Source organism: Janthinobacterium sp. GW822-FHT07H11, from assembly GCF_058798615.1.
Window position 1 is genome coordinate 800494 of sequence record NZ_CM179507.1, and the last position, 112936, is coordinate 913429.

At 61.9% G+C, this 112936-nt stretch carries 111 protein-coding genes, 1 tRNA gene and 1 pseudogene (2 of these 113 running past the window's edge); 91 read left to right on the forward strand and 22 right to left on the reverse strand.

Going from position 1 to position 112936, the window contains the following annotated elements:
* The 3 genes in view from AC3RCJ_RS03490 to AC3RCJ_RS03500 are tightly spaced (at most 30 nt apart) and all read right to left on the reverse strand, a layout consistent with a single transcriptional unit that may run on beyond the window.
* A protein-coding gene (locus AC3RCJ_RS03490) for an ABC transporter permease (RefSeq protein ID WP_492956895.1) crosses the window boundary here: on the reverse strand, window positions 1-271 show its 5' portion. It extends 1040 nt beyond the left edge of the window; the window shows 271 of its 1311 coding nt (coding positions 1-271); the start codon lies at window positions 269-271; the stop codon falls past the left edge of the window.
* Between the two features lie 9 nt (window positions 272-280).
* Complete coding sequence (locus AC3RCJ_RS03495) at window positions 281-1009, reverse strand: ABC transporter ATP-binding protein (RefSeq protein ID WP_492956894.1); 729 nt, start codon at window positions 1007-1009, stop codon at window positions 281-283.
* A 30-nt stretch (window positions 1010-1039) separates the two neighbouring features.
* Window positions 1040-2308: an efflux RND transporter periplasmic adaptor subunit gene (locus AC3RCJ_RS03500; protein WP_492957019.1), complete on the reverse strand. Its 1269-nt coding sequence runs from the start codon at window positions 2306-2308 to the stop codon at window positions 1040-1042.
* A 261-nt stretch (window positions 2309-2569) separates the two neighbouring features.
* On the opposite strand from AC3RCJ_RS03500, the gene AC3RCJ_RS03505 reads away from it, so the two are divergent.
* Window positions 2570-4123, forward strand: coding sequence for a MutS-related protein (locus AC3RCJ_RS03505; protein WP_492965756.1), 1554 nt, complete (start codon window positions 2570-2572; stop codon window positions 4121-4123).
* Here AC3RCJ_RS03505 and AC3RCJ_RS03510 read toward each other — a convergent pair whose 3' ends face one another.
* A complete protein-coding gene (locus AC3RCJ_RS03510) occupies window positions 4124-6061 on the reverse strand; it encodes a phosphoethanolamine transferase (RefSeq protein WP_492956892.1) in 1938 nt (645 codons plus the stop codon).
* 425 nt (window positions 6062-6486) lie between these two features.
* Here AC3RCJ_RS03510 and rpsL point away from each other — a divergent pair, with 425 nt between their 5' ends.
* The 37 genes from rpsL to dsbD all read left to right on the forward strand — a co-directional run bounded on the left by rpsL (window position 6487) and on the right by dsbD (window position 31828).
* Entirely contained in the window at window positions 6487-6870 is a 384-nt protein-coding gene (rpsL, locus tag AC3RCJ_RS03515; protein ID WP_076565188.1) for a 30S ribosomal protein S12, read from the forward strand.
* Window positions 6871-7022: 152 nt separating this feature from the next.
* The gene (gene rpsG, locus AC3RCJ_RS03520; protein WP_010394377.1) at window positions 7023-7493 is read left to right on the forward strand and encodes a 30S ribosomal protein S7; all 471 of its coding nucleotides are present in this window, start codon (window positions 7023-7025) and stop codon (window positions 7491-7493) included.
* Window positions 7494-7601: 108 nt separating this feature from the next.
* On the forward strand, window positions 7602-9707 hold the full coding sequence (gene fusA, locus AC3RCJ_RS03525; protein ID WP_492956891.1) for an elongation factor G: 2106 nt from the start codon (window positions 7602-7604) through the stop codon (window positions 9705-9707).
* A 72-nt stretch (window positions 9708-9779) separates the two neighbouring features.
* The gene (gene tuf / locus AC3RCJ_RS03530; RefSeq protein WP_101483553.1) at window positions 9780-10970 is read left to right on the forward strand and encodes an elongation factor Tu; all 1191 of its coding nucleotides are present in this window, start codon (window positions 9780-9782) and stop codon (window positions 10968-10970) included.
* A gap of 179 nt (window positions 10971-11149) precedes the next feature.
* The gene (gene rpsJ, locus AC3RCJ_RS03535; RefSeq protein WP_038497056.1) at window positions 11150-11467 is read left to right on the forward strand and encodes a 30S ribosomal protein S10; all 318 of its coding nucleotides are present in this window, start codon (window positions 11150-11152) and stop codon (window positions 11465-11467) included.
* Window positions 11468-11726: 259 nt separating this feature from the next.
* Window positions 11727-12449, forward strand: a complete 723-nt coding sequence (gene creB / locus AC3RCJ_RS03540; protein ID WP_492956890.1) for a two-component system response regulator CreB — start codon at window positions 11727-11729, stop codon at window positions 12447-12449.
* Entirely contained in the window at window positions 12446-13867 is a 1422-nt protein-coding gene (gene creC, locus AC3RCJ_RS03545; RefSeq protein WP_492956889.1) for a two-component system sensor histidine kinase CreC, read from the forward strand. Before creB ends, creC begins: the two co-directional genes overlap by 4 nt.
* An 86-nt stretch (window positions 13868-13953) precedes the next feature.
* Window positions 13954-15369, forward strand: coding sequence for a cell envelope integrity protein CreD (gene creD, locus AC3RCJ_RS03550; RefSeq protein WP_492956888.1), 1416 nt, complete (start codon window positions 13954-13956; stop codon window positions 15367-15369).
* Between the two features lie 215 nt (window positions 15370-15584).
* Window positions 15585-16241: a 50S ribosomal protein L3 gene (gene rplC / locus AC3RCJ_RS03555; RefSeq protein ID WP_010394393.1), complete on the forward strand. Its 657-nt coding sequence runs from the start codon at window positions 15585-15587 to the stop codon at window positions 16239-16241.
* Window positions 16242-16244: 3 nt separating this feature from the next.
* Window positions 16245-16865, forward strand: a complete 621-nt coding sequence (gene rplD, locus AC3RCJ_RS03560) for a 50S ribosomal protein L4 (RefSeq protein WP_034753197.1) — start codon at window positions 16245-16247, stop codon at window positions 16863-16865.
* Window positions 16862-17179: a 50S ribosomal protein L23 gene (rplW, locus tag AC3RCJ_RS03565; RefSeq protein ID WP_010394398.1), complete on the forward strand. Its 318-nt coding sequence runs from the start codon at window positions 16862-16864 to the stop codon at window positions 17177-17179. Before rplD ends, rplW begins: the two co-directional genes overlap by 4 nt.
* Window positions 17179-18006: a 50S ribosomal protein L2 gene (rplB, locus tag AC3RCJ_RS03570; RefSeq protein ID WP_034753198.1), complete on the forward strand. Its 828-nt coding sequence runs from the start codon at window positions 17179-17181 to the stop codon at window positions 18004-18006. Before rplW ends, rplB begins: the two co-directional genes overlap by 1 nt.
* Window positions 18007-18016: 10 nt before the next feature.
* The gene (rpsS, locus tag AC3RCJ_RS03575) at window positions 18017-18292 is read left to right on the forward strand and encodes a 30S ribosomal protein S19 (RefSeq protein WP_008444295.1); all 276 of its coding nucleotides are present in this window, start codon (window positions 18017-18019) and stop codon (window positions 18290-18292) included.
* Window positions 18289-18621 carry a 50S ribosomal protein L22 gene (gene rplV / locus AC3RCJ_RS03580; RefSeq protein ID WP_170840583.1) on the forward strand — a complete coding sequence of 111 codons (333 nt, stop codon included), beginning with the start codon at window positions 18289-18291 and terminating at the stop codon, window positions 18619-18621. The genes rpsS and rplV overlap by 4 nt, the downstream gene beginning before the upstream one ends.
* Window positions 18622-18630: 9 nt before the next feature.
* On the forward strand, window positions 18631-19455 hold the full coding sequence (gene rpsC, locus AC3RCJ_RS03585) for a 30S ribosomal protein S3 (protein ID WP_034753199.1): 825 nt from the start codon (window positions 18631-18633) through the stop codon (window positions 19453-19455).
* 2 nt (window positions 19456-19457) lie between these two features.
* Window positions 19458-19877, forward strand: coding sequence for a 50S ribosomal protein L16 (rplP, locus tag AC3RCJ_RS03590; RefSeq protein WP_038497037.1), 420 nt, complete (start codon window positions 19458-19460; stop codon window positions 19875-19877).
* 12 nt (window positions 19878-19889) lie between these two features.
* Window positions 19890-20081 (forward strand): 50S ribosomal protein L29, encoded by a 192-nt coding sequence (gene rpmC, locus AC3RCJ_RS03595; protein WP_010394412.1) that lies wholly within the window; start codon window positions 19890-19892, stop codon window positions 20079-20081.
* On the forward strand, window positions 20078-20350 hold the full coding sequence (rpsQ, locus tag AC3RCJ_RS03600) for a 30S ribosomal protein S17 (RefSeq protein ID WP_010394415.1): 273 nt from the start codon (window positions 20078-20080) through the stop codon (window positions 20348-20350). Before rpmC ends, rpsQ begins: the two co-directional genes overlap by 4 nt.
* Window positions 20351-20603: 253 nt before the next feature.
* On the forward strand, window positions 20604-20972 hold the full coding sequence (gene rplN / locus AC3RCJ_RS03605) for a 50S ribosomal protein L14 (protein ID WP_008444317.1): 369 nt from the start codon (window positions 20604-20606) through the stop codon (window positions 20970-20972).
* Window positions 20973-20981: 9 nt separating this feature from the next.
* Complete coding sequence (rplX, locus tag AC3RCJ_RS03610; RefSeq protein WP_034753204.1) at window positions 20982-21296, forward strand: 50S ribosomal protein L24; 315 nt, start codon at window positions 20982-20984, stop codon at window positions 21294-21296.
* Between the two features lie 6 nt (window positions 21297-21302).
* Window positions 21303-21842: a 50S ribosomal protein L5 gene (rplE, locus tag AC3RCJ_RS03615; protein WP_010394421.1), complete on the forward strand. Its 540-nt coding sequence runs from the start codon at window positions 21303-21305 to the stop codon at window positions 21840-21842.
* Between the two features lie 2 nt (window positions 21843-21844).
* Window positions 21845-22150, forward strand: coding sequence for a 30S ribosomal protein S14 (gene rpsN, locus AC3RCJ_RS03620; RefSeq protein WP_010394423.1), 306 nt, complete (start codon window positions 21845-21847; stop codon window positions 22148-22150).
* 14 nt (window positions 22151-22164) lie between these two features.
* A complete protein-coding gene (rpsH, locus tag AC3RCJ_RS03625) occupies window positions 22165-22560 on the forward strand; it encodes a 30S ribosomal protein S8 (protein WP_071325662.1) in 396 nt (131 codons plus the stop codon).
* A gap of 10 nt (window positions 22561-22570) precedes the next feature.
* Window positions 22571-23104, forward strand: a complete 534-nt coding sequence (gene rplF, locus AC3RCJ_RS03630) for a 50S ribosomal protein L6 (protein ID WP_071325661.1) — start codon at window positions 22571-22573, stop codon at window positions 23102-23104.
* Between the two features lie 13 nt (window positions 23105-23117).
* Window positions 23118-23480, forward strand: coding sequence for a 50S ribosomal protein L18 (gene rplR, locus AC3RCJ_RS03635; RefSeq protein WP_010394431.1), 363 nt, complete (start codon window positions 23118-23120; stop codon window positions 23478-23480).
* 9 nt (window positions 23481-23489) lie between these two features.
* The gene (gene rpsE / locus AC3RCJ_RS03640; RefSeq protein ID WP_086147731.1) at window positions 23490-24008 is read left to right on the forward strand and encodes a 30S ribosomal protein S5; all 519 of its coding nucleotides are present in this window, start codon (window positions 23490-23492) and stop codon (window positions 24006-24008) included.
* Window positions 24009-24018: 10 nt separating this feature from the next.
* Window positions 24019-24198, forward strand: coding sequence for a 50S ribosomal protein L30 (gene rpmD, locus AC3RCJ_RS03645; protein WP_010394435.1), 180 nt, complete (start codon window positions 24019-24021; stop codon window positions 24196-24198).
* 30 nt (window positions 24199-24228) lie between these two features.
* Window positions 24229-24660, forward strand: a complete 432-nt coding sequence (gene rplO, locus AC3RCJ_RS03650) for a 50S ribosomal protein L15 (protein ID WP_038497011.1) — start codon at window positions 24229-24231, stop codon at window positions 24658-24660.
* A 32-nt stretch (window positions 24661-24692) separates the two neighbouring features.
* A complete protein-coding gene (gene secY, locus AC3RCJ_RS03655) occupies window positions 24693-26027 on the forward strand; it encodes a preprotein translocase subunit SecY (RefSeq protein WP_492956887.1) in 1335 nt (444 codons plus the stop codon).
* A gap of 18 nt (window positions 26028-26045) precedes the next feature.
* Window positions 26046-26264 (forward strand): translation initiation factor IF-1, encoded by a 219-nt coding sequence (gene infA, locus AC3RCJ_RS03660; protein ID WP_005663428.1) that lies wholly within the window; start codon window positions 26046-26048, stop codon window positions 26262-26264.
* A gap of 42 nt (window positions 26265-26306) precedes the next feature.
* Entirely contained in the window at window positions 26307-26420 is a 114-nt protein-coding gene (gene rpmJ, locus AC3RCJ_RS03665) for a 50S ribosomal protein L36 (protein WP_010394471.1), read from the forward strand.
* A gap of 14 nt (window positions 26421-26434) precedes the next feature.
* Entirely contained in the window at window positions 26435-26800 is a 366-nt protein-coding gene (gene rpsM / locus AC3RCJ_RS03670; RefSeq protein ID WP_046681666.1) for a 30S ribosomal protein S13, read from the forward strand.
* Window positions 26801-26817: 17 nt separating this feature from the next.
* Window positions 26818-27222 (forward strand): 30S ribosomal protein S11, encoded by a 405-nt coding sequence (gene rpsK / locus AC3RCJ_RS03675; protein WP_010394475.1) that lies wholly within the window; start codon window positions 26818-26820, stop codon window positions 27220-27222.
* Window positions 27223-27480: 258 nt separating this feature from the next.
* Window positions 27481-28104: a 30S ribosomal protein S4 gene (gene rpsD / locus AC3RCJ_RS03680; RefSeq protein ID WP_038496998.1), complete on the forward strand. Its 624-nt coding sequence runs from the start codon at window positions 27481-27483 to the stop codon at window positions 28102-28104.
* 111 nt (window positions 28105-28215) lie between these two features.
* On the forward strand, window positions 28216-29193 hold the full coding sequence (locus AC3RCJ_RS03685) for a DNA-directed RNA polymerase subunit alpha (protein WP_008444343.1): 978 nt from the start codon (window positions 28216-28218) through the stop codon (window positions 29191-29193).
* Between the two features lie 134 nt (window positions 29194-29327).
* Window positions 29328-29720, forward strand: a complete 393-nt coding sequence (gene rplQ, locus AC3RCJ_RS03690) for a 50S ribosomal protein L17 (RefSeq protein WP_034753219.1) — start codon at window positions 29328-29330, stop codon at window positions 29718-29720.
* Window positions 29721-29878: 158 nt separating this feature from the next.
* Window positions 29879-31828: a protein-disulfide reductase DsbD gene (gene dsbD / locus AC3RCJ_RS03695; protein WP_492956886.1), complete on the forward strand. Its 1950-nt coding sequence runs from the start codon at window positions 29879-29881 to the stop codon at window positions 31826-31828.
* A gap of 115 nt (window positions 31829-31943) precedes the next feature.
* On the opposite strand, the gene AC3RCJ_RS03700 is transcribed toward dsbD, so the two are convergent.
* Window positions 31944-32477, reverse strand: a complete 534-nt coding sequence (locus AC3RCJ_RS03700) for a Spy/CpxP family protein refolding chaperone (RefSeq protein WP_492956885.1) — start codon at window positions 32475-32477, stop codon at window positions 31944-31946.
* A 187-nt stretch (window positions 32478-32664) separates the two neighbouring features.
* Here AC3RCJ_RS03700 and AC3RCJ_RS03705 point away from each other — a divergent pair, with 187 nt between their 5' ends.
* The 5 genes from AC3RCJ_RS03705 (at window position 32665) to AC3RCJ_RS03725 (ending at window position 40266) form a co-directional block, all read left to right on the forward strand.
* The gene (locus AC3RCJ_RS03705) at window positions 32665-33393 is read left to right on the forward strand and encodes a response regulator (protein WP_492956884.1); all 729 of its coding nucleotides are present in this window, start codon (window positions 32665-32667) and stop codon (window positions 33391-33393) included.
* Window positions 33390-34748 (forward strand): ATP-binding protein, encoded by a 1359-nt coding sequence (locus AC3RCJ_RS03710; RefSeq protein WP_492956883.1) that lies wholly within the window; start codon window positions 33390-33392, stop codon window positions 34746-34748. The genes AC3RCJ_RS03705 and AC3RCJ_RS03710 overlap by 4 nt, the downstream gene beginning before the upstream one ends.
* A gap of 86 nt (window positions 34749-34834) precedes the next feature.
* A complete protein-coding gene (locus AC3RCJ_RS03715; protein WP_492956882.1) occupies window positions 34835-36001 on the forward strand; it encodes an efflux RND transporter periplasmic adaptor subunit in 1167 nt (388 codons plus the stop codon).
* On the forward strand, window positions 35998-39108 hold the full coding sequence (locus tag AC3RCJ_RS03720) for an efflux RND transporter permease subunit (protein WP_492956881.1): 3111 nt from the start codon (window positions 35998-36000) through the stop codon (window positions 39106-39108). Before AC3RCJ_RS03715 ends, AC3RCJ_RS03720 begins: the two co-directional genes overlap by 4 nt.
* A 351-nt stretch (window positions 39109-39459) precedes the next feature.
* Entirely contained in the window at window positions 39460-40266 is an 807-nt protein-coding gene (locus AC3RCJ_RS03725; protein WP_492956880.1) for a hypothetical protein, read from the forward strand.
* A 73-nt stretch (window positions 40267-40339) separates the two neighbouring features.
* Here AC3RCJ_RS03725 and yihA read toward each other — a convergent pair whose 3' ends face one another.
* Window positions 40340-41083, reverse strand: coding sequence for a ribosome biogenesis GTP-binding protein YihA/YsxC (gene yihA, locus AC3RCJ_RS03730; protein ID WP_034753234.1), 744 nt, complete (start codon window positions 41081-41083; stop codon window positions 40340-40342).
* Between the two features lie 186 nt (window positions 41084-41269).
* Between yihA and AC3RCJ_RS03735 the strand changes: the two genes are divergently transcribed.
* From AC3RCJ_RS03735 to msrQ, 5 genes are all read left to right on the forward strand, one after another.
* Complete coding sequence (locus AC3RCJ_RS03735; protein WP_492956879.1) at window positions 41270-41941, forward strand: c-type cytochrome; 672 nt, start codon at window positions 41270-41272, stop codon at window positions 41939-41941.
* 185 nt (window positions 41942-42126) lie between these two features.
* Window positions 42127-44223, forward strand: a complete 2097-nt coding sequence (locus AC3RCJ_RS03740) for a cytochrome c biogenesis protein ResB (RefSeq protein WP_492956878.1) — start codon at window positions 42127-42129, stop codon at window positions 44221-44223.
* 49 nt (window positions 44224-44272) lie between these two features.
* On the forward strand, window positions 44273-45424 hold the full coding sequence (ccsB, locus tag AC3RCJ_RS03745; RefSeq protein ID WP_492956877.1) for a c-type cytochrome biogenesis protein CcsB: 1152 nt from the start codon (window positions 44273-44275) through the stop codon (window positions 45422-45424).
* Window positions 45425-45509: 85 nt separating this feature from the next.
* Window positions 45510-46487 carry a protein-methionine-sulfoxide reductase catalytic subunit MsrP gene (gene msrP, locus AC3RCJ_RS03750; protein ID WP_492956876.1) on the forward strand — a complete coding sequence of 326 codons (978 nt, stop codon included), beginning with the start codon at window positions 45510-45512 and terminating at the stop codon, window positions 46485-46487.
* Window positions 46488-46496: 9 nt separating this feature from the next.
* Window positions 46497-47150, forward strand: coding sequence for a protein-methionine-sulfoxide reductase heme-binding subunit MsrQ (gene msrQ, locus AC3RCJ_RS03755; protein WP_492956875.1), 654 nt, complete (start codon window positions 46497-46499; stop codon window positions 47148-47150).
* Here the strand turns inward: msrQ and lptM are convergent.
* A complete protein-coding gene (gene lptM, locus AC3RCJ_RS03760) occupies window positions 47147-47329 on the reverse strand; it encodes an LPS translocon maturation chaperone LptM (protein ID WP_492956874.1) in 183 nt (60 codons plus the stop codon). The two genes, msrQ and lptM, sit on opposite strands and share 4 nt — an antisense overlap.
* 40 nt (window positions 47330-47369) lie before the next feature.
* Here lptM and cyaY point away from each other — a divergent pair, with 40 nt between their 5' ends.
* Window positions 47370-47699, forward strand: coding sequence for an iron donor protein CyaY (cyaY, locus tag AC3RCJ_RS03765; RefSeq protein WP_492956873.1), 330 nt, complete (start codon window positions 47370-47372; stop codon window positions 47697-47699).
* Between the two features lie 141 nt (window positions 47700-47840).
* Here the strand turns inward: cyaY and AC3RCJ_RS03770 are convergent, their stop codons facing one another.
* Window positions 47841-50186 (reverse strand): penicillin-binding protein 1A, encoded by a 2346-nt coding sequence (locus tag AC3RCJ_RS03770; protein WP_492956872.1) that lies wholly within the window; start codon window positions 50184-50186, stop codon window positions 47841-47843.
* Window positions 50187-50487: 301 nt separating this feature from the next.
* Between AC3RCJ_RS03770 and pilM the strand changes: the two genes are divergently transcribed.
* The 10 genes and pseudogenes from pilM (at window position 50488) to AC3RCJ_RS03820 (ending at window position 64702) form a co-directional block, all read left to right on the forward strand.
* Window positions 50488-51120, forward strand: a complete 633-nt coding sequence (gene pilM / locus AC3RCJ_RS03775; protein ID WP_492956871.1) for a pilus assembly protein PilM — start codon at window positions 50488-50490, stop codon at window positions 51118-51120.
* Window positions 51121-51125: 5 nt separating this feature from the next.
* On the forward strand, window positions 51126-51683 hold the full coding sequence (locus AC3RCJ_RS03780; RefSeq protein ID WP_492956870.1) for a PilN domain-containing protein: 558 nt from the start codon (window positions 51126-51128) through the stop codon (window positions 51681-51683).
* A 37-nt stretch (window positions 51684-51720) separates the two neighbouring features.
* Window positions 51721-52746, forward strand: a complete 1026-nt coding sequence (locus tag AC3RCJ_RS03785) for a pilus assembly protein PilP (protein WP_492956869.1) — start codon at window positions 51721-51723, stop codon at window positions 52744-52746.
* Window positions 52747-52847: 101 nt separating this feature from the next.
* Window positions 52848-54173: pseudogene (locus AC3RCJ_RS03790) on the forward strand (type IV pilus secretin PilQ); the annotation flags it as partial.
* Between the two features lie 112 nt (window positions 54174-54285).
* Window positions 54286-56466, forward strand: coding sequence for an Ig-like domain-containing protein (locus tag AC3RCJ_RS03795; RefSeq protein ID WP_492956868.1), 2181 nt, complete (start codon window positions 54286-54288; stop codon window positions 56464-56466).
* Between the two features lie 39 nt (window positions 56467-56505).
* The gene (gene aroKB, locus AC3RCJ_RS03800) at window positions 56506-58125 is read left to right on the forward strand and encodes a bifunctional shikimate kinase/3-dehydroquinate synthase AroKB (protein WP_492956867.1); all 1620 of its coding nucleotides are present in this window, start codon (window positions 56506-56508) and stop codon (window positions 58123-58125) included.
* A 2-nt stretch (window positions 58126-58127) separates the two neighbouring features.
* A complete protein-coding gene (locus AC3RCJ_RS03805; RefSeq protein ID WP_492956866.1) occupies window positions 58128-59264 on the forward strand; it encodes a deoxyguanosinetriphosphate triphosphohydrolase in 1137 nt (378 codons plus the stop codon).
* Window positions 59265-59643: 379 nt separating this feature from the next.
* Complete coding sequence (dsrO, locus tag AC3RCJ_RS03810) at window positions 59644-60354, forward strand: sulfate reduction electron transfer complex DsrMKJOP subunit DsrO (protein ID WP_298410154.1); 711 nt, start codon at window positions 59644-59646, stop codon at window positions 60352-60354.
* A 3-nt stretch (window positions 60355-60357) separates the two neighbouring features.
* Window positions 60358-61470, forward strand: coding sequence for an NrfD/PsrC family molybdoenzyme membrane anchor subunit (gene nrfD, locus AC3RCJ_RS03815; protein ID WP_492956865.1), 1113 nt, complete (start codon window positions 60358-60360; stop codon window positions 61468-61470).
* Window positions 61471-61480: 10 nt separating this feature from the next.
* Window positions 61481-64702: a molybdopterin dinucleotide binding domain-containing protein gene (locus AC3RCJ_RS03820; protein WP_492956864.1), complete on the forward strand. Its 3222-nt coding sequence runs from the start codon at window positions 61481-61483 to the stop codon at window positions 64700-64702.
* Here the strand turns inward: AC3RCJ_RS03820 and AC3RCJ_RS03825 are convergent.
* The 5 genes from AC3RCJ_RS03825 to mutM are packed head-to-tail and all read right to left on the reverse strand — an operon-like array spanning window position 64699 to window position 71103.
* Window positions 64699-65322 carry a response regulator transcription factor gene (locus AC3RCJ_RS03825; protein WP_492956863.1) on the reverse strand — a complete coding sequence of 208 codons (624 nt, stop codon included), beginning with the start codon at window positions 65320-65322 and terminating at the stop codon, window positions 64699-64701. The genes AC3RCJ_RS03820 and AC3RCJ_RS03825 overlap by 4 nt on opposite strands.
* Window positions 65319-67121: a sensor histidine kinase gene (locus AC3RCJ_RS03830; protein WP_492956862.1), complete on the reverse strand. Its 1803-nt coding sequence runs from the start codon at window positions 67119-67121 to the stop codon at window positions 65319-65321. The genes AC3RCJ_RS03825 and AC3RCJ_RS03830 overlap by 4 nt, the downstream gene beginning before the upstream one ends.
* A complete protein-coding gene (gene mutY, locus AC3RCJ_RS03835; RefSeq protein WP_492956861.1) occupies window positions 67121-68296 on the reverse strand; it encodes an A/G-specific adenine glycosylase in 1176 nt (391 codons plus the stop codon). Before mutY ends, AC3RCJ_RS03830 begins: the two co-directional genes overlap by 1 nt.
* Window positions 68297-68330: 34 nt before the next feature.
* Complete coding sequence (locus tag AC3RCJ_RS03840) at window positions 68331-70232, reverse strand: dynamin family protein (protein ID WP_492956860.1); 1902 nt, start codon at window positions 70230-70232, stop codon at window positions 68331-68333.
* A gap of 34 nt (window positions 70233-70266) precedes the next feature.
* Window positions 70267-71103: a bifunctional DNA-formamidopyrimidine glycosylase/DNA-(apurinic or apyrimidinic site) lyase gene (gene mutM, locus AC3RCJ_RS03845; protein ID WP_492956859.1), complete on the reverse strand. Its 837-nt coding sequence runs from the start codon at window positions 71101-71103 to the stop codon at window positions 70267-70269.
* A gap of 167 nt (window positions 71104-71270) precedes the next feature.
* Between mutM and AC3RCJ_RS03850 the strand changes: the two genes are divergently transcribed.
* The 7 genes from AC3RCJ_RS03850 (at window position 71271) to pth (ending at window position 77380) form a co-directional block, all read left to right on the forward strand.
* Window positions 71271-73049, forward strand: coding sequence for a tetratricopeptide repeat protein (locus AC3RCJ_RS03850; RefSeq protein WP_492956858.1), 1779 nt, complete (start codon window positions 71271-71273; stop codon window positions 73047-73049).
* Between the two features lie 61 nt (window positions 73050-73110).
* Entirely contained in the window at window positions 73111-73761 is a 651-nt protein-coding gene (locus tag AC3RCJ_RS03855; RefSeq protein ID WP_492956857.1) for an outer membrane lipoprotein LolB, read from the forward strand.
* A complete protein-coding gene (ispE, locus tag AC3RCJ_RS03860; RefSeq protein ID WP_492956856.1) occupies window positions 73758-74642 on the forward strand; it encodes a 4-(cytidine 5'-diphospho)-2-C-methyl-D-erythritol kinase in 885 nt (294 codons plus the stop codon). The genes AC3RCJ_RS03855 and ispE overlap by 4 nt, the downstream gene beginning before the upstream one ends.
* 86 nt (window positions 74643-74728) lie before the next feature.
* A tRNA-Gln gene (locus AC3RCJ_RS03865) sits at window positions 74729-74805 on the forward strand.
* Between the two features lie 151 nt (window positions 74806-74956).
* Complete coding sequence (locus AC3RCJ_RS03870) at window positions 74957-75907, forward strand: ribose-phosphate pyrophosphokinase (protein ID WP_492956855.1); 951 nt, start codon at window positions 74957-74959, stop codon at window positions 75905-75907.
* 164 nt (window positions 75908-76071) lie between these two features.
* Window positions 76072-76680, forward strand: a complete 609-nt coding sequence (locus AC3RCJ_RS03875; RefSeq protein WP_077408940.1) for a 50S ribosomal protein L25/general stress protein Ctc — start codon at window positions 76072-76074, stop codon at window positions 76678-76680.
* 115 nt (window positions 76681-76795) lie between these two features.
* The gene (gene pth, locus AC3RCJ_RS03880) at window positions 76796-77380 is read left to right on the forward strand and encodes an aminoacyl-tRNA hydrolase (RefSeq protein ID WP_071079737.1); all 585 of its coding nucleotides are present in this window, start codon (window positions 76796-76798) and stop codon (window positions 77378-77380) included.
* On the opposite strand, the gene AC3RCJ_RS03885 is transcribed toward pth, so the two are convergent.
* The gene (locus AC3RCJ_RS03885; protein ID WP_492956854.1) at window positions 77381-78478 is read right to left on the reverse strand and encodes a serine hydrolase domain-containing protein; all 1098 of its coding nucleotides are present in this window, start codon (window positions 78476-78478) and stop codon (window positions 77381-77383) included.
* Window positions 78479-78596: 118 nt separating this feature from the next.
* Between AC3RCJ_RS03885 and AC3RCJ_RS03890 the strand changes: the two genes are divergently transcribed.
* From AC3RCJ_RS03890 to AC3RCJ_RS03945, 12 genes are all read left to right on the forward strand, one after another.
* Window positions 78597-79172: a hypothetical protein gene (locus tag AC3RCJ_RS03890; protein WP_492956853.1), complete on the forward strand. Its 576-nt coding sequence runs from the start codon at window positions 78597-78599 to the stop codon at window positions 79170-79172.
* Entirely contained in the window at window positions 79172-79405 is a 234-nt protein-coding gene (locus AC3RCJ_RS03895; RefSeq protein ID WP_492956852.1) for a helix-turn-helix domain-containing protein, read from the forward strand. Before AC3RCJ_RS03890 ends, AC3RCJ_RS03895 begins: the two co-directional genes overlap by 1 nt.
* Window positions 79406-79556: 151 nt before the next feature.
* Window positions 79557-80648, forward strand: coding sequence for a redox-regulated ATPase YchF (gene ychF / locus AC3RCJ_RS03900; RefSeq protein WP_492956851.1), 1092 nt, complete (start codon window positions 79557-79559; stop codon window positions 80646-80648).
* A gap of 223 nt (window positions 80649-80871) precedes the next feature.
* Window positions 80872-81390: a sigma-70 family RNA polymerase sigma factor gene (locus AC3RCJ_RS03905; RefSeq protein ID WP_492956850.1), complete on the forward strand. Its 519-nt coding sequence runs from the start codon at window positions 80872-80874 to the stop codon at window positions 81388-81390.
* Window positions 81391-81393: 3 nt separating this feature from the next.
* Window positions 81394-82362 (forward strand): FecR domain-containing protein, encoded by a 969-nt coding sequence (locus AC3RCJ_RS03910; RefSeq protein ID WP_492956849.1) that lies wholly within the window; start codon window positions 81394-81396, stop codon window positions 82360-82362.
* Window positions 82363-82457: 95 nt separating this feature from the next.
* Window positions 82458-84242, forward strand: coding sequence for an ABC transporter ATP-binding protein (locus tag AC3RCJ_RS03915; RefSeq protein ID WP_492956848.1), 1785 nt, complete (start codon window positions 82458-82460; stop codon window positions 84240-84242).
* Window positions 84236-85990 carry an ABC transporter ATP-binding protein gene (locus AC3RCJ_RS03920; RefSeq protein WP_492956847.1) on the forward strand — a complete coding sequence of 585 codons (1755 nt, stop codon included), beginning with the start codon at window positions 84236-84238 and terminating at the stop codon, window positions 85988-85990. Before AC3RCJ_RS03915 ends, AC3RCJ_RS03920 begins: the two co-directional genes overlap by 7 nt.
* 16 nt (window positions 85991-86006) lie before the next feature.
* The gene (locus tag AC3RCJ_RS03925; protein ID WP_492957018.1) at window positions 86007-86969 is read left to right on the forward strand and encodes an ABC transporter permease; all 963 of its coding nucleotides are present in this window, start codon (window positions 86007-86009) and stop codon (window positions 86967-86969) included.
* Window positions 86966-87916: an iron chelate uptake ABC transporter family permease subunit gene (locus AC3RCJ_RS03930; protein ID WP_492956846.1), complete on the forward strand. Its 951-nt coding sequence runs from the start codon at window positions 86966-86968 to the stop codon at window positions 87914-87916. Before AC3RCJ_RS03925 ends, AC3RCJ_RS03930 begins: the two co-directional genes overlap by 4 nt.
* Window positions 87913-88683: an iron ABC transporter ATP-binding protein gene (locus AC3RCJ_RS03935; protein ID WP_492956845.1), complete on the forward strand. Its 771-nt coding sequence runs from the start codon at window positions 87913-87915 to the stop codon at window positions 88681-88683. The genes AC3RCJ_RS03930 and AC3RCJ_RS03935 overlap by 4 nt, the downstream gene beginning before the upstream one ends.
* A gap of 1 nt (window position 88684) precedes the next feature.
* On the forward strand, window positions 88685-89668 hold the full coding sequence (locus AC3RCJ_RS03940) for a siderophore ABC transporter substrate-binding protein (RefSeq protein ID WP_492956844.1): 984 nt from the start codon (window positions 88685-88687) through the stop codon (window positions 89666-89668).
* A gap of 106 nt (window positions 89669-89774) precedes the next feature.
* Window positions 89775-92222, forward strand: coding sequence for a TonB-dependent siderophore receptor (locus tag AC3RCJ_RS03945; protein WP_492956843.1), 2448 nt, complete (start codon window positions 89775-89777; stop codon window positions 92220-92222).
* A 12-nt stretch (window positions 92223-92234) separates the two neighbouring features.
* Here AC3RCJ_RS03945 and AC3RCJ_RS03950 read toward each other — a convergent pair whose 3' ends face one another.
* Entirely contained in the window at window positions 92235-93071 is an 837-nt protein-coding gene (locus AC3RCJ_RS03950; RefSeq protein WP_492956842.1) for a MipA/OmpV family protein, read from the reverse strand.
* A 15-nt stretch (window positions 93072-93086) separates the two neighbouring features.
* Window positions 93087-93581, reverse strand: a complete 495-nt coding sequence (locus AC3RCJ_RS03955; protein WP_492956841.1) for a hypothetical protein — start codon at window positions 93579-93581, stop codon at window positions 93087-93089.
* A 133-nt stretch (window positions 93582-93714) separates the two neighbouring features.
* Between AC3RCJ_RS03955 and AC3RCJ_RS03960 the strand changes: the two genes are divergently transcribed.
* The 3 genes from AC3RCJ_RS03960 to AC3RCJ_RS03970 all read left to right on the forward strand — a co-directional run bounded on the left by AC3RCJ_RS03960 (window position 93715) and on the right by AC3RCJ_RS03970 (window position 97015).
* The gene (locus AC3RCJ_RS03960) at window positions 93715-94809 is read left to right on the forward strand and encodes a type II asparaginase (protein ID WP_492956840.1); all 1095 of its coding nucleotides are present in this window, start codon (window positions 93715-93717) and stop codon (window positions 94807-94809) included.
* 119 nt (window positions 94810-94928) lie between these two features.
* The gene (locus tag AC3RCJ_RS03965; protein ID WP_492956839.1) at window positions 94929-95780 is read left to right on the forward strand and encodes an MOSC domain-containing protein; all 852 of its coding nucleotides are present in this window, start codon (window positions 94929-94931) and stop codon (window positions 95778-95780) included.
* Window positions 95781-95818: 38 nt separating this feature from the next.
* Complete coding sequence (locus tag AC3RCJ_RS03970) at window positions 95819-97015, forward strand: GGDEF domain-containing protein (RefSeq protein ID WP_492956838.1); 1197 nt, start codon at window positions 95819-95821, stop codon at window positions 97013-97015.
* Here the strand turns inward: AC3RCJ_RS03970 and AC3RCJ_RS03975 are convergent, their stop codons facing one another.
* On the reverse strand, window positions 97016-98995 hold the full coding sequence (locus AC3RCJ_RS03975) for a cation:proton antiporter domain-containing protein (protein ID WP_492956837.1): 1980 nt from the start codon (window positions 98993-98995) through the stop codon (window positions 97016-97018).
* Between the two features lie 85 nt (window positions 98996-99080).
* Between AC3RCJ_RS03975 and AC3RCJ_RS03980 the strand changes: the two genes are divergently transcribed.
* The 8 genes from AC3RCJ_RS03980 to AC3RCJ_RS04015 all read left to right on the forward strand — a co-directional run bounded on the left by AC3RCJ_RS03980 (window position 99081) and on the right by AC3RCJ_RS04015 (window position 105791).
* The gene (locus AC3RCJ_RS03980; RefSeq protein ID WP_492956836.1) at window positions 99081-100115 is read left to right on the forward strand and encodes a KpsF/GutQ family sugar-phosphate isomerase; all 1035 of its coding nucleotides are present in this window, start codon (window positions 99081-99083) and stop codon (window positions 100113-100115) included.
* Window positions 100115-100648 (forward strand): KdsC family phosphatase, encoded by a 534-nt coding sequence (locus AC3RCJ_RS03985; protein ID WP_230523046.1) that lies wholly within the window; start codon window positions 100115-100117, stop codon window positions 100646-100648. Before AC3RCJ_RS03980 ends, AC3RCJ_RS03985 begins: the two co-directional genes overlap by 1 nt.
* 44 nt (window positions 100649-100692) lie before the next feature.
* Window positions 100693-101304, forward strand: coding sequence for an LPS export ABC transporter periplasmic protein LptC (gene lptC / locus AC3RCJ_RS03990; protein WP_492956835.1), 612 nt, complete (start codon window positions 100693-100695; stop codon window positions 101302-101304).
* A gap of 25 nt (window positions 101305-101329) precedes the next feature.
* The gene (gene lptA, locus AC3RCJ_RS03995) at window positions 101330-101908 is read left to right on the forward strand and encodes a lipopolysaccharide transport periplasmic protein LptA (protein ID WP_492956834.1); all 579 of its coding nucleotides are present in this window, start codon (window positions 101330-101332) and stop codon (window positions 101906-101908) included.
* Window positions 101908-102663 carry an LPS export ABC transporter ATP-binding protein gene (gene lptB, locus AC3RCJ_RS04000; RefSeq protein WP_035824117.1) on the forward strand — a complete coding sequence of 252 codons (756 nt, stop codon included), beginning with the start codon at window positions 101908-101910 and terminating at the stop codon, window positions 102661-102663. The genes lptA and lptB overlap by 1 nt, the downstream gene beginning before the upstream one ends.
* Before the next feature lie 4 nt (window positions 102664-102667).
* Complete coding sequence (locus AC3RCJ_RS04005) at window positions 102668-104146, forward strand: RNA polymerase factor sigma-54 (protein WP_492956833.1); 1479 nt, start codon at window positions 102668-102670, stop codon at window positions 104144-104146.
* A gap of 69 nt (window positions 104147-104215) precedes the next feature.
* Window positions 104216-104578, forward strand: coding sequence for a ribosome hibernation-promoting factor, HPF/YfiA family (gene hpf, locus AC3RCJ_RS04010; RefSeq protein WP_035824124.1), 363 nt, complete (start codon window positions 104216-104218; stop codon window positions 104576-104578).
* A gap of 127 nt (window positions 104579-104705) precedes the next feature.
* Window positions 104706-105791, forward strand: a complete 1086-nt coding sequence (locus AC3RCJ_RS04015) for an enoyl-CoA hydratase/isomerase family protein (RefSeq protein WP_492957017.1) — start codon at window positions 104706-104708, stop codon at window positions 105789-105791.
* Window positions 105792-105798: 7 nt separating this feature from the next.
* On the opposite strand, the gene rapZ is transcribed toward AC3RCJ_RS04015, so the two are convergent.
* The 5 genes from rapZ to ilvA form a co-directional block, all read right to left on the reverse strand.
* Window positions 105799-106662, reverse strand: a complete 864-nt coding sequence (gene rapZ, locus AC3RCJ_RS04020; RefSeq protein WP_492956832.1) for an RNase adapter RapZ — start codon at window positions 106660-106662, stop codon at window positions 105799-105801.
* 202 nt (window positions 106663-106864) lie between these two features.
* The gene (gene hprK / locus AC3RCJ_RS04025) at window positions 106865-107800 is read right to left on the reverse strand and encodes an HPr(Ser) kinase/phosphatase (protein WP_034753337.1); all 936 of its coding nucleotides are present in this window, start codon (window positions 107798-107800) and stop codon (window positions 106865-106867) included.
* Between the two features lie 36 nt (window positions 107801-107836).
* Window positions 107837-108319 carry a PTS sugar transporter subunit IIA gene (locus AC3RCJ_RS04030; RefSeq protein WP_492956831.1) on the reverse strand — a complete coding sequence of 161 codons (483 nt, stop codon included), beginning with the start codon at window positions 108317-108319 and terminating at the stop codon, window positions 107837-107839.
* Between the two features lie 333 nt (window positions 108320-108652).
* A complete protein-coding gene (queF, locus tag AC3RCJ_RS04035; protein WP_492956830.1) occupies window positions 108653-109495 on the reverse strand; it encodes an NADPH-dependent 7-cyano-7-deazaguanine reductase QueF in 843 nt (280 codons plus the stop codon).
* Window positions 109496-109580: 85 nt separating this feature from the next.
* Window positions 109581-111116: a threonine ammonia-lyase, biosynthetic gene (ilvA, locus tag AC3RCJ_RS04040; protein ID WP_492956829.1), complete on the reverse strand. Its 1536-nt coding sequence runs from the start codon at window positions 111114-111116 to the stop codon at window positions 109581-109583.
* A gap of 203 nt (window positions 111117-111319) precedes the next feature.
* On the opposite strand from ilvA, the gene AC3RCJ_RS04045 reads away from it, so the two are divergent.
* Both AC3RCJ_RS04045 and AC3RCJ_RS04050 read left to right on the forward strand, forming a co-directional pair.
* A complete protein-coding gene (locus tag AC3RCJ_RS04045; RefSeq protein WP_492956828.1) occupies window positions 111320-111811 on the forward strand; it encodes a YqaA family protein in 492 nt (163 codons plus the stop codon).
* 258 nt (window positions 111812-112069) lie between these two features.
* On the forward strand, window positions 112070-112936 hold the 5' end (the start) of the coding sequence (locus AC3RCJ_RS04050) for a DUF3683 domain-containing protein (RefSeq protein ID WP_492956827.1). 3174 nt of this gene lie beyond the right edge of the window; only the first 867 of its 4041 coding nucleotides appear in the window; its start codon is at window positions 112070-112072; its stop codon lies off the right edge, out of view.

Below are 112936 nucleotides of genomic sequence, written 5' to 3' on the forward strand. Positions count from 1 at the left end.
TATTCTGGAAATTGACGGCGTCGCGGTAGCTCAGTTGGTCGTCGCCCGATTTGTTACCGGGCGTATAGCCAGAGAGGGAGCCATTGTCGACCAGCGGCACGAACATCCGGCCATTCTTGTGCGGCAGGGGATTGCCGGACATGACGTGCAGGATGGTGAGAGTGGAAATGCTGGCAGCCACGCCGATGGCCAGGGTCAGCACCATCAGCGCCGTCAGCGCCGGATTGCGGCGCAGGCTGCGCAGGCCGAGCAGGAAATAATACTGGAACATGAATACTCCTCAGGCGGTGGCGGCGTTGCTGCCGGCCTTGGCCTGGCTGCTGGCCAGCGTCGGCCCCTTGTGCACCAGGTCCGACACCTGGCCGTCGATGATGTGCACATTGCGCTGGCTGCGCAGTGCCAGCTCGGGGTCGTGGGTGACCATCAGGATGGTGGTGCCTTGCGCATTGATGTCTTCCAGCAGCTCCATCACGCCGCGCGCCATCTGCGTGTCCAGGTTGCCCGTCGGTTCATCGGCCAGCAGCAGCTTGGGCGAACCGGCCAGGGCGCGCGCGATCGCCACGCGCTGCTGCTGGCCGCCCGACAGTTCGGCCGGATAGTGCTTCATGCGCGACGCCAGTCCCACCTTGGCCAAGGCATCCTCGATGCGTTCGCGCCGCTCGGCGCTGTTGTAGCCGCGATAGCGCAGCGGCACGTCGACATTGTCGAACAGCGACAGGTCGGGGATCAGGTTGAATCCCTGGAAGATGAAGCCCAGTTTCTCGTTGCGCAGGCGCGAACGGGCATTGTCGTTCATGCCTTTCACGTTGACGCCGTCGAGGATGTATTCGCCGTCGGTGAATTCCTCGAGCAGGCCGGCGATGTTCAGGAAGCTCGTCTTGCCCGAGCCGGACGGTCCCGTGACCGTGACGAATTCACCCTGCTTGACGTGGATCTCGAAGCCGCGCAGCGCGTGCGTTTCGATCATGTGGGTGCGGTAGACTTTGTTCAGGTTTTGCATGCGCAGCATGGCGTGCCTCTTTCTGGGATGGGATGCGGTTTATGGATTGATGGAGACGCGGGCCGCGTTTTCAAACGCTTCCGTGCCGGCGACGACGACCTTGTCGCCCAGCTTCAGGCCATCGACGATTTCCACGGCCGAGACACTGGTGGCACCCATCTTGATCGGGGTGCGGATGGCCACGCCGTCGCGCACGATGTAGGCGAAGCGGCCGCCTTCGGCTTCGACGAAAGGGCCGCGCGCCAGCATCAGCACGTTCGGTTTTTCGTCGATCAGCAGGCGCGCCGTGACGCGCTGGTTCTGGCGCAGGCCGGCCGGCTGTTCGCCATTGAAGCGCACGCGCGCCAGCACCTGGTTTTTGACCACTTCGGGCGACAGGGCCGAAAGCTTGCCCGTCGCCTTGATGGCGCCCGTTTCGATTTCCGCGCTCATGCCCAGGCCGATATCGGCCACATAGGTTTCCGGCACTTCCAGCTCCACTTCCAGCTGCGACAGGTCGACCAGGGTCATCAGCGCCGTATTGGCTTGCACCACGCTGCGGTTGGCCACCGACAGGGTGCCGATGAAGCCATTCACGGGCGCGCGCACGGTCAGTTCGTCGACGCGGCGTTGGGCATTGTCGCGCACGAGGCGCTGGCGTTCCAGCTCATTGACCTTGGTCTTCAGCGCCAGGGTCACGTCTTCGCCTTCCAGTCCCGCCGCCTGCGAGGCGTGCTTGCTGCGGATCTCGGCCGAGTTGAGCGCATCCTTGGCCTTCTGGTAATCGATCTTGGCGATGATGCCCACCTGCGCCACGCTTTCGTAGCGTTCCAGCGTGCGCTGCGCGGACAGGCGCTCGATTTCCGCCGTGTCGGCTTCGCGCCGCGCCAGCAGTTTCTGCTTCTTGGCCAGGATCTGCTGGCGCGCCACTTCCGCTTCCAGCTGCTGCACGCTCGACTGTTCGCGTTTCAGCGCATCGGACAGGTCGGGCGATTCCAGCACCGCCAGGATGTCGCCTTTTTTGACCGTGTCGCCCGCCTTCGCCTTCAGGGTCACGGTGGCTACCGTGGTCGAATACAGGGTGGGACTGATGGCCGCCACCACGCGTCCGTTGACGGCGGCGTCGCGGATCAGGGTGCCGCGCGTGACGTCGGCGATGCGCAGGCGGCTGGCATTGACGGAATGTTCGCTATTGCGCCAGCCGGAGAACACGGCGACGGCGCCGCCGATGACGATGACGGCGCCCGCCAGCAGCAGGGCACGTTTCTTGTGGCGCTGGCCCGGTGGCGCGCTCACTACGGCATCTTGGGAAGAGGTATCGCGGATCATGGTGGACATTTCGTGGACAATACTCTTTTGTATGCAGATTCCGTGCCAGAATCAAGGCATTGATTTGTAAAGGAAAAATGCAATGTGTCCGGCTGTCCGCCGTGTCCGCGCCGTCCAGCGGGCGTCCGCGCACGCATTGATCTTGATAATCTGATAATCGACCTGATCTGTGCCTGGCAGTGATGGCGCGCGGCGCCATGCTGGTCACCTTTCTGGAGCATGATGCCTGCCTCGCCCCCCAAGCCGTCCCCGTTGGCCAGTGTGAAACGCTGGCTGCGCCAGTTCGCCAGCCTGCCCGAGCCGGCCGAATTCGATTATCCGTTTGCCCGCAGCGACATCGCCATGCTGCAGCAGGTCGAGGGCGGCCTGCAGCAACTCGATGGCCAGACCTGGAACGAGATGCTGCTCGATGACTACCATGCGCAGCTTGCCGCGCAGACCAGCATTGTTGGTCAGCAGCGCCTGCATCAGCGTCTGGCGAGCGGCACGGCAGATGTCGCTTCACGCGCGCGCATCGCGGCCCTGCTGGCGGCGCCGCAACAGCAGGCCGTGCTCGAGCAAGCCATGCGGCCCCTGCGCACGGCCGACATGGAAGTGGCGGCGCTGCTGTGTGGCACGGCACCGGCGGCGGTGCCGTGGTGGAGCCGCTGGCTGCTGCTGCCCACCCTGGTGCTGCTGGTGTCGCTGCTGGCCGCATGGCTGGTCGCGCCGCTGGCATGGGCCGTCGTGGTGCCTGTCTGGCTCTTCCTGATGGCGCTGCAGATGCGCTTTCATGAACACTGCAAGCCGTGGGAGCGCGCCGTCTTCACCTTGCAGCGCATATTGCTCGTGCATGGCGGCCTGGCCGCGCTCGACTCGCCCTTCACGGCGCAGTTGCGCGACAGTGGCGGCGCGGCAGGCGCGATCAACCGTCAGATCACGCCGCTGCGCTGGATCAAGATGATTCCCTTGTTGAGCGAGTATGACGACTGGCTCATGCTGGGCAATATCCGTCGCTATTTTCACAGCCTGCGCGTGGTGCGGCGCGAGCGCGCCTTCCTGCGCCAGAGCTTCCTGCTGCTGGCCGACCTGGAAGCGGACCTGGCCCTGGCGCGCCACCTGCGCGGCCGCGCGCAGTTCTGCTGGGCGCAGGAAGCCGGCACGCGGCAATTGTCGTTCGAGGCCATGGTGCATCCGCTGCTGGGCGGCGCCGTGCCGCTGTCGCTGCGCCTCGATGGCCGCGGCGCCTTTATCTCGGGGCAGAATGCGATCGGCAAGAGCACCTTGCTGCGCGGCGTGGGACTGAACCTGATCAGTGCGCGCGCCTTCGGCTTTTGCTATGCGCAGGCGGCCCGCGTAGCGTCGCTGCCCCTGTATTCGAGCATGCAGAACGAGGATACGCTCGATGGCGGCGAAAGTTTATATATCGCCGAACTGCGGCGCGCGCGGGAATTGCTGGCGCTGGCCGAGGAGGGCGCACCGGCGCTGTTCCTGATCGACGAGATTTTCCGCGGCACCAACCACCTCGAGTCGGTGGCGGCGGCCGCCGCCGTGCTGCATACGCTGGCCGCGCGCCACCTGGTGATCGTCTCGTCGCACAACCTGGTGCTGGGGCCGTTGCTGGAAGACTGTCTGGCGCCCTGGTGCGTGCGCCGCGATGACGCCGGTGTGCTGCTGCTGGCCCCTGGCGTGCTGCAGGCCACCAACGGCATCGCCCTGCTGGCGCAACGGGGCTTCGGCAGCGCCATCGAGGCGAAGGCGGGACAGGTCTTCGACTGGCTCAGCACGCACATGGCGCAACCGGCCGAGTGCGCGGGCGTGCTGGCGCGCGACTGACTATTTGTCCTGCTTCTCCGGCGTGCTCTTGTCGATCACTTCGCGGCAATCGCCACGGATGATGGCGTTGTCGTAGTTGGTCCAGCCGTAGCTGTCGACATAGCGCTTGTGCTGCTTGAAGCGGGGGCTGGCGATGCTCCACTCGGGCTGTTCGCCGGCGAAGCGGATGTCGCCCAGGTCGAGCAGGGTGTGGAACATGTTTTCCGTCGACAGCCGCGCTTTGCGATGGCGCTGCAGCTGCGTCACCTTGTCCGGATAGCGTTGCTGGAATTGCGGCGAGTACCAGACGAAGGCCGGCACATGGAATTCATACTGCGTGTTATGCCCGTGGAAGGCCAGGCGGCAGCTGCCGTCGTACAGGGTCTGGCCATGGTCGGCCACGTAGACGAGCGAGCTGCGCAGGGCGGTGCGCTGGCCGTCGTCCTTCAGCATGCCGATCACGCTGGACAGGAACCAGTCCGTGTACAGGATGGAGCTGTCGTAGCTGTTGTTCAGTTGCGGCTTGATGGCCGTGTCCGTGTAGACGGGCTTGTCGACGCCGAACAGCGACGGCTGCCATTTGTCAAACGCCTTCGGATAGCGCTGGCTGTAGTTCCAGTGGCTGCCCAGCGTGTGCAGCACGATGAGTTTTTTTGGCGCCGGGTCGGCCAGCGCGTTCTTGAGCGGGTCGAACAGGATCTGGTCGAAGTTCGAGCTGTTGGTAAAGCCGCCCAGGTTCAGGAACTGCACCACGTCCGCTTCCTTGGCGAACACGGAGACGGGCGTGTCGAACTGGCCGAACGAGATCTGGTTCGACAGCCAGTAGGTCTTGAAGCCCGCCTCCTTGTAGGCGGTGAGGAAGGATTTCTCCGAAAAGCCGTCCTTCAGGCTTTGCGTGGCCGGCTTGCGCGAAATGATGACGGGCACCGACAGGCGCGTGGCGGAAACGGCCGTGATGACGTCGGCCAGCGGCACCAGGTTGCCCTCCTGTTTCAGCAGGGGATTGGTGTCGCGCTCGTAGCCGTTCAGGCTCCAGCGGTCGTAGCGCGACGATTCGCCGATCACCATCACCACCACTTCCGGATGGGGGTCGGGATCCTGCTGGTGGGCGCCGAAGCGGAAGCTGCTGCTTTTCTGCCCCAGTTCGGCCAGGTATTTGCGTTCCTTGTAAAAATCGAGACCGCGCGCCATCAGGCCGAACGGCCAGGAATTGCTGACCGTATCGAATTCGTAGGGCAGGCGCGCCCAGTGGGGCAGGCTGGGCCAGCCCAGGCCCGTTTCGTCGGCGCCGGCGATGCTGGCGTTTTCGGGCTTGCTGCTGTCTTCGTCCTCGTCTTCCGCGTCCTCACCGGCGGAGCCGGCGTCGCCAAAGCCGGAGGCGCCCGGCTTGCCGGCGCCGTGGCTGGGGCCGGACGCACTGGCGGCCATGGCAGGCGCGGCCCCGCCGTGATGCACCTTGGCGGCGAAGCCGAATTCATGGCCATACAGCCAGAAGGCGCCCAGCAGGAGCAGCAGCACAAAGGCGGCGGGGCGCGCCTTGCCGCGCCAGTCGAGGTCGCGCGTGCGCAGGGCTGCATGCCAGCTGAGCAGGCACCAGGCAATCACGCCCAGCATCACGGCACCCATCAGCCATACTTTTTGCCCGAGGAATTCCATGGCTTCCTTGGGGCTGGTTTCGAAGATGATGCCCAGGTGGTGCGTGGAGATGCCCTGTCCATAGAAGATGAACAGGTAGATTTCCGTCGGCAGGGCCAGGAAGGCGGGCAGCAGCAGCCAGTGGAAATATGCGGGGCGCTTGAAGACGCTCCAGACGGCCAGCCAGGCCAGCAGTTCAAAGCTGAGCATCTGCCATGGGTGCTCGAGCGGACGGCCCAGCAGCGCGGGGATGAAGGGCACGGCCGTCAGCAAGGCATAGGTCAGCAGCAGGAACAGGTTGGCAGGGCGAAGCAAGGGGCGCATAAGGGAGGGCAACGAAAAATGTCCGCTATTATCAGTCCTTTTGTCATCTTGCGGTCATACAAGAACCATCGCGGCGCAGCCTGTGCGATGGGATAAAAATATCTAATTGTCAAGTGTGGCGACAGGCTGGCGCGCGGACCGTGCCCATTAAAATTAGTCAAAATGCCACAAATGAGGGCATTTTTTGCCTTTTTTTATAGCAAAAAGCCGTAAACTGATTGACCCCCTGTAACACAAGGTCTAAACTAGCGAGTTCTCGATTTTATTCTGCACATCGTTTACGTGTTACTTGGCATTTCACAGCCGCTCCTCATCGAGTGGCTGCGGGCGCCTGCGGTGCGCAGCAGATAAAAGCGGGACGAGGTTTTAGTCGCCGGGCATCTTGCCCGGGTTATTAATCGTATTTTTTTGTTGGATTTATAACGATGCCAACCATCAATCAGTTGATTCGCCAGCCGCGTGTTTCGGTACGCGTCAAGAGCAAATCGCCGGCGCTGGAAAACAGCCCGCAAAAACGTGGCGTCTGCACACGTGTTTACACCACGACTCCAAAGAAGCCTAACTCGGCTCTGCGTAAAGTCGCTAAAGTTCGCCTGACCAATGGTTTCGAAGTCATTTCGTACATTGGCGGTGAAGGCCATAACCTGCAAGAGCATAGTGTTGTGCTGTTGCGCGGCGGCCGCGTCAAGGATTTGCCGGGTGTGCGTTACCACATGGTTCGCGGTGCCCTGGATACCCAAGGCGTTAAAGACCGTAAGCAATCGCGTTCGAAGTACGGTACCAAGCGCGCTAAAGCAGGCAAGAAGTAATAAGTTGTACGCAGCAAACCCAAGTTTCGCTCAGTGGCAACTAGCTAAGTGAATGTAGTCGACCGCATCTGGTCGAGTAAGTGGAGGACTATGATGGTCGTCCGCGAGTGTGCGAAGAACGCGCGCTCAACTGAAGATTGAAAGGAATTGATATGCCACGTCGTCGTGAAGTACCCAAGCGCGAAATTTTGCCAGATCCAAAATTCGGCAACACTGATGTCGCTAAATTTGTAAACGTGCTGATGCTGTCCGGTAAGAAATCGGTTGCAGAAAACATCATCTACGGTGCTTTCGAGCACATCGCAGCAAAATCGGGCAAAGATCCGCTCGAAGTTTTTGCTACCGCAATCAACAACGCCAAACCGCTGGTTGAGGTGAAATCCCGTCGCGTCGGTGGTGCAAACTACCAGGTGCCGGTCGAAGTTCGCCCAGTCCGTCGTATGGCCCTGTCCATGCGTTGGTTGCGTGAAGCTGCTAACAAGCGCAGCGAAAAATCGATGCCACAACGCCTCGGCGGTGAGCTGATGGAAGCGGCTGAAAGCCGCGGCGGCGCGATGAAAAAACGCGACGAAGTCCATCGTATGGCTGAAGCGAACAAAGCGTTCTCGCATTTCCGCTTCTAATATAAAGCCAGCTACCGCAAGGCGGCTGTCAAGCATCTGTTGTTCGAGGCCGGGCTCATTTTTGCAAAAAAATGCTGCTCGGTTTTGTCCATTCATTTAGGATTAATTATGGCCCGCAAGACCCCCATTGAGCGCTACCGCAATATCGGTATCTCCGCTCACATCGATGCAGGTAAGACGACCACGACCGAGCGCGTCCTGTTCTACACAGGCGTGAACCACAAGCTGGGCGAAGTCCATGATGGCGCTGCCACCACCGACTGGATGGCACAGGAGCAAGAGCGCGGTATCACGATTACCTCGGCTGCTGTTACGTGCTTCTGGAAAGGCATGGCAAACAACTTCCCAGCTCACCACATCAACATCATCGACACCCCGGGCCACGTTGACTTCACCATTGAAGTGGAACGTTCGATGCGCGTGTTGGATGGCGCCTGCATGGTTTACTGTGCAGTCGGCGGCGTGCAGCCACAATCGGAAACGGTATGGCGTCAGGCTAACAAGTACAAAGTGCCACGTCTGGCCTTCGTGAACAAGATGGACCGTACCGGCGCCAACTTCTTCAAGGTCTACGATCAGATGCGTTCGCGTCTGAAAGCCAACCCAGTCCCTATTCAGATGCCTATCGGCGCTGAAGATGTCTTCACCGGTGTTATCGATCTGGTCAAGATGAAAGCGGTCATCTGGGACGACGCTTCGCAAGGCATGAAGTTTGAATACGGCGACATTCCAGCGAACCTGGCAGCTGAAGCTGCCAAGTGGCGCGAGAACATGGTTGAAGCCGCTGCTGAAGCGTCGGAAGAGCTGATGAACAAGTACCTGGAAGAAGGCGACCTGTCGGAAGCCGAGATCAAGGCTGCTCTGCGTCAGCGTACCATCGCCAGCGAAATCGTTCCAATGCTGTGCGGTACCGCCTTTAAAAACAAGGGCGTACAGGCAATGTTGGACGCGGTGATCGAGTACCTGCCATCGCCAATCGACATTCCACCAGTACCTGGTCTGGACGAGGACGAGCAGCCTGTCGAGCGTAAAGCTGACGACAACGAGAAATTCTCGGCGCTGGCGTTCAAGATCGCAACCGATCCGTTCGTGGGTCAGTTGTGCTTCATCCGTTGCTACTCGGGTACCCTGAATTCGGGCGACTCGGTATTGAACTCCGTGAAGCAGAAGAAAGAGCGTATTGGCCGTATCGTGCAGATGCAAGCCAATGAACGCGAAGAAATCAAGGAAATGCGCGCTGGCGACATCGCCGCGGTCGTGGGTCTGAAAGACACCACCACTGGCGATACGCTTTGCGACGACAAGGCAAGCGTGGTTCTGGAGCGCATGGTCTTCCCTGAGCCGGTGATTTCGCAAGCGGTTGAGCCAAAAACCAAGGCCGACCAGGAAAAAATGGGCCTGGCGCTGAACCGTCTGGCAGCAGAAGATCCATCGTTCCGCGTGCGTACCGATGAAGAATCGGGCCAGACCATCATCGCCGGTATGGGCGAGTTGCATCTGGACATCATCGTGGATCGCATGAAGCGCGAATTCAACGTTGAAGCGACCGTCGGCAAGCCACAAGTGGCTTACCGCGAAACGATCCGTAAAGTGTGCGAAGAGTCGGAAGGCAAATTCGTCAAGCAATCGGGTGGTCGTGGTCAATACGGTCACGTGGTTCTGAAGATCGAGCCGCAAGAACCAGGCAAGGGCTTCGAATTCGTTGACGCGATCAAGGGCGGTACCGTGCCTCGCGAATACATCCCTGCAGTTGAAAAAGGTGTGCGCGACACGCTGACTTCGGGCGTGATGGCTGGCTACCCAGTTGTTGACGTAAAAGTTACGCTGTTCTTCGGTTCGTACCATGATGTTGACTCGAACGAAAATGCATTCCGCATGGCCGCTTCGATGGCATTCAAAGATGGCTGCCGCAAAGCGTCGCCAGTCATCCTGGAGCCGATGATGGCCGTGGAAGTGGAAACGCCGGAAGACTACGCCGGTACCGTGATGGGCGATCTGTCGTCGCGTCGCGGCATGGTACAAGGCATGGATGAAATTGCTGGCGGTGGCGGCAAGATCATCAAGGCCGAAGTGCCTCTGTCGGAAATGTTCGGCTACGCCACATCGTTGCGTTCCGCAACGCAAGGCCGTGCGACTTACACGATGGAATTCAAGCACTATGCTGAAGCACCTAAGCATGTGACTGAAGCAATCGTAAGCTCGAAAGCTAAGTAATAGAAGTTCCGGGCCGGCTTTCACGAGAATGCCGGTCCCTACATTTAAATCATTGTTCTAAGGAAGAATAAAATGGCAAAAGGTAAATTCGAACGGACCAAGCCGCACGTCAACGTCGGCACCATCGGCCACGTCGACCACGGTAAAACCACGCTGACCGCTGCAATCGCAACGGTTCTGTCGAAAAAATTCGGCGGCGAAGCCAAAGCATACGACCAGATCGATGCGGCACCAGAAGAAAAAGCGCGCGGTATCACGATCAACACCGCCCACGTCGAGTACGAAACGGCTACCCGCCACTACGCTCACGTTGACTGCCCAGGCCACGCCGACTACATCAAGAACATGATTACCGGTGCCGCGCAGATGGACGGCGCGATCCTGGTGTGCTCCGCAGCTGACGGCCCAATGCCACAGACGCGCGAACACATCCTGCTGGCCCGCCAAGTTGGCGTTCCATACATCATCGTGTTCCTGAACAAGTGCGACCTGGTCGACGACGCAGAGCTGCTGGAACTGGTTGAAATGGAAGTGCGCGAGCTGTTGTCGAAGTACGAATTCCCAGGCGACGACCTGCCTATCATCAAAGGTTCGGCACGTATGGCGCTGGAAGGCAAAGAAGGCGAAATGGGCGTGGACGCAGTGCTGCGTCTGGCCGATGCGCTGGATGCTTACATCCCGACGCCAGAGCGCGCAGTTGACGGTGCGTTCCTGATGCCAGTGGAAGACGTGTTCTCGATCTCGGGTCGCGGTACCGTTGTGACCGGTCGTATCGAGCGCGGCATTGTCAAAGTCGGCGAAGAGATCGAAATCGTCGGTATCACCGATACCGTCAAAACGACTTGCACCGGCGTGGAAATGTTCCGCAAGCTGCTGGACCAAGGTCAAGCAGGCGACAACGTTGGTCTGCTGCTGCGCGGCACCAAGCGTGAAGACGTGCAACGTGGTCAGGTTCTGGCCAAGCCAGGTTCGATCAAGCCGCATGCGCACTTCACCGGCGAGATCTATGTGCTGTCGAAAGACGAAGGCGGCCGTCATACGCCATTCTTCAACAACTATCGTCCACAGTTCTACTTCCGTACGACGGACGTGACTGGTTCGATCGAGTTGCCAGCAGACAAAGAAATGGTCATGCCAGGCGATAACGTGTCGATCACCGTCAAGCTGATCAACCCGATCGCGATGGAAGAAGGCCTGCGCTTCGCTATCCGTGAAGGCGGCCGTACCGTCGGCGCCGGCGTGGTTGCCAAAATCCTGGCTTAATTCTTAAGCCTGCATAAAGGAGGAAGCGTCGTCGCCCGGCGCCCCTCTTTTTATTCAACTGCCGGGGTTGGCAAGCATTTTGGTGCTATCATGTCGACCCTGACGGTTGTTGCGTCAGAAATTCCCGTGTTACCTCATTGCCGTGCAGATTGCGCGGTTCGTTCTTTTAAGGAAATACCATGTCGACACCAAACCAAAAAATCCGTATCCGCCTGAAGGCTTTCGATTACAAACTGATCGACCAGTCCGCTCTGGAAATCGTTGAAACCGCGAAGCGTACCGGCGCTGTCGTCAAAGGCCCAGTACCACTGCCTACCCGTATTCAGCGTTTCGATGTGCTGCGTTCCCCGCACGTCAACAAAACTTCGCGCGATCAGTTCGAGATCCGCACGCACCAACGCCTGATGGACATCGTTGACCCAACGGACAAAACCGTTGACGCGCTGATGAAGCTGGACCTGCCAGCTGGTGTTGATGTCGAAATCAAACTGCAATAAGATTTTCTCGCGCTACCCAGCAGGGTGGCGCCCGCCGGCGCGGTGATCCGTGCCAGGCCGTCAGGGCCGGTTCCATCATCGATGGCACCGGCCCTGATTGCATTCGGGGCGACGGTGTTGCCGCAGCCGTCTGGCGGCAACACGATTGCGGCGCCCTGTCCGCCTGGGGGCTTTCCCGCGATGCGGGAGTGCGCGCGATTGACGGCGCTTGCCCGCTTCGTGGATACTCCGGGTCTCTCCTTCACCGCGGCGCTCACGCATGTCCAAGACCATCCTGATCGTGGAAGATGAACAGGCGATCGCCGACAGCATCGCCTATGCCTTGCGTACGGACGGCTTTGCGCCGCGCCATGTGATGCTGGGCGAGCAGGCGCTGGCCGCGCTGCGCCCGGATGTCGGCGCCGCGGCGCCTATGCCCGTGCTGGTGGTGCTCGACGTGGGCTTGCCCGACATGAGCGGCCTGGAAGTGTGCCGTCGCCTGCGCCAGTTTTCCGACGTGCCGGTGATCTTCCTGACGGCCCGCAGCGACGAGATCGACCGCATCGTGGGCCTGGAAATCGGCGCCGACGATTACGTCACCAAGCCGTTTTCGCCGCGCGAACTGGTGGCGCGCATCCGCGTGATCCTGCGCCGCGCAGGCGGCACGCAGGCGCCGCGCGAGGCTGGCATGGCGATAGCCGCCCGCGCCGCGCCCGCGCGCTTCGAATTGCGCGCGCTGGAAGCGAAGGTGCTGTTCCATGGCCAGCCGCTGGACCTGACCCGTTACGAATACCTGTTGCTGAAAACGCTGCTCGAGCATCCCGGCCACGTGCTGTCGCGCGCGCAGCTGATGGAACGGGTGTGGAGCGGCGCGCCAGACACGCTCGAGCGCACCGTCGATGCGCACGTCAAATCGCTGCGCGCCAAGCTGCGCGCCATCGATGCGCAGCTCGACCCCATCCAGACTCACCGTGGCCTCGGCTACAGCCTGGCCAGCGCATGAGAATCGGCCTGCGCATCCTGCTCGGTTACTTCCTGGTCGTCGGCCTGGCCGCGTGGTTCCTGCTCAACGTCTTCATGGAGCAGGTCAAGCCGGGCGTGCGCTCGACGCTGGAAGACACCCTGGTCGACACCTCGCAACTGCTGGCCAGCCTGGTGGCGCCTGACATGCGGGCGGGCACCTTGCCGCAGTCGCCGGTGCTCGAGCGCATGCAGGACTATGCGCGGCACGGCGTGGATATCAACATCAATGGCGTGCGCAAGCAGACCCTCGATTACCGCATCTATATCACGGACCGGCGCGGTATGGTGTTGTTCGATTCCAGCGGGCGTGACGTGGGCCGCGACTACTCGCGCTGGAACGACGTCTACCTGACCCTGCAGGGCCGGTATGGCGCGCGCAGCACACGCAGCCGCCCCGATGACGAGATGTCGACGGTGATGCACGTGGCCGCGCCTATCCGCGACGGCAACGCGGTGATCGGCGTGCTGACGGTGGCCAAGCCGAATGCCAGCGTGCAGGCGTTCGTCGAGCGCAGCCAGCGCAAGATCCTGCAGCGCGGCGCCGTGCTGTTGCTGCTGTCGCTGCTGATCGGCCTGGCGTTCGCCTGGTGGCTGCACCATGCGCTTGGCAAGCTGATGCGCTATATCGGCGAGGTCGAGGCGGGGCGCAAGGTGGCGCTGCCGGCGCTGGGCAGGAATGAATTCGGCACCCTGGGGCGTGCGCTGGAAGCGATGCGCATCCGCCTCGAAGGCAAGGAGTATGTGGAGCAGCTGATGCACACGCTCGCGCATGAATTGAAAAGTCCGATCGCCGCCATCCAGGCCTCGGCCGAACTGCTGCAGGAAGACATGCCTGCGGCCGAGCGGCACCAGTTCCTTGGCAGCATCCTCGAGCAGAATGCGCGTCAGCGGCAGCTGATCGACAAGCTGCTGGCCCTGGTGCGCGTGGAAAAGCAGCAGCGACTCGATCATCCGGAGCGTATCGCGCTGGCGCCGCTGCTGGCGCAAGTGGCGCAGGATGCGGCCGCCACGCTGGCCGCGCGCGGCGTGCAGTTGCAGTTGCGCGCGGACGACGCCGAAGTGCAGGGCGATGCCTTGCTGCTGCGCCAGGCGCTGGGCAACCTGCTCGACAACGCGGCCGGTTTCGCGCCGCCGGGCAGCTGTATCGACCTGCGGGCGCAACGCCGTGCTGCGCAGGTGGAGATCAGCGTGCGCGACCGGGGCGAGGGGATACCGGCGTATGCGCAGGAACGCGTCTTCGAGCGCTTTTACTCGCTGCCGCGCCCCGCATCCGGCAAAAGCACGGGCCTGGGCCTGCCGTTCGTGCGCGAGGTGGCCTCGCTGCACGGTGGTACGGCCGAGGTCTTTAATCATCGCGATGGCGGCGCCTGCGCCCGCCTGTGTCTGCCGCTGGCGTAGCGTGCATTTTTTCCAGACTTCACACGCAGCGCATACTCAGCGCACATGATTTTTCTACACTGGCATCCTTACTTCAAGGATGCGCCATGCAAAAAACTTTATTCGTCAAAGCGTTGATCGTGTTCGGCTTGATGTTGCTGATCGGCCTGCCGTTGCTGATGATTCAGGAAACCATCAAGGAGCGGATGGAATTCCGCCAGGAGGCCGTCAACAGCATCGCCGCCGATTCGGTGCGCGAGCAAACCATCATCGGTCCCATCCTGGTGATTCCCTACACCGAGCAGTACGAGGAGCGCGTGGAAGTGGCCAAGGGCGACGACAAGGCGCAGGACGTGAAATTGCCGGTACGCACGGAATTGCTGCGCCGCACGGTGCAGCGCCGCCTGCTCGTGTATCCGAATGACTTGCAGGTCAATGGCAGCATCGAGACGGACCGCCGCTACCGCGGCATCCACCAGGTGCTGGTCTACAGCGGCCAGCATGCGTTCAAGGGCGACTTTACGGTGCCGGCCGGCGCCCAGCTGCCGCGCAAGTCGCCCGATTCGCGCGTGACCGTGGGCGAACCCTTTGTTGCCCTGTCGATCGAGGACGTGCGCGGCATCCGCAATATCCCGAAGATCGACTGGGGTGGCCGGAAGATCGAGTTCGAACAGGGCTCCGACTTGTTCGCCTTCCGCAGCGGCCTGCATGCGCCGCTGGGCGGCCTGCCTTTGGCGTCGCCGCAGCAGGTGCGCTTCAGCTTTGACCTGGGCCTCGATGGCATCGAGCGCCAGCATTTCGTGCCGGTTGCGAAAAACACTCAGATCCACATCAAGTCGAACTGGCCCCATCCGCAGTTTGGCGGGCGCTTCCTGCCTTCGCCGAAAAACCGGCAGATCGACGCCCAAGGCTTCAGCGTGGACTGGAACATCTCGTCGCTGGCGACCAATGCGCAAACGCAGCTGAGCGCCATCGAGGGCGAGTTCAAGGTGCCCGACAGCGCGCCGCTGGGCCAGGTCGAGCGCTTCAGCGTGGGCTTCATCGAGCCGGTGAATGTATATTCACAGTCGGACCGGGCCACCAAATATGGCTTGCTGTTCGTGGCGCTGACCTTTGCCGCCTTCTTCATCTTTGAAATACTGAAGAGCCTGCCCATTCATCCGGTGCAATACCTGCTGGTGGGCCTGTCGCTGGTGATCTTCTTCCTGCTGCTGGTGGGGCTGGCCGAGCATATCGCCTTCCTGGCCGCCTACCTGAGCGCCAGCGCCGCCTGCATCGCGCTGACCAGCTTTTACCTGGCGCACGTATTGCACGACGCCAGGCGCGGCCTGGGCTTCGGCGTGGCCCTGACCATGCTGTATGGCGCGCTGTTTGGATTATTGAGCTCGGAAAACAATGCGCTGGTGATGGGCAGCATCCTGTTGTTCGCCGTGCTGGCGGCCATCATGGTGGCCACGCGCAAGGTCGACTGGTACCAGGTGGGCAAGGGGGCGGTGGCGCCCGCTGCAGAGCCGCATGAATAGGCGATCTATGCCAAGTTAGCCGACCTTGGCAGCGCCGCTGACAACTGTCGCAGTGGCGCTGCGCAACACTTTGACATACCTCGTGTTAACTTGTTGCGTCAAGGGTTTTTGTGCTATATACTAGCCGGCTTCGGTATGGATTCGTCTTTTTTGAGTCCTACGTTACTTTGTAGTTAAACAAGCCCCGCCCAATCGCAGGTGGGAATGGAGAAAAAATGAGCCTAGGCCTTCTCGGTCGCAAGGTTGGTATGATGCGCATTTTCACGGATGAAGGGGACTCGATTCCTGTCACCGTGCTGGACGTATCGAACAACCGTGTTGCGCAAATCAAAACCCCTGAAACAGATGGCTATTCCGCTGTTCAGGTCGCATTCGGTCAACGTCGCGCATCCCGCGTGACCAAAGCTGTTGCTGGTCATCACGCTAAAGCTGGTGTTGAAGCCGGTACTCTGTTGAAAGAGTTCCGTGTCGACGCTGCCAAAGCCGCTGAACTGAAAGCTGGCGATGTTGTCGCCGCTTCCCTGTTCGAAGTCGGTCAAAAGATCGACGTGCAAGGCGTTACCATCGGTAAAGGCTATGCAGGCGTTATCAAACGTTACCACTTCGCTTCTGGCCGTGCAACGCACGGTAACTCGCGTTCGCACAACGTTCCAGGTTCCATCGGTATGGCACAAGATCCAGGTCGCGTTTTCCCTGGTAAGCGCATGACCGGTCATCTGGGTGACGTTAACCGTACGATCCAGAACCTCGTGATCGCCCGTATCGATGCCGACCGTCAGCTGCTGCTGGTCAAAGGTGCGATTCCAGGTGCGAAAAATGGCCAGGTAGTTGTCTCGCCAGCCATCAAAACCAAAGCCAAGAAGGGAGCTTAAACGATGGAACTCAAGCTTCTGAATGCGCAAGGTCAAGCCGCCTCGAACGTTGCTGCAGCCGATACGATTTTCGGCCGTGACTACAACGAAGCGCTGATCCACCAAGTCGTCATCGCTTATCAAGCGAATGCACGTAGTGGTAACCGCAAGCAAAAAGACCGTGAAGAAGTTCACCACACGACGAAAAAGCCATGGCGCCAAAAAGGTACCGGCCGTGCTCGTGCTGGTATGTCGTCGTCGCCACTGTGGCGCGGCGGTGGTCGGATTTTCCCGAACTCGCCTGACGAAAACTTCACCCACAAAGTGAACAAAAAAATGTATCGCGCAGGTATCTGCTCGATCCTGTCGCAGCTGGCTCGCGAAGAGCGCCTGATCGTCATCGACGATCTGACGATCGACGCGCCAAAAACCAAGCTGCTGTCGCAAAAATTGAACGGCCTGGGCTTTGATTCGGTTCTGATCATCACCGACGTTCTGAACGAAAACCTGGAACTGGCATCGCGCAACCTGCCTAACGTACTCGTCGTTGAGCCACGTCACGCAGACCCGATGTCCCTGGTGTTCTACAAGAAGATCCTGGTCACCAAAGCTGCATTGGCCAAGATTGAGGAGATGCTGGCATGAGCGCGATTTTGAAACATAGCGAAGAACGCTTGATGAAGGTGCTGTTGGCGCCCGTGATTTCCGAAAAGGCCACCATGGTCGCGGAAAAGAACGAGCAAATTGTATTCCGCGTACTGCCGGATGCAACCAAGCCTGAAATCAAGGCAGCGGTCGAACTGCTGTTCAAGGTTGAAGTTCTGTCCGTGCAAACTGCAAACCGCGAAGGTAAGCAAAAGCGCACCGGCAAGTTCAACGGTCGTCGTAACCATACCAAGCGTGCTTTCGTGTGCCTGAAGCCTGGCCAGGAAATCAACTTCTCCGAGGAGGCTGCATAATGGCACTCGTTAAGATGAAACCAACCTCGCCAGGCCGTCGCGGCATGGTGAAGGTGGTGAATGCCGACCTGTACAAAGGTCGTCCGTTCGCTGCCCTGGTTGAAAAGAAATCCAAGACCGCTGGTCGTAACAACAACGGTCACATCACCACCCGTCATATCGGTGGTGGTCATAAGCAACACTATCGCTTGATCGACTTCAAGCGCACCAAAGATGGTATTCCAGCGAAAGTGGAACGTATCGAATACGATCCAAACCGCACCGCGAATATCGCTCTGTTGTGCTACGCCGACGGCGAACGTCACTACATCATCGCAACCAAAGGCATGGCCGTTGGCGACAGCGTGATGAACGGTTCGGAAGCACCGATCAAATCGGGTAACTGCTTGCCAATCCGTAACATCCCAGTCGGTACCGTGATGCATTGCGTCGAAATGCTGCCAGGTAAAGGTGCCCAAATGGCACGTACCGCCGGCGCTGGCGTTGTGCTGATGGCACGTGAAGGCACCTACGCTCAAGTGCGTCTGCGCTCGGGTGAAGTACGTCGCGTGCACATCGAGTGCCGTGCTACGGTTGGTGAAGTCGGCAATGCCGAGCACAGCCTGCGTAAAATCGGTAAGGCTGGCGCGATGCGCTGGCGCGGTGTTCGTCCTACCGTTCGCGGTGTGGTCATGAACCCGGTCGATCACCCGCACGGTGGTGGTGAAGGTAAAACAGCAGCTGGTCGTCATCCAGTTTCGCCTTGGGGCCAACAGACTAAGGGTAAGAAGACACGCAGCAACAAGCGTACTACTTCCATGATCGTCTCGCGCCGCGGCAAGAAATAAGGGGTAGCACATGACACGTTCATTGAAAAAAGGGCCGTTCTGTGACGCCCACCTGGTGAAAAAAGTTGAAGCCGCGCAAGCAGCCAAAGACAAAAAGCCAATCAAAACCTGGTCGCGTCGTTCGACAATCATGCCTGACTTCATCGGCCTGACGATCGCGGTACATAACGGCAAGCTGCACGTGCCGGTTTATGTTTCCGAAAACATGGTTGGTCACAAGCTCGGCGAATTCGCACTGACCCGTACGTTCAAGGGCCATGCAGCTGACAAAAAGGCTAAGAAATAATGGAAACTAAAGCTATCCTCAAAGGTGTGCGCCTGTCGGACCAAAAGGGCCGCCTGGTTGCTGACCTGATCCGTGGCAAGAAAGTTGACGCAGCACTCAACATCTTGCAATTCAGCCCGAAAAAAGGTGCTGCGATCATCAAGCGTGTTCTGGAATCCGCAATTGCGAACGCCGAGCACAATGATGGCGCCGACATCGACGAATTGTTCGTGAAAACGATCTACGTCGAAAAAGGTCCGGTCTTGAAGCGCTTCACCGCGCGTGCAAAAGGCCGTGGCGACCGTATTTCGAAACAATCCTGTCACGTTTACGTGACTGTCGGTAACTAAGGAGCCACGATGGGTCAGAAAATTCATCCAACCGGTTTCCGTCTGGCGGTCACCCGTAACTGGGCTTCGCGCTGGTATGCAGGCAACGGTAATTTCGCTGCCATGCTGAACGAAGACTTGAAAGCACGTGCTTACCTGAAAAAGAAACTGAAGAACGCTTCCGTTGGCCGCATCGTTATCGAGCGCCCAGCCAAGAACGCGCGCTTCACGATCTACAGCTCGCGTCCAGGCGTGGTCATTGGTAAAAAAGGCGAAGACATCGAAGTACTGAAGTCCGCTTTGACCAAGATCATGGGCGTACCTGTTCACGTGAACATCGAAGAAATTCGCAAGCCAGAAATCGACTCGCAACTGATCGCCGATTCGATCGCTCAGCAGCTGGAAAAACGGATCATGTTCCGCCGCGCCATGAAGCGTGCAATGCAAAATGCAATGCGCCTGGGTGCTCTCGGTATCAAGATCATGTCGTCCGGTCGTCTGAACGGCATCGAAATCGCGCGTAAAGAGTGGTACCGCGAAGGCCGCGTGCCTCTGCATACCCTGCGCGCCGATATCGACTACGGTACCAGCGAAGCGTCGACCACCTACGGCATCATCGGTGTCAAGGTGTGGGTATACAAGGGTGACCGCGCGCCTAACGGCGATGCACCAGTCATCGATACCCCAGCTGACGAGAAGAAAAGCCGCGGCCCACGCCGTGACGATGGCAAGCCAGCTGGCCGTCCACGTCCAGCCGGTGCCGGTGCGAAACCATCCACAGCACCAGGTGCACGTGTGCGTACCGCCGCTAAACCGGCCGCCGCAGCAGCACCAGCTGAGAAAGCAGGAGAATAATCATGCTGCAACCAGCACGCAGAAAGTATCGTAAAGAGCAGAAAGGCCGTAATACCGGTATTTCGCACAGCCGCGGCACCGCCGTGTCGTTTGGCGAATTCGGTCTGAAGGCAGTTGCGCGCGGTCGTATCACTGCGCGTCAAATTGAAGCGGCGCGTCGTGCAATGACGCGTCACATCAAGCGCGGTGGCCGTATCTGGATCCGTATTTTCCCGGATAAACCGATTTCGAACAAACCGGCTGAAGTCCGTATGGGTAACGGTAAAGGTAATCCTGAGTACTACGTCGCTGAAATTCAGCCAGGCAAAGTACTGTACGAAATGGATGGCGTTGATGAAGCGCTGGCACGGGAAGCTTTCCGTCTTGCCGCCGCTAAACTGCCACTGGCTACGACGTTTGTCGTACGTCAAGTCGGCCAATAATTGGAGTTGTATATGAAAGCATCTGAACTCCGCGGCAAGGACCAGCCGGCTCTGCAAAAAGAGCTGAATGACCTGTTGAAGGCACAGTTCGGCCTGCGTATGCAAATCGCTACGCAACAGCTGAGCAACACTTCGCAGCTCAAGAAGGTACGCCGCGATATCGCGCGTGTGAAGACGGTAATGAATCTGAAGGAAGCCAAATGAACGAACCAGTGAAACAGTCGCTCAAGCGCACGCTGATCGGTAAAGTGGTTTCGGACAAGATGGACAAGACCGTTACCGTTCTGATCGAGCGCCACGTAAAACATCCTTTGTATGGCAAGATCATCATGCGTTCGAACAAGTATCACGCGCATGACGAGACCAACCAAGTCAAGGCCGGTGATACGGTCGAGATCCAGGAAGGTCGCCCGATCTCGAAAACGAAGGCATGGACGGTGACACGTGTGGTTCAAGCCGCACCAACCGTTTAAATAAAAACCACCGTTTCGGCGGTGGGTTTTAATTAGTACTTGCAGGCCCGCAAATTGTATGTAATACTTGCGGGCTTCGTTCATGTAACGCCGCAAAGTGTCTGGCCACAGACAGTAGCATTCGCGGTCAGTTGATGTATGAAGGTCATGCACCCAAACAGTGAAGCCCAGCAGGGCGGCTCTGGCGGGACCAAGACTGACCGTGGGTCTACATTGTGTGGATTCTTCGGCTTAAGTTGGGAAAGAGAATACTATGATTCAAACTGAAAGCCGGCTCGAAGTGGCTGACAATACCGGTGCCAAAGAAGTAATGTGCATCAAGGTATTGGGCGGCTCCAAGCGCCGTTATGCTGGCATTGGCGATGTGATCAAGGTAACCGTCAAGGTTGCTGCGCCACGTGGCCGTGTCAAAAAAGGTGAAATTTATAACGCCGTGGTTGTGCGCACCGCTAAAGGTGTTCGCCGCCAAGACGGTTCCCTGGTGAAGTTCGACGGCAATGCCGCCGTACTGTTGAACGCCAAGCTGGAACCGATCGGTACCCGTATTTTTGGACCTGTCACGCGCGAACTGCGCACTGAGAAGTTCATGAAAATCGTGTCCCTGGCACCGGAAGTCCTGTAAGGAGTCGTAATGGATAAGATTCGTAAAAACGACGAAGTCATCGTTCTGACCGGGAAAGACAAGGGCAAACGTGGTGTGGTACAGCAGCGTATCGATGCTGAACATATCGTGGTTGACGGCATTAACATCGCTAAAAAAGCGACTAAGCCAAACCCGATGACTGGCGTAACTGGTGGTATCGTCGATAAGACCATGCCAATTCACGTGTCCAACGTTGCATTGTTTAATGCAGCGACTGGCAAGGCAGATCGCGTGGGTTTCAAAGAAGTGGACGGCAAGAAAGTCCGCATCTTTAAATCCTCCGGCGAAGTAGTGAAGGCTTAAGAAATCATGGCACGTCTCCAAGAATTCTATAAAGAAAAAGTCGTTGCCGACCTGACCAGCAAGTTTGGTTACAAGTCGGTGATGGAAGTTCCACGCCTGACCAAGATCACCCTGAACATGGGTGTTGGTGAGGCCATCGCGGATAAAAAAGTTCTCGAGCACGCTGTTGCCGACTTGACCAAGATCGCCGGCCAGAAGCCAGTGACCACCAAGTCCCGCAAAGCGATCGCAGGCTTCAAAATCCGTGAAGGTTATCCGATCGGTACGATGGTCACCCTGCGCGGCGCTCGCATGTACGAGTTCCTGGATCGCTTCATTACCGTGGCTCTGCCACGCGTACGCGATTTCCGTGGTGTGAACGGCCGTGCATTTGATGGTCGCGGTAACTACAACATCGGTGTCAAGGAACAGATCATTTTCCCTGAAATCGAATACGACAAGATTGACGCGTTGCGCGGTATGAATATCAGCATCACGACAACCGCTAAGACCGATGACGAAGCCAAAGCTTTGCTCGCCGCCTTTAAATTCCCTTTCAGGAACTGATCATGGCCAAACTGTCACTGATTAATCGTGAGATCAAGCGTGCTGACCTGGTGGCGAAATTCGCCCCTAAGCGCGAAGCTCTCAAGGCCATCGTCGATGACCAATCGAAATCGGAAGAAGAGCGCTACGAAGCTCGCCTGAAACTGCAGGCGCTGCCACGTAACTCGAACCCGACGCGTCAACGTAACCGTTGCGCCATCACCGGTCGTCCGCGCGGCACATTCCGTAAATTCGGTCTGGGTCGTATCAAGCTCCGTGAATTCGCCATGCGTGGTGAAATTCCGGGTATGACAAAAGCAAGCTGGTAATAGGAGAATATGCAATGAGTATGAGCGATCCTATCGCCGATATGCTGACCCGCATTCGCAACGCACAAGGCGTGCAAAAAACGACCGTGGCCATGCCATCGTCGAAAGTCAAAATTGCGATTGCCAACGTCCTGAAGGACGAGGGTTACATTGAAGATTTCGCTGTTGCCGAAGCTGGTGGCAAGGCGGAACTGAAGATCGGTTTGAAGTATTATGTTGGCCGTCCCGTCATTGAGCGCTTGGAGCGCGTGTCCCGTCCGGGTCTGCGCGTCTACAAGGGTAAAGACGAGATCCCTGTTGTGATGAATGGCTTGGGTGTGGCGATCGTGTCGACTCCGCAAGGCGTCATGACTGACCGCAAAGCACGCGCTACCGGTGTCGGCGGCGAAGTTATTTGCTACGTGGCTTAAGGAGTTACACATGTCTCGAGTAGCTAAAATGCCTATCGTAGTGCCAGCTGGCGCCGAAGTCGCCATCTCCGCACAAGCGATCACCGTAAAAGGCCCGCTGGGCGTGCTTTCCCAAGCCCTCACCGGCCTGGTCAAAGTAGAAAACAATGCAGGAACCCTGAGTTTCGACGTGGCGAACGACAGCCGCGAAGCCAATGCCATGTCCGGCACGCTGCGCGCACTGGTCAACAACATGGTCGTTGGCGTCACCAAGGGTTTCGAGAAAAAGCTGAACCTGGTAGGCGTGGGTTACAAGGCGCAAGCTCAAGGCGACAAGCTGAATCTGTCCCTGGGTTTCTCGCACCCTGTAGTGCATGACATGCCAGCCGGCGTTACCTGCGCAACACCAACCCCGACCGAGATCCTGATTAAAGGTATCGACCGTCAACAGGTTGGCCAGGTAGCCGCTGAAGTTCGTGCTTACCGCGCTCCTGAGCCTTATAAGGGCAAGGGCGTTCGCTATGCGGACGAAGTGGTTAAGCTTAAAGAAACCAAGAAGAAGTAATTAGGGGCTGACGATGGATAAGAAAGAATCACGGCTTCGCCGCGGACGCCAAACCCGCATCAAGATTGCGGAACTGAAAGTAAATCGCTTGTCGGTGCATCGCACCAACCTGCACATTTACGCCAACCTGATCAGCCCGGACGCTAAAGTCCTGGTTTCGGCCTCGACGGCTGAAGCGGAAGTTCGCGCTGAACTGGCAGGTCAGTCCGGCAAAGGCGGCAATGCCGCTGCTGCAGCCTTGATCGGCAAGCGCGTCGCTGAAAAAGCGTTGAAAGCAGGAATTACCGAAGTTGCGTTCGACCGCTCCGGTTTCCGTTACCACGGCCGTGTGAAAGCGTTGGCAGAAGCCGCACGCGAAGCCGGTCTGAAGTTCTAAGGATCAATCATGGCAAAAATGCAAGCAAAAATGCAAAGCGACAAGCCGGATGATGGCATGCGCGAAAAAATGATCGCGATCAACCGCGTGACCAAAGTGGTCAAGGGTGGTCGTATCATGGGTTTCGCCGCGCTGACCGTAGTTGGTGATGGCGATGGCCGCGTCGGCATGGGCAAGGGCAAATCGAAAGAAGTGCCAGTTGGCGTGCAGAAAGCAATGGAAGAAGCTCGTCGCAACCTGATCAAAGTGCCGCTCAAAAACGGTACCTTGCATCACACGGTTGTTGGTCGTCATGGTGCCTCCAAGGTCATGATGAACCCGGCTAAGCCTGGTACCGGCGTGATCGCTGGTGGCGCCATGCGCGCTATCTTCGAAGTGATGGGCGTGACGGACGTGGTGGCGAAATCCACCGGTTCGAACAACCCATACAACCTGGTACGCGCTACGCTGGACGGCCTGTCGAAAATGAGCACTGCTTCCGATATCGCTGCCAAGCGCGGCAAGTCGGTCGAAGACATTCTGGCTTAAGGTGGACAAAATGACAAACACAGTCAAAGTGCAATTGGTCAAGGGCTTGATCGGTACGCGCGAATCGCATCGCGCTACCGTGCGCGGTCTGGGTCTGCGTCGTGTAAATTCGGTTTCCGAATTGCAAGACACCCCATCCGTACGCGGCATGATCAATAAAGTATCGTATCTCGTTAAAGTTGTCGGGTAAGCCTTCGGGCTTACACGAACGGAGCAAATCATGGAATTGAATACTATTGCACCAGCCGAAGGCGCTAAGCACTACAAGCGTCGCGTCGGTCGCGGTATCGGCTCCGGCCTGGGTAAAACCTCGGGTCGTGGTCACAAAGGTCAGAAATCGCGTTCGGGCGGCTTTCATAAAGTCGGTTTCGAAGGCGGTCAGATGCCTCTGCAACGCCGTCTGCCTAAGCGCGGTTTCAAATCGATGCACGCAACCTTCAAAGCTGAAGTGCGCCTGTCCGATCTGAACAACCTGGCTGTTGGCGAAGTCGACATTCTGGTCTTGAAGCAAGCTGGCGTTCTGGGCGTGTTGGCCCGTGACGTGCGCGTGATCTTGTCCGGCGAAATCACCAAAGCGGTGAATTTGAAGGGCTTGAAAGTGTCCGCTGGCGCGAAAGCCGCCATCGAAGCAGCCGGCGGCTCGGTAGCCTGAGTTGACCGCTAACAGCTTGATCGGAGCGAAAATTGGCGACTAATCCACAACTTGCTAAAAGTGCAGCGGCCGGTTTCCCTTGGGGACGGCTCTGGTTTTTGCTTGGCGCATTGGTGGTTTATCGTATCGGTGCTCACGTCCCGGTTCCCGGGATTGACCCGACACAATTAGCCTCGCTGTTCAAGGAGCACGAAGGCGGCGTCCTGGGCATGTTCAACATGTTCTCGGGCGGTGCCTTGTCTCGTTTTACAGTGTTTGCGCTGGGTATCATGCCTTATATCTCGGCCTCGATCATCATGCAATTGCTGTCGATCGTGTCACCGCAGATGGAAGCGTTGAAAAAAGAAGGCGAAGCAGGTCGTCGCAAGATCACCCAGTACACCCGGTACTTTACGGTTGCCCTGGCACTGTTCCAGGCGTTAGGCATTGCAGTCGCACTGGAGTCGCAAGCTGGTCTGGTGTTGGAACCTGGTCTTGCATTCCGCTTCGTGACGGTCGTCACTTTGTTGACCGGAACAATGTTTTTGATGTGGTTGGGTGAGCAGATTACCGAGCGTGGTTTGGGTAATGGCATCTCGATCATCATTTTTGCCGGGATTGCAGCCGGTCTGCCGTCGGCGTTGGGTGGCTTGTTCACTCAGGTGTCGAATGGCTCGATCAGCAGCTTTTCAGCGATTTTCATCGTGATCCTGGTAGCACTGGTAACGTTCTTCGTCGTATTCGTCGAACGCGGTCAGCGCAAAATATTGGTCAATTACGCGAAGCGCCAGGTAGGCAACAAGATTTATGGCGGTCAAACCAGCCATTTGCCGTTGAAGCTGAACATGGCCGGCGTGATCCCGCCGATCTTTGCTTCTTCGATCATCTTGTTTCCGGCCACTATCGTGGACTGGTTTTCAAAGGGCGCCGACAACGCTAACCCTGCGGTGCGGTTCTTGAAAGATTTGGCAGCATCGATGGGGCCTGGTGAGCCTATCCATGCGCTGTTGTACGCAGTGGCGATCGTGTTTTTCTGTTTCTTCTATACAGCGCTGGTATTTAACAGCAAGGAAACAGCGGATAACTTGAAGAAAAGCGGTGCGTTCATTCCCGGGATTCGTCCAGGCGAGCAGACAGCCCGTTACATCGACAAGATCCTGACACGCTTGACACTTGCCGGCGCAGTCTACATCACCCTGGTGTGTTTATTGCCGGAATTTATGCAAGCCCAGTGGAAAGTACCATTCTATTTCGGCGGTACTTCTTTATTGATTATTGTAGTTGTCACCATGGATTTCATGGCGCAAGTACAGAACTACGTGATGTCGCAGCAATATGATTCGCTGCTGCGCAAAGCAAATTTCAAGGGCGGAATTCCGACGCGTTAAGCGCGGTAAACATACCGAATGGCAAAAGACGACGTCATACAGATGCAGGGCGAGATTCTTGAGAATCTCCCAAATGCAACATTTCGAGTGAAGCTGGAGAACGGACACGTGGTGCTCGGGCATATTTCAGGTAAAATGCGGATGAACTATATTCGCATTCTCCCTGGAGACAAGGTGACGGTGGAGTTGACGCCGTACGACCTGAGCCGAGCCCGCATTGTGTTCCGTACCAAGTAACACACTGAATCAAACCAAAGAAGCGAAAGAAAGAGCCCAAAAATGAAAGTTCTCGCATCAGTCAAGCGGATCTGCCGCAACTGCAAGATCATCAAGCGCAAAGGCGTAGTCCGCGTTATCTGCGTGGAACCACGTCACAAGCAGCGTCAAGGTTAATCGAGGAATAACAAATGGCACGTATTGCAGGGGTTAATATCCCAAATCATCAGCATACCGTTATCGGCCTGACGGCCATCTACGGTGTGGGCCGTCCACGCGCAGAGAAAATCTGTGCATCGACCGGTGTAGCAACCAACAAAAAGATCAAAGATCTGGATGACAGCGAACTGGAAAAACTGCGCGATGAAGTAGGTAAATTCATCGTCGAAGGCGATCTGCGTCGTGAACTGTCCATGAACATCAAGCGTTTGATGGATCTGGGTTGCTACCGCGGCATGCGTCATCGCAAGGGTCTGCCTTGCCGTGGCCAGCGTACGCGTACGAACGCACGTACCCGCAAGGGACCGCGTAAAGCCGCTCAATCGCTGAAAAAATAATCCGCTAGGGAATAATTATGGCCAAGTCGCAAAATAACGCCGCATCAGCACGCGTGCGTAAAAAAGTTAAAAAGAACGTCGCTGAAGGCATCGCACATGTCCACGCATCGTTCAATAACACCATCATTACCATCACCGATCGTCAAGGCAATGCCTTGTCGTGGGCTACCTCCGGCGGTGCAGGCTTCAAGGGTTCGCGTAAATCGACCCCGTTCGCAGCGCAGGTCGCCGCGGAAGCCGCTGGTAAAGTGGCTGTTGAGTGTGGCGTCAAGAACCTGGAAGTGCGTATCAAGGGCCCAGGTCCTGGTCGTGAATCCGCTGTTCGCGCGCTGAACAACCTGGGCATCAAGATCACCGAGATCCAGGACGTGACGCCGGTACCGCACAACGGTTGCCGTCCACCGAAACGTCGTCGTATCTAAGATAGTGTTGCAGAGGGCGCTTCGGCGCCAGCTGCTTTGCTGTCTGTTGTAACTCAGTACAGTTGTGTGAAAACGCTGGAGCAGGGAGCCGGAAACGGTTATACTGCCCGGCTGTTCTTGCCTGTCAAATCCTGTTTGACGGGTTTTTCGTTTTCAGCCACCGTCTGATTGAAACCAAATCAGACTAGCGCCTAACCGCATCAGTGTGTTTGATCATGCATGTGGCTGGGGCGTTATCATTTAAAAAAAGGAAGTATCGTGGCACGTTATATCGGACCTAAAGCAAAACTCTCCCGCCGTGAAGGTACAGACCTGTTCCTGAAGAGCGCACGTCGCTCGCTGGACAGCAAGTGCAAACTGGACGTCAAGCCAGGCCAGCACGGTGTCAAATCCGGCGCCCGCACCTCGGACTACGGTAACCAACTGCGCGAAAAGCAAAAAGTCAAGCGCATGTACGGCGTGCTGGAACGTCAATTCCGCCGCTACTTCGCTGAAGCAGACCGTCGTAAAGGCAACACCGGCGAAACGCTGTTGAAGTTGCTGGAAACGCGTCTGGACAACGTTTGCTACCGCATGGGCTTTGGCTCGACCCGCGCTGAAGCGCGTCAATTGGTCAGCCACAAAGCGTTCACCGTGAACGGTATCGTTGTGAACATCGCTTCGTACTCGGTCAAAGTTGGCGACATCATCGCTGTTCGTGAAAAATCGAAAAAGCAAGTGCGTATCGTTGAAGCACTGTCGCTGGCCGAACAAGTTGGCATGCCTAGCTGGGTTTCGGTTGATGCCAAGAAAATGGAAGGTACCTTCAAGTCCCTGCCAGAGCGTAACGAAATCGCTAACGACGTCAACGAATCGCTGATCGTCGAGCTGTACTCGCGTTAATAGTAGTCAGTAGCAAGATCTCCGCCCACTTTGCTTCGGTAAAGTGGGCGTTTCACTAATGCCATCAGCCTTATCGGTGTAATGAGCCGAGGGTATTGAAAAGGACATTTCATGCAAAACAGTTTGTTGAAGCCACGTATTATCGATGTTGAAGCTCTCGGTGCAGGTCACGCCAAGGTCGTGATGGAACCGTTCGAGCGCGGCTATGGCCACACATTGGGTAACGCGTTGCGCCGCGTTCTGCTGTCGTCGATGGTGGGCTACGCGCCGACCGAAGTGACGATCGCTGGCGTCGTCCACGAATATTCCTCCCTCGATGGCGTGCAAGAAGACGTCGTCGATCTGTTGCTGAACTTGAAGGGTGTGGTTTTCAAAGTCCACAACCGCGATTCGGTAACCCTGACCCTGAAAAAAGAAGGCGAAGGCGCAATCCTGGCCTCCGACATCGACCTGCCGCATGACGTCGAACTGATCAACCCTGACCACGTGATCGCCCACCTGACCGCCGGTGGCAAGCTGGACATGCAGATCAAGGTTGAAAAAGGCCGCGGCTACGTTCCTGGTAACGTGCGTCGCCTGTCGGAAGACACGAACAAGACCATCGGCCGCATCATTCTCGATGCGTCGTTCTCGCCAGTGCGCCGCGTATCGTACTTCGTTGAATCGGCCCGCGTTGAACAGCGTACCGACCTGGACAAGCTGATCATCAACATCGAAACCAACGGCGTGATCTCGCCGGAAGAAGCGATCCGCCAGTCGGCCCGCGTCCTGGTGGACCAGTTGAATGTGTTCGCTGCCCTGGAAGGCACGGAAGCTGCCGCCGAAGCGCCATCGCGCGCTCCGCTGGTCGATCCTATCCTGTTGCGTCCAGTCGACGACCTGGAGTTGACCGTGCGTTCGGCGAACTGCCTGAAAGCGGAAAACATCTACTACATCGGCGACCTGATCCAACGTTCGGAAAACGAACTGCTGAAAACGCCAAACCTGGGCCGCAAGTCCCTGAACGAAATCAAGGAAGTGCTGGCATCGCGCGGCTTGACCTTGGGCATGAAGCTGGAAAACTGGCCGCCTGCCGGCCTGGAAAAGTAATTCGTAGTTGTCGCAAACTGCCTGGGACAGGTGTCCCAGGCTTTTATTTTTGAAGTACCAAACCGGTCCGCGATGAAGCCCCAGGTTTCATTGATCGAAGAACTGGATTTAAACACTCACCGAAAGGATTTATCATGCGTCACGGTCACGGCCTCCGTAAACTGAATCGTACCTCGTCCCACCGTCTGGCAATGCTGCGCAACATGACAGTATCGCTGCTGCGTCACGAAGCGATCAAAACCACCCTGCCAAAAGCAAAAGAACTGCGCCGCGTTGTCGAGCCAATTCTGACCCTGGGCAAAACCGACTCCCTGGCAAACAAGCGTCTGGCCTTCAACCGCCTGCGCGACCGCGAAATGGTCGTCAAGCTGTTCGCTGAACTGGGCCCACGTTTTGCCAACCGTAACGGTGGTTATGTGCGTATCCTGAAAATGGGTTTCCGCGTCGGCGATAACGCTCCTATGGCGTTCGTTGAACTGATGGATCGTCCAGATACGACCGAAGCAGTTGAAGTTGCTGGCGAGTAATCTCAGTAATTGCATCTGAGAAAGCCAGGCCTAGCCTGGCTTTTTTGTTTTCTGCTGCAGCTATCCTTGCTGCGGTGTACTATTCTTCTTTCGCGCCGGCCCGGCACATGCGCTGCCTGCTCCGCGCGTCCTCCGTCGAATGGTCGAAAAGGTAGTTCATGTCCCGTTTCCCCTCCAGCGCCTCCGCGCGCGCCGCTCCCCTGCATCAACTGCTGATCTGGCTTGCCACCTGTTTGCTGCTGGCCATGGCCGTTTTTGGCGCCAGTCACGCCCGTGCCGACGATGAATTCCTCGATCCGGAACTGGCCTTCAAGTTTTCCGCCCGCATGCAGGACCCGTCCACCATCGCCGTCACCTATGTGATCGCCGATGGCTACTATATGTACCACGAGCGCTTCAAGTTCGAGGCCGTGGGCGCCAAACTGGGCACGCCGGTGTATCCACCCGGCAAGGTCAAGTTCGACGACACCTTCCAGAAGAACGTGGAAACCTTCCGCAAGACCTTGACCATCACCATTCCCGTCGAGGCTGCCGGCGCGTTCACCCTGAAGGCGACGGGACAGGGCTGTTCCGACAAGGGCCTGTGCTATGCGCCGCAGGATGCGACAGCCAAGCTGGTGGGCGCTGGCGGCGGGCAGAGCATGGCGCCCGGCGCGGGCCTGCCGTCGAAATTCGCCTTGCCCGCAGCACCGGCAGTCGACACGGCGGCCGTCAACGGTCCGCAGGCGCAGGCCTCGCCTGGCGTGTCCGTGCTGAGCATTCCCCAGGCCGATATCACCAGCACGCCCGAGCCGGTCGCTGCGGCCCCCTTGGCGGCAAGCGCCGCGCCCGCGCAAAGCGAGATGGGCAAGATCGAGGCGGCCCTGAAGGGCGGCAAGCTGCTCGTCATCGTGCCCCTGTTCATGCTGCTGGGCCTGGGCCTGGCGTTTACGCCGTGCGTGCTGCCGATGGTGCCGATTTTGTCGTCGATCATCATTGGCGATGGCGCCAAGGTCAGCCGCTCGCGCGGCTTGCTGCTGTCGCTGACCTACGCGCTGGGCATGGCCATCGTCTATACGGCGCTGGGCGTGGCGGCCGGCCTGGCGGGCGAAGGCCTGGCGGCCCAATTGCAAAACCCGTGGGTGCTGGGCTTCTTTGCCTTGCTGATGGCGGGCCTGGCGCTGTCGATGTTCGGCTTGTATGAACTGCAAGTGCCGGCTTTCCTGCAAGGCAAGCTGACGTCCGTGTCGAACCAGCAATCGTCGGGCCGCCTGGCGGGCGTATTCGTCATGGGCGCCATTTCCGCCCTGATCGTGGGGCCCTGCGTGGCCGCGCCGCTGGCCGGCGCCTTGCTGTACATCAGTCAGACGCGCGACGTCGTCATCGGCGGCAGCGCCCTGTTTGCCATGGCGGTGGGCATGAGCGTGCCGCTGCTGCTGGTCGGTGTATCGGCCGGCACCTTGCTGCCGCGCGCCGGCGCCTGGATGGATGCCGTCAAGCGCTTCTTTGGCGTGCTGCAGCTGGGCGTGGCCTGGTGGCTTGTCTCGCCCGTGCTGCCGGGCGCCGTGCAGATGCTGGGCTGGACGGTGCTGTTTGTCGGCTATGGCATGTATTTGCTGGTGGGCAAGAGCGGCGCGCAGCACGCCTGGATCGCCAAGGCCTTTGGCCTCGTGTTTGCCGTGCTGGGCGCGATGCAACTGGTGGGCGTGGCCAGCGGTGGCCGCGACCCGCTGGCGCCGCTGGCGCACCTCGGTGGCGGCCAAGTGCACGCGCAAGCTTTTACGCGTGTCAAGACCGTGGCGCAGCTCGATGCGGCGCTGGCGCAGTTGGGTGGCAAGCCGGCCTTGCTGGACTTTTATGCCGACTGGTGCGTGTCGTGCATCGAGATGGAAAAGCTGACCTTCGTCGATCCCGCCGTGCGCGAGAAGATGGGGCAAGCCGTGCTGCTGCAGGTGGACGTGACGGCCAATGATGCGGACGACAAGGCCATGCTGAAGCGTTTTCAGCTGTTCGGCCCGCCGGGCATCATCATGTTCAACCCGCAGGGGCAGGAAATCGCCCAGTCGCGCGTGATCGGTTTCCAGAACGCTGCCACCTTCCTGACTTCCTTGCGCAAGCTAGAGGAGTAGGGCGGGCAGGTCGGGCAGGTCGGGGTAGGTCGGGTTAGCCCGCCAGGGCGTAACCCGACGCCACCACATACATCAACGATGTTGTCGGATTACGCGGCGTTGCCGCTAATCCGACCTACCCAGCTTTGGGATGCTCTTGCATGCCATGGTGACCACCACGGTGGCCGCCGTGCTTGCCGCCAGGCACGCTGTCATCAAACACCTTCTTTTGCTCCGGCGTCAGCACGGCGTAGAAGGTTTTCAGTGCAGCCAGGCGGCTTTCCTGATCCGCGATGCGTTCCTTCGACATGGCGATCCATTGCTCCATGCGTTCCGGCGCCGACAGCCTGGCCATCGCTTCGCGCTTGGCCTTCCAGTCGCCCATCGGTTTTTTCGGCGCGCTGGCGGCCGTGAAAGTGGCCCAGGCCGGTTCCTGCGCGGCTGTCAGTTTCAGCTTGTCGTGCAGACGGGCCTGGTATTTGGCCATGCGTTCGGCGCGATTGCCACCGTGGTGCTGGCCGCGCTGGCCTTCATGGTGCATTTTGGTGCTGGCGGCGGGCGCGCTGGCGGCCGCTTCCTGGGCGTGGGCGGTCAGCGATGCCGCACCCATGCCGAGTACGCTCATGGCGATGATCAGATTCTTGCGCAAGGTTGTAAGGGAGGCGTTCATCTTGATTCCTTTATAAGTAATGAGAGATGTACATGTCGCTGCACATGGCATCATGTTGGACGCCGCATGTTTCCCCGAAGTGTCCGCTGTCCGACAGTTTGTATCTATATGTTTCGCCGGGTCTCCTATATACAAGACGATACAAATGCGCTGTGCAAGGGGGGGCGAAGTGGGGATAATTCGTCTCATGGAACCCACTTCTACAATTCTCATCGTCGACGACGACCGCGACATCCGCAGCCTGCTGGCGGATTACCTGGAAACGAACGCCTATCGCACGCTCGGCGCGGCCGACGGTACCGGCATGTGGAAAATACTCGATGAAACGCGGCCCGACCTGATCGTGCTCGATTTGAACCTGCCCGGCGACGACGGCCTGACCCTGTGCCGCAAGCTGCGCGCGCAATCGACGGTGCCGGTGATCATGTTGACGGCGCGCAATGAGCCGCTGGACCGCATCCTGGGCCTGGAAATGGGCGCCGATGATTATCTGCCGAAACCGTTCGAGCCGCGGGAATTGCTGGCGCGCATACGCAGCGTGCTGCGCCGCAGCCATGCCATGCCGTCGAACGTGCCATCGGACAAGGCACAGCAGATCCGCTTTTCCGGCTGGACGCTGGACTTGACGGCGCGCCACCTGCTCAATCCCAGCGGCCTGGTGATCATGTTGTCGGGCGCGGAATTCCGTTTGCTGCGCGTCTTCCTGGAACACCCGAACCGCGTGCTCAACCGCGACCAGCTGCTGAACCTGACGCAGGGCCGCGACGCCGACCCGTTCGACCGCTCGATCGATATCCAGATCAGCCGCCTGCGGCAAAAGCTCGGTGAAGATGCCCGTTTGCCGCAAATCATCAAGACCGTGCGCAATGGCGGCTATGTGCTGGCCGGCCAGGTCAACGTGGAGCCACACGCGTGAGGGCCTTCTTTGGCTCGATGACGGGCCGCGTCTTCATGTTCCTGCTGATCGGCGTGGTGGCCTCGGCCGCCCTGACGCAGTGGCTGGCCGTGGGCGAGCGCCAGCGCGCCATCGAGCAATACCGCGATTACCATGCCGTGGAACGGGCGGAGCAGCTGGTGATGGCGGCCGATGTGGTGCCGCTGGCATCGCGCGCCGCCTACCTGAAGGTGGCCAACAAGGGCAGCGTGCGTCTGGAGCTGCGCCCCGAGGCCGAGCACACGCCCGGTGTGCCGACGGAATTTTCCAGCGCGCTGCAGGCCAAGCTGGGCGAGGGCTTCAAGGTGACGGCCGTGGCCGAGCGCCCGGCCGCCTGCGTCAAGCCGCGCAAGCCGGCCACCCTGTTCGGCCCCAAGACCTGGGGCGGCACCTGTGAAAATCTCGACGTGCGCATGCAGGATGGCCACGTGCTGCGGCTGATGGTCTTGCCGCCGCGCCAGCAGCCGCCGTTCGGCGAGCATAGCGACTGGGTCACCCTGTTGCCTTTCCTGATCAGCATTGCCATCCTCGCCTACCTGGTCACGCGCATGACCATGCGCCCGCTCAAGCAGCTGGCGCAGGCGGCGAAAGACCTGGGCAACGATATCAACCATCCGCCGCTGGCCCTGTCGGGCGCCAGCGAGATCCGCCAGGCCAGCGCCGCCTTCAATGCCATGCAGGCGCGCATCCGCCAGCATATTTTCCAGCGCACGCAAATGCTGGCGGCCATCACGCACGATTTGCAGACGCCGCTCACGCGCCTGCGCCTGCGCCTGGAAAAGGTGGCCGATACGGAGCTGTACGACAGGCTGGTGGGCGACTTGTCAGCCATGCAGAGCATGGTCAAGGAAGGACTGGACCTGGCCCGCTCGATGGACAGCACGGAAGCCATGCAGGCGCTCGATCTCGATTCCCTGCTCGACAGCGTGTGCTCCGACGCGGCCGATGCCGGCCAGAAGGTGACCCTGAGCGGCCATGCGGGCATGGCGCTGATGGGGCGGCCCATCGCCATGCGGCGCTGCCTGGTGAACCTGATCGACAATGCCGTCAAATATGGCCAGTATGCACAGGTGACCGTCGAGCGCATCGCGGGCGCGGCGCGCATCCGCATCCGCGATGGCGGGCCCGGTATTGCACCGGACCAGCTGGCCAAGGTCTTCGAACCGTTTTACCGGATAGAAACGTCGCGCTCGCGCGAATCGGGCGGTACGGGCCTGGGCCTGACCATTGCCCGCAACATCGCCGAGCAGCACGGCGCCACGGTTTTGCTGGCCAATCACGTGGATGGCGGCCTGGAAGTGACCCTCATCGTGCCCGAATATTACGCGGGAAAATGAGCATTTCCGTGCGACAATATTGCGCTGCTAGCTCCCTGGCAATTACATTCAACCTGCAGCCCGGCGCTGCAACAGCGTGACAGAAAATGAAAAAAACTAGCCTGGCAATCGTGGTGGGTGCGGCCCTGTGTATCGGTGGCGGCATCTGGTATTTCAATCATCAGTCCGCTGGAGCGGCCGCCGGCAAGGGCGGCAAGGGTGGGGCACAGGCACCCACCACGGTCAGCGTGGTCGCGCCCGTCCGGCGGGACGTGCCGATGGTGTTGCAAGCCAATGGCAGCGTGATGCCGATCAGCAACGTCGACCTGCATCCGCAGACGACCAGCACCATCACCAAGGTGCATATCCGCGAAGGCCAGTTCGTCAGGCAGGGCGAGCTGATGTTTACACTCGACGCGCGCAGCGAACATGCGAACGTCGACAAGGCGCAGGCGCAGGTATTGCGCGACCGTGCCTCGGTGGAAGACTTCGAACGCCAGCTCAAGCGCAGCAAGGATTTGCTGAGCAAGAATTTCATCGCCCAGGGCGCCGTCGACACCCTGCAAAGCCAGCTCGACGCGGCACGCGCCCTGCTGGCGGCCGACCAGGCCGCCCTGCGCGCGGCCCAGGTGGAGTCCAGCTACACCGTGTTGCGCGCACCGATGGGCGGCAGGGTGGGCGCCATCGGCGTCTACCCGGGCAGCCTGGTGCAGCCGGCCACTTCGCTGACGAGCATCACCCAGCTCGACCCCATCGACGTGTCGTTTACCTTGCCGGAAAGCAGTCTGTCTGGCTTGCTGGCGGCGCAGAAGGCGGGCGAGGTGCCGGTCACGGCGCTGCTGTCGGATGCGGGTGGCAAGCAGCTCGAAGGCAAGCTCAGCTTTATTGACAATGCCGTCGACCCCGCCACCGGCGTGATCAAGGTCAAGGCCCGTTTCAATAATGGCGGCACCGACCTGTGGCCCGGCCAGTACGTGAATACGCAGCTGACCGTGCGCACGCTCAAGGATGCGCTGGTGATCCCGCAAAACGCCATCATCACCAATACCACGGGCATCTTCGTGTACTCGATGGAGCCCGATAACACGGCCAAGGTGCGCAAGATTGCCCGCGTGTATGCGTTCGGCCCGCATGCCGTCGTGACGGGCTTGCAAGGCGATGAACAGGTCATCGTCGATGGCAAGCAAAACCTGCGTCCGGGCGGCAAGGTGCGCCTGGCGGAAAAACGCGGCGGTACCGATGGCGCCGCGGCCGCACAGGGCAAGCCAGCATGAACTTGTCCGAACTGAGTATCCGCCGCCCCGTCATGGTGGTGCTGCTGTCGCTCTCCATCATCCTGGCCGGCGTGCTGGCATATGGCCACATCCCGGTGGCGGCCTTGCCGAGTTACAACACGCCCGTCATCAACGTCAGCGCCGACCTGGCCGGCGCCAGCCCCGATACGATGGCTTCCTCCGTTGCCTTGCCACTGGAAAAGCAGTTTTCCACCATCGCCGGCCTGAGCCTGATCACCTCCACGAGTACCCTGGGCAATACCTCGCTGACCCTGGAGTTTGACGCCAGCATCAATGTCAACGAGGCGGCCGTCGACGTGCAGGCGGCGCTGCTGCGCGCGCAGCGCCAGTTGCCGACGGAAATGACGGACTTGCCGTCCTACCGCAAGGTCAACCCGGCCGATGCACCGGTACTGTTCATCCAGATGACGTCGCCATCGTTGAACTTGTCGGATCTCAATGATTATGCGGAAAACCTGATCGCCCCGAGCCTGTCGACCCTGCCTGGCGTGGCCCAGGTCAGCGTTAACGGCCAGAAGCGCTTTGCCGTGCGCGTGCGCGCCCGTTCCGACCTGATGAACGCGCGCAACCTGACGATGGACGAGCTGGCCGCCGCGCTGCGCGCCTCGAACACGAATTCGCCATTGGGCATCCTCGATGGCCCCAGCCAGACCCTGACCATCCAGGGCAATCCGCAAATGATGAAGGCGGCAGACTTTGCCGAACTTATCGTTGCCACGCGCAATGGCCAGCCCGTGCGCCTGAAGGACGTGGCCGAGGTGGAAGACAGTTTCCAGTCGACCAAGACGGCCGGCAGTTTCAACGGCGAGCGCTCGATCACCTTGCTGGTGCAGCGGCAACCGGACGCCAACACGGTGCAGGTGGTCGATGCCGTGCGCAAACTCTTGCCTGGTTTTAAGGCGCAATTGCCCGCTTCCATCCAGATCAGCCTGGTCAATGACCGTTCCGTCTCGATCCGCGAAGCGATCCACGACGTCAACCTGACCCTGGCCCTCACGGTGATCCTGGTGGTGCTGGTGATCTTCCTGTTCCTGCACCGCGCGGCGGCCACCTTCATTCCGGCCGTCACCATGCCGATCTCGCTGCTCGGCGCGCTGGCCCTGCTGTACTGGCTCGGCTACAGCCTCGACAATGTCTCGCTGCTGGGCATTACCCTGGCCGTGGGCCTGGTGGTGGACGATGCCATCGTGGTGCTGGAAAACATCGTGCGGCATATCGAGATGGGCAAGAAGCCGATCCAGGCGGCCCTGGTGGGCGCCAAGGAGATGGGTTTCACCATCATCTCGATTTCCGTCTCGCTGGTGGCCGTGTTCATCCCCATCTTCTTCATGCCGGGCGTGATCGGCTTGCTGTTCCACGAGTTTGCCGTCGTCGTTTCGCTGTCCATCCTCGTCTCGGCCATCGTGTCGCTGACCCTGGTGCCGATGCTGGCCAGCCGTTTCCTGCCCGCCGATACACGCGAACACAATGACAGCGATCCCACGCATGGCGAAAAAACCTTTATCGGCCGCCATTTCGAGGCCGGTTTCACGAAATTGCGCAACGGCTACGTGCATCTGCTCGACAAGGCCCTGGCGCACCGCAACGTGGTGCTGTTCATCGCCGTGTGCACCTTCGCGCTGACGGTGCTGCTGTATGCCACCATTCCGAAGGGTTTCTTCCCCGAGGAAGACCTGGGCCAGATCCAGGTCAATACGGAAGCGTCGGAGGATATTTCCTCGGCGGCCTTGCAGGACTTGCAAGCGCGCGTGGCGGCCGTGCTCAAGGCGGACCCCAGCGTCCAGGACGTCACGTCTTTCGTCGGCGGCGGCAATACGGGCCGCATGTTCATGGTGCTGAAGCCGCGCAGCGAACGGCCGAAAATGCCGGTGGTGCTGGAAAACCTGCGCCGCGCCACCAGCGCCGTGCCCGGCATGGCCGTGTATTTCCGTCCCGTGCAGAACTTGCAGCTGGGCGGGCGCCAGAGCAAGAGCCGCTACCAGTACACCTTGCAAAGCGTGAGCCCCGACGCCTTGAACGACTGGGCGGAAAAATTTATTGCCAGCATGCGTGCCGACCCGGCTTTCCGCGATGTCACCAGCGATTCGCAGATCAAGGGCTTGCAGGCGTCGCTGAAGATCGACCGCGACAAGGCCAATCTGCTGGGCGTGCAGATGTCCGACATCCGCACGGCCCTGTACAGCGCGTTTGGCGAGCGGCAAGTGTCGACCATCTATTCCTCGGCAGCCAGCTATTACGTGATCCTGGAAGCGGCCACGCCAGACCGCCAGTACGACGATGCGCTCACGCGCGTCTCCGTGCGCAGCAAGTCGGGCGAGCTGGTGAAGTTGTCAAGCATTGCCCGCGTGGAGCGCACGATCGGTCCCACCTCCGTCAATCACCAGGGGCAGCTGCAAGCCGTCACCATCGCCTTCAACCTGGCGCCCGACGTGCCGCTGGGCGTGGCCACGGGCAAGATCGACGTGATGGGCAAGGAAATGAGCTTGCCGGCCTCCATCATCACGCGCTACGGCGGCGATGCGGCCGTGTTCCAGGATTCGCAGTCCAGCCAGATCATCCTCATCATCGCCGCGCTGGCCGTGATCTATGTGCTGCTCGGCGTGCTGTACGAAAGCTATATCCACCCGCTGACCATCCTGGCCGGCCTGCCGTCGGCGGCCGTGGGGGCGTTGTTGACTCTGCGCCTGTTCGGCATGGACCTGACCATGATCGCCATCATCGGTATTTTGATGCTGATCGGTATCGTCAAGAAGAACGCCATCATGATGATCGACTTTGCCCTGCATGCGCAGCGCAATGAAGGCCTGCGTCCGGCCGAGGCCATCCGCCAGGCATGCATCCTGCGTTTCCGGCCCATCATGATGACGTCGGCGGCGGCCCTGATGGGCGCCTTGCCGATCGCCCTGGGACTGGGCGCGGGCGCCGAGCTGCGCCAGCCGCTGGGCCTGGCAGTCGTGGGAGGATTGCTGTTTTCGCAAGTCATTACCCTGTTCATCACTCCTGTCATCTATTTGTTCCTGGACAAGTACAGCGGCACGGGGCCGCTGACGGACGAGCAACTGTTAATACTCGACAGCAAGGCCTGACGCCTTGCATGCCCATGACTGGCGCCCCGTTCCAGCGTGAATGCGGCGCCGGTTTTGTATGGGCCATGATACATACGGTAACAACCGTCAAGGGACGGCTCGGGTACTCTGGTAGCGCTGCAAGGAATGCCGCTATCCTGTACGCTTCGGGATGGAAAGGCCGAGGAAGTGTTCCCAAAAGCAAGGGACTCTGGCACTATGGCTGCCCTGTAATGTTATTTCTTCGCTACACAGAAAGCACGATTCATTTTGCATGACACGACCCATTTGATGGCTGCCGATTCCGACATTTGTCCCACTTGCGGGCAAGTGATCCAGCCACCACCGGCCTACGGGTCCAGGACCAGCACCATGCGCAAGGTGGCGCTCGGCGTGTCCGTCCTGCTGCACGTGCTGCTGGCTGCGTATGTCCTGTTTCGCAGCGACACGATAGAAAAGATTCCGCCGCCGAAGAAGGAAAGCGCGATGGTCTATATTGCGCCGCTGAAGGACAAGCCGCAGCCGAAGCCGCAACCGAAACCCACGCCCAAGCCCAAGGATACGAAGGTTGCCAAAGTGAAACCGCCACCGGCGCCGAGCAAGCGCGTGGTGACGAAGGACGTGCCGCGCGACAAGCCGAAACTGGAAACGTTCACGCCGCCGCTGGTGTCGAAAGTGCCGTTGCCGCCGCCACCGGCCGACGACATGAGTTCGATGATCGAGCAGCGCCGCAAGCAGCGCGAGGCGCAGAACCCCGCGCCACCGGCCGAGGAAAGCGAAAACGACCGCGCCATGCGCGTGGCCAAGGCGAATATCGCCGGCGCCCAGGGCCGTAATTCCGGCAGCGACCGCGAGGATTCGGGCGGCGTGTTTTCCATCATCAATCAGACCTCGTTCAGCGCCGAAGTCAAGTTCAAGGGCTGGAACGGCAACTTCAAGCGCAATTGGCTGAAGCAGGAAAAAGTAGAACTGGGCAATGAGCCCGATATTGAAACGGCCATCATCAAGAAGATGATCCAGCTGATCCGTGCCGAAAAACCCGGCGATTTCGTCTGGGAATCGCGACGCCTGGGGCGCAACGTCAACCTCAGCGCCCGCGTCGAGGATACGGCCGAGCTGACTGCCTTCCTGCGCCAGGAATTCTTTTCCGAGAAGCGGCCAGGGCCGGGACGGCGCTAGGTGCGCACGGCCATCAAAAAAGGCTGCACCGTGTGAACGGGCAGCCTTTTTTTTTACGCAGCGTTGATCTCGATCAAGCCGGTTTGTCGGTTCCTGCTTCCGGTTCGACATCGTCTTCCATCTCGATCAGCTCGACCATCTGGGCCGCGCCGTCTTCGCTGATGCCGGCCAGTTCCATGATCTTGTCGTTGGCTTCGTCGATGCCGACTCGTTTCAAGGCCGAGAACAGCTGCACGGTGAACGGGAAACCGACGCCGTCTTCATCCACATAGCTGTCGAGCTTGGCTTTCGCCTGGCGCAGCGCGTTGACCGATTCATTGCGGTTCAGCTTATCGACCTTGGTCAGGATGCAGTGAATCGGTTTACCCGTGGGGGCGAACCATTCCAGCATTTGAATGTCCAGGTCGGTGAAGGGACGGCGCGAATCCATGATCAGGATCAAGCCGGCCAATTGTTCCCGGCGCTGCACGTAGTCGCCCAGCAGGCGCTGCCAGTGCAACTTGGCCGAGCCCGATACTTCCGCGTAGCCATAGCCCGGCAAGTCGACCAGCAGGCATTCGATCTCTTCGACGATGGTGGCATCCTTGCGATGCTGCGCCACGTGCGCGCCGCCGATGGAGAAATAGTTGATATGCTGGGTACGGCCAGGTGTCTTGGAGGCGAACGCCAAGCCTTTCTGATTACACAAGATGTTGATGGCGGTCGATTTACCGGCATTGGAGCGGCCGGCAAAGGCGATTTCCGGCACCGTGGTATCGGGCAGGTCACGCAATTGGTTGACGGTCGTAAAGAAGCGGGCTTGCCAGAGTTTTGACATGGGAGTAGTAAAGCAACAAAAGGGAGCGATAAGGGAGCGATAACGCCAAGAAGCTATTGTACAATAAGGGGTTGTTTATTGTTGCCGGCGTAGCAGCGATGCGGCTTGCGGCCCTGAAAATAAAGCAAAAATCCACGGGGCGCGGCAATGTCCACCACTAATTTCTCACTGTCTCAGGGTGCCTGAATGAATCGTGCGTTTTCACCGTTTATCAAATCCATGCTGCTCGCTTTGCTGGCTGTATCGGCCACTGCGTCCGCGGTCGAAGCACCGGCACCTGCCGTCAAGGCCGATGCCGCCAAGGGCGCCACCCTGTACGCGGACGGCGATGCGGCGCGCGGCTTGCCCGCCTGCGTGTCCTGCCATGGCGCGGCCGGCAATTCGACCATCACGGTCAATCCGAAGCTGGCTGGCCAGCACGAAAGCTATATCTACAAGCAACTGGTCGATTTCACCACGCCGGAGCGCAACCAGCCCGTCATGACGACGTACGCGAAGATGCTCAGCGACGCCGACAAGAAGAATATCGCCGCCTACCTGGGCGCGCAGCTGTCCAAGCCGGGCGCCGCGAAAAACAAGGACACGATTGACCTGGGCAAGAAAATCTACCGTGGTGGTATTGCTTCCAAGCAAGTTGCCGCCTGCGCCAGCTGTCATGGCGCGACGGGCAATGGCATTCCCGTCCAGTATCCGCGCATCGCCGGCCAGCACCAGGATTACACGGTGGCCCAGCTGACCATGTTCCGCAGCACCAAGGCCGACGCCCGCAAGAACAGCGCGCAAATGCACACCATCGCCGCCCGCATGTCGGACGATGAAATCGCCGCCGTAGCCGATTATATCGCCGGCCTGAAGTAAGTTTTCATAGTGGCAAGAGATTGCCAGGCGCATCAGCGCGCGTGAACCAGGGCGGCCGTCTCCACAGGCTGCCCTTTTTCATGGCAGGGGGCAAACAGGAGTATGCTGCCGCCTTGCGCGGAGAAACACTCTGCTCCATGCCTACATTTTCTTGAAGATTGCATATCCCGTATGAGTATCCACGTATGAGCACAGGCACGACCGGAATCGAGTTAAAAACCCAGCGCCGCAGCCTGGCCGAATTCGTCGAGCTGGTCTCGTCGATGCGCTTTGCCATCAGCTTGCTGACGCTGATCGCCGTGGCGTCCATTATCGGCACCGTGCTCAAGCAGAACGAGCCCATGCCCAACTATGTTAACCAGTTCGGTCCGTTCTGGTTTGCCGTCTTCGACAAGCTGAGCCTGTATTCCGTGTATTCGGCCTGGTGGTTCCTGGTCATCATGGGTTTCCTCGTCGCTTCGACTTCGCTGTGCATCGTGCGCAATGCACCGAAAATGCTCAAGGACATGCGCAGCTGGCGCGACAATGTGCGCGAGCAATCGTTGCGCAATTTTCATCACAAGATGGAATGGCAGGCGCCGCTGCCGCGTGCCGTGCTGGCCCAGCAGATGGTGATGCGCCTGAAAGACGCCGGCTATGCGGCCAAGGTGGTCGAGAAGGATAATGCCACCCTGGTGGCCGCCAAGCGGGGCGCTGCCAATAAATGGGGCTATATCTTTGCCCACGGCGCCATCGTCATCATCTGCGTGGGCGGCTTGCTCGACTCGGAAATGCCGATACGCGTACAACAATGGTTCTTTGGCAAGACGCCGTTTGCCGGCAGCGGCGTGATCGCCGACATTCCCGCCCAGCACCGTTTGAGCCTGTCGAACCCTACTTTCCGCGGCAATACCATGATCCCGGAAGGCTCGTCGAGCAACACGGCCATCATTCCCCAGGCCGATGGCGTGCTGATCCAGGATTTGCCGATCACGATTTTGCTGAAGAAATTCCATATCGATTTCTACAGCACGGGCATGCCCAAGCTGTTCGCCAGCGACGTGGTGATCACCGACCATGCCACGGGCGAGACTTTCCCCGCCACCATCAAGGTTAACCAGCCGCTGCTCTACAAGGGCCTGGCCCTGTACCAGTCCAGCTTTGAAGATGGCGGCAGCAAGCTCAAGTTGACGGGCTATCCGATGACGGGCAAGACGACGAAACGCTTCGACATCGGCGGCGAAGTGGGCGGCAGCACGCCGCTCGAGCGCAGCGATGGCAATTCCTATACGGTGGAATGGTCGGCTTTCCGCCCGTTTAACGTGGAAAACCTCAGCGCCGGCCAGGATGTGCGCGCCGTCAGCAAGGCGGAAAGTTTTAACGAGAAATTTGCCGTGGGCCTGGACAAGCGCCTGGGTTCGGCGGGCAAGAATGCGCATAACAAGGACTTGAAGAATGTGGGGCCCTCGGTGCAATACAAATTGCGCGACAAGACGGGCCAGGCGCGCGAGTACCAGAATTACATGCAGCCCGTCACGGTCGATGGCGCGACGGTGTTTCTGGCCGGCATGCGCGTGAACCCCAGCGACCCGTTCAGTTTCCTGCGCATTCCCGCCGATGACAATTACAGCGTGACGGAATGGATGCGTTTGCGTGCCGCACTGCAAGATCCGGAGCTGCGCCAGCAGGCCGCCGCCCGCTATGCGGCGCGCGCCATGCCGCAGGCGGGCGCGGAAGCCTTGCGCGGCCAGCTGCAGGAATCGGCGGCGAAAAGCCTGGGCATCTTTGCCGGCAATGGACAGGAGGGCGGTTTCCTCGCCATCTCGCGTTTCCTGGAGAAAGTTCCGATGGCCGAACAGGAAAAGGCAGCCGATATCTTCATGAAAATCCTCAACGGCAGCCTGTGGGATCTGTGGCAGGCGGCGCGCAGCAAGGATGGCTTGAAAGCCATCGAGGCCGATGACAAGCACGGCCGCTTCCTGCAACTGGCCACGAATGCGCTGTCCGACAGCTTCTTCTATGGCGCGCCCGTGTACCTGCAACTCGACGACTTTACGGAAATCAAGGCGTCCGTGCTGCAGGTGACGCGTTCGCCCGGCAAGAGCGTGGTCTACCTCGGTTGCCTGTTCCTCGTGATCGGCGTGTTTTCCATGTTTTATATCCGCGAGCGCCGCCTGTGGGTGTGGATCAAGGATGGCGAAGGCGGCAGCGACGCCCTGATGGCCATGAGTACGCAGCGCAAGACCCTGGATTTTGAAAAAGAATTTGAGAACTTGAAGGCAAAACTGCCGCAATCGGCGTAAGCTGCGCTGTGTCTGGAACGCTGCAGCGTGGCCGGGAATGGAGAAAATGATGGAATTGGCAAATAAACAAATTTATGCGCAGGAACCGGGCTTTTTCAAGCGCCTGAGCCTGATTGACTGGGTGTATGGCGCCGGCTTGCTGGCCGCCTCCCTGTTTGGTCTCATGCGTTTTGGCGCCTTCATGGATATCTATGAAAAGGTCATCCTGCTGGCGGCCGCGCCCACGTTCGCGTGGCTGGGCTGGTACTGGAAGCCCGTGCGCTGGCTGATCCCCGTGGCAGCCGTGCTGTCGCTGTTCGCCATCGAGCTGTACGCCGGCCACCTCGACATGGCGAACCAGAAATTCTTCCTGAAATATATCTTGTCGAGCCAGTCCGCCATCCTGTGGATGGGCACCCTGTTCGTGCTGTCCACGCTGTTCTACTGGATCGGCCTGGTGGCCCGCTCGGAATTCGGCTCCTCCGTCGGCTCGCTGCTGTGCTGGGCCGGCGTCGTGCTGGGCCTGACGGGCATGCTGGTGCGCTGGTACGAGTCTTACCTGATCGGCGCCGACGTGGGCCACATTCCCGTGTCGAACCTGTATGAAGTGTTCATCCTGTTTTCCTTGATCACGGCCATGTTCTACCTGTACTACGAGCAGCACTACGCGACGCGCCAGCTGGGCGCCTTCGTCATGCTGGTCATTTCGGCGGCCGTCGTCTTCCTGATGTGGTACACGGTCACGCGCGACGCGGCCGACATCCAGCCGCTGGTGCCGGCCCTGCAAAGCTGGTGGATGAAGATCCACGTGCCCGCCAACTTCATCGGCTACGGCACGTTCGCGCTGTCGGCCATGGTGGCGGCCGCTTACCTGCTCAAGTCGAGCGGCTACCTGGTCGACCGCCTGCCGTCGCTGGACGTGCTCGATGACGTGATGTACAAGGCCATTTCCGTCGGCTTCGCCTTCTTCACGGTAGCGACCATTCTGGGCGCCCTGTGGGCGGCCGAGGCGTGGGGCGGCTACTGGTCGTGGGACCCGAAGGAAACCTGGGCGCTGATCGTCTGGCTCAACTACGCGGCCTGGCTGCACATGCGATTGATGACGGGCTTGCGCGGCCGCGTCGCCTCGTGGTGGGCGCTGGTGGGCTTGCTGGTGACCACGTTTGCCTTCCTGGGCGTGAATATGTTTCTTTCAGGTTTGCACTCTTACGGCAAGCTGTAACGGTTGATCTGCATGACAGAAGCGTCATGAACGGTCCGGGAAAACTGGTGTAAGGTACCCATCATCACCTTTTCCCGGAGCCGCCATGTTGATCAAGCGCAGTCCCAACGGCATCGACTTGCCGTATTCTTCCGAAATCACGCCGCGCGCCGTCTTTGAATCGCGCCGCAGCTTCATCAAGCAAGTGGCGCTGGGCTCCATGTCCAGCGCGGCCTTGCTGGAAATGGCCAGCCGCGAAGCGTTCGCGCAAGGCAGCAATCCCAAGCTGGCTGCCAAGCTCAATCCTGCCTATTCGGCGCTGGAAAAGCAGACGGCCTATAAAGACGCCACCAGCTACAACAATTTCTACGAATTCGGCACGGACAAGAGCGACCCTGCGCAAAACGCGGGCACCCTGCGCACGCGGCCGTGGACGGTCAGCATCGAAGGCGAAGTGAAAAAGCCGATGACGCTGGACCTTGACGCGCTGCTGAAGCTGGCGCCGCTGGAAGAGCGCGTCTACCGGCTGCGCTGCGTGGAAGGCTGGTCGATGGTCATCCCGTGGATTGGTTATTCCTTCTCGGAAATCATCAAGAAGGTCGAGCCGACGGGCAACGCCAAGTATGTGGAATTCATCACCCTGGCCGACAAGAAGCAGATGCCGGGCGTGGGCAGCCGCGTGCTGCAATGGCCTTATACGGAAGGCTTGCGCATCGACGAAGCGAACCACCCGCTGGCGCTGCTGACCCTGGGCATGTATGGGGAAACCTTGCCGAACCAAAATGGCGCACCCGTGCGCATGGTCTTGCCGTGGAAATATGGTTTCAAATCCGCCAAGTCCATCGTCAAGATCCGTTTCGTCAAGGAACAGCCGCGCACATCCTGGAACCTGTCGGCGCCGTCCGAATACGGTTTTTACTCGAACGTGAACCCGAACGTCGATCATCCGCGCTGGTCGCAGGCGTCCGAGCGGCGCATCGGCGAAGACGGTTTTCTGACGCGCAAGCGCAAGACCCTGATGTTCAATGGCTACAACGATGTCGCTTCGCTGTATGCGGGCATGGACCTGAAGAAGTTCTTTTAAGGAAAAACCATGGCCATCAACCCCACGAGCAGACAGCTGTCGCTGCTGAAAAGCCTGCTCTTCCTGCTGGCGCTGCTTCCCTTTGCGCGCATGGTCTGGCTGACCTATACGGGGCAACTGGTGGAGCCGCTGGAATTCATCACGCGCGGCACGGGCGACTGGACCCTGTATTTTATCTGTATCAGCCTGGCGGTCACGCCCTTGCGGCGCCTTACGCAGTGGAATTGGCTGGTCAAGCTGCGGCGCATGCTGGGCCTGTTTGCATTTTTCTACGCGGCGTCGCACTTCACCACGTTTTTATGGTTCGATCATTTTTTCGATGTGCAGGAAATGTGGCAGGATGTGCTCAAGCGGCCGTTCATCACGGTCGGTTTTATTGCCTTTGTGTTGCTGATTCCGCTGGCCGCGACGAGCACGAACGGCATGGTCAAGCGGCTGGGCGGCAAGCGCTGGCAGTGGCTGCACCGGTTGATCTACATCATCGCGCCGCTCGGCATCCTGCACTTCTGGTGGATGAAGGCGGGCAAGCACAATTTCGCGCAACCGATACTGTTCGGCGCCATCGTCGCACTACTGCTGGCATTTCGCCTGTATGTCGCCTGGAACAAGCGCGTCAAAAGCGCCAGGGCGGCGCATGCCGCCACCCCGGCACGTTCCGTTTAGGTCACCGGCACGATGACGGGCGGCGGCGGCACGGGCGCCGGTTCGACGGGGCCTTTTGCCGGCTCGCCCTTGGCCGCCGGCGGCTTGGGCAGGTACAGGGGGCCGGGCTGGCCGCAACCGGCCAGGACGCTGGAAACCACAATGGCAATGCCGATATAAAACGCTGGGGATGACTTCACGATTAGAATCACGGTTTGATTAAGATCTTTGGAGTGTAGCATGAGCGAATCGGAATTCCTGGCCCTGGCCGAAGCCACCCTGACGGACATCGAGGCGGCGCTGGACCGGCTGAACGATGAAGACGTGCTCGACGTCGAATGCAGCCGCAGCGGCAATGTGCTGGAAATCGAGTTTATCGATAACGGCACGAAAATCATCGTCAACAGCCAGGCTCCCATGCGCGAAATGTGGGTGGCCGCCCGTTCCGGCGGTTTCCACTACAAGCGCGTGGGCGACGAGTGGATCAACACGCGCGACGGCTCGGAACTGTTTGCCGCCTTGTCCAGCATGGCCAGCGAGCAGGCGGGCGCGCCCGTCGTGCTGAAGTAATTGTTTTAGCCGCGCGCAAGCAAAAAGGGCAGCCTGCATGGGCTGCCCTTTTTTTTATTGCGTAATCCGACAACATTTGGCGCCGGCGTGGTGCCGGGTGACGGCCTGCGGCCTATCCCGGACCTGCTCCATGCGCTGCCGTCAGAACAACTCGTTCTTCACGGCTTCTTTCGCTTTTTCTTCCTCCGGCGTGCCGCGCGCCGCGCCTTCCAGGCTGCCCACGCCCGTGCCCGGTGGATTTTCCGCATAGTAATACTCGTCGCCCACGCGTATCAGGCCGTCCGGCACGGCGCGTTCCTCGACGGGAATGCTCTTCAGGGCTTTCGCCATGTAGTTGATCCAGATCGGCAAGGCCAGGCCGCCGCCCGTTTCGCGGTTGCCCAGGTTGCGTGGCTGGTCGTAGCCGATCCAGGCGATGCCCACCAGCTTGGCCTGGTAGCCGGCGAACCACGCGTCGATGGAATCGTTGGTGGTGCCCGTCTTGCCGGCCAGGTCAGGGCGCTTCAAGGCCATGGCCTTGTTCGCCGTGCCGAAGCGCACGACGTCGTTGAGCATGCTGTTCATCATGAAGGCATTGCGCTCGTCGATGACGCGGTTGGCTTCCTCGCCCGCCAGGTCCGGCTTGGCTTGCGACAGGACGTTGCCGTCGCTATCGGTGACCTTGGCAATCAGGTAGGGGTTGATCTTGTAGCCGCCATTGGCAAACACGGCGTAGGCGCCGGCCATCTGCAGGGGCGTCACGTTGCCGGCACCCAGGGCCAGGGTCAGGTAGGGCGGGTTCTTGTCCGCGTCAAAGCCGAAGCGCGTCGCGTATTCCTGGCCATACTTGGCGCCGATCTTGTGCAGGATGCGGATGGAAATCATGTTCTTCGATTTCATCAAGCCCTTGCGCATGGTCATCGGACCATCGTATTTGCTGTCGTAGTTCTTCGGTTCCCACGCCTGGCCGCCCGTCTGGCCCGCGTCGAACGAGATCGGCGCATCGTTGATGATGGTGGCCGGCGACAGGCCCCGTTCCAGCGAAGCGGAATAGATGAAGGGCTTGAAGGCGGAACCGGGCTGGCGCCACGCCTGCGTCACGTGGTTGAACTTGTTGCGGTTGTAATCGAAGCCGCCCACCATGGCGCGGATGGCGCCGTCCGTGGTGCTGGCCGAGACGAATGCCGATTGCACTTCCGGCATCTGCGTCAGGACCCAGTTGTCGCCTTCACGCATGACGCGGATCACGGCGCCGCGCTTGATGCGGCGGTTGGGCGCTGCTTTTTCCGACAGCCAGGCCGCGCCGAAGGTCAGGCCCGGGCCGGTAATCGTGATTTCTTCGCCGGCCGAGGTGACGGCCTGTAACGATTTGGGCGAAGCCTGCAGCACCATGGCGGCGATGATGTCGTCGCTGTCCGGGTGGTCGGCCAGTTCCGTCTCGATGGCGTCGTCCGCCTCGGCCTTGGTCTTCGGAATCTCGATATACGCTTCCGGGCCGCGGTAGCCGTGGCGCTTCTCGTAATCCATGACACCCTTGCGCAGGGCAAGGTAGGCGGCGTCCTGGTCGGCCTTGGTGATGGTGGTGTAGACATTCAGGCCGCGCGTATACGTGTCTTCCTTGAACTGCTCATAGACCAGCTGGCGTGCCATTTCCGACACATATTCCGCGTGCACGCCGAAGGCGCTGCTGTCGGTCTTCACTTTCAGCTCTTCATTCTTCGCTTCCTCATACTGGGCCGGCGTGATGTAGCCCAGCTGCGCCATGCGCTGCAGGATGTATTGCTGGCGCATGCGCGCGCGCTTCGGATTGACGACGGGATTGTAGGCCGACGGCGCCTTCGGCAAGCCGGCCAGCATGGCCGCTTCGGCCACTGTCAGGTCCTGGATGTGCTTGCCAAAATAAATCTGAGCGGCCGAGGCGAAGCCATAGGCGCGTTGTCCCAGATAAATCTGGTTCATATACACTTCGAGGATCTGGTCCTTGCTCAGATTTTTTTCGATCTTCCATGCCAGCAAGACTTCATATGCCTTGCGCTTCAGGGTCTGTTCGCTGGACAGGAAGAAGTTGCGTGCCACCTGCTGCGTGATGGTCGACGCGCCTTGCTTGGCGCCGCCCGTCAGGTTATGCAGGGCCGCACGCGTGATGCCCAGGTAGTCGACGCCACCATGTTCATAGAAGCGGTCATCTTCGATGGCCAGCACGGCTTTCTTCATGACATCGGGAATATCCTTGATGTGCACCATATTGCGCCGCTCTTCACCGAACTCGCCGATCAGCACACTGTCGGACGTGAAAATCCGCAACGGCATCTTCGGTTTGTAATCGGTCAGGGTGTCGAGTGCGGGCAAGTTCGGATACGCCATGGCCAGGCCGAACACCACCAGCAAGATGCCAACGACGCCCAGGCCCAGGAACGATACCAGGGCCATCAGCAGGAAGCGTTTGGGTTTGCTGCCCTTATTGGGCGGTTTCGAGCCGGCGTTGCCAGCAGATGTTGAAGATGTCATGCGTGTTATGTCTTTCGGTTAATTATGCCGGCCAATTATAAGCGAGCTTGCCGGACGGGCGGCGCGCCTGGCGCCTGCCGCGGGCGGGGCGAAAATGTTGTCGCTACTCTATATAAGCGCGTCTGGGCCGGCTGGCAACCAGGATTTGGTAACAATTATCCTGCGCCAGATCACTGCCGAGCCAGATACACGCGCGGCGCCGCAATCAAGGGCCTGAAATCCATTTACAGGCGGTCACCGTCGAGACTAGGATTTCTGCTGGCAGCTGCCACGCCATGGTGATATTTCTCTTATGAAAAACATGTCCATCCGTAGTCTTTTTGGCTCCGCCTTGCTTGGCGTCGACATGGGCGACGACGCCGTGCGCGTCGTCGAACTGGGGCGTAACCGGGGAACGTTGTCCTGCCGCCACTATGGTGTCGCGGCGCTACCGCCAGGAGCGATGCTCGACGGGCATATCGAAGACCCGGACAGCCTCTCTGTGGCCGTGCGCCAGGCATGGCGCGCGAGCGGTAGCGGCTGCGCCAGGGTGGCGCTGGCCATGCCCGCCACGGCCCTGATCACGCATGCGATCCGGCTGCCGGCAGGGTTGCCGGATGAACAGCTGGAAATCCTCGTGGAACTGGAAGCGGCGCAATACATGCCGTTTGCGCTGGAAGACGCCAGCCTGGATTTTTGCGTGCTGGGACCCGCGCCCCCGCTTGCGCAGGCCAGGGAGGATGCCGAAATCGATGTGCTGCTGGTGGCGGCGCGGCGCGCCAGCGTGCAGCGTCGCCTCGATGTGGCCGCGGCGGCCGGTTTGCGGGCCATCGTCATGGATAGCGAGCCGCTGGCGCGGCAAGCGGCCCTGGCGCAAGGCGGCTGGCGCACCTTGCCAGATGGTCACGCCTGCCAGCTGGCCTGGGGCCTGGCCATGCACCGCTTTGACCGGTGAGCGCCATGGCTGAGCGCGTGTGGGTCAATCTCTTGCCGCACCGCCAGGCGGCGCGGCGCCGGCGCGAGCGATCGTTACTGAGCTTGCTGGCAGGCGGCGCACTGCTGGGCCTGCTGCTGATGCTGGGGGCGGGTGTCTGGCTGCAGGCCCGCCTCGATGCCTGTACCGAGCGCCAGGATGGCTGGCGCAGCGCGTTGCGGCAAGTCGATGGCTTGCTGGCCGAAGGCCGGGAGGTGCAAGGCGAGATGGCCGTGCTGGCCGCGCGCCAGCACGCGATTGCCGGGCTGCAGGCGCAGCGCAATGCCTGGGTGGCCATGTTCGGGACGCTGGCGCGCGCGATGCCGGCCGGGGTGGTCTTGCGTAGCGTGCGCCAGGAGGCGGCAACCGTGCGCCTGCAGGGGCTGGCGATCTCGCAGGACAAGGTGGCGGCGCTGCTGCAGGCGCTGGCCCAGGCGGCACCCATGTCGGCACCGCAACTGCTGGAAGTGCGGCAGGGCTTGCCCGAGGCGCGGGCCGGCGCGGTGGAATGGACGATACAGCTGACATTGGCAAGCCCGGCGTAATCTTTTGCGTAACCGTGGATACTGGAGGTGGCTGATCATGCTGAGCCTTGGAAAAGCATCCTTATGGCCGCTGCCCGCGCGCCTGGCGGGCGCCGCCCTGATGGCGCTGCTGGCAGCCATGCTGTTGTACCTTGCCTGGCTCGATGGCCTGGTTTCCGCGCTGCAGGCGGCGCAAGGGGAAGAGCGCGGCCTGCGCGCCACCTGGCTGCAGGCACAGGCCAGGGCCGCCCGCTTGCCCGCCTGGCGCGAGCAGCGGCGCCAGGCGCGGGCGGAACTGGCCAGCCTGGAGCTGCAATTGCCCGACAGCCAGCAGATGGCGGCGTTGTTGTCTGCCATGCACGAGACGGCCCGTTCGCGGGGTTTGCAGTCTGTGCTGTTCAAGCCTGGCGCGCCGCAGCCGCAGGCGCATTACGTCGCGCTGCCGCTTGCCATCGAGTTGCGCGGCGGCTTTCACGCCATGGGACAGCTGCTGGCGGACCTGGCGCGCCTGCCCCGCATCGTCACCGTGCATGGACTGACCTTGACTACCGACAAGGATGGCGCACTGCTCCTCGACGCCGTGCTGCGCGCCTATCGCTTGCCCGATGCGGCCGAGCGGGCGGCGCAAACGGCGGCATCCCCGCCCTTGCCAACGAGCACGATGGCATGGCACCGGGCCGCTGCCTTCATGCCGCGCCCCTACGATGCCGCCGCGCTTGCCGACCCGTTCGGCATGTTGCCGGTGGCGCCGCAGGCTGTCCCGGGCGGCGTGGCGGGGCCGGATGTACGCCGTCCCCGTGAGCCGCTGGAAAGCGTGGCCTTGTCGGCGATCAGCATGGTGGGCAGCGTGCGGCAAGGGGGCCGCCTGAGCGCGCTGCTGCTGGCCGGACAGCGCGTGCACGCGGTGGCGGTGGGCCAGCACCTGGGGCAGGATCATGGCGTGGTGACGGATATCAGCGAGCAAGCCTTGCAGTATCGGGAATTGTTGCGCGAGGCGGATGGCGTCTGGCGCGAGCGGCGCGGCAGCCTGGCCTTGCAAAAGGCGGGCGAGGCCGGCAAGGCGGCGCGGGAGGGCGAGCAATGACGCCGCGCCTGGTGTTGCCGTTGCTCTTGCTCGGCGTACCGTCGTGCGGCGCGGCCAGCGTGCAGGAAGATGCCGTGGTGCATGTGTCGGCGCCGCGCCTGTATGCGGGCGAGCATATTTCCGTCGATTTCCAGAATGTGGGCGTGCGCGCAGCCCTGCATATCCTTGCCGATGCGTCCGGACAAAACATCGTCGCCAGCGACAGCGTCGCGGGCAACCTGACCATGCGCCTGCGCGACTTGCCGTGGGACCAGGCGCTCGACGTGCTGCTGCAGGCGAAGGGGCTGGATATGCGCCGCAACGGCAATGTGCTGTGGATTGCGCCGCGCGAGGAAATCCTCGCGCGCGAAAAGCTGGAACTGGAACAGCGCGCGCAGATCGCGGAACTGGAACCCTTGCAATCGGCCATCTTCCAGCTCAACTACCAGAAGGCCGAGGCGTTTCGGACGGTGTTCGGCCTCGATGCGGGCGAGGGGCGCAGCCGCCTGCTGTCGCGCCGTGGCAGCGTGCTGATCGAGCCGCGCACCAACCAGCTGTTCATCACCGACGTGCCGGCCCGGCTGGAACAGATCCGCCTGCTGATCGCCAGGACCGACGTGCCCACGCGGCAGGTGCTGATCGAGGCGCGCATCGTCGAGGCGAACGACAGTTTCAGCCGCAACCTGGGCGCGCGCCTGGGCTTTACGGACCAGCGCCTGGCACAGGGCCAGGTACCCGGCTTTTCGCTGGGCGGCAGCGGACGCCGCGCGGCCATCGGCGGCACGTATCAGGGCGTGGGCGAGGCGACGGGACAGGCCGTGGCCGGCAGCGGTGCTTTCGTGCCGAACACGCAATTCGTCAACTTGCCCGCTGCCAGCATCAATGGCTTGCCGCCCGCCAGTTTCGCCCTGAGCCTGTTTTCGGCGGGGGCCAACCGCTTCCTGAACCTGGAACTGTCCGCGCTGGAAGCCGATGGCAAGGGCAAGATCATTTCCAGTCCCCGCGTGGTGACGGCCGACAAGGTGCTGGCGCTGATCGAACAGGGCATCGAGTTGCCGTACCAGGTGGCCACCAGCAGCGGCGCCACGTCAATCACGTTTCGCAAGGCCAACCTGCGGCTGGAAGTGACGCCGCAGATCACGCCGGACGGCAATGTCGTGCTGGAAGTGGACGTCAACAAGGACAGCGTGGGCCAGGAAACGCGCTCCGGCTTTGCCATCGACACCAAGCACGTGCGCACGCAGGTGATGGTGGAAGATGGCGGCACGGTGGTGTTGGGCGGTATTTATCAGCAAACCGAACGGGGCACGGACAGCAAGGTGCCACTGTTGGGCGATATCCCCGTGCTCGGTGTTTTTTTCCGCAGCACGGGCCGCAGTCAAGAAAAAACGGAACTGATGGTGTTTATTACGCCGAAAATAGTGGCAGATCGGCCAGCAACACGTTAATGTCACATCTTTACGTTTAAGTAACAATGCAGACGAAAGCGGACTGATGGCGACTATGCGGAATTTTTCTTTAGGCAATACTTCTTGGAGTGGGGTATCGAATTGGCTGGTCTTGCTGGCGCTGGGCTTCCTGCTGGCCGCCTGCGGCGGCGGCGGCGGTGATCCGACCCTGGGCGTCAAGGATGGCGCGAATGCCGGTGTCGGCAGTGTGCTATTGGTGGCTGGCGCAACGACGATTGTGGCTTCGGGCGCGGATGGCACGGAAGTCGTGCTGACGGCTGTGGTGAAAAATCCCGGCAATAATGCCATGGCAGGCCAGACGGTGACCTTCACGGCCAGTTCCGGCACCATCAGCAATACCAATCGCGTGACGGACGCGAATGGGACGGTGACGGAAAAACTCAGCGTGAAAGGCGATGCGAGCTTGCGCGACATTACCATCAAGGCCAGCAGCAGCGGCGTTGAGTCGGCCCCCGTGGTGGTGAAAGTGGTACCTGTCACCTCCGGCATTGCCAGCTTGCTGCTGACGTCTTCCGGCGGCACCCTCGCTTCTTCGGGCGGTACCGCCGTTAACATGATCGCTTTTGTCAAAGACGCCAACAATGCCGTCGTGCCCAATGCCAGCGTGACGTTTAGCGCCGATTCGGGTGCGCTGGGCGCGACCAAGGTCAATACCAATGCCCAGGGACAGGCGCTGGTCAGCCTGAATACGGGGGGCGACGCCAGCTTGCGCACGATCAAGGTCACGGCCAGCGCCGGTGCGCAGACGGCCAGCACGGACATCGGCGTCAGCGGCACCCGGCTGGTCATCAGTGCCTTTTCGACGGTCAACCTGAAGACGAGCACCGACATGGTGGTCAAGCTGGTCGATTCGAGCGGCAACCCGCTGGTGGGCAAACCGGTGACATTCAGCGCCCGCAGCAATGCCATCACGGTCAAGGGGGGCGCCGCGAGTCCTGCGCTGACCGACAACAACGGCCAGTTGGTGCTGAGCTACAACGCCCAGGCGGGCAGCAGCGACAGCATCAGCGTCAAGGCGCAGGGTGACAGCGTTGTGTTGCCAATTACAATTAATGCATCGAACTTCACGATCAATGCCGTGTCGGGCGGTAATGTGGCGTTGACCAGCCTGAATACGAACACTTGCTATGCGGTGACGGTGCATAGTGATGTGGCTGGCGTGCCACAAACGGGCAATGTGCGTTTCAGTACGTCGCGCGGCGCCATCTACCAGGATGCCGCTTGCGGCACGCCTTTGCAGGCACCGCTGGCGCTGGTGGGGGGCAATGCCATCGCCTACGTGCAGGCCAGCGGCGCCGGGCTGACCGCTCTGACGGCGAAGTACGACGGCAGTGGCGCCTCGGTGCAGACCGAAGTGGAGTTTGTTGCGCCATTGACGGCCCAGGCCACGATCAGCCTGCAAGCCGATCCGGCGGTCATCGGTGCCAATACGGCCGGCAGCACGGCGCAGCGCAGCGCCTTGCGCGCCGTCGTGCGCGATGGCACGGTGGAAAACAACCTGGTCAAGAATGCACAGGTGAGCTTCTCGATCCAGACCGATTCCAGCAATGGTTCCCTGAGCTCGCCTTCGCTGGTCGCCACCGACAGCGATGGCGTGGCCACGGTCAGCTACATCGCGGGGCAGGGCACCACGGGTGTCGATGGAGTTGTTGTCAAGGCGCAACTGCAGGGCGTGTCGAGCAATGCCGCCACGGTCAAGCTGACGGTGACGAAAAAATCGCTATTCATCAGTGCCGGCAGCGGCAATGCGCTCGATGCCTCTGACAGCAGCACCTATCGCAAGACATATAGCGTGTTTGTGACGGATGCCGCCGGCAACCCCGTGCCGGACGTGATCATTACGGCCGCCGCTTGGCCCCGCTACTATTACAAAGGCTATCTGCAATATTCCCAGGCTGCGCAGTCGTGGATAGTCGTGAGGACAGCGAACGCCTGTGACAATGAAGACCGGGATCGCAGCGGCACTTTCAATCCGAATAACGACTACAACCTCAATGGCCGTCTCGACCCGGGCATTCCGCTCAATCTGTCGACCGGCGGCAAGACCGACAGCTCGGGAACGGCGATGGTTACCCTGACTTATCCGCGCGACAGAGCCAACTGGCTGGACGTCGAATTGACGATTCGTGGCAATAGTTCCGGGACGGAGGCAACTTATGTCGGTTACACTTTGCTTCCGGGGCTGGCCACGGACTTTAACCGCGTGGATGTTTCCCCTCCAGGCGTCATCAGTCCGTATGGGCAAGCCACTGATTGTCGTAATCCAAATTAACTGTCGTAGCACATGCAAAATCTGTTTTTAGTAGGCCTCATGGGCGCAGGCAAAACCACGATCGGGCGCATCCTGGCCCGCAAGCTGGGCTTGCGCTTTGTCGATTCCGACCACGAGATCGAGGCACGCACGGGAGCGACCATCCCGTGGATCTTTGAAATCGAAGGCGAGGCCAGCTTTCGCCGGCGCGAGGCCGAGGTCATCCGCGACCTGAGTGCCCAGGAAGGCATCGTCATGGCCACGGGCGGCGGGGCCATCCTCAACGCGGACAGCCGCGCCTACCTGAAGGAACGGGGCACGGTCGTGTACCTGCGCGCCAGCGTCAGCAACATCCTCACGCGCACCAGCCACGACAAGAATCGTCCGCTGCTGCAGACGGCCGACCCGCGCAAGAAGCTCGAGGAATTGACGGCGCAGCGCGAACCCCATTACATGGAAGTGGCCGACATTGTGATCGACACGGGCCGTCCTAACGTACAATCGATGGTCCAGACCATCCTGATGCAGCTGGCCAGCCTCGAGTGCGAGGCTTCGCCCAACTGCGTCATTCATGCAGAGCCTTCGATGAACGAGCAATCCAAAATGTTGTTGAGCGTAGACCTCGACGAACGCAGTTATCCGATCGCCATCGGCCCCGGCCTGCTGGCCGACGCCGATGCGCTGCTGCGCCATATCAGTGGCCACAAGGTGGCCATCGTCACCAATACCACGGTCGCCCCGCTGTACCTGGGCCGCCTGCAGGCGGCGCTGGCCAGCGATGGCCGCGAAGTGATCAGCATCGTCCTGCCGGACGGCGAAGAATATAAGAACTGGGCCAGCCTGATGCAGATCTTCGACGCGCTGCTGGCCAATAAATGCGACCGCAAGACCACCCTGGTGGCGCTGGGCGGCGGCGTGATCGGCGACCTGACCGGCTATGCGGCCGCCAGCTACATGCGCGGCATCGGCTTCGTGCAGGTGCCCACCACCCTGCTGGCGCAGGTCGATTCCTCCGTCGGCGGCAAGACGGGCATCAACCACCCGCTGGGCAAGAACATGATCGGCGCCTTCTACCAGCCGCGCGCCGTGATCGCCGACACCTCGACCCTGGAAACCCTGCCGGCGCGCGAGCTGTCGGCCGGCCTGGCCGAAGTGATCAAGCATGGCGCCATCATCGATGCCGCCTTCTTCGACTGGATCGAGGCGAACATGGGCAAGCTGATGGCGCGCGACAAGGGCGCCCTGGCCTACGCCATTGCCCGCTCGTGCGAAATCAAGGCCGACGTGGTGCGCCAGGATGAACGCGAAGGCGGCTTGCGCGCCATCCTGAATTTCGGCCACACCTTTGGCCACGCCATCGAGGCGGGCCTGGGCTACGGCCACTGGCTGCATGGCGAAGCCGTCGGCTGCGGCATGGTGATGGCGGCCGACCTGTCCTGCCGCATGGGCTATATCGACCAGGCGGCCGTCGAGCGCGTGCGCAAACTCGTCGCCGCCGCCGGCCTGCCCGTCAAGGCGCCGGACCTCGGTGTCGACCGCTGGCTGGAATTGATGGAAGTGGACAAGAAGAACGAGGGCGGCGCCATCAAGTTCATCCTCTTGAAACCCTTGGGCAGCCCGATCATCACGTCGGCGCCGCACGAACTGGTGCTCGCTACCCTGGCCGCCGGAGTGCAATAGCCATGACGCCGGAAGACTTCCTTGCTCCGTATGCGGCCCATTCGGCACAGGGGCAGGGGCGTCGCTTTGCCGAGGCGGCGCACGCCTCGCGCAGCCAGTTCCAGCGCGACCGCGACCGCATCATCCATTCCTCGGCCTTCCGCCGCCTCGAATACAAGACCCAGGTCTTCCTCAACCACGAGGGCGACCTGTTCCGCACGCGCCTCACGCACAGCCTGGAAGTGGCGCAAGTGGGCCGCTCCATCGCGCGCAACCTGCGCCTCAATGAAGACCTGGTCGAAGCCATCGCCCTCGCGCATGACCTGGGCCACACGCCGTTCGGCCACGTGGGCCAGGACGTGCTCAACGAGTGCATGCGGGACCATGGCGGCTTCGAGCACAACCTGCAAAGCCTGCGCGTGGTCGATACCCTGGAAGAGCACTACGGCGCCTTCGATGGCTTGAACCTGATGTTCGAGACGCGCGAAGGCATATTAAAACACTGCTCGCTGGCGCATGCGCGCGAACTCGGTCCCGTGGCGCAGCGCTTCATCGACCGCACGCAACCGACGCTGGAAGCGCAGCTGACCAACCTGGCCGATGAAATCGCCTACAACAGCCACGATATCGACGATGGCCTGCGTTCGGGCCTGATCACCATCGCGCAGCTGGAAGAGGTAGCGTTCTTCGGTCGCCTGTGGCGCGACGTGCAGCAGGCGTTCCCCGGCCTGTCGGGCCGGCGCGCCATCTACGAAACCCTGCGCCGCCTGATCACGGCCCTGGCCGACGATCTGATCGTCACGTCGACCACCCTGATTGCGGACGCCGCTCCCCGCGACGTCAGCGAAGTGCGCGCCAGCCCGCCATTGATCCGTTTTTCGGACGCCATGCGCCGCGATGCGACGGACCTGAAACGCTTCCTGCGCGCGAACCTGTACCGCCACTACCAGGTCAACCGCATGCGCGTGAAGGCGAGCCGCATCGTGCGCGAACTGTATGACAGCTTCATGGCCGAACCGGCCCTGCTGCCGCCCGATTATCAGGTCAATGGCGATGACGTGACTAAGCAGGCGCGCAAGATCGCCGACTACATCGCCGGCATGACGGACCGCTACGCGATCCGCGAGCACCGCCGGCTGTATTCTTTGGATGAGTTGTAGGTCGGGTTAGCCGGAACGGCGTAACCCGACATCACCACCATGCCTGCCAACAAGGTTGTCGGATTACGCGCTGGCGCGCCTCGGCGGCCCCGCTAATCCGACCTACCCCTGCATCGCCGGCATGACGGACCGCTACGCGGTCGCGAGCACCGCCGCTTGCATTCTCCGGATGCATTGTAGGTCGGATTAGGCCGCAGGCCGTAATCCGACAGCATCGTTGGCGGCCCCGCTAATCCGACCTACTCCGCATTGTCGATCCTGTCAATTGGCATGATCATCTAGGCCCCCACCCGATCACCCCAATATCCGTACGGCAACTTCTTTTCTATCATGGCAGCAAGTCAACAAGGGCTTGCCGCCCATAGTCAAGGAGAGTGTCATGATTGAATCGCGCCGCAGTTTCTTGCGCGCCTTGCCAGCCGTAACCATCGGGGCGGCCATCGCGCCGCTGCCCGGCAAGGCCGCCACCAGGGGCGAAGGCGGGCAGCGCTGGGCGATGGTGGTCGATGTGCAGAAATGCATCGGCTGCCAGGCTTGCACGGTCTCCTGCATCATGGAAAACGCCGTGCCCGAAAACAGCTTCCGCACCGTCGTCTCGACCTATGAAGTCAAGGAAGAGAACCGCTGCGGCACCTACATGCTGCCGCGCCTGTGCAACCACTGCGCCAATCCCCCCTGCATTCCCGTCTGTCCCGTGGGCGCCACCTTCCAGCGCAAGGACGGCGTCGTCGTCGTCGATGGCGACCGCTGCGTGGGCTGCGCCTACTGCGTGCAAGCCTGCCCCTACGACGCGCGCTTCATCAACCACGAGACGGGCAAGGCCGACAAATGCACGTTCTGCGCGCACCGCGTCGACGAAGGCTTGCTGCCGGCCTGCGTGGAAACCTGCGTCGGCGGCGCGCGCATCTTCGGCGACCTGAATGACCCGGACAGCATGGTGCACCAGCTGCTCACCGAGAACAAGGTGAAGGTGCTCAAGCCGGAGCAGGGCACCCAGCCCCATGTGTTTTACCTGGGACTGGACACGCGCTTCGCCGGCCACGTCGAGGGCGAGGCGACACTTTGGCAACCGAGCAAACACGGGAAATAAACCATGGACAGCCACATCACCGAAATTCTTAACGTCACGCGCGAAGCGGCATGGCTGCCGTGGGCGGTGCAGTATTTTTTCCTCATCGGCCTCAGTTACGGCAGCTTCATGCTGACCTTGCCGTACTTCGTCTTTGGCCGCAAGGCGTATGAGCGCCTGGGACGCATCGCGCTGCTGGCGTCCCTCGTCTGCGGCATGACGGCGCCCGTGGCGCTGCTGGCCGACCTGCACGGGCCGGGCCGCTTCTACCACTTCTATATTTACTTCCAGCCGCAGTCGTGGATGTCGTGGGGCTCGTTCTTCATTCCCCTGTATCTGGGCTGTCTGATGCTGTACGCATGGCTGGCGCTGCGCGTGGACTTCGCCACGCGGGGGCAGGGCCAGGACCGTTTGGCCTTCCTGTACCGCCTGGCCGGGCGTGGTGGCGCCGCCTCCCTGCGGGCCATCCGCATCGCCGCTGTCTTCACCCTGCTCGCCGCCTTTGTCGTGGCCCTGTACACGGGCATGGAAGTGATGGTGGTGCGCGCCCGTCCCCTGTGGTTCACGCCTTTCCTGCCGGCGCAGTTTGCCGCCACGGCCTTTGTCGGGGCGGTGGGCCTGGCGCTGCTGTTCAACCGCTTCCTGCCTGGCCGCGACCCGGCGCTGGAAGTGTCCTTGAACCGCGCGCTGGCCCTGTCGCTGGCGCTGGTGCTGGCCCTGGGCGGCGGCTGGCTGTTCGTCAGCCTGTCCGGCGTGAGCGCCAGCCACAGCATGGCCTTTACCCAGGTGGCCGGCATGCCGCAATGGCAGTTCACGGCTGTCTGGGCCGTGCTGTCGTCCATCGTGCCGATGGCGCTGGCCATCTGGCGCCCGGCCACGAGCGGCCTGGCCAATGGCCTGATCGCGCTGCACAGCGCCTGGATGATGCGCTGGACGATCTTCATCGGCGGCCAGAACATCCCGAAAACGGGCGCGGGCCTGTACGACTACCACCTGCCGATGGGGAACGACGGCTTGATGGGCATTCTCGGCACGGCCGGACTGTGGATCGCGCTGCTGTTGCTGATGCTGGAATTTTTGCCATGGGCCGGACGCGTCGTCGCTGCACGCAGCCGTCCCGCCATGGCCACGCACTAAGGAGTCAAAAATGAACGAACACACAAATAACGACGACCGCAACGACGTCCCTGAAGACGAAAAAGAAAAACGCCGCAAGCTGCTGCGCTACGGCGCCATCGGCGGCGGGCTGGCCGCGTTTGCCGCCAGCTTTTCCACCACGGCCGGCCGCATGGTCGACCACGCGCTGGGCAAGGACAAACCCGTACAGCGCTTGCACGGCAATTCGCTGGCGCCCGAGTTTTCCGTCGACACGGCCACGGGCAAGCTGACCGTCAACCCGGACCAGCAGGTCAGCTACACCATGTGCATGGGCTGCACCACGTTCTGCGGCGTGCGCGTGCGCCTGGATAAAAAAAGCGGCAAGGTGCTGCGCGTGGCGGGCAATCCCTACAGCCCCATGTCGGCCGACCCGGCGCTGCCCTATCAAACCTCGATACGCGACAGTTTTGTGTCGCTGTCGCGCTTCCAGGAAAAGGGCTTGAAAGGGCGCTCGACCGCTTGCGGCCGCGGCAACGGCGTGCTGGAGCAGATGGAGTCGCCTTTTCGCGTGCTGGCGCCCATGAAACGCGTGGGCCCGCGCGGCGGCGGCCAGTGGGAGCCGATCGCCTTCGATCAGCTGGTCAAGGAAGTGACGGAAGGCGGCGACCTGTTTGGCGAAGGCCATGTACAGGGACTGCGCGCCTTGCGCGAGCTGGAAAAACCGATCGATCCGGCGCAGCCGGAGCTGGGCCCGCAAGTCAATCAGGTGGGCCTGATGTGCAGCACCGACGATGGCCGCCTGGCGTTCGGCACGCGCTTTTTCAAGCAGTCGTACGGCAGTTTGAACCTGGTCAACCACGGCTCGTATTGCGGCGGCGCCTACCGCAGTGGCTCGGGCGCCATGTTCGGCGACATGAAGAAAATGCCGCACGCGAAAGTGGACCTGGAAAACACGGAGTTCTGCATCTTCGTCGGCACGGCGCCGGGCAATGCGGGCAATCCGTTCAAGCGCCAGGGCACGCTGATCGCCAAGGCCCGCTCGGGCAAGCGCGAGTTCAGCTACGTCGTCGTCGACCCCGTGCTGACGAACGCGGACAGCCTGGCGGCGGGCGACCGCAGCCGCTGGGTGCCGATCAAACCGGGCACCGATGGCGCGCTGGCCATGGCGATGATACGCTGGATCATCGAGCACGAACGCTATGACCGCAACTTCCTCGTGCAGCCTAACCTGAAGGTGGCGGAAGCAGCGGGCGAAGCCGCCTGGTGCAATGCTACGCATCTGATCATCAGCGAGAAGGGCCACCCGCGCGATGGCCGCTACCTGCGCGCGTCGGACATCGGCGCGGTGGAGCTGGCCGAAGAGGAGCGCTACAAGGATGGCGACGCGTTCTGCGTGATCGACGCGGCCACGCAAGCGATCGTGCCGCACAATGCGGCCAAGGGCGAGGCGCGCCTGTTCTTCGACGGCCCGCAGGAGGTGGCCGGTGCGCCGCTGCACCTGAAGACGGCCATGACGATGCTCAACGAGGAAGCGCAGCGCCACAGCATGGATGACTATTCCAGCGCCTGCGGCATCCCGCTTGACATCATCGAAGGCCTGGCGCGGGAACTGACCAGCCATGGCAAGCGCGCGGCCGTCAATGCGCACGGCGGCATGATGTCGGGCGCGGGTTTTTACAACGCGTATGCGCTGGTCATGCTCAATACCCTGATCGGCAATTTGAACCGCAAGGGCGGCACCCTCGTCAACGGCGGCAGCTTCAAGGATGCGGGACCTGGGCCGCGCTACAACCTCGAGAGTTTCGACGGCGAGATCAAGGCGGCCGGTATGCCGATCGGGCGCAATGTGCCGTATGAAAAAACCTCGGAATTCAAGCTGAAGAAGGAAGCGGGCAAGGCGTATCCGGCCAAGGCACCGTGGTATCCGAACGCGCCCGCGCTGGCGACCGAATGGCTCACCAGCGCCATGAACGGCTATCCCTACACCTTGAAGGCGCTGATACTGTGGAGCTGCAATCCCGTCTACGGCATCACGGGCTTGCGCGCGCAGATCGGCAAGGAGCTGGCCGATCCGCAGAAGATTCCCCTGATCGTCGCCATCGATCCCTTCATCAATGAAAGCTCGGCGTTTGCCGACTACCTGCTGCCCGATACCTTGCTGTATGAAAGCTGGGGCTGGGCCGGCGCCTGGGGCGGCATGCCCGTCAAAATGAGCACGGCGCGCTGGCCCGTGGTCGAACCGCGCGTGCAAAAAACGCCGGATGGCCAGACCATCTGCATGGAATCGTTCTTCATCGCGCTGGCGAAAACGATGGCCTTGCCCGGTTTCGGTCCGGAGGCCCTGCAAGACATGGAGGGCCAGCGCTTCCCCCTGCAGCGCGCGGAAGACTGGTATCTGCGCGGCGGCGCCAACATCGCCTGGCAGGGCAAGACGGCCGTGCCGGAGGCGAGCGACGACGACATCGCGCTGTCCGGCGTGGCGCGCATCCGCCCCGAACTGGAGCGCACCCTGAAGCCGGAAGAGTGGCGCAAGGTGGCCTTCATGCTGGCGCGGGGAGGGCGCTACCAGAGCTATGGCGAGATGTTTGGCCTGCGCCTGCCGCCACCGGCGAATGCCAAGGCGCCGGCAGCACCCGTTCCGGTGCTTGATGAGACGCCGTACCCGCAGGACTGGTCCACGCACCGTTACCTGAAACCGATGATGCTGTACAACGAGGGCCTGGGCGTGAGCAAGAACAGCTTGAGCGGCAAGCGCTTTCCCGGCACGCCCGCCTGGAGGGTGGCGGCGTTTGCCGACGGCACGCCCGTGCGCAAAACCTACCCTGCCAGCGAATGGCCGTTCGAGTTGATCAGTTTTAAATCGGCGCTGCAGAACTCGTACAGCATCGGTGCGCGGCGCTTGCGCGGCATCCATCCGGACAACCCCGTCGCCGTGCATCCTGACGATGCGGCGCGCCTGAAGCTGGAGAATGGCGACCAGATTTATCTGGAAACGCCGGGCGGCAGGGCCAGGGCCACGGTGATGCTGCGCCATGGCGTGCAACGGGGCGTGATCGCCGTCGAACACGGTTTCGGCCACAAGGAGCACGGCGCGCGTGCCCACCGCATCGGCAAGTCGCGCCAGCCCGACGAGCCGGCCATCGGCGCGGGCATCAACCTGAACGATCTGGGGCTGACGGACCCGAGCCGTGGCGACAAGAACGTGTTTGTCGATCCCGTCTCGGGCACGTCGGTGCGGCAAGGGCTTCCTGCCCGTATCGTGCGGGCCTAGATTTCTCCACCCGCCATCAGCAGCCGGGCCACCTCGGCTGCTGAATGCAGGCCCAGTTTTTCCATCGTGTTATGGCGGTGTACCTGCACCGTCTTGTCGCTGATACCGAGTTCGCGGGCGATGACTTTCGACGCCTTGCCTTCGGCCATCAGCAGCGCCACTTCGCGCTCGCGCGCGGTGAGCCTGGCCAGCGCCGATTGCGCCGTATTCGCGCTGGCGGCGCTGCGGCTTTCTTCCACGCTGCGGGCCACGGCCCGGCTGACGGCATCGAGCAGCACCTGGTCCTTGCACGGCTTTTCCAGGAAGTCGCAGGCGCCCGCCTTCATCGTCTGCACGGCCATGGCCAGGTCGCCGTGGCCGCTGAGGAAAATCACGGGCAGCGAGATGGCGTGCCCGGTCTTGTTATTCAACTCCTGCTGCAGTTCCAGCCCGCTCATCAAAGGCATGCGCACGTCGAGCAGCAAACAGCCCGGCACATGGCCATCGTAGCGCTGCAGGAAAGCGCGCGCCGATTCAAACGTCTGCACTTGCCAGCCGGCCGAATCGAACAGATAGGCCAGCGAGCGGCGCATGGCGGCGTCGTCGTCGACGACAAAGATGATCGCATCGCTTTCGTTCATGGTGTTTCCTTGTCTACTTCCATATGGATATCTTCGGGCAGGCGGAACCAGACCGTCAAGCCCGGCGCGTCGGCGTTGGCATGGGCCGACAGGCTGCCGCCGAACGATTCGATGATGCTTTTGCTGAGCGACATACCCAGCCCCAGGCCCTCGGCCTTGGTGGTAAAGAAGGGTTCGAACAGGCGTGCCATCTGCGCCGCCTGCAGGCCGCAACCGGCGTCGCGCACGGCCACCGTGCAGGCGCCATTTTCGCGGTGCAGCAGCACGCCGATCGGGTGCTGCGGATGGTCGTTTTCCACCTGCGCGTCGAGCGCATTTTTCAATAAATTGAGCAGCACCTGCTGCACTTGCTGCGGGTCGGCCAGCACGCGCGGTGCGGCGCTGACCGCCTCGTGGCGCCAGCTGATGTTCGCTTGCGGATGGGCCGCGCGGAACAGCGATACCGCCTGCTCCACGGCGTCGGCCAGGGCGAAGGCCGTGCTGTGCGCGGGACGCTTTTGCGCCATCGCGCGGATGTGCCGGATGATGGCGCCCGCGCGTTCGCTTTGCGTGGCGATTTCCTGCGCGCCGTCGAGCAGCGGCGCCGCGTCGAGCCGGCCCGCCGTGATGCGGCGCGCCATGCCGCGCGCGAAATTGCCGATGGCCGCCAGCGGCTGGTTCAATTCATGCGCGATGGCGCTGGCCATCTCGCCCAGGATGGCCAGGCGTGCCGTGTGGTCGAGCGTGGCCTGGCGCTGGCGCGCCTGTTCTTCCAGCGCGCGCTGCTGGTGCTGGGCCGCGCGCAATTGCTCCGTGCGCCGGCTGACCAGGTATTCCACGCGCACCGTATGCACGGCCCAGGCCACCAGCAAGGCCAGTGCCAGCAGCATCCAGCCCCAGTAGCGGCGCAGCGCCGTCTCGAACGTCAGCTTGTTCAGGTAGGCGTAGGGGCCGATGCGCAGTTCGCGGAACAGTTCATCGACGATCTGGTAGTCGCTGGGTACCGTCCAGCTGTAACCGTCGGCCGTGCGCGGCATGGCCAGCAGGGCCAGTGCCACTTTTTTTGCCAGCGCGGGTGGCGTCTGGCGCAGGGCGACGAAGGGCCAGTCCGGATACAGGCGCGATGAAGTGGCGCAGCGAAAACCGGGAATCGGGCGCGTGGTGATGACGCGCAGTTCGTCCGCCCGTACTTCGCCGCGCGCCACCATCTGTTCCAGCAAACAGGTGCGCACGATGCCGGCATCCATGTGGCCCGCACGCACGGCTTCGACGATCTGCTGCGAGGGAAAACCGCTGTAGCGCAGGCTGGCAAAATCGTGCGTGGGATCGAGGCCAGCCTCGAGCAATTCGCGCGCGGCGATCTGATAGCCGCCAAACGCGTCGGGCGCCACCGCCATCACGTTCTTGCCCGCCAGGTCGGCCAGGTCGTGCAGCGGCGATGCATTGCGCACGACGATGGCCGAGCCGATCGCCTGGCGCGGCGAGTCCGTCCATGGCGATTCGAGCGTGGCGATGCGGCTGGCGCCATCGCTGTGTTCCAGCGCCACGTAGTGGCCGCTGCTGGTGATGGCAAAGGCGATGGCCTGCGATTGCACGGCGCGCGTCAATCCCGCCTGGTCATAGTCGGCCAGGATGAAACGGATGCCGGGGATGCTGGCCTGCAGGTGGCGCGTCACGTATGACCAGTCCTGCTGCACGGCGTCGCCGCCCTTGTAGGCCAGCACGCCTATTCTCACCTCTGGTACCTGCGGCAGCGCGTCAGCCGCTTGAGCGCCGTGCAAACACAGCGCCGTCAGCGCGAACAGTAAAAAACGCCGCACTAGAACATGCTGCGCTGTGCCGCGCGCGCATCGCCGAACAGCTCCAGCAGCAGTTTCTTGATGGGTGCGGGCAGCGGCGCGTCGGCGATCTTCGCGCCGTCGTACCAGACGTGCGTCGCCTCCCCGGCCAGCGCCAGGCGCCGCGCCAGGGTGATGCGACAGGGCACGATGTACAGCTTGTAATGGGTGAATACGTGCACGATGGGCAGCAGCCGTTCCTGCGTTTCGATGGCGCCGAATGGTGCCACGGCGCGCGCCAGAACCTGCTGGTCGATGTCGCGCGGCGCGTCTGCATCGGCCAGCACGTGGCCATCGAGTTCGGGCAGCGACAGCAAGCCGCCCCAGATGCCCGAGCCGGGTCGCTGCTCCAGCAGCACCTGGCCGTCGTCGATGATGACGAGCATGACGGCATGTTTTTCGGGGTTGGCCTTCTTCGGTTTGCGTACTGGTAGATCCTTGGTGCGGCCGGTGGCGTAGGCCACGCAGCGCGGCTGCAGCGGGCAGCGCCCGCAATCGGGGTTGCTGCGCGTGCACAGGGTGGCGCCGAAGTCCATCAGTCCCTGCGTATAGGCTTCGATACCGGTTTCTGGCAGCAGCGCTTCGGCGCGGCGCCACATGGCTTCCTCGACGCGTTTTTCGCCGGGATAGGCATCGATGCCGAAGGTGCGCGCAAACACGCGCTTGACGTTGCCGTCCATGATGGCCGCGCGCGTGCCGCTGGAGAACGCGGAGATGGCGGCCGCCGTCGAGCGGCCGATGCCGGGCAGGTCGGCCAGTAGCAGCGGGTCGCTGGGGAACACGCCGTCATATTCGGCCACCACGCGCTGCGCGCACTTGTGCAGGTTGCGCGCCCGCGTGTAGTAACCGAGGCCGCTCCACTGCGCCATCACGTCCTCCACCGGGGCTGCCGCGAGGTCGCGCAGGGTGGGGAAGCGTTCGAGGAAGCGCGCGTAGTAGCCGAGCACGGCCGTCACCTGCGTTTGCTGCAGCATGATTTCGGACAGCCAGATCAGGTAGGCGTCGCGCGTGTTTTGCCATGGCAGCGCATGCCGGCCATGCTGTTTTTGCCAGGCGATGACGGTGGCGGAAAAAGTCGGGTCGATATAATTTTCAGGCGCGTTTTCAAACTGAGTTGCGCCCGTGGCGGGCGAGAGCGGATGCAGCAGACGTTTCATGCAGGGTTCCAGTGTTGTATTCAGTGCGTGGGGTTCATGCGGCGCTGGCCGAGCGCAGGGCATCGGCCAGTTGCGCCAGTTGCGCCTTGTCGCGTTCCAGCGCCGCCAGGCTGGCTTCGAAGCCGGCGATCTTCTGTTCCAGGCTGCCCGTGGCGTCGTGGATGCGCTGGATCGAGGCAAAGCGCAGTTTCAGCTGTTCCTTGTACTCGACGATCTGCGCCTCGAGCGGCGCCATGATGACTTTCAGCCAGGCGCTGGCGTCGTCGTTGGCGTTGGTGAAGCTGCGGCGCACGCGCGAGGCGATGGTGTCGAAGAATTTTTCCATCAGCACGACGCGGCTGGTGGTGAGCAGCGTCGCCGTGCCGAACTGCTTGTGGTAGACCGCTTCGATATCGGCGATCTCCTGGCGGTAGCGGGCCAGCGAAAACGGCATCGGCAAGGCCAGCGCCAGGCCATGTTCGGTGGCGAATTTTCGGTACATCACGTTCATCATTTCCGTGATCTCGGCCGTCTTGCCCTCCGAGCGGTCCAGGTTCTGGCCGATGCGTTCGAAATACTGGCGCATGGCTTCGCGCAGGCCGGTGAAAAAACGGCTGCGCTGCATGGCCGTGCGCACGGCATCGATATCGTCGCGCACGATCTCCATGCCCAGGCTCGTGTACAGCTCCGTCGACAGGCGGGTAAACACGGCGCGCGTGGCTTGCAGCTTGAACAGGCTGCTGTCGAATTCCTTCTTCTCGATATCGATGCGCCGCATCATGTGCGCGATCACGCTCTGGTTCTTGCCGCGCAGGCTGTGCAGCTCGTGCAGCTGCTCGGCGATGCCGCGTGCGCGCGCCGCCGCCTGCACCAGTTGCGCCGCTTCGATGGCGTCCAGGTCGAACGCCAGCTGGCGCCGGATGATGTCCTTGCGCGCGGGGATCAGCCCCTCGAACAGGGCCGTCTCCAGCGCCTGCAGGCGGCTCTTTTCCAGCAGCGCCGCGTCGTGGTTGATCTTGCCCACCAGGGCCTTTTGCGCGGAGACGGGAAATACCTGGCCAGCGTCCAGCGTCAACAGGTGCGCCACGCTGGCCTGCTGGCGTTCGATCGCCAGCGCCACCTCCACGTCGCCGCGCAATTCGTCCCACATGCTGTCGATCTTGTTGAGCACCACCAGGCGGCCCGCGCCGGCACCGATATGGTTGCGCCATACCTCGATGTCGCTGCGCGTGACGCCCGTGTCGGCCGCCAGGATGAACAGCACCGCGTGCGCATTCGGGATCAGGTTCAGGGTCAGTTCCGGCTCCGTGCCGATGGCGTTCAGGCCCGGCGTGTCGAGGATCACCAGGCCCTGTTTCAGCAGCGGATGGGGGAAGTTGATGATGGCGTGCCGCCACATGGAGATTTCCACCTGGCCGTCGTCGTCCACCATGGATGGCGCGTCGGCATCGTCGGCGTCGTACAGGCCGTAGCGCGCCGCTTCCTCCAGGCTGACCTTCTTCGTCAGGCTGACCTGGCGGATGGCTTCCTGCATGTCGTCTCCCGCCTCGATGTTCAGGGGCAGGACGGTCCAGGCGGCGGTCAGGTCGCGGTAGTCGCTGGTCGACAGGTTGTGTGCGCGCGTCTCGATGGGCAGCAGGCGGATCGACGGCGGCCATGCCGCGTCGTACAGCAGTTCGGTGGGGCACATGGTGGTGCGGCCCGCGCCGGACGGCAGGATGCGCTGGCCGTAGTCGGCAAAGAAAATGGCGTTGATCAGTTCGGATTTGCCGCGCGAAAATTCCGCCACGAAGGCTACCGACAGGCGGTCATCGAGCAGGCGCGATACGCAGCGGGCCAGGCGCAGCGCGGAAGCGCCATCGATCAGGCCCGCCGCGCCGGCCGCTTGCCGGTATGCCTGCAGGGCCGCCAGCACATCCTGGCGCCATGCACTGTATTGTTCCAAGTCCCTCACCATCTGGCTTCCTTTGCGTATGCGCTGTTTTTGACAGCTATTTCTGGCAATGCACGCAGTAAAACGTGGAACGCTGTCCCTGCACGATTTGCCGGATAGGCGCGCCGCACACGCGGCATGGCTTGCCCGCGCGGTTGTACGTGAAATACGTCTGCTGGAAGTAGCCGGACTGGCCGTTGACGCCGATGAAGTCGCGCAGGGTGCTGCCACCCTGGATGATGGCTTCGGCCAGCACGTCGCGGATGGCCTGCGCCAGTTTCTCGTAACGGGCCAGGCCGATGCGCCGGGCCGGCGTCTTCGGATTGATCCCCGCGCGGAACAGGCTTTCGGAACAATAGATATTGCCCACGCCGACGACGATGTCGCCCGCCATCAGCACCTGCTTGATATTGGTGCCCTTGTTGCGCGTTTTCTCGAACAGCAGTTGGCCCGTGAAGCCGCCTTCCAGCGGTTCCGTGCCCAGGCCGCGCAGCAGCGCGTGGCCGTCCAGCGGGCCGTCGGCCTCGTCGTGCCACAGCACGGCGCCGAAGCGGCGCGGGTCGGTCATGCGCAGCACCTGGCTGCCGCCGTGCGCATCTTCGACGACGAGATCGAAATGGTCGTGCTTTTGCGCCTCGGTGCCGGGCGGCAGCACGCGCAAATGGCCCGACATGCCCAGGTGGATGATCAGCGTGCCGTGGCGGAAGTGGATCAGCAGGTATTTGCCGCGCCGTCCCGTCAGGCCGATGGTCTGGCCGGACAATTGTTCGCCCAGGGCAGGGGGGAAGGGCCAGCGCAGGCCGTCGCGGCGCAGCACGACGGAGCGCACGGCGCGGCCTTCGAGATGGGGCGCGACACCGCGCCGTGTAACTTCGACTTCTGGCAATTCTGGCATAGGGCTCGAACGGATAAAAAGCGGATGAAAAACAGGCGTGTTGCCGGCCGGTGGCTGGCCCGGAGTGCCTACGTCACGCCAGCGTATATATTTCGTTACATACGTGAAGTACGCAATCTGCGGGTTGGGCGTAGAATCAAACTTTGCCGTTTAGCCAGGATCAGCCTTTGAAAAACGCTTTCGCCATTGTAACCTTGTCCGCCCTGATGGCCACGCATGCCATGGCGCAGACACCCGTCGCCCCCGCCGATGCCGCGGCAAGCCCTGCTGCGGCTGCGCCGCAGCAGGAGACCGCCCCGCAGGATGGGGCCAAGGGCGAGAGCCTGCCCAAGGTCGAACTGAGCAGCGACCTGCTGTACAAGCTGACCCGCGCGGAAATGGAATTCAAGAGCGGCCAGTGGCAAGGGCCGTACGTGACGATGATGGTGGCGGCGCAGCAGACGCGCGACCCGCGCCTGGCGCGCCGCGCTGCCGAAATGGCGCTGGCGGCCAAGCAGGGCGGCGAGGCGCTGGCGGCCATCCGCCTGTGGCGCGAGCTGGCGCCCGCATCCGACGAGGCGACGCAGTTCTTCCTCGGCTTCGTCGTCCTGACGGACAAGATCGAGGAGGCGGAGCCCATTTTCGCCGAACGCCTGGCCAATGCGCCGCCGGGCGCGCGCGGCGTGGCGCTGTTCCAGATGCAGCAGATCCTGTCACGCGCGAATGACAAGCTGTATGCGTATTCGATGGTGGTGCGCCTGGCGCAGCCCTACCTGGACATGTTCGAGGCGCACCTGGTGCTGGCGCAGGGCGCACTGTCGATCGGCGAGCGGGAACGCGCCATCGCCGAGGCGAACAAGGCCTTGCAGATGAAGCCCAACTCCGAGCTGGCCGTGCTGACCCTGGCGCAGGTGAGCGGCGAACCGGAGGCTGCGGGCAAGGTGCTGGCCGCCTTCCTCGAGAAAAATCCCGATGCGATCGAGGTGCGGGCAGCGTACGCGCGCCTGCTGGTCGAGCAAAAGCAGCTGGAGCGGGGGCGCGACCAGTTCCTGCTGCTGCTGAAAAGCGCGCCCGATAACGTCGGTGGCCTGTACGCGCTCGGCATCGTGGCGCTGCAGCTGGAAGACACCAAGGGCGCGGAACAGTACTTCAAGCGCTTCCTGGCGGTGCTCGACAAATCGCCAGGCGACGCGCGCGATCCGTTCAAGGCCCTGATGATACTGTCGCAGATCGCCGAGACGCGCGGCGACACGGCCGGCGCCATCGCCTGGCTGGACAAGGTCGACAACAGCGCCTCGGCCGGCTACTTCGACGCCCGCCTGCGGCGCGCGCAATTGATCGCCCGTGGCGGCGATCTCGATGCGGCGCGCAAGGCGCTGACGGAAATCGAAACGGACGATCCCGCCAGCCAGGCGCAGGTGCTGCTGGTCGACGCGCAATTCCTGCGCGACGCCGGCTATGTGCAAAGCGCGTACACGGTGCTGGAAAACGCGCTGCTGCGCTTCCCCGACAATCCCGAGCTGCTGTACGACTATGCCTTGCTGGCCGAGCGCCTCGACAAGCTCGACTTGATGGAAGCGAGCCTGCGCCGCGTGATGGCGCTGGCGCCCGACAACCAGCATGCGTACAACGCGCTCGGTTATTCGCTGGCCGAGCGCGGCATCCGCCTGCAGGAAGCCCACGCGCTGATCGAAAAAGCCTTGCAGATGGCGCCAGGCGACCCCTTCATCATGGATAGCATGGGCTGGGTGCAGTTCCGCATGGGTAACCTGGTTGCGGCGGAAGACGCGCTGCGCCGCGCCTACGCCGTGCGCAGCGATCCGGAAATCGCCGTCCACCTGGGCGAAGTGCTGTGGCAGAAGGGCGACAAGGCCGAAGCGCAAAAGCTGTGGCGCGCTGCGCAAAGCAAGGACCCGAAAAACGACGCGCTGAAAAGTACGCTGGCGCGCCTGAATGTCAGTTTGTGATTGTATCGATTAACTCAACTATAAAAAACCAGCGCCATGGCGCTGGTTTTTCCTTGTACCCATGTTAAAAAAACTGCTTCCCCTCGCGCTCGTCTGCCTGTCCCTCTCGGCCTGCTCGACCCTGACTTCCCCATTCTCGTCCGGCGCCGCGCCATCCGCTGACACCGTCGCCCCCTACCGCGAACAGGTCGAGCTGACGGGCCGCCTGAACGTGGTGTACCAGAAGGGCGACAAGCCCGAATCGGCCACCGTCAATTTCAACTGGCAGCAGACGGCGCAGCGCACGGACGTGACCCTGTACTCGCCCGTGGGCAGCACCCTGGCGACGATCGTCGTCACGCCGCGCGAGGCCGTGTTGACGCAGAGCGGCAAGGCGCCGCGCAGCGCGCCCGACGTCGATGCCCTGAGCGCGCAGATGCTGGGCTGGTCCTTGCCCGTGTCGGGCTTGCGCGACTGGCTGCAGGGCTATGCCGTGGGCGCCGATGGCAAGCGCTTCGTCGCTTCGCCGACCAACGACAGCGTGACGACCAAGGACGGCTGGCGCTTGCGCTATGTGTCGTGGCAAGAAGTAGGTCAAAATGCGGGCGACAATCCACCGGGCGCCTTGCCCCAACCGCGGCGTATCGATGCCGAACGCAATACCAGCGCGCAGGCCGATGCCGTGTCGCTGCGCATCGTGCTCGATCCCGCCCCATCCGCACCAGCACCATGACACTGACGACCTTGAATAACTGCCCGGCCCCGGCCAAGCTGAACCTCTTTTTGCACGTCAACGGCCGCCGCGCCGATGGCTACCATCTGCTGCAGACGGTGTTTCAATTGCTCGACCATGGCGACACCCTGCACTTCGCGCTGCGCGACGACACGGCGATTGTCCGCGTGACGGAGCTCGCTGGCGTGCCGCAGGAGCAGGACCTGATCATCCGCGCCGCCCGATTGCTGCAGGCGGAAGTGCTGCGCCGCACGGGCGCCTTGCCGCGCGGCGTCGATATCGCCATCGACAAGGTGCTGCCCATGGGCGGCGGCCTGGGGGGCGGTTCATCCGACGCGGCCACGGCGCTGATGGCGCTGAACCGCCTGTGGCAGGCGGGCTTGAGCCGCGAGGAGTTGATGGCGCTGGGCTTGCCGCTGGGCGCCGATATCCCGTTTTTCCTCTTTGGCGAAAACGCCTTTGCCGAAGGCGTGGGCGAGGCGCTGCAGCCCGTCGTCACGCCCGCATGCTGGTACGTGGTGATCGAGCCGGGCGTGCAAGTACCGACCGCCGCAATTTTTTGCGCGGAAGGCTTGACGAGGAATACCGAACCCGTCACAATAGCGGACTTTTCCAGGTGCCTCGCAGAAGGAAACGATGCGGGCGGGTTTGGAAAGAATGATTTACAGCAAGTGGCATGCAGTCTTTTCAAGCCGGTAGCAGATGCGGTAGAATGGCTGGGTGCTTACGGTGAGGCCAGGATGACTGGTTCCGGTGCTTGCGTATTTAGTGCGTTTGATAGTCAGGAAGAAGCGGATGCGGTGCTCAGCAATGTGCCACCAGTCTGGATCGCCTGGAAGGCCAAAGCGCTGAATCGCCATCCGATGCTCACGATGCTGTGAATAAAGTAGGTAGCAAAAAAGATTTTGCTTAGCGTCAAATAGTCGGTATAATACTGGCCAACATGACGGCAAGCAGTCAGTTGCGTAGGGGAATCGCCAAGCTGGTTAAGGCACTGGATTTTGATTCCAGCATGCGAAGGTTCGAATCCTTCTTCCCCTGCCACCCATTTCACCGTAGTCTGTCGATGCGAAGTTGGCGTCCAGTACGGGAAAAAGCAGATGTGTCGCTACGCGGCATATTCTAAACAGTGACTGACCGGGCTTATGCCCGGTTAGTGCTTTTCAAGACTTCTCTATCACCTCTTGGGACTCCCATGGCTTACGAAAACCTGATGGTTTTTACCGGCAACGCGAATCCAGCGTTAGCAGAGGGGGTCGCAAAAAATCTCGGCATCCCTCTCGGTAAAGCAAACGTTTCGAAATTCTCCGACGGCGAAGTAATGGTCGAGATTAACGAAAACGTGCGCGGCAAGGATGTTTTTGTTTTGCAATCCACCTGTGCTCCAACCAACGACAGCTTGATGGAAATCATGCTGATGGTTGATGCCTTGAAACGTGCTTCCGCTGGCCGCATTACCGCCGCGATTCCTTACTTCGGTTATGCCCGCCAAGACCGCCGCCCACGCTCCGCGCGTGTTGCGATCTCGGCCAAGGTGGTGGCGAACATGCTGGAAGAAGCCGGTGTCGAGCGCGTCCTGATCATGGACTTGCACGCCGACCAGATTCAAGGTTTCTTCGATATCCCAGTCGACAATATCTATGCTTCGCCAATTTTGCTGGGCGACCTGCAAAAGAAAAACTACCAGGATCTGCTGGTGGTGTCGCCGGACGTCGGCGGTGTGGTGCGCGCGCGCGCCCTGGCAAAACGCCTGGGCTGCGACCTGGCCATCATCGACAAGCGCCGTCCAAAAGCGAACGTGTCCGAAGTGATGAACATCATCGGCGAAGTCGAAGGCCGCAACTGCGTGATCATGGATGACATGGTCGACACGGCGGGTACCCTGACCAAGGCCGCCGAAGTGCTTAAAGAGCGCGGCGCGAAAAAAGTCGTGGCATATTGCACGCACCCGGTGTTGTCCGGCCCGGCGATCGACCGTATTTCGGCCTCGCCACTCGACGAACTGGTCGTGACCGACACCATTCCCCTGTCCGAAGCGGCCCTGGCCTGCGGCAAGATCCGTCAATTGACGTGCGCGCCGCTGCTGGCCGAGACGTTCAAGCGCATCATCAAGGGTGATTCGGTGATCTCTCTCTTTATCGATTGATTCGGTAAATAGAAACAGACGTAATGCCTGCGGCGCGACCGGCTTTTTGCCTGTTGCGCCGCAGTGTTTTAGTTTTCGGGGTGTTTTCACCCATTTTCGAGGACTCCTGGTCGCGGGAGTCCTCATAACACAAGGCGCAAGCCTTGTTCTTCTTGGAGTTTCACATGAAAGTTATCGCATTTAAACGCGAATTGCAAGGTTCCGGAGCGAGCCGCCGCCTGCGCATTTCCGGCCAAACCCCTGGTATCGTCTACGGTGGCGCTGAAGCCCCGGTGCTGATCTCGCTGGATCACAACGCGCTGTACCACGCGCTGAAAAAAGAAGTGTTCCACTCGTCGATCCTGGATCTGGAAATCGACGGCGTTTCCCAGCAAGTGCTGTTGCGCGACTTCCAAGTCCACGCATACAAACAACTGGTTCTGCACGCTGACTTCCAACGCGTTGACGCTAAGCAAGCTATCCACGTGAAAGTTGCTCTGCACTTCACGAACGCTGACGTTTCCCCAGCAGTCAAACTGCACGGCGCGACCATCAGCCACGTCGCCAACGAAATCGAAGTATCGTGCCTGCCAGGCCAACTGCCAGAATTCATCAACGTTGACCTGTCGAACATCGACGTCGGTCACTCGCTGCACGTAGGCGACCTGGTCCTGCCAGCTGGCGTGACCGCTGTCACCCACGGCGCCAACCTGACCATCGCTACCGCTTCGGTACCAGCTGGCCACGTTGCTGCTGAAGCCGCTGCTGCTGAAGTTGTTGCTGACAAGAAGTAATTCTGCGGCCGCAGCAATGCGGTAGTTGCAAGGAAAAACCCGCCAGGTTCGCCGCGCGGGTTTTTTTCCGCCTGTTTTCACCGATAATGCCTTCTTTTACATTGCAGACACAGCCATGCCCATACGCCTGATCGTCGGCCTCGGCAATCCGGGACCCGAATACGAACAAACCCGCCACAATGCCGGCTTCTGGCTGGTGGACAATCTTGCCAACAGCTTGCCCGGTACGCGCTTGCAGCGCGATTCGCGCTACAACGCCATGCTGGCGAAAACCTCGATCGCCGGCAAGGAAGTCTGGCTGCTCGAACCGCTGACCTTCATGAACCGCTCGGGCCAGTCCGTGGGCGCGCTGGCGCGCTTCTTCAAGATCGCCGCCGATGAAGTGCTCGTCGTGCACGATGAACTGGACTTGATGCCCGGCATCGCGCGCCTGAAGAAGGGCGGCTCGGCAGGCGGCCACAATGGCTTGAAGGACATCACGGCCGCGCTGGGCACGCAGGATTACTGGCGCTTGCGCCTGGGCATCGGCCATCCGCGCACCCTGAGCCTGCAGCAGCAGGTGGCCGACTTCGTGCTGCACCGCCCGCGCCGCGAAGACCAGGAACTGATCGAGCAAGCGATAGAAAAATCCCTGCAAGTCATGCCGCAGATCGTCGAAGGCAAGTTCGAGGCGGCCACGATGAAGCTGCATACAGCGTAATTATTGCCCCGCCTTGCCGAAGCCGGCCATGATGGTTTTCGCCATCTGCTGCTGGCTGGCCTGGGTGCTGCTGCCTTCGCCGGCGTTGGCGGCGATCAGCAAGCCGTCGCCGCTGCCGGGCGCCAGCGCGATCAGCGCGTGCCAATAGCCGTTCGAGCCCAGGTGCGTGAGCACGCGCTGCGGCGCCTGCGGCGGAAAGTGCATCACGCCCCAGCCCAGGGCCGCATTCGTCTCGCCCTGCGCCGTATGCAGCAAGACATACGTTTCTTTCTTCAGCAGCTTGCCCTTGCCCTGCTCGCCGTGCAGTTGATCAAGCGCAAACTTGGCCCAATCTTGCATGCTCAGCTGAATTTCCCCGTCGGGCGCCATCATCAGCGGATTGCTGGCCATCAAGCCGGCGATCGGCTTGCCTTCCTTGTGCCCCAGGTTCTGCCCGCGCACGGTGGGGCCGAAGGCGGCCCGCATGCCCAGCGGGCCGAACACTTCCGCCTGCATCAGTTCCTCATACGTCTTGCCCGTGACGCGTTCGGCGATGGCGGCGGCGATCATGGCGCCGCTGTTCGAGTAATGCGATTCGCCGCGCGGCGCGGCCACGGGCGCGTCGGCCAGCGCGCGCTGCGCGTATTCCAGGCGCAGCAGCGGCAACGGGCGCGTGTCCGTGTAGGTGGAATTGATCCATGCCTCGTCGGGATTGGGTGGCAGGCCGGCGCGGTGCGCCAGCAGATCCGCCAGGTTGACGTCGCGATATTCGGCGCGCATGCCGGCACTGAGCGCGGGCAGCATGCTGGACAGCGGCGCGTCCCACGCCAGCACGCCCCGTTCCACCAGCCGTGCGATCAGCGTCACCGTCATGGCCTTGCCGTTGGAGCCGATATTCCACACGTCATCGGCGCGCACGGCATCGTGGCCGTCATTGGCCCGTACGCCCGCTTGCGCTTGCGCATCGATCTTGCCGTCGCGGATCACGAGTAGGGCCATGGCCGGCACGCTCCTGTCGGCCAGCGCCTGCTGCAGCATGGCGTTCAAGTCATGGGCGCGGGCGGTGCCGCCAAGCAAGATGGCGGTGCTGCAAACGAGTGCGGCAAGCAGGGTTTTCATGGTGTCTCCAGTCGATAGGGTAGGGGGAACATGCTAAAATGGTCGCAAAACATGATTTAATTATTGTTTTACGATAATTTATTCTAACAACACTTTCCGCATCCGTATACTTTTGAATATGAAAAAAAATCAAGCGGGGCCGGCGGCGCTGAGCCGGCGCGTGCGCCACGGCATCTCGGCATTCTTTCTGCTGTACCTGCTGCTGACGGTGCTGGGCTGGCTGGCGCCCGCCCCGGCCGTGCAGGGAGCGGTCGGCGGCGCCGGCGTGTATGAACTGCTGTTGCAATTGCAAAGCCAGCCATTCGAGCGCCTGGCCGCGATGCCCGTGTGGCAGCGGGGGCTGGGCCTGGCGCTGGCCTTGCCTGCCCTGTGCGTGCTGGGCGACGCCGTGCGCCAGCTGGCCCTCGTCTTGCGCCAGTTCGAGCAGGGCGTGTACTTCACGCCGCAGGTGGCGCGCCAGTTTCGCCGCTTCGCCGGTGGCTTGCTGCTGGGAACAGTGTTGACCTTGCTGGAACCGACCGTGCGCGGCATGCTGTTTGGCTTGCTGGAAGAGGGGACGCGTCAGCTGCGCCTGGTCATCGACATCACGGGCGGCGACCTGTGGACCTTGCTGCTGTGTTCAGTTTTCTTTGCGCTGGCGCAAATCCTGCATGAAGGCCAGAGATTGGCCGAAGAAAACAGCGGGTTCATCTGATGGGCATCGTCGTGCGGCTCGACCTGGTACTGGCCAGGAAAAAAGTGAAATCGAAAGAACTGGCTGCCTTTGTCGGCATCACGGAACAGAACCTGTCCCTCTTGAAATCGGGCAAGGTGCGTGGCGTGCGTTTCGACACCCTGTCGAAAATCTGCGAAATGCTCGAATGCCAGCCCGGCGACATCCTGGAATTCGACGCGTCGCAGCCGGACGACGGGGATGGCGACAATTAGCGTCGCCGGGGCGGTTTTTTGGAAGAGTAGGGTGCATAGAGGTACAATTGACCCTTAGAGCATGAATACAGCAAGATTATCCAGAAAACGCCCGCAACGGCCGTTTTGCACCAGCCGCTTGCCGGCAATATTGATTATTTAAAGGTTTTCCATGAGTCTCCAATGCGGTATCGTCGGCTTGCCGAACGTCGGCAAGTCCACCCTGTTCAATGCACTGACGAAAGCCGGCATCCCGGCTGAAAACTATCCGTTCTGCACCATCGAGCCCAACGTCGGCGTCGTCGAAGTGCCGGATCCGCGCATGGCCGCGCTGGCCGAGATCGTCAAGCCGGAACGCATGGTCAACGCCATCGTGGAATTCGTCGACATCGCCGGCCTGGTGGCCGGTGCATCGAAGGGCGAGGGCCTGGGTAACCAGTTCCTGTCGCACATCCGCGAAACGGACGCCATCGTCAACGTCGTGCGCTGCTTCGAAGATGACAACGTCATCCACGTGGCCGGCAAGATCAATCCGCTCGACGATATCGAAGTCATCCAGACCGAACTGGCGCTGGCCGACATGGGCACCGTGGAAAAAGCCATCCACCGCGAAAACAAGAAAGCCCGCTCGGGCGACAAGGATGCGGCCAAGCTGCTGGCCATCATGGAACGCATGATGCCGTACCTGAACGATGCCAAGCCCGTGCGTGCCATGGGCCTGGACGCCGATGAAATGGAACTGATCAAGCCTTTGTGCCTGATCACGGCCAAGCCGGCCATGTTCGTGGCCAACGTGTCCGACACGGGCTTCACGAATAACCCGCTGCTGGACCAGCTGACCGCGTATGCGCAATCGCAAAACGCCCCCATCGTCGCCATCTGCGCGGCGCTGGAAGCGGAAATCGCCGACCTCGACGACGCCGACAAGGGCGCTTTCCTGGCCGACATGGGCATGGAAGAGCCGGGCCTGGACCGCCTGATCCGCGGCGCCTACAAGCTGCTGGGCCTGCAAACCTACTTCACGGCAGGCGTGAAGGAAGTGCGCGCCTGGACCATCCACGTGGGCGACACGGCGCCACAGGCAGCCGGCGTGATCCACACCGACTTCGAACGCGGCTTCATCCGCGCGCAAACCATCGCCTATGACGACTTCATCGCCTACAAGGGCGAAGCGGGCGCCAAGGAAGCAGGCAAGATGCGCGCCGAAGGCAAGGAATACGTGGTCAAGGATGGCGACGTGCTGAACTTCCTGTTCAACGTCTGATCCCGACCTGGCCCCATGCGGGGCTGCAACGAACCCTGCAAGTCATTGATTTGCAGGGTTTTTTATTGCCCGTTTGCTTGGCCGCATCGGCTTGCCTTGGCATGCGGCGCGTTCCGGGCAGGACGGTTGCGCCTGTCTTGCTTTTTCCTATACAATGAGAATAATTCTCATTTATATTGATGCGCCCGCCGTCTCGCTGGCCATCCGCCACAGGAAGGGTATCGTGAGCACCGCCGAGTCAGCGCTTCAGCAGCAAGTGAGCAGTCTGTATACCGACCACCATGGCTGGCTGCGGGGTTTGCTGCGCCGCAAGCTGGGCAATGCCTTCGATGCGGCCGACCTGGCGCACGACGTGTACCTGCACCTGATGAAGACGGGGCGCGTGCCGCCGGCCGGGGAATCGCGGCGCCACCTGACGCAGATCGCCAACGGCATGGTCATCGACCTGTACCGCCGCCGCCAGATCGAGGCGGCCTACCTGGAAGTGCTGGCCCTGGCGCCAGAAGCGCTGGCGCCGTCCGGGGAAGAGCGCGCGCTGGTGCTCGAAGCGCTGGCGCACATCGACGCCGTGCTGCACCGGCTGCCGGCCAAGGCGCGCACGGCATTGCTGCTATGCAAGCTCGATGGCCTGAGCTACCGCGATATCGCCGCCGAACTGCAGGTGTCCGTCTCGTCCGTGGAAAAATACATCGCCGCCGGCCTGCTGGCCTGCTACCAGGCCCTGCATGGGCAGGACGCCTGAGCCATGGAAGTGGTGATTGCACCGGCCATCGTCCAGCAGGCGGCCCAGTGGATGGCGCGCCTGTGGTCCGACGATGCCAGCGACGAGGACCAGGCCGATTGCGCCCGCTGGCGCGCGGCCCATCCGCACCACGACCTCGCCTGGCAGCGCCTGCAGGCGTTCGAAGGCAAGCTGCACAGCGTGCCGCGCGACGTGGCCCGCCATGCGCTGCGCGAATCGGCCCCGGCCGCCTACCTGAACCGTCGCCGCGCCCTGACACTGCTGGCCGTGCTGCTGCCCGTGGGCGGCATGCTGTATGCGGCGCGCGGCACGGATGCCTGGCAAGTGGCGACGGCCGGCCATGGCACGGGGACCGGCGAGATCCGCGAGATTACCTTGCCTGACGGCACGCGCGTGATGCTGGCCTCGGCTTCCGCCATCGACGTGCGCTTCGACGCCGGCGAGCGCCTGCTGGTCTTGCGCGCCGGCGAAATCCTCGTCACCACGGCCCGCGATCCCGATCCTGCGCAGCGGCCGTTCCGCGTGCAGGGCCGCCACGGCACGGTACGGGCGCTCGGTACGCGTTTTACCTTGCGGCAAGACGAACACACGTCGCGCGTGGCCGTCTTCGAAGGCGCCGTCGAGATACGCCTCGCGCATGCGCCCGGCAACGCCGTGGGCGTCGCCACGGGCTACGGCGCCATCTTCTCGGCCGACATCGTGCAATCGGCCGCCCCCGTGCCGGCCAGCGCGGCGGCCTGGACGAAGGGCGTGCTGGTGGCCGACAACATGCGCCTCGATGAGCTGCTGGCCGAACTGGCCCGCTACCGGCCCGGCCTGCTGCGCTGCGATCCGGCCGTGGCCGGCTTGACGGTCAACGGGGTGTTTTCCCTACGCGACACGGACCGCGCGCTGCACAACCTGGCGCTGGCCTTGCCGGTGCGGATCGTTGCGCGCACGCGCTTTTGGGTCACGGTACAAGCGGCAGCCTGACAATATTGCGGGCCCGATTGAGGGTTTTGTCATCTCGTTCGGGATATAGGGTGAGAGCCACTCTTTTCTTCTGACACCATGCCTGTCCTTTTTTCATGAGCACCCATGACGCGGCCCCGGCCGACTCCAAGCAAGCCGGCCCGATCCGTCGGATACTGCATCCCATCCGCGGGCGCCTGATCGCCGCCGCCATGCTGGCCGCCAGCGGTTCCATGCTGACCCTGGTGCCGCTGGCGGGCATCGCGCACGTCGCCCAAATCGCCCTGGACCCTGCGCTGGCGCAAGATGAGCTCTGGCCCACCATCATCGCCAGCGTCGCTTGCCTGTTTGCCGGCATGGCGCTGATGTCGCTGGGCGAACTGGCCGCCCACCTGGCCGACAACCGCCTTACCCACCAGCTGCGCCTGCAAACGATGCAGCGCCTGGGGCAGGTGCCGCTGGGCTGGTTCACCAGCCGGGCCTCGGGCGAGGTCAAGCAGGCGATGCAGGACGACATCAACACCCTGCACAGCCTCACCGCGCACTTTTATACGACGACGGGACGGGCCGTGGGCGCCATCGCCGTGTCCGTCATGTATCTGTTCGCCATGGACTGGCGCCTGGCCCTCATCGCGATATTACCGTTTCCCGGTTTTTTCCTGTTCTTCGGCCGCGCCATGAAGGCCAGCAGCGGCAACATGGCGCAATTCGTCGCCGGCATGGGACGCATCAACAATGCCGTGGTGGAGTTCGTCAACGGCATTCCCGTGGTCAAGGCCTTCGGCGCCACGGGACGCGCGCACGGCAGCTACCGCGCGGCCGTCGACTCTTTTGCCGATGCATTTGCTGCCTTCACGCGGCCGTTGGTCGGTTCGATGGCCAATGCCAATGCGCTGATCGCCCCCGTCGCCGTGCTGGGCGTGGTGGTGCTGGCCGGTACCGTGTTCGTGGCGCTGGGAGCGATGGCGCCCGTGGACGTGCTGCCGTTCGCCCTGGTGGCGCCCGGCATTTCCGCACCGATGCTGCTGCTCCATTACCTGACGCACGACCTCAATAACGCCACCGGCGCGGCCCAGCGCGTACTGGCCTTGCTCGATACGCCCGTGCTGGCGCAGCCTGCCCCCGGCCAGCAGCAGTTGCCGAACGGCACGGAGATCCGCATGGAAGGCGTCGGCTACGCCTACGACGGGCAGAACAAGGTGTTGTCCGGCATCAATTTGACCTTGCGCCCCGGTACGGTGACGGCCATCGTCGGCGCTTCCGGTTCCGGCAAATCGACGCTGGCGCGGCTGCTGCTGCGCTTTTTCGACCCGACCGAGGGGCGCATCACCGTCGGCGGCGTCGATCTGCGGCATATCGCCACGCCCGAGCTGTACCGGCGCATCGGTTTCGTGCTGCAGGAAGTGCGCTTGATCCACGCCAGCGTGCGCGAAAACATCGGGCTGGGCCGGCCATCGGCCAGCGCGCACGAGGTCGAAGAGGCGGCGCGCCTGGCGAACATCCACGAGCGCATCCTGGCCTTGCCACGCGGCTACGATTCCGTCATCGGCGAGGATGCACAGCTGTCCGGCGGCGAACTGCAGCGCGTGAGCATCGCCCGCGCCGTGCTGCTCGATCCGGCCGTGCTGGTGCTCGACGAAGCGACGGCCGCGGCCGACGCGGCAAACGAAGTGGCGATCCAGGACGCGTTGTCGCGCTTTGCCCAAGGCCGCACCTTGCTGGTGATCGCCCACCGGCTCGACACCATCATGCATGCCGACCACATCGTCGTGCTTGACAACGGCGCCATCGCCGAGCAGGGCAGCCATGCCGGCTTGCTTGCAGACAAGGGCCGCTACGCGCAACTGTGGGCGCTGGGCGGCTATCAGGATTCCCCGGAAGAAACGGTGCTGCCATGCTGAAGACCTTCATTCAACTGCTGGGCGACGATGCGCCCGTGTTCCGCCGCTACTGTGCCATGGCGCTCGCGTATGGCGTGCTCAGCGGCTTGACGATCACGGCGCTGGTGCTGGCCCTGGGCCGCCTGCTGGGTGGCGACGCGGGCGGCGCGGCCCTGTGGCTGCTGGTGCTGCTGGCCGGGCTGGTCGCTTGCTGGGGCTGGCGGCGCCAGGTGGAAAAGGCGGGCGTGCGCGTGGGCGTGACGGTGCTGCAAGGGGCGCGCCAGCGCCTGGGCGACCACGTGGCGCGCCTGCCCGTCGGCTGGTTTACGCCGGAGAACACGGCGAAACTGGGTCACCTCATCACGCAGGGCATGATGAACGTGGCCCAGCTGCCGGCCCACGTATTGACGCCCGTGATCTGCGGCGCCGTCACGCCCGTGGTGCTGCTGGCCGCGCTGTTCGTACTGCACTGGCAGCTGGGCGTGGTTGCGCTGCTGGCGCTGCCCCTGCTGGCCGGCGCCCTGCGGCTCACGGCACACCTGGGCCAGCGCGCCGACGACGCCTATCACCACCATTTTGCCCAGACCAGCCAGCGGCTGGTTGAGTTTGCGCAAGCGCAATCCGTCTTGCGCGCATTCGGCGGTGACGGCACGCGTTTCCTGCAGCAAGCCATCGACGGGCAGCGCCACGCGGGCACGCGGCTGATCTATCTGTCGGCCTTGTCGTCGGTGCTCAATGCCTGGACCGTGCAAGCGATCTTTGCCGCCTTGCTGGCCGCCGCCGCGCTGTGGCTCAAGGGCTTGCTGGGCGGTGCAGCCGTTGCGGAAGATGCCGTCGCCGTCATCGTGGCCTTGCTGCTGGTGGTGCGCTTTGTCGATCCGCTGCAGGAAGTGGCCAGCTACGGCGAAGTGTTGCGCGGCGCGCGCGGGCCGCTCGATGCGGCGCGCGATATTTTTGCCGTGCAGCCCCTGCCGGAAGCACGCCAGCCGCAAGCGCCGCGCGACGGCGCGGTCGAGCTGCGCCATGTGCATTTCCGCTATGCAGACGATCAGCCCGACGTATTGACGGATATCAACCTGCAGATTGCGCCGGGCAGCATGACGGCGCTGATCGGCGCTTCCGGCTCCGGCAAGACGACCCTGGTGCGCCTGATCGCGCGTTTCTTTGACGCCAGTGCAGGCGCGGTGCTGGTGGGCGGCGTCGACGTGCGGCACATGTCCAGCGAACAATTGGCGGGCCAGATCAGCCAGATCTTCCAGGACAGTTATCTGTTCCAGGGCAGCATCGCCGACAATATCCGTCTCGGCAAGCCCGGCGCCAGCGATGCCGAGGTGCTGGACGCGGCGCGCCAGGCGGGCGTGGCCGAGATCATCGCCCGCCTGCCGCAGGGCCTCGATACCCCCGTGGGCGAGGGCGGCGCGCGCCTGTCTGGCGGCGAACGCCAGCGCATCGCGATTGCCCGCGCACTGGTCAAGGACGCGCCGATTTTGTTGGTCGACGAGGCGACGGCCGCGCTCGACGCGGAAAACCAGGCCGCCATCGCCGAGGCGCTGGCGCGGCTGCGCGGCAAGCGCACGGTGATCGTCATCGCCCACCAGTTGTCGACCATCGCCATGGCTGACCGGATCGTCGTGCTCGATGGCGGCGTGCTGCGCGAGCAGGGCGCGCCAGCCACCTTGCGCGCACAGGGCGGCCTGTATGCGCACTTCCTGGCCCAGCGCCAGGCGGCCAAGGGCTGGCGCATCGCCGCGCCCGCGCGCCAGCCTTGAACGGGATGACGATTTGATACAGGCGCGTCTGTTTTTTGTCTTCCTGCTGCTGTGCGCGGCCTCGCTGCTGGTCGGTGCGCGGCAGATGGAGTGGGCGCAGCTGCTGTCACCATCGTTGTCTTCCGGCGCGCTGTCAGATGATACGTGGCTGACCCTGACGGCCAGCCGCCTGCCGCGCCTGGCGGCGCTGGTGCTGACGGGCGTGGGCCTGTCTGTCTGCGGCGTCATCCTGCAGCACATCGTGCGCAACACATTCGTCGAACCGGCCACCTCGGGCGGCCTCGACGCGGCCAAGCTGGGCATCCTCGTCGCGCTGACCGTGGCGCCAGCGGCGGGCACGGCGGGCAAGATGGCGTTCGCGCTGGCCTTCTGCCTTGCCGCCAGCGTACTGTACGTAGCCCTGATCCGCCGCATCCGCTTCAAGAACACGATTCTGGTGCCCGTGATCGGCCTCGTGTATGGCGGCGTGCTCAGCGCCGTGGCCGAATTCTATGCCTACCGCAACAACATCCTGCAAAGCATGCAGGGCTGGCTGCTCGGCGATTTCTCGAAAATCGTCCAGGGCAACTATGAAATCATCTATCTGATCCTGCCCATCGTTGCCATCACGTACCTGTACGCGCAGCGTTTTACCGTGCTGGGCATGGGAGAAGGGATGGCCACCAGCCTGGGCCTGAACTATGCGGCCACGGTGGCGCTGGGCCTGATGCTGGTGGCCGTCACGGTGGCGGCCACGGTGATCACGGTGGGGGCGATTCCGTTTGTCGGGCTGGCCATCCCGAACCTGGTGGCCTTGCGCTACGGCGACAACCTGGGCCGCACCTTGCCCCTCGTCGCGCTGGGCGGCGCTTCGCTGCTGCTGGCCTGCGACATCGCCGGGCGCCTGCTGATCTACCCGTTCGAGGTGCCCATCGGCCTGACGGCGGGCGGCGTGGGCGGCCTGCTGTTCCTCGTGTTGATCATCCGGGGGCGGCGATGAGGCGGCTATTTAATCTGCGGACGCTGTGGCTGGCCGTGCTTGTTTTGGCGCTGGTGTTTCTTTGCGCTGGCGCAAACTTCGATGTCGATTACGTCTTGCCCAAGCGCCTGGCGCGGCTGGCCGCCATCGCCATCGGCGGCGTCTGCGTGGCCGTGTCATCCATCGTGTTCCAGACCATCGCCGGCAACCGTATCCTGACGCCGGCCGTCATGGGCTACGAAGCCGTGTATCTGCTGCTGCAGTCGCTGCTGGTCCTCGTGATGGGCATGCACAGCGTCGTGCTGCTGGGGCAGGACGGCAATTTCGCCGTGTCCATCGCGCTGATGCTCGCGTATTCCTGGGCCATCCATTACTGGCTGTTTCGTGATGGCAAGAACAACGTGTATTTCCTCTTGCTGCTGGGATTCGTGCTGACGATGGTGATCGGCACGTTCACCCAGTTCATCCAGCTGCGCATCAGCCCCGGCGAATTTGCCATTTTGCAAGGATTCAGCCAGGCCTCGTTCAACAAGGCGCAGCCCGCGCAGTTGCTGTACGCGGCCCTGCTGGCGGGCGCCGCCTGCGTGGCCGTGCTGAAGACCTTGCCGGCGCTCGACGTGCTGGCGCTGGGGCGCGAGCAAGCCATCTCGCTCGGTATCGACTACCGGCGCATGGTGCGGCTGCAGCTGGCGCTGATCGCCGTGCTGGTGGCGGTGTCGACGAGTCTGCTGGGGCCGACGGCCTTCATGGGCATCTTCGTGGCGAACACGACTTACGCCCTGGCCCGCACGGCGCGCCATCGCGCCACCTTGCCGCTGGGCTGCGCCATCGCCATCGCCATCTTCCTCGCCGCCCAGCTGCTGGTCGAGCACGTTTTCAATTACCGGACCACGGTCGGCATCCTCGTCAACCTGGTGTGTGGCGCGTATTTCCTCGCGCTCATGGTCCGCACCCGGGGTACCGCATGATCCACGTCAAACAGATTGAAAAAAGCTACGGCGCCAGGCGCGTGCTCGACAACGTCAGCGTGCAGTTCCCCAAGGGAAAAGTGACATCCTTGATCGGTCCCAACGGCGCCGGCAAGACCACCTTGCTGATGCTCATCGCGCGCCTGCAGGAAGCCAATGGCGGCGAGATTGTGGTGGACGGGCGCCGCATCGCCGCTATCCGCATCGGCGACTATGCGCGGCAGGTGGCCACGCTGCGCCAGTCGCCCGATTTTCATTTGCGCCTGACGGTGGAAGAGCTGGTCGCCTTCGGCCGCTTCCCTTACAGCCGAGGTAACCTGACGCCGCAGGACCGGCAGGCCATCGATGACGCCATCGCCTTTCTGTCGCTCGACGGCTTGCGTTCCGCCTGCATCGATGAGCTGAGCGGCGGCCAGCGCCAGATGGCCTTCCTGGCCATGACGATAGCCCAGCAGACGGATATCTTGCTGCTCGACGAGCCGCTCAACAACCTCGACATGAAGCACGCCGTGCAGATCATGCGCGCGCTGCGCCGCCTGTGCGACGAGCAGGGGCGCACCGTGATCCTGGTGATCCACGACATCAATTTCGCCGCCAATTACTCGGACCACATCGTCGCCATGCAGGGCGGCGCCGTGCGCTTTTCCGGCCCCGCGCACGAGGTCGTCACCGAGGAACGCTTGCGCGCCCTGTACGACATCGATTTCCACATCGTGCGCGACGAGCGCGGCTGCGTCTGCAATTACTTTACCCCTACAGGAGCTTGATATGATCTGCAACCAACCCCGCCTGGCGCTGGCCGTGCTGCTTGCCGCCGTGGCCACCCTGCAAGGCTGCGGCGAGAAGGCGGCGACAATGCCGCCGGCGCCTGCCGCTGGCGCCTCGCAGCCGGCGTTTGCGCCCATCACCATCGTGCATAAACTGGGCACGACGGTGATCGCGCAGCGTCCGCAGAGGGTGGCCGTGCTCGACATGAACGAAGTCGATTTCCTCGACCAGCTGGGCGTGCCCGTGGCCGGCATGGTGAAGGATTACGTGCCGCACTTTCTCGCGCGCTACAGGGATGACGAGGCCATCCGCGACCTGGGCGCCATCGTGCAGCCCAATCTCGAGCATATCCACGCGCTCAAGCCCGACCTGGTGCTGATGACCTCGATCCAGGCCAACCATTACAAGGACTTGAGCCAGATCGCGCCCACGCTGCACTTCGACGTCGATTACCAGAACAGCGAGAGCAAGCATATCGACGTCGTGAAGCAGCACTTGCTGACACTGGGGCGTATCTTCGGCAAGGAGGATATGGCTCGCCAGAAAGCGCAGGAGCTGGACGACAAGGTGGCGGCCGCGCGCAAGGTCACGCAGGGCCGCCCCGAGAAGGCGTTGATCGTGCTGCACAACAACGGCGCCTTCAGTGCATTCGGCGTGCAGTCGCGCTACGGTTTTGTCTTCGACGCGCTGGGCGTCAAGCCGGCCAGCTCGGCCGTCGAGGCGGGCTTGCATGGCCAGCCCATCTCCAGCGAGTTCATCCAGCAAGCCAATCCCGACATCATGTATGTGATCGACCGCACGGCCGTGATGGAACACCGTCCCGTCATGACGGCCGGGCAGATGGGCAATCCGCTGTTGCGCCAGACCAAAGCCTGGAAGAACGGCCACGTGGTCTTCGTCGATGCCGATGCCTGGTACATCACGGCGGCCAGCGTGACGTCGCTGAAACGGGTGATCGACGACGTGCTCAAGGGCTATCAGTGACGTAATTTATTTTTCGTAATGATTCGTATTTGCATTGAGGGTTTTGCCTTTTCGTTCGGGAGATAGGGTGAGAACAAGCAATCTTCCCATCTGAAAAGGATTTTTTATGACAAAACGCATGGCGACGCGCCACCTTCCCGCCTTGAACCTGAGCCGTATCGCCACCGCCGTGCAACTGGCGCTCATCACGGGCCTGAGCGTGGGGGCGCTGGGCGTGGCGGCCGCGCCGGCCTTTGCGCAAGCGGCGCAGGCCCGCCAGGCGTTCAGCGTGCCGGCCGGCTCGCTGGGCCTGGCGCTCAACAGCTTCGCGGCGGCGGCCGGCATCGAGCTGACGGTCGAGGCCAGCTTGCTGCAAGGCAAGAGCAGCGCGGGCCTGTCCGGCAGTTACAGCGTGCCCGAAGGTTTTTATGAATTGCTGCGCGGACACGGCTTGCAGGCCGTGCGCGAGGGCAATGGCAGCTATACGCTGCGCCGCGAGCGGGCGCAGAGTGCTGCGGCTGAGGCTGCCGCAACGATGCCGGCCGTGACGGTGTGGGGCAAGGGCAACACGGTGACGGAGGCTTATGCCGGCGGGCAAGTGGCTGCCGGTGCCAGGGTGGGGTTTCTGGGCGACAAGGATTTCATGGAAACCCCGTTCAACACCATCAGCTATACGGATACATTCATCGAAGACCGGCAGGCGCGCGATATCACCGACGTGATTTCCGCCACCGACCCCACCGTCTTCAGCAGCGGCATGACCGGCATCATCGGCGAAAACTACTCGATCCGCGGCTTCAGTTCCAGCATCGGCGACGTCACGTTTGGCGGCCTGTTCGGTGTCTCGCCCATTTATCGCACGTCTCCTGAAATGTTCGAACGGATCGAAGTGCTGAAAGGACCGTCGGCCTTGCTCAATGGCATGCCACCGGGCGGTTCGGTGGGCGGCAGCATCAACCTGGTGCCCAAGCGCGCCGGCGATGTGCCGCTGGCGCGCGTGACGGCGTCGTACATGTCGGATGCCCAGTTCGGCGGCCATGTCGACCTGGGGCAGCGCTTTGGCGACAATAAACAGTTCGGCATCCGCATCAACGCGGTTTACCGCGATGGCGATGGCGCCGTGGAGCACCAGGAAAAGAAAACCAGGCTCGCTTCCGTGGGACTGGACTGGCGCGCCACAGGCGCGCGCCTGTCCGCCGACCTGTACAGCAGCGAAGACCGCGCGAAGGGCCTGAACCGCGGCGTCAACCTGGCCGCCGGCCTGCCCGTGCCGCGTCCGCCCAAGCCGGAAACCCTGTTGAACCCCAGCTGGGCATTTTATGACACCAAGGACAAGGGTGCGATGCTGCGCGGCGAATATGACGTGAACGAGCAAGTGATGGCGTATGCGGCCATGGGCGCCAGCCAGGCCGATTACCAGTCGACGGGCGCCTACCTGATCCAGGTGTTCAATACGGCCGGCGATTACCGCACCAATCTCGCCGACCTGGGCTTCGACGTGAAGAAACGGTCGGCGGAAGCTGGTTTCAAGGGCAAGTTCCGTACGGGCACCGTCCATCATCAGTGGGCCGCGAACGCCACGTATTACACGCACACGGACAAGCAGTTCGGCCGCAGGAATGTGCTGGCGCAAGACTGGATCACGAATATCTACCGCCCGGTGTGGGGACCGGGCACGCGCTTCGAGGCACCGCAAATTTCCAAGACGGAACTGCGCCTGGTCAGCTATGGCCTGGTCGATACCGTGTCCTTTGCGCAGGATCAAGTGCAATTGACCATGGGCCTGCGGCGCCAGGAAGTGCTCAACGACAGTTTCAATGTGATGACGGGCGCGCGCACTTCCCGCTATGACGCCAGCGCCACGACGCCGGCCGTCGCCTTGCTGGTCAAGGCTGCCAGGAATATTTCGCTGTACGGCAACTATGTCGAAGGCTTGAGCCAGGGCGCGACGGCCCCCATGACGGCGGCCAATGCGGGTGAGGTCTTTGCGCCGTATAAATCGAAGCAGATGGAGGCCGGCGTCAAGGTCGACCTGGGCGAGTTCGCGCACACGCTCAGCGTGTATGAAATCAAGCGGCCCAGCAGCTATGTCGATCCTGTCAGCAATATTTTTTCCTTCGGCGGCGAGCAGCGCAACCGCGGCATCGACTGGGGCTTTTTTGGTTCGCCCCTGCGCGAGGTGCGCCTGATGGGCGGCGTGGCGTATGTCGATCCGGTATTGAGCAAGACGGTGGGCGGCGGCAACCAGGGCAAGCAGGCGGCGGGCGTGCCCAAGCTGCAGGCCAAGCTGGGCGTGGAGTGGGATGCGCCGCCAGTGCCGGGGCTGACCCTGACGGCGAATGCGACGTCGGCATCGAAGCAATACATCAATGCGGACAATTCGCTGTCGGTGCCGGGCCGCACCGTGTTTGACCTGGGGGCGCGCTATGCGACCCGCAGCGCCGGCCGGCCCTTGACCTTGCGCGCCAGCGTCAGCAACGTGGGCAACAAGGCATACTGGTCGCTGCCCCAATGGACCAGCCTGGGCCTGGGCGCGCCGCGCACTTTCATGCTGTCGGCCACGATGGACTTTTAAGCCGTCTTGCCGCTAGTCGTCCGCGCCCCGCGCTGGACGGCTGGAACGCTGCCACGTCCACAGCAGGCCGATGCCGGCCGAGGTGCCGCTGTGCTGGCGCAGCAGGGGGCTGCCGCGGTTGGCGGCGCCCGTGTACGTATCGTAGCGTGCAAAGGCAAAGGCGCGCCAGTCCCGGTGCAGCCGGTACGAACCGCCCAGGCCCAGGCGCGTGAGCACCAGCCCGCTTTTTGCCGCATACGCCGGGCGCTGGGCGGTGGCAAACGCGGGGCTGACGCCATACAAGTAATCGTTGATGGCGGCATTGCCCAGCACGGCACCGAGGCTGGCATCGACATGCCATGCCTCATGATCGCCTTGCAGCGCATACACGAGGCGCGGTTCGAACGTGGCGCCCTGGCGGCGCAGGCCGCCGCGTGCTTCGATGACGGCGCGCAAGGGCAGTTCCAGGCCCAGGCGGCTGCGTTGCGTCGGCTCGGCCAGCTTGATCTTCAGGCGCGGGCCAAATTCCACCAGCGTCCCCAGGTCCGGCATGCCGCGCCGGGCCTGCACGTCGCTGGAGCGCGCCGGCAGCGACAGGGCGAAGCCGACATCAAGATCGAGACGCTCCGTATCGAGCAGGCGCGCGCCCACGCCGGAGCGGTCGGCGCGCAAGACTTTCCCGCGATAAATCAGATAGGGCAGGGCCAGCGTGCGCGTCGAGCGTTCGCCGGCGCCCGGATAGGCGGGCGTGGTGGCCGTGCCGCCGAAGACGCCCGCTTCCCATAAAGGCAAGGCGGCTTCGGCGGCATACGCGGGCGCGATGGCGGCGAAGAGGGGGGATAGGGCCAGCAGCGTGCGTGTCACTCTCATCGGCATCCCCCCGTGCTATGGCGGTGTTGCGCAAGGCTTGCCTACCGGCAGCGATTCCCGGTCGGCAAATGCGCCCAGGGCCCAAGATTGATGAAAGCCCAGTTCATTGCGCACGGCCAAGGCTTGCGTCGCCTTGTCCTGGCGTTCATATTGGTCGATCAGCGCCTTGTAGCTGAGGGCACTCGAGTATTCGCTCTTCTTTGCCAGCGCGATGGCCTGGCGAAAATGAAATTCGGCCGCATCGTAGCGGCAGGCCCCGCTGGCGGCGCGTCCCGCCTGGTGATGCAGCCGCGCCTGCCAAGCGAAGTCGCCATGGCCCAGTTCGGCATTCTCGGCCGCGGCCGCGTAGCTGCGCATGGCTTGCGCCCAGTCGCCCTGGCTGGCCGCCTCCCGCGCGAACTGTTCCTGCTGCGCCGCCGTGCGCAGTTCGATTTGCGTGGAACAGGCATTGAGCGCCATCAAGACCAGTGGCAGGACGAGGCAAGAGCGCAAGGGCAGGAGTGTGGACATGGCGCCACTGTAGCGCAAACAAGGGGGCGCACGTTTGCGCGGCACGCATGAATTGGGGATTTTCCCGGGCATGGATGACATATAATTTGCACACGACCTTGTTATCTTTGACACATCACCGAACAGGAGCACCATGTTTTCACGTAAATTCCATTCTTGTGCCCAGCTGATGCTGGCCACCTTGCTGATGAGTTTTGTCGCCACCGCGCCGGCACGCGCGCAGGACGCTGCCGTCAAACTGCCGAATGTGGTGATCCTGGCCACGGGCGGCACCATCGCCGGCAGCGGCGCCGACAGCACTACCACCGTCGGCTACACCTCGGCCACGGTGGGCGTCGAGCGCCTGATCGCGGCCGTGCCGGAACTCAAGAAAGTGGCGAACGTGAAAGGCGAGCAAGTGTTCCAGATCGCCAGCGAAAGCATGGGCAACAGCCACTGGCTGACCCTGGCCAAGCGCATCAACGTGCTGCTGGCCTCCGCCGACGTCGACGGCGTGGTCGTCACGCACGGCACGGACACCATCGAAGAGACGGCGTATTTCCTGAATCTCACCGTGAAGAGCCACAAGCCGGTGGTGGTGGTGGGCGCCATGCGCCCGTCGACGGCCATATCGGCCGACGGTCCCATCAACCTGTACAACGCCGTGCTGCTGGCGGGCAGCAAGGAAGCCGTGGGCAAGGGCGTGCTGGTGGCCTTGAACGACCAGATCAATGCCGCGCGCGAAGTCACCAAGACGAACACCTCGACCACCGACACCTTCAAGTCGCCGGAACTGGGCATGCTCGGCTACATCCAGGGCAGCAAACCCTTCTTCTACCGCCAGTCGACGCGCAAGCACACGCTGGAGTCGGAATTTGACATCAGCAAGCTCGACGCCTTGCCGCAAGTGGACATCGTCTACGGCTATGCCAACATGAACCGCGTCGGCATGGACGCCTTCATCGCGGCCGGTGCCAAGGGCATCATCCATGCGGGCGTGGGCGACGGCAGCGTGGCCGCGCAAATGAAACCGGCGCTGGTGGAGGCGCGCCAGAAGGGCGTGCTGATCGTGCGTTCGAGCCGTGTGGGCCAGGGCATCGTGGCGCGCAATGGCGAAGCCAATGACGATGAACTCGATAGTGTCGTGTCCGACACCCTGAACCCGCAAAAAGCCCGCATCCTGTTGATGCTGGCCTTGACCAAGACCAACAGTACGCAAGAAATCCAGCGCATTTTCTATACGTATTGATCTATCCCCCGGCCAGCGTCATCACAGCCTCATCAGGCGGATTTACGCTGGCCCGCTTTGCTGCCATACTTCGCCCTTGAACAATGAATCGGCAGCCGCCGCGGCGCTGCCCGTGGCGCATGGCTATCCTGTCCGAGATCAAGCTCTATCCCATCAAATCCTGTGCCGGCATCGCCCTGCGCGAGGCGGTCCTGACGCGCTCCGGCCTGATGAGCGAGCACGTGTTCGACCGCGAATGGATGGTGGTCGATGCGCAAGGCCGCTTCCTGACCCAGCGCGAACACCCGCGCATGGCGCTGATCGTGCCGCGCATCAAGGCCACCACCCTGGAATTGCGCGCGCCGGGCATGCTGCGGCTGGAAATCGAGCTGGGCTTGCCCCATCCGCAACTGGCGCCCATGCTCGAGGTGCAGGTGTGGGACGACACCGTGCGCGCCTACGATTGCGACGAAGTGACGGCGACGTGGTTCAGCAAGGCCATCGGCGTGCCCTGCCGGCTGGTGCGCTTTCACCCGGATGTGGTGCGCGCCACCAGCACCACATGGACGGCAGGCATTGCCGCCTCGACCATGTTTGCCGATGGCTACCCGGTGCTGATCGCGGGCGCTGCCTCGCTGGACGACGTCAACGACAAGCTGCGTGCGGCCGGCCGCGAGCCGCTGCCGATGAACCGTTTCCGCCCGAACCTGGTCATCGCCGGCATCGGCGCCTTCGAGGAAGATTATGCGGACTTCCTGCAGTTCGGCGCCACCACGTTAAAACCCGTCAAGCCATGCTCGCGCTGTCCTATCCCGTCGGTGGACCAGGCCACGGGCGTGCCGGGGCCGGACCCGCTCGATGTCATGCAGGGCTACCGCGCCAAGCCCGAGCTCGATGGCGCCATCTGCTTCGGCATGAATGCCATCGTCACGCAGGGCGGCGATGAGCGTATCGTGGTGGGCCAGGAAGTCGGTTTCGAACTGGCATTTTAAGCAAGCGTACCGCCCGCACAGAAGGGTTGAGGGTTTCTATGAATCAAGCAATATCGCCAGAGCCAGGCCAGCAAGGGGCCGATGCCATCTCGCCGCTCCAGCTGGTAGCGAGCCTCGAGGCCGAGAACCAGGCCTTGCGCGCGCGCATGGCTTTCTTGCTGGAGCAGGTCGAGCGCAATCACGACATCATGTGCCGGCACCAGGCGTTCGACCTGGAAATCGTCGGCGCGTCCACGTTTCCCGAGTTGATCGGCACGATCTTTCGCACCCTGCCCGTGATTTCCGATCTCGACGGCGTGACCCTGAGCCTGCTCGACGAAGATGACGATATCCTGCTCGTGATGGAAAAACTGGGTGTCGATTTCAGCGCCTTTCCGCAATTGCTGTTTGTGCACGAGGTGGCGCAGCTGGGCTTTGCGCCGCAAGCCCCCGTGGCCGAAGGCGACGTCTCTCTGCCGCCGTTGCCTTTGCTGGGGCCGTTCGATGCGGCCGCGCATGGCCCCCGTTTCCCAGGCATCGACGCGCCCTTGCGCAGCGTGGCCCTGGTGCCCTTGCTGCGCAACAAGCGCCTGATCGGCAGCCTGAACCTGGCCAGCAGCGACGTGACGCGCTTTACGCCCGCGCTGGGCACGGATTTCGTCAAGCACATGGCGTCCATTATCGCCATTTGCCTGGAAAACGTGATCAGCAATGAAATGCTGAAATATATCGGTTTGACCGACTCCTTGACGGGCGTCTATAACCGGCGCTATATCGATCGCCGCCTGCTGGAAGAAATCGCCCGCGCGCGGCGCCAGAATTATTGCATTTCATGCATGTATATCGATATCGACCATTTTAAATCGGTCAATGACACGCATGGCCACCAGGGCGGCGATGAAGTGCTGCGCGAAGTGGCCACGCGCATCCGCACGGAATTGCGCCGCTCGGATGCGCTGGGGCGCTTCGGCGGCGAGGAATTCGTCGTGCTGCTGATCGATGCGGACCTGGCCAGCGCCACGTTCGTGGCCGAGCGCATCCGCGCCAGCATCGCCGATACCCAGTTCGATTTGCCGGGCAGTACGCAAACCTGGGTCAGCGTGTCGATCGGCGTGGCCAGCCTGGACGCGGACGCGGCGCTGCTACCGATCGAGAGCGTGGCGCAGCAACTGGTGGCGCACGCCGACCAGGCCCTGTACCAGGCCAAGGACATGGGCCGCAACCGCGTCGTCAGCTGGCAGGCGCCGCCCGGGTAGCTACTTGAGCAGTAGTGTCTCGGCCTTTGCCACCGCGTCGGCGCTGCCGCGCAGCACGACCACGTCGCCGATGGCCAGCTGCGTCTCGGGCGTGACGTCCAGGCGGTTGCGGCCGCGGCGGATGGCCGTCACGAAAGCGCCGCAGCCGGCGACGTCGATGGTACTCAGGGGCAAGCCGATGCAGTGTGCGTCATCGCCGACGGTGACCGTATGCAGGCGTTCCAGTTCCGCATCGTCGCCCGCATCGCTGGTGCCGTGGAAATAGCCGCGCAAGGATGCGTAGCGCTCTTCGCGCGCCGCCTGCACGCGGTGCACCACGCGCCGCAGCGGCACGCCCATCATGATCAGCGCGTGCGAGGCCAGCATCAGGCTGCCTTCCATCAATTCCGGCACCACTTCCGTGGCGCCCGCATGCTTCAGCTGGTCGAGGTCGCTGTCGTCGTGGCTGCGCACGATGACGGGCAAGGTGGGCGCCAATTCATTCACCAGGTGCAGCAGGCGCAGCGCCGACGGGGTATTTGCATAGGTGATGACGACGGCGCTGGCCCGGTAGATGCCGGCCGCCACCAGGCTTTCGCGCCGGGCGGCGTCGCCGTATGACACGTGCGCGCCGGCCAGCTGCGCTTCCTGCACCCGTTCCGGGTCCAGGTCCAGCGCGTGGTATTCGATCTTTTCTTCCGTCAGCAGGGTGGCCAGGCTTTGTCCGCTGCGCCCGAAGCCGGCGATCAGCACGTGTTTCTGGGCGGCCATGGTGCGCGTGGCGATCTTGGTCAGGGCCAGCGACTGCATCATCCAGTCGTTGGCGGCCAGTTTCATGACGATGGCATCGGACTTGGCGATGAGGAAGGGCGCCACCAGCATGGACAGCACCATCGAGGCGAGCACCACCTGCACGACGAACGGGTCCATCAGCTTGATGCCGCCGGCCAGGTTCAGCAGCACGAAGCCGAACTCGCCGGCCTGCGCCAGCGCCAGGCCCGTGCGCAATGACACGCCCGTCGAGGAACCGAACAGCCGGGCCAGGCCCGCGATCAGGGCGAATTTCAGCAGCACGGGGCCGCACAGCAGCAGCAGGACCAGCCACCAGTTGTCGAGCACGACGCGGATATTGAGCAGCATGCCGACGGTGATGAAAAACAGGCCCAGCAGCACGTCGCGGAAGGGCTTGATGTCTTCTTCCACCTGGTGCTTGAATTCCGTCTCGGAGATCAGCATGCCGGCGACAAACGCGCCCAGGGCCAGCGACAGGCCGGCCCGCTCCGTGATCCAGGCGGCGCCCAGGGTAATCAGGAGCAGGTTGAGCATGAACAATTCCTGCGAGCGGCGCTTGGCGACGATGGTCAGCCAGCCGCGCACCATCTTCTGGCCGATGAACAGCAGCAAGATCAGCACCACCAGGGCCTTGCCGCCGGCCCAGGCCAGGGTTTCGGCCAGGTTGTCCGAATCGCGCGTGAGGGCGGGAATCAGGATCAGCAGCGGCACCACGGCCAGGTCCTGGAACAGCAGGATGCCGATGATCTTGCGGCCGTGTTCGCTTTCGAGTTCCAGCCGTTCCGTGAGCATTTTCGAGACGATGGCCGTCGACGACATGGCCAGCGCGCCGCCCAGGGCAAACGCGGCTTGCCAGCTCAGGTGGATGTAGGCCGACAGGTAGCGCGCGACCAGCCAGCCGAAGACGACGGTGGCGACGATGGTGGTGACCACCTGTGCCATGCCTAGGCCGAAGACGATGCGCCGCATGGCGAGAAACTTGGGCAGCGAAAATTCGAGCCCGATGGAAAACATCAGGAAGACGACGCCGAATTCGGCCAGGGTATGGCTCGCTTCATTTTCGGCCGCCAGGCCCAGCGCGTGGGGGCCGATGACGATGCCGACGGCCAGGTAGCCCAGCATGGGCGGCAAGTGCAACATTCTGAAAGCGACCACGCCCAGCACGGCGCTGCCGAGTAACATCAGGGTCAGTTCAAGCGAGGAAAACATGGGGTTGCCCGGGGAGGTCAGTGGAAATCGTTGTTTGTTGCGACTGGCAAGTTTTTTGCTTTCCTAATTCGTTTATACTTTGGGCATGAGTGTAACCCATGAAAAAACAATGCTGAAAGCTTTTGATCGAATTGACATGCAAGCCACAACCGAGCGCGCCGTCGCGCTGGCGCGCACCACCTTGCAGATCGAGTCCGACGCCATCGTTGCGCTGCACGCGCGCCTGGCCACGGACGACAGCGTCGGCCGCGCCGTGGCGATGTTGCTGCAATGCAAGGGGAGAGTCGTCGTCTCCGGCATCGGCAAGTCCGGCCATATCGCGCGCAAGATTGCCGCCACCCTCGCTTCCACCGGCACGCCGGCTATGTTCGTGCATCCGGCCGAAGCGGCCCATGGCGACCTGGGCATGGTCACCTCGGATGATGCTTTCATTGCCATATCGTACTCGGGCGAGTCATCGGAACTGATGGCCATCATGCCGGTCGTCAAGCGCATGGGCGGCGTGCTGATCGCCATGACGGGCAAGCCGCATTCCAGCCTGGCGCAGCTGGCCGATGTGCACCTGGATATTTCTGTTGAGAAAGAAGCCTGTCCGCTGAACCTGGCGCCGACGGCCAGCACCACCGTCACCCTGGCCCTGGGCGACGCCCTGGCCGTGGCCTTGCTCGACTTGCGCGGCTTCAAGGAAGAAGATTTCGCCCGCTCGCACCCGGGCGGCGCCCTGGGCCGGCGCCTGCTCACGCATGTGCATGACGTCATGCGCAGCGGCGAACGGGTGCCCAAGGTGCCCGTGGACGCTTCCCTGCTGCAGGCGCTGGAAGAAATGACGAAAAAGGGCATGGGCATGACGGCCGTCGTCGATGCGGACCAGCGCCCCGTGGGCGTGTTTACCGATGGCGACTTGCGCCGCATGTTCGAGCGCGTGCAGGACTTCACGCAAGTGGCGATCCGCGACGTCATGCATGCGCAGCCGCGCAGCATCGCGCCCGAACGCCTGGCCGTCGACGCCGTGGCCGTGATGGAGCAGTTCCGCATCAACCAGATGCTGGTGGTCGATGCCGACGGCAAGCTGGTCGGCGCGCTGCATATCCATGATCTGACGCAAGCGAAGGTGATCTGATGGACAGCGTGGCGGACAACCTGGCACGCGCGGCCAAGGTCAAACTGATGATCTTTGACGTCGACGGCGTGCTGACCGACGGCAGCCTGCATTTCGGCCCGGACGGCGAGATGATGAAAACGTTTAATGTGTATGATGGCCTGGGCATCAAGCTGCTGCAGGAATCGGGCGTGCAGACGGCCATCATCAGCGCGCGCCGCTCGCCCATCACGGCGCGCCGCGCGCAGGACCTGGGCATTACCCATGTGCACCAGGGCGGGCATGACAAGCTGACCCCGTTTCGCGAATTGCTGGCGCTGACGGGCTTGACGGAAGAACAATGCGGCTACATCGGCGACGATGTCATCGACGCGCCCATCCTCAAGCGCGTCGGCTTTGCCGTCAGCGTGCCGGGCGGGCGCCCGGAAGTGCAGGGCCTGGCGCACCACGTGACCCAGGCTGGCGGCGGACGCGGCGCGGTGCGCGAGATCTGCGAATTCCTGCTGCGTGCCCAGGATAACTATGCGCGCGTCATGGCGCCGTTCCTGGAGTAGGGCGCGAGCCTTGCCACCAGCGACATTTGAAAGAGTGAAGCAATATGCGTAAGCCAGGAGGCGCCCATCGCTGGCGCATGATTTTTACCGTGCTGGGCGCGATCGTGTTCGCGTTGGGCAGCTTCTGGCTGCTCGAAGTGATGAACAAGAATAGCCAGGATATCAATGCCAGCAAGCATCTGGACGAGCCCGACTATTTCGTCACCAATTTCAGCCTGGTGCGCATGGACTTGACGGGCAAGCCCAGCTATATCGTGTCCGGTACCAAGCTCACGCACTATCCGGCCGATGATTCCTCCGATATCGACCAGCCCTTCGTGCGCAAGCTGACGCCCGACATGCCGCCGATGAACATGAACGCGGAACTGGCGCATATCGACCAGGGCAATACCCGGCTGCAATTGCACCGCAAGGTCGTGATCGACCGCGTCGCCAGCCCGAAGGCGCAAAACATGACGCTCAAGACGGAGGCGCTGACGGTATTTCCCGATGAGGAGCGCATGGTCACGGACGTGCCCGTCGATCTGCTGATGGGGGCCTCGCGCATCACGGGCGTGGGCATGGCCGCCAATAATGCCACGGGCGTGGTGGAAGTGCAGCAGGCGCTGCGCATCGTCTATCCGCCCAAGCCGCGCAAGAGCGCTGCGGCCAAATGACAGAATGCAAACAAGGAACCCTAATATGAAGAACATCTTGCTGTTGACCCTATTTTCGCTGGCCGTGATGGGCAGCGCGCATGCCGAGAAAGCCGATTCCGAAAAGGAAGCCGTCATTACGGCCCAGCGCGGCCAGGTCGATGACGTCAAGCAGACGCGCACCTTGACGGGCGACGTGGTGCTGGTCAAGGGGACCCTGACCATGAAGGCGGGCCGCGCCCTGATCACGGAAGATCCGCAGGGTTATCAGTTCATTACCTTCTGGGCCGATCCGGGCAAGCTGGCCACCTTCCGCCAGAAGCGCGATGGCGCCGGCGACCTGTGGGTGGAAGGCGAGGCGGAGCGCGTGGAATACGATAACAAGACGGAAGTGGTGAAACTGTTTTCCAAGGCCAAGCTGACGCGCCTGGAGGGCAGCAAGCCCACCGACGTGGCCAATGGCGCCTTCATCTCGTATGACAGCCGCAAGGAAGTCTTCACGATGGAAAATAGCGACAGCGGCACCAGCACCCCGGGCGCCGGCAGCGTGCGCATGGTGATCCAGCCGAAGAACAAGGCACCGGCGGAGAAAGCGCCTGCCGCTCCCGCGCCAGGAAAGAAATAATGGAAAATACACGTTGCGGCAGCACCTTGATCGTTCGCGGGCTGCAGAAAACCTATGGCAAGCGGCAAGTCGTGCATGACGTGTCGCTGCAGGTCGAATGCGGCGAAGTGGTGGGCCTGCTGGGCCCCAACGGCGCCGGCAAGACCACCTCGTTCTACATGATCGTCGGCCTGGTGCCATCGGACGGCGGCAGCATCGATATCAGCGGCGTGGATATTTCCAGCCTGCCGATCCACCGCCGCGCGCAGATGGGCCTGTCCTACCTGCCGCAGGAAGCGTCCGTGTTCCGCAAGCTGACGGTGGAGGACAATATCCGCGCCGTGCTGGAAATCCAGACCGTCGAAGGCCGCCCCCTGAAGAAGGCCGAGATCGAGGAGCGCCTGGATAAATTGCTGGCCGACTTGCAGATTGAAAAACTGCGCGAAAACCAGGCGCTGTCCCTGTCGGGCGGCGAGCGCCGCCGCGTGGAAATCGCCCGCGCGCTGGCCACCGATCCGCGTTTCGTGCTGCTCGACGAGCCGTTTGCCGGCGTCGATCCGATCGCCGTGATCGAGATCCAGCGCATCGTGCGTTTCTTGAAAGAGCGCAATATCGGCGTGCTGATCACCGATCATAATGTGCGCGAGACGCTCGGTATTTGCGACCGCGCCTACATCATCAACCAGGGCTCGGTGCTGGCGTCGGGACGCCCCGACGACATCATCGCGAACGAGTCGGTACGCCGGGTCTATCTGGGCGAACATTTCCGCATGTGAGCCAATGAAACAATCATTGCAGCTGCGCACTTCGCAGCATCTGGCACTGACGCCGCAGTTGCAGCAATCGATACGCCTGCTGCAATTATCGACCCTGGAATTGCACCAGGAACTAGAGCAATTGCTGACGGATAATCCCTTGCTCGAACGCCTCGACGATCCGCTCGACCGTTCGCTGCGCCTGTTGTCCGACGGCGCCTTGAGCTCCACGGCCGCGCCGGCCGAAGCGCCGCCCCAGCCGCCGGGCCAGGAAGCGCCTGCGGCGCCGGCCGAAGCGGAAACCTTCGACGGCGACGGCGCCGACAGCCCGCCCGCCATGGATGGCGGCGACAGCGACTGGAGCGAGGCGAGCCGGGGCAAGGCGCCCGACGACGAAGATGCGCGCCCGCAGCTGGAAGCCCATCACTGCACCCTGCGCGAGCACCTGATGGAGCAGATGCGCGTGACGGTGCTCGAGTTGCGCGACCGCGCGCTGGTCGAGCTGATCATCGACGCGCTCGATGACAACGGCTACCTGGAAGAGTCGCTCGACGACATCCTGGCGCGCCTGCCGGAAGAGCTGGAAATCGACGCCGACGAGCTGCGCACGGCCCTGTCGCTGCTGCAAAGTTTCGATCCGCCGGGCGTGGGCGCGCGCAATGCATCCGAATGCCTGGCGCTGCAGATCAAGCGCTTGCCGCACGTCGCCCTGGTGACGCGGCGCATGGCCCTCGTCATCGTGGAAAAGCACCTGGCCTGGTTTGCCCAGCGCGATTTCAACAAGCTGAAAAAGGCCCTCGATTGCGACGAGGAAGACTTGCGCGAGGCGCAGACGGTGATCCGCCTGTGCAACCCGCATCCGGGCGCCGTGTTCGCTTCCGACGTGTCCGACTACGTGGTGCCCGACGTGGTCGTCAAACGGGCGCGCAATGGCTGGCAGGTCACCCTGAACAACGACGTCATGCCGCGCCTGCGCGTGAACGCCATGTACGCCAATTTATTGAAACAGGGCAAGGGCGAAGGCGCCATGGGCGCGCAGTTGCAGGAAGCCAAGTGGCTGATCAAGAACATGCGCCAGCGCTTCGACACCATCCTGCGCGTGGCGCAGGCGATAGTAGAAAGACAAAAGAACTTTTTCTCGCATGGCGCCGTTGCCATGCGCCCCCTTGTGCTCCGTGAAATAGCTGATACACTGGGTTTACACGAGAGTACTATCTCGCGGGTAACAACCCAAAAGTACATGCTGACCCCGCATGGCATGTTTGAGTTGAAATATTTCTTTGGTAGCCACGTCGCCACCGAAGCGGGGGGTGAAGCATCGTCGACGGCGATACGGGCATTGATCGTGCAACTGACAGGAGCAGAAGACCCTAAAAATCCTTTATCCGACAGTAAGATTGCGGACATGCTGGGGGAACAAGGCATGGTGATTGCGCGACGTACTGTTGCCAAATACCGGGAAGCGTTGAAAATTCCGCCAGTGAGTCTGCGTAAGTGCTTGTAGTTTTTTCGGTTCCTCTGCGGGCCGGAATCGATGGACACCGCACGAACCCGATCATCTTTAGGAGTGTGTATGAATCTCACCATCAGCGGACATCATCTCGAAGTGACACCAGCCATCCGTGAATACGTACAAACGAAGCTGGAACGCGTGAAACGTCATTTCGATCAAGTCATCGATATCGCCGTGATTCTGACCGTGGATAACCTCAAAGAGAAAGAAAAACGTCAAAAGGCCGAAGTCAACCTGCGTCTGAGTGGCAAGACCGTCTATGTGGAAAGCCTGGCACACGACTTGTATGCCGCAATCGATACCCTGATCGACAAGCTCGACAGGCAAGTGATGAAATACAAAACCAAAGTGCAAGGGCACGGTAAAGAGGCGATCAAGCATCTGCCAGACAACTCAGAGGAAGACGCCGTCGTCGCCGTCTAAGGCCACCGGCTTCCCCCAGTTGTGATCAACTAAGGGCGCAGATTGCGCCCTTTTTTGCGTCCTGCGGAACGCAATGCCCATGGTGAAAGCGCTAGAATGCGCCATCCTCACTTCTTTCCCTTCTGCCATGAGCGACTTCGTCCAGACCTCCATCCGCCACCGCACGGGCCATATCGTGCTCGACCGCCCGAAAGCCTTGAATTCGCTGTCGCTGGAGATGGTGCGTGCCCTGAGCGCCGCCCTGCTGGCCTGGCGCGACGACCCGCAGGTGGACGCCGTGGTGATACGATCGAGCAGCGAAAAAGCCCTGTGCGCCGGTGGCGACATCCGTTTCTTTTACGACGCGGGCCTGGCCACGCCGCAGGGTGGCAGCGCGCTGCTGGAAGATTTCTTTACAGAAGAATATGCTTTAAATCATTTAATTCATTTCTATCCGAAACCGTATATTGCCGTGATGGATGGCGTCGTGATGGGCGGCGGCATGGGCGTGGCCCAGGCAGGCCCCGGCAACCGCTTGCGCATCGTCACGGACCGCACGCGCATGGCCATGCCGGAAGTCAATATCGGCCTGTTCCCCGACGTGGGCGGCAGTTATTTCCTGTCCCGCCTGCCGGGCCGGCTGGGCCTGTACCTGGGCTTGACGGGGCTGACGATCGGCGCGGCCGATGCCCTGTACACGGGGCTGGCCGATGTGTACCTGCCCGAGGCGCAGATGGGGGCGCTGCTGGCGCTGTTCGACTCGACGCCGGGCGAAGGCTTGCCGGTGGCCGTCAAGGCGCTGGCGGCGCCATGCCAGGGCCAGGCGGGCGCTTCTCCCCTGGCCACGGCGCGCGTGGCGCTGGAGCGCCACTTCAGCGCCGGCTCCGTGGCCGCCATCATGGCCTCGCTGGCGCAGGACGACAGCGCGTTCGCGGCCAAGGCACTGGCGGCCATGCGCCTGCGTTCGCCCTTGATGATGTGCGTGACAATGGAATTGCTGCAGCGCGGTGCCCACCTGGGCGTGGCCGATTGCCTGCGCATGGAGCGCACGATGGTGCGCCACAATTTCACGCATGGCGAGGTGCTCGAGGGCGTGCGCGCGCTGGTGGTCGACAAGGACAATGCACCGCGCTGGAACCCTGCCCGCCTGGACGAGGTCGATGCGGCCATGGTGGCGCGCTTCTTTGCGCCCGTCTGGCCTGCGGCAACGCATCCGCTGCGCCACCTGGACTGACAAGGTTTTAGGCGCGTTCGCGGTGGCGCAGCACGACGCGCTCGTTGGGGCCGAAATAGTGTGCCAGCCGTTCCGCCATGTAAACGGAGCGGTGCTGGCCGCCCGTGCAGCCGAGCGCCACGGTCAGGTAGCTGCGGTTGTCGGATTTAAAGGAGGGCAACCATTTTTCGATGAACATGCGTATGTCGGCCAGCAATTCCAGCGCGCTTGGCTGCGCGTCGAGGAAGGCGATCACGGGGGCGTCGCGCCCGTCGAGCGGGCGCAGGGCCAGGTCGTAATACGGGTTCGGCAAGGCCCGCACATCGAAGACGAAATCCGCGTCGAGCGGCACGCCCAGCTTGAAGGCGAACGATTCGAAGAACAGGGTCAGCGGCGCGCGTTCGGACGCCACCATATCCTTGATCCAGGCGCGCAGCTTGTTGGCGCTCAGTTCCGACGTGTCGATCACGTGGCCCAGCTGTTCGATGGCCGACAGGCGTTCGCGCTCTTCAGAAATGCATTCGATCAAGGTGCGGCGGCTGGCCGGATTCTGGTTCGGACGCAATTCGTGCGACAGCGGGTGGCTGCGCCGGGTTTCCGAGAAGCGCGCCACGAGCGAATGCGTGGTCGCCGTCAGGAACATGACCTTGACATCGTGTCCCTGGTCGCGCAGCAGCGCCACATTGTGGGGCAAGCTGACCAGCGACTCGGCGCTGCGCGCATCGACGGCCACGGCCAGTTTCGGCGTGCCTTCGTCGAGCAGGGTTTGTACCAGGCTGGGCAGCAAGGCCGGCGGCAGGTTGTCGACACAGTAATAACCGGTATCTTCCAGCACGTTGAGCGCGACGGATTTTCCGGAGCCGGAGATTCCGGTGATAAGGACGATATGCATATGCCGATCATACAATAAAGAGCGGCCCGGCGCTCCAGCGGCAGTTGTCTTTACAACTTATTGCCGTGGCAGCTGTGGTGTTACTTACACAAAAGCAACGTAGGTGGGCTTGGCGCAAAGCGCGTAAGCCGACGCCGCGGCATAGGCCAACAATGTTGCCGGATTACGCGGCGGCTTCGTCCCGTGAATCCGGCCTGTGTTGCTAGTCGCCGCTCATTGCCAAACGTTGCCGCTCCATGAATTCCTGCAAGGTATCGATGCCGCGCAGTTGCAGAATCGTATTGCGCACGGCCGCTTCCAGCAGCACGGCGATGTTGCGGCCGGCGGCGACGGGGATGACGACCTTGCGCACGGGCAAGCCCAGCACGTCTTCCGTGGGGAACAGGAAAGGCAGGCGCTCGACTTCCTCTTCCAGCGCGTTGCGCCGCACCAGGTGCACGATCAGTTTCAAACGCATCTTGCGGCGCACGGCCGTTTCGCCAAAGATGGCCTTGATATCGAGCAAGCCCAGGCCCCGCACTTCCAGCAGGTTTTGCAGCAGCGGCGGGCAGCGGCCTTCGATCATGTTCGGCGCGATGCGCGAGAACTCGACGGCGTCATCGGCCACCAGACCGTGGCTGCGCGAAATCAATTCCAGCCCCAGCTCGCTCTTGCCCAGGCCCGAATCGCCGGTGATCAGCACGCCCACGCCCAGCACGTCCATGAACACGCCATGCATGATGATGCGCTGCGCCAGTTTTTTCGACAGGTAGACGCGCAGGAAGTCGATCACTTGCGCGGCCGGCAGCGGGGTGGAGAACAGGGGGATGTTTTGCTCGTCGCAGATGGCGAGGATGTCGGGCGGCGTTTCCAGCCCTTGCGCGATGATCAGCGCGGGCGGGCCGCCGGCGATCAGCTCGCCGATCACATGGGTGCGCGTATTGACTTTCAGGCGCTGGTAGTAATTGATTTCCTGGTGGCCGAAGACCTGGATGCGGCCCGGATGGATCAGGTTCAAGTGACCCACCTGGTCGGCGGCCGAGGAGACATCGCCGGAGATCAGGCGTTCGCCGCCGGGAAAGCCGGCGAACCAGCCCAGTTGCAGACTTTCACGATTATCGTCGTACAGGCGTTGTATCGTCAGCGGCGTTTGCAACATGGCAGTCTTCTTCAGGAGTGGAGGAATACCTGAAGTTTAACCCGTCGCTTGAAGACTAGGTTGCCAATTGACGATGCGTGAATGCACGGATTTCGGCTCCGGATCCGTGGCCAGTGCCGTGCGGAAGGCATCGTCGGAAAACATTTCGGCGATTTCCGAGAGGATTTCCAGATGTTGCTGGGTGACATGATCGGGAATCAGCAGGAAAAACAGCAGGTTGACGGGTTTGCCGTCAGGCGACTCGAATGGAATCGGCTCGGCCAGGCGCACGAAGGCGCCCAGCGGTGCTTTCAGCGTCTTCATGCCCTTGATGCGGCCATGCGGCACCGCCACGCCATGGCCGAGTCCCGTCGAACCCAGGCGTTCGCGGGCAAACAGATTGTCCGAAACGGTGGAGCGGGCGATGCCGTAGTTGTTTTCGAAGATCAGGCCGGCTTGCTCGAAAGCGCGCTTTTTGCTGGACACTTCCAGGTCCAGCAGGACGTTTTCGAGGGATAATATTTTGCTAAGATTAGTCATGACACTCAATGAAATGGTGCAATGCGCAGAGGGCTTGCGAGCCGAATTATAGGCCTGTTTCCGCGGCCTGTAACGCCAATTCTCAACAGTATACGCGCGCTGCGGGCGCAGTGGGCGCTACAGCCCCCATCGCCATCATTTTAGCAAAAAAATAACATCGGCGCGTATCGGCTATTTCTTGATTAAAAACACGCGGTGCGCCGGTTTTTCCGCCGCCGAATGCCGATTTTCCGATTTTTCAGCGTCTTTGACATGCTCTGCGGCACTACTGCAACGTTGTTTTAAAACACAGCCAACATTCCTGTTGGCATGGTTTCGAGGTGCTGCCTGGTATTACTGGCGCGCGTTGCGCACATTGCTGGGCAATCCGCCGGTGCTGTAGTTGCTGCGCCACGGGTTGATATCGAGGCCGCCGCGGCGCGTATAGCGCGCATACACGGACAGCTTCTGTGGTTTGCACTGGCGCAAGATGTCGACAAAGATGCGCTCCACGCATTGCTCGTGGAATTCATTGTGTTCGCGGAAACCGATCAGGTAGCGCAGCAGGCTTTCCTGGTCGATCTGCGGTCCCGCATACTCGATCTGCACGCTGCCCCAGTCCGGCTGGCCCGTCACCAGGCAATTCGATTTGAGCAGGTGCGAGACGAGTTTTTCTTCCACCGGTGCTGCATCGAGCGCCGCCTTCAACAGCAGCGGCGACGGTGTGTATTGCGTGATTTCCAGGTCCAGGCGGTCGAGCAGGACGCCATCGAATTCGCCCATTTTGAGCTTGCCGAAATCTTCCTGCAAGGTCAGTTCCACTTGCACGGGCGCGCCGAAACCGTTCGACAAATCCTGTTTGAGCAAGATCAACAGCGCTTCCGGGCTGTCCAGTTTGGTCTGGTTGAAGGAGTTCAGGTACAGCTTGAACGATTTCGATTCGATGATGTTGGGCGAATCGGCCGGCGCGCTGACCTTGGCAATCGCCACCTGCGGCTTGCCGCGCTGGTTCAGCCACGACAGTTCATACGCGTTCCAGATATCGAGGCCGAAGAACGGTAATGTACCGTGCAGCTCCAGCTCGTCGCGCTTGCCCTGGCGCGGGATCGGAAACAGCAATTCCGGCGCGTAATCGGTGCGGTAGGCGGAGCTTTTGCCCAGGGGAGATTGTTCGGCGAGGTCGTTGGTGGTGGTCATGGTGATGGCGTGAATTCAGTCAAGCACGCATGGTAGCCTAATTCCCTCCACGGCGAGTATCTGCCGTGGAGGTGACTTGTAGAAACTAGCCGAGGAACAGCTTATACACAGGATTGCTGCTCTCATCCCAATAACGATAGCCGAGGGTATCGAGGAAGCGGGCGAATTCTCCCATTTCATCGGGCGGCACTTGCAGGCCGATCAGGATGCGGCCCACGTCGCCGCCCTGGCTGCGGTAATGGCACAGGGAAATATTCCAGTTCGGCGCCATGCTGTCGAGGAAGCGCATCAGCGCACCCGGGCGTTCGGGGAATTCGAAGCGGTACAGCAGCTCGTCCTGCGCCAGCCGGCTCTTGCCACCGACCAGGTGGCGGATATGCGACTTGGCCAGTTCGTCGTGCGTCAGGTCCAGGGTCTTGAATTCGTGCTCCTCGAAGGTCTTCGCCAGCACGCTCGACTCATGCCGGTCGGCAATCTGGATGCCGACGAACACGTGCGCGGCTTTTTCATCGCTGATGCGATAGTTAAATTCCGTCACGTTGCGCGCGCCGATGAGCGAGCAGAAACGCTTGAAGCTGCCCCGCTGTTCGCGCATGGTGACGGCAAACACGGCTTCGCGGAACTCGCCCAGTTCGGCCCGTTCCGCCACAAAACGCAGCCGGTCGAAATTCATGTTCGCGCCGCTGGCGATGGTGATCAATGTTTCATGGTTGACCGGGTGCTTGGTCAGGCTGGCCCGCTCCACATAGGCCTTGGCGCCGGCCACGGCCAGCGCGCCGGACGGCTCCAGGATGGAGCGCGTGTCCGTAAACACATCCTTGATGGCGGCGCAGATGGCGTCCGTATCGACCGTGATGATTTCATCGACATAGGCCTGTACCAGGCGGAAGGTTTCCTCGCCGGCCAGGCGCACGGCCGTGCCGTCGGCAAACAGGCCCACGTCGTTCAGGGTCACGCGCTCGCCCGCCTTCAGCGAGCGGGCCATGGCGTTCGAATCGACGCTTTGCACGCCGATGATCTTGATGTCGGGGCGAATCTGTTTTACGTAGGCGGCGATGCCGGCGATCAGGCCGCCGCCGCCGATGGGGGCGAAGATGGCGTGGATGGGGCCGGCGTGCTGGCGCAGGATTTCCATGCCTATCGTGCCCTGGCCGGCGATCACGTCCGGGTCGTCGAACGGGTGCACGAAGGTCAGCTTCTGTTCCTTTTCCAAGGTCAGCGCATGGTTGTAGGCATCCGTGTAGGACTCGCCGTGCAGCACCACTTCCACGTTCACGCCGCCGCGCCCCTTGACCGCCTCGACCTTCACCAGCGGCGTGGTGGTGGGCATCACGATGACGGCGCGGCAACCCATGCGGGCGGCCGACAGGGCCACGCCCTGGGCATGGTTGCCGGCCGAGGCGCAAATCACGCCGCGCTTGCGGTCCGCTTCGCTGAGCTTGGACATCTTGTTGTAGGCGCCACGAATCTTGAAGCTGAACACGCTTTGCATGTCTTCGCGCTTGAAGTAAATCTGGTTGTTCAGGCGTTGCGACAGGGCAGGGGCCAGTTCCAGCGGCGTTTCGGAGGCAACGTCATAGACGCGGGCGGTCAGGATTTTCTTGAGGTAGTCGATGTTCATAGTCTGCAAGCGAGTGATTCTGGGCCAGAAAGGGTCTGGAGCGTGTACGTCGATATCGGCTGTGCCGGGGCGGATAGCCGGGCAACAAAATAATGCTCTGTGGAACTGCGGGCGGGTCTGCCTTTGCCAGCCGGCGCGATGTGTGCGGCGCCCAGGCTGCTCTTCATTATAATGGAGAGCCTTACCGCATCGCGAAGTGTTCCATGATCGAATCCGCAATCGCCTGGCTGCTGCAGCTGATCGCAGCACCGGAAGTCGGGCTGACATCGGTCTTTCTGATCAGCTTTATTTCCGCCACCCTCTTGCCGCTCGGCTCGGAGCCGGCCGTCTTTGCCGTCATCAAGGCCAATCCCGCCCTGTTCTGGTCCGTGATTCTTGTCGCCACCCTGGGCAATACCCTGGGCGGCGTCGTCGATTACTGGCTCGGTTACCGGGCCAAGCAGGCGTTTGCCAAGGAGCGCGACACGCGCTGGTTCCGCTGGCTGGCCCGCTATGGCGCCAAGACCATGCTGCTGGCCTGGCTGCCCGTCGTCGGCGATCCCCTGTGCACCTTGGCCGGCTGGCTCAAGCTGCCGTTCTGGCCCAGCGTGATCTACATGGCCATCGGCAAGTGTGCGCGCTATCTCACCATGACGGCCCTGCTGTTGTACGTGCCCGATGGCGTATGGCACCGGATTGGCCAGATGCTGGCCTGAATGGGGCTGCCTGCAACGCCAATTTGCCCCATTTTTGAGCAGGCCGATAGTTTGTAGTCGAGTCCGATTCTTGGCATTTTTAGGTAAAAAATGCAGATGAACTGATTTTTTATTCATGAAAAATGTGGCTGTGCCATATTTGCTATGGTCGCGTTGACCCGGCTTAAACCTTGGGCGGCATAAGGCTGTTCCCGCATGGTGCGGCGCAATAAGATAAAATGGGCCTTTAGGGTCCAGTCCACATCGTCACCACACTCCATGAACGCTCCCGCACATATTCAAGCTTTACTGGCAGAAACGCCGAATGGTCCCGCAGCAAGCCGCCTGCGCGAAATCCCGTATAACTACACGTCGTTTTCCGATCGCGAGATCGTCATACGCCTGTTGGGGGAGGACTCCTGGCGCCTGCTCGACGAGCTGCGCGGCGCCCGCCAGACGGGCCGTTCGGCGCGCATGCTGTACGAGGTGCTGGGCGACATCTGGGTCGTGCGCCGCAATCCGTATCTGCAGGATGACCTGCTCGACAATCCGAAGCGCCGCCAGGGCTTGATCGATGCCCTGCATCACCGCCTGGCCGAAGTCGACAAGCGCCGCCTGTCCATCGATGCGGCCGGCGGCGACGCGCTTGCGGCCGGTGACGCGCCGGAAGTGGCGCAGGCGCGCAGCCATAATGTCGAACTGCTGCTCAAGGCAGCCAGCAAGGCCGTGGCCGACTTTGGCGACGAATTCCGCAAGACCTATGACTTGCGCAAGCGCACGGTCAAGGTGCTGGGCCGCTACACGGAAAAGCACAATGTGCGCTTCGACGGCATGACGCGCGTGTCGCACGTGACGGATGCCACCGACTGGCGCGTGGAATACCCGTTCGTCGTGCTCACGCCCGACACGGAAGAGGAAATGGCCGGCCTGGTCAAGGGCTGCATCGAGCTGGGGCTGACCATCATCCCGCGCGGCGGCGGCACCGGCTACACGGGCGGCGCGATTCCATTGACGCCGATGTCGGCCGTCATCAACACGGAAAAGCTCATTACCCTGGGCGCCGTCGAAATGACGGTTTTGCCGGGCTTGACGCACGAATACGCGACCATCCATTCGGGCGCGGGCGTGATCACGAACAAGGTCTCG

Excerpts from the sequence above, each read along its gene's own strand:
- AC3RCJ_RS03495 (WP_492956894.1), bottom strand. The coding sequence starts at position 1,009 with ATGCTGCGCATGCAAAACCTGAACAAAGTCTACCGCACCCACATGATC.
- AC3RCJ_RS03500 (WP_492957019.1), bottom strand. The coding sequence starts at position 2,308 with ATGATCCGCGATACCTCTTCCCAAGATGCCGTAGTGAGCGCGCCACCG.
- AC3RCJ_RS03510 (WP_492956892.1), bottom strand. The coding sequence starts at position 6,061 with ATGCGCCCCTTGCTTCGCCCTGCCAACCTGTTCCTGCTGCTGACCTAT.
- rpsL (WP_076565188.1), top strand. The coding sequence starts at position 6,487 with ATGCCAACCATCAATCAGTTGATTCGCCAGCCGCGTGTTTCGGTACGC.
- rpsG (WP_010394377.1), top strand. The coding sequence starts at position 7,023 with ATGCCACGTCGTCGTGAAGTACCCAAGCGCGAAATTTTGCCAGATCCA.
- fusA (WP_492956891.1), top strand. The coding sequence starts at position 7,602 with ATGGCCCGCAAGACCCCCATTGAGCGCTACCGCAATATCGGTATCTCC.
- tuf (WP_101483553.1), top strand. The coding sequence starts at position 9,780 with ATGGCAAAAGGTAAATTCGAACGGACCAAGCCGCACGTCAACGTCGGC.
- rpsJ (WP_038497056.1), top strand. The coding sequence starts at position 11,150 with ATGTCGACACCAAACCAAAAAATCCGTATCCGCCTGAAGGCTTTCGAT.
- creB (WP_492956890.1), top strand. The coding sequence starts at position 11,727 with ATGTCCAAGACCATCCTGATCGTGGAAGATGAACAGGCGATCGCCGAC.
- creC (WP_492956889.1), top strand. The coding sequence starts at position 12,446 with ATGAGAATCGGCCTGCGCATCCTGCTCGGTTACTTCCTGGTCGTCGGC.
- creD (WP_492956888.1), top strand. The coding sequence starts at position 13,954 with ATGCAAAAAACTTTATTCGTCAAAGCGTTGATCGTGTTCGGCTTGATG.
- rplC (WP_010394393.1), top strand. The coding sequence starts at position 15,585 with ATGAGCCTAGGCCTTCTCGGTCGCAAGGTTGGTATGATGCGCATTTTC.
- rplD (WP_034753197.1), top strand. The coding sequence starts at position 16,245 with ATGGAACTCAAGCTTCTGAATGCGCAAGGTCAAGCCGCCTCGAACGTT.
- rplW (WP_010394398.1), top strand. The coding sequence starts at position 16,862 with ATGAGCGCGATTTTGAAACATAGCGAAGAACGCTTGATGAAGGTGCTG.
- rplB (WP_034753198.1), top strand. The coding sequence starts at position 17,179 with ATGGCACTCGTTAAGATGAAACCAACCTCGCCAGGCCGTCGCGGCATG.
- rpsS (WP_008444295.1), top strand. The coding sequence starts at position 18,017 with ATGACACGTTCATTGAAAAAAGGGCCGTTCTGTGACGCCCACCTGGTG.
- rpsC (WP_034753199.1), top strand. The coding sequence starts at position 18,631 with ATGGGTCAGAAAATTCATCCAACCGGTTTCCGTCTGGCGGTCACCCGT.
- rplP (WP_038497037.1), top strand. The coding sequence starts at position 19,458 with ATGCTGCAACCAGCACGCAGAAAGTATCGTAAAGAGCAGAAAGGCCGT.
- rpmC (WP_010394412.1), top strand. The coding sequence starts at position 19,890 with ATGAAAGCATCTGAACTCCGCGGCAAGGACCAGCCGGCTCTGCAAAAA.
- rpsQ (WP_010394415.1), top strand. The coding sequence starts at position 20,078 with ATGAACGAACCAGTGAAACAGTCGCTCAAGCGCACGCTGATCGGTAAA.
- rplN (WP_008444317.1), top strand. The coding sequence starts at position 20,604 with ATGATTCAAACTGAAAGCCGGCTCGAAGTGGCTGACAATACCGGTGCC.
- rplX (WP_034753204.1), top strand. The coding sequence starts at position 20,982 with ATGGATAAGATTCGTAAAAACGACGAAGTCATCGTTCTGACCGGGAAA.
- rplE (WP_010394421.1), top strand. The coding sequence starts at position 21,303 with ATGGCACGTCTCCAAGAATTCTATAAAGAAAAAGTCGTTGCCGACCTG.
- rpsN (WP_010394423.1), top strand. The coding sequence starts at position 21,845 with ATGGCCAAACTGTCACTGATTAATCGTGAGATCAAGCGTGCTGACCTG.
- rpsH (WP_071325662.1), top strand. The coding sequence starts at position 22,165 with ATGAGTATGAGCGATCCTATCGCCGATATGCTGACCCGCATTCGCAAC.
- rplF (WP_071325661.1), top strand. The coding sequence starts at position 22,571 with ATGTCTCGAGTAGCTAAAATGCCTATCGTAGTGCCAGCTGGCGCCGAA.
- rplR (WP_010394431.1), top strand. The coding sequence starts at position 23,118 with ATGGATAAGAAAGAATCACGGCTTCGCCGCGGACGCCAAACCCGCATC.
- rpsE (WP_086147731.1), top strand. The coding sequence starts at position 23,490 with ATGGCAAAAATGCAAGCAAAAATGCAAAGCGACAAGCCGGATGATGGC.
- rpmD (WP_010394435.1), top strand. The coding sequence starts at position 24,019 with ATGACAAACACAGTCAAAGTGCAATTGGTCAAGGGCTTGATCGGTACG.
- rplO (WP_038497011.1), top strand. The coding sequence starts at position 24,229 with ATGGAATTGAATACTATTGCACCAGCCGAAGGCGCTAAGCACTACAAG.
- infA (WP_005663428.1), top strand. The coding sequence starts at position 26,046 with ATGGCAAAAGACGACGTCATACAGATGCAGGGCGAGATTCTTGAGAAT.
- rpmJ (WP_010394471.1), top strand. The coding sequence starts at position 26,307 with ATGAAAGTTCTCGCATCAGTCAAGCGGATCTGCCGCAACTGCAAGATC.
- rpsM (WP_046681666.1), top strand. The coding sequence starts at position 26,435 with ATGGCACGTATTGCAGGGGTTAATATCCCAAATCATCAGCATACCGTT.
- rpsK (WP_010394475.1), top strand. The coding sequence starts at position 26,818 with ATGGCCAAGTCGCAAAATAACGCCGCATCAGCACGCGTGCGTAAAAAA.
- AC3RCJ_RS03685 (WP_008444343.1), top strand. The coding sequence starts at position 28,216 with ATGCAAAACAGTTTGTTGAAGCCACGTATTATCGATGTTGAAGCTCTC.
- rplQ (WP_034753219.1), top strand. The coding sequence starts at position 29,328 with ATGCGTCACGGTCACGGCCTCCGTAAACTGAATCGTACCTCGTCCCAC.
- dsbD (WP_492956886.1), top strand. The coding sequence starts at position 29,879 with ATGTCCCGTTTCCCCTCCAGCGCCTCCGCGCGCGCCGCTCCCCTGCAT.
- AC3RCJ_RS03700 (WP_492956885.1), bottom strand. The coding sequence starts at position 32,477 with ATGAACGCCTCCCTTACAACCTTGCGCAAGAATCTGATCATCGCCATG.
- AC3RCJ_RS03705 (WP_492956884.1), top strand. The coding sequence starts at position 32,665 with ATGGAACCCACTTCTACAATTCTCATCGTCGACGACGACCGCGACATC.
- AC3RCJ_RS03715 (WP_492956882.1), top strand. The coding sequence starts at position 34,835 with ATGAAAAAAACTAGCCTGGCAATCGTGGTGGGTGCGGCCCTGTGTATC.
- AC3RCJ_RS03720 (WP_492956881.1), top strand. The coding sequence starts at position 35,998 with ATGAACTTGTCCGAACTGAGTATCCGCCGCCCCGTCATGGTGGTGCTG.
- AC3RCJ_RS03725 (WP_492956880.1), top strand. The coding sequence starts at position 39,460 with ATGCGCAAGGTGGCGCTCGGCGTGTCCGTCCTGCTGCACGTGCTGCTG.
- yihA (WP_034753234.1), bottom strand. The coding sequence starts at position 41,083 with ATGTCAAAACTCTGGCAAGCCCGCTTCTTTACGACCGTCAACCAATTG.
- AC3RCJ_RS03735 (WP_492956879.1), top strand. The coding sequence starts at position 41,270 with ATGAATCGTGCGTTTTCACCGTTTATCAAATCCATGCTGCTCGCTTTG.
- AC3RCJ_RS03740 (WP_492956878.1), top strand. The coding sequence starts at position 42,127 with ATGAGCACAGGCACGACCGGAATCGAGTTAAAAACCCAGCGCCGCAGC.
- ccsB (WP_492956877.1), top strand. The coding sequence starts at position 44,273 with ATGGAATTGGCAAATAAACAAATTTATGCGCAGGAACCGGGCTTTTTC.
- msrP (WP_492956876.1), top strand. The coding sequence starts at position 45,510 with ATGTTGATCAAGCGCAGTCCCAACGGCATCGACTTGCCGTATTCTTCC.
- msrQ (WP_492956875.1), top strand. The coding sequence starts at position 46,497 with ATGGCCATCAACCCCACGAGCAGACAGCTGTCGCTGCTGAAAAGCCTG.
- cyaY (WP_492956873.1), top strand. The coding sequence starts at position 47,370 with ATGAGCGAATCGGAATTCCTGGCCCTGGCCGAAGCCACCCTGACGGAC.
- AC3RCJ_RS03770 (WP_492956872.1), bottom strand. The coding sequence starts at position 50,186 with ATGACATCTTCAACATCTGCTGGCAACGCCGGCTCGAAACCGCCCAAT.
- pilM (WP_492956871.1), top strand. The coding sequence starts at position 50,488 with ATGTCCATCCGTAGTCTTTTTGGCTCCGCCTTGCTTGGCGTCGACATG.
- AC3RCJ_RS03780 (WP_492956870.1), top strand. The coding sequence starts at position 51,126 with ATGGCTGAGCGCGTGTGGGTCAATCTCTTGCCGCACCGCCAGGCGGCG.
- AC3RCJ_RS03785 (WP_492956869.1), top strand. The coding sequence starts at position 51,721 with ATGCTGAGCCTTGGAAAAGCATCCTTATGGCCGCTGCCCGCGCGCCTG.
- aroKB (WP_492956867.1), top strand. The coding sequence starts at position 56,506 with ATGGGCGCAGGCAAAACCACGATCGGGCGCATCCTGGCCCGCAAGCTG.
- AC3RCJ_RS03805 (WP_492956866.1), top strand. The coding sequence starts at position 58,128 with ATGACGCCGGAAGACTTCCTTGCTCCGTATGCGGCCCATTCGGCACAG.
- dsrO (WP_298410154.1), top strand. The coding sequence starts at position 59,644 with ATGATTGAATCGCGCCGCAGTTTCTTGCGCGCCTTGCCAGCCGTAACC.
- nrfD (WP_492956865.1), top strand. The coding sequence starts at position 60,358 with ATGGACAGCCACATCACCGAAATTCTTAACGTCACGCGCGAAGCGGCA.
- AC3RCJ_RS03820 (WP_492956864.1), top strand. The coding sequence starts at position 61,481 with ATGAACGAACACACAAATAACGACGACCGCAACGACGTCCCTGAAGAC.
- AC3RCJ_RS03825 (WP_492956863.1), bottom strand. The coding sequence starts at position 65,322 with ATGAACGAAAGCGATGCGATCATCTTTGTCGTCGACGACGACGCCGCC.
- mutY (WP_492956861.1), bottom strand. The coding sequence starts at position 68,296 with ATGAAACGTCTGCTGCATCCGCTCTCGCCCGCCACGGGCGCAACTCAG.
- AC3RCJ_RS03840 (WP_492956860.1), bottom strand. The coding sequence starts at position 70,232 with ATGGTGAGGGACTTGGAACAATACAGTGCATGGCGCCAGGATGTGCTG.
- mutM (WP_492956859.1), bottom strand. The coding sequence starts at position 71,103 with ATGCCAGAATTGCCAGAAGTCGAAGTTACACGGCGCGGTGTCGCGCCC.
- AC3RCJ_RS03855 (WP_492956857.1), top strand. The coding sequence starts at position 73,111 with ATGTTAAAAAAACTGCTTCCCCTCGCGCTCGTCTGCCTGTCCCTCTCG.
- ispE (WP_492956856.1), top strand. The coding sequence starts at position 73,758 with ATGACACTGACGACCTTGAATAACTGCCCGGCCCCGGCCAAGCTGAAC.
- AC3RCJ_RS03870 (WP_492956855.1), top strand. The coding sequence starts at position 74,957 with ATGGCTTACGAAAACCTGATGGTTTTTACCGGCAACGCGAATCCAGCG.
- AC3RCJ_RS03875 (WP_077408940.1), top strand. The coding sequence starts at position 76,072 with ATGAAAGTTATCGCATTTAAACGCGAATTGCAAGGTTCCGGAGCGAGC.
- pth (WP_071079737.1), top strand. The coding sequence starts at position 76,796 with ATGCCCATACGCCTGATCGTCGGCCTCGGCAATCCGGGACCCGAATAC.
- AC3RCJ_RS03885 (WP_492956854.1), bottom strand. The coding sequence starts at position 78,478 with ATGAAAACCCTGCTTGCCGCACTCGTTTGCAGCACCGCCATCTTGCTT.
- AC3RCJ_RS03890 (WP_492956853.1), top strand. The coding sequence starts at position 78,597 with ATGAAAAAAAATCAAGCGGGGCCGGCGGCGCTGAGCCGGCGCGTGCGC.
- AC3RCJ_RS03895 (WP_492956852.1), top strand. The coding sequence starts at position 79,172 with ATGGGCATCGTCGTGCGGCTCGACCTGGTACTGGCCAGGAAAAAAGTG.
- ychF (WP_492956851.1), top strand. The coding sequence starts at position 79,557 with ATGAGTCTCCAATGCGGTATCGTCGGCTTGCCGAACGTCGGCAAGTCC.
- AC3RCJ_RS03910 (WP_492956849.1), top strand. The coding sequence starts at position 81,394 with ATGGAAGTGGTGATTGCACCGGCCATCGTCCAGCAGGCGGCCCAGTGG.
- AC3RCJ_RS03915 (WP_492956848.1), top strand. The coding sequence starts at position 82,458 with ATGAGCACCCATGACGCGGCCCCGGCCGACTCCAAGCAAGCCGGCCCG.
- AC3RCJ_RS03920 (WP_492956847.1), top strand. The coding sequence starts at position 84,236 with ATGCTGAAGACCTTCATTCAACTGCTGGGCGACGATGCGCCCGTGTTC.
- AC3RCJ_RS03930 (WP_492956846.1), top strand. The coding sequence starts at position 86,966 with ATGAGGCGGCTATTTAATCTGCGGACGCTGTGGCTGGCCGTGCTTGTT.
- AC3RCJ_RS03935 (WP_492956845.1), top strand. The coding sequence starts at position 87,913 with ATGATCCACGTCAAACAGATTGAAAAAAGCTACGGCGCCAGGCGCGTG.
- AC3RCJ_RS03940 (WP_492956844.1), top strand. The coding sequence starts at position 88,685 with ATGATCTGCAACCAACCCCGCCTGGCGCTGGCCGTGCTGCTTGCCGCC.
- AC3RCJ_RS03945 (WP_492956843.1), top strand. The coding sequence starts at position 89,775 with ATGACAAAACGCATGGCGACGCGCCACCTTCCCGCCTTGAACCTGAGC.
- AC3RCJ_RS03950 (WP_492956842.1), bottom strand. The coding sequence starts at position 93,071 with ATGAGAGTGACACGCACGCTGCTGGCCCTATCCCCCCTCTTCGCCGCC.
- AC3RCJ_RS03955 (WP_492956841.1), bottom strand. The coding sequence starts at position 93,581 with ATGTCCACACTCCTGCCCTTGCGCTCTTGCCTCGTCCTGCCACTGGTC.
- AC3RCJ_RS03960 (WP_492956840.1), top strand. The coding sequence starts at position 93,715 with ATGTTTTCACGTAAATTCCATTCTTGTGCCCAGCTGATGCTGGCCACC.
- AC3RCJ_RS03965 (WP_492956839.1), top strand. The coding sequence starts at position 94,929 with ATGGCTATCCTGTCCGAGATCAAGCTCTATCCCATCAAATCCTGTGCC.
- AC3RCJ_RS03970 (WP_492956838.1), top strand. The coding sequence starts at position 95,819 with ATGAATCAAGCAATATCGCCAGAGCCAGGCCAGCAAGGGGCCGATGCC.
- AC3RCJ_RS03975 (WP_492956837.1), bottom strand. The coding sequence starts at position 98,995 with ATGTTTTCCTCGCTTGAACTGACCCTGATGTTACTCGGCAGCGCCGTG.
- AC3RCJ_RS03980 (WP_492956836.1), top strand. The coding sequence starts at position 99,081 with ATGAGTGTAACCCATGAAAAAACAATGCTGAAAGCTTTTGATCGAATT.
- AC3RCJ_RS03985 (WP_230523046.1), top strand. The coding sequence starts at position 100,115 with ATGGACAGCGTGGCGGACAACCTGGCACGCGCGGCCAAGGTCAAACTG.
- lptC (WP_492956835.1), top strand. The coding sequence starts at position 100,693 with ATGCGTAAGCCAGGAGGCGCCCATCGCTGGCGCATGATTTTTACCGTG.
- lptA (WP_492956834.1), top strand. The coding sequence starts at position 101,330 with ATGAAGAACATCTTGCTGTTGACCCTATTTTCGCTGGCCGTGATGGGC.
- lptB (WP_035824117.1), top strand. The coding sequence starts at position 101,908 with ATGGAAAATACACGTTGCGGCAGCACCTTGATCGTTCGCGGGCTGCAG.
- AC3RCJ_RS04005 (WP_492956833.1), top strand. The coding sequence starts at position 102,668 with ATGAAACAATCATTGCAGCTGCGCACTTCGCAGCATCTGGCACTGACG.
- hpf (WP_035824124.1), top strand. The coding sequence starts at position 104,216 with ATGAATCTCACCATCAGCGGACATCATCTCGAAGTGACACCAGCCATC.
- AC3RCJ_RS04015 (WP_492957017.1), top strand. The coding sequence starts at position 104,706 with ATGAGCGACTTCGTCCAGACCTCCATCCGCCACCGCACGGGCCATATC.
- rapZ (WP_492956832.1), bottom strand. The coding sequence starts at position 106,662 with ATGCATATCGTCCTTATCACCGGAATCTCCGGCTCCGGAAAATCCGTC.
- hprK (WP_034753337.1), bottom strand. The coding sequence starts at position 107,800 with ATGTTGCAAACGCCGCTGACGATACAACGCCTGTACGACGATAATCGT.
- AC3RCJ_RS04030 (WP_492956831.1), bottom strand. The coding sequence starts at position 108,319 with ATGACTAATCTTAGCAAAATATTATCCCTCGAAAACGTCCTGCTGGAC.
- queF (WP_492956830.1), bottom strand. The coding sequence starts at position 109,495 with ATGACCACCACCAACGACCTCGCCGAACAATCTCCCCTGGGCAAAAGC.
- ilvA (WP_492956829.1), bottom strand. The coding sequence starts at position 111,116 with ATGAACATCGACTACCTCAAGAAAATCCTGACCGCCCGCGTCTATGAC.
- AC3RCJ_RS04045 (WP_492956828.1), top strand. The coding sequence starts at position 111,320 with ATGATCGAATCCGCAATCGCCTGGCTGCTGCAGCTGATCGCAGCACCG.